Annotated in this window: 110 protein-coding genes, 1 tRNA gene and 2 pseudogenes (1 of these 113 cut by a window edge); 56 read left to right on the top strand and 57 right to left on the bottom strand. The window is 60.7% G+C overall.

Annotation, left to right across the window (positions count from 1 at the left end; translation table 11 throughout):
- Both IB238_RS12280 and IB238_RS12275 read right to left on the bottom strand, forming a co-directional pair.
- A protein-coding gene (locus IB238_RS12280; RefSeq protein ID WP_192246573.1) for a hypothetical protein crosses the window boundary here: on the bottom strand, nt 1–721 show its 5' portion. The gene continues 443 nt to the left of window position 1, outside the view; only the first 721 of its 1,164 coding nucleotides appear in the window; its start codon is at nt 719–721; its stop codon lies off the left edge, out of view.
- Nucleotides 722–843: 122 nt separating this feature from the next.
- A complete protein-coding gene (locus tag IB238_RS12275) occupies nt 844–1,422 on the bottom strand; it encodes an EipA family protein (RefSeq protein WP_192246571.1) in 579 nt (192 codons plus the stop codon).
- A 215-nt stretch (nt 1,423–1,637) separates the two neighbouring features.
- Between IB238_RS12275 and IB238_RS12270 the strand changes: the two genes are divergently transcribed.
- Both IB238_RS12270 and IB238_RS12265 read left to right on the top strand, forming a co-directional pair.
- A complete protein-coding gene (locus tag IB238_RS12270; protein ID WP_192246570.1) occupies nt 1,638–2,285 on the top strand; it encodes a histidine phosphotransferase family protein in 648 nt (215 codons plus the stop codon).
- A gap of 94 nt (nt 2,286–2,379) precedes the next feature.
- The gene (locus IB238_RS12265; protein WP_192246569.1) at nt 2,380–2,742 is read left to right on the top strand and encodes a response regulator; all 363 of its coding nucleotides are present in this window, start codon (nt 2,380–2,382) and stop codon (nt 2,740–2,742) included.
- A gap of 158 nt (nt 2,743–2,900) precedes the next feature.
- Here the strand turns inward: IB238_RS12265 and ctrA are convergent, their stop codons facing one another.
- The gene (ctrA, locus tag IB238_RS12260) at nt 2,901–3,599 is read right to left on the bottom strand and encodes a cell cycle two-component system response regulator CtrA (protein WP_097137390.1); all 699 of its coding nucleotides are present in this window, start codon (nt 3,597–3,599) and stop codon (nt 2,901–2,903) included.
- A 514-nt stretch (nt 3,600–4,113) separates the two neighbouring features.
- Between ctrA and IB238_RS12255 the strand changes: the two genes are divergently transcribed.
- Together IB238_RS12255 and IB238_RS12250 are read left to right on the top strand one after the other, a co-directional pair.
- The gene (locus IB238_RS12255) at nt 4,114–4,464 is read left to right on the top strand and encodes a flagellar export protein FliJ (protein ID WP_192246568.1); all 351 of its coding nucleotides are present in this window, start codon (nt 4,114–4,116) and stop codon (nt 4,462–4,464) included.
- Nucleotides 4,465–4,789: 325 nt separating this feature from the next.
- Nucleotides 4,790–5,836 (top strand): UDP-glucuronic acid decarboxylase family protein, encoded by a 1,047-nt coding sequence (locus IB238_RS12250; RefSeq protein WP_192246567.1) that lies wholly within the window; start codon nt 4,790–4,792, stop codon nt 5,834–5,836.
- 1 nt (nt 5,837) lies between these two features.
- On the opposite strand, the gene IB238_RS12245 is transcribed toward IB238_RS12250, so the two are convergent.
- Nucleotides 5,838–6,119, bottom strand: coding sequence for a GNAT family N-acetyltransferase (locus tag IB238_RS12245; protein ID WP_192246566.1), 282 nt, complete (start codon nt 6,117–6,119; stop codon nt 5,838–5,840).
- Between the two features lie 99 nt (nt 6,120–6,218).
- Here IB238_RS12245 and IB238_RS12240 point away from each other — a divergent pair, with 99 nt between their 5' ends.
- The gene (locus IB238_RS12240) at nt 6,219–6,698 is read left to right on the top strand and encodes a paraquat-inducible protein A (protein WP_192246565.1); all 480 of its coding nucleotides are present in this window, start codon (nt 6,219–6,221) and stop codon (nt 6,696–6,698) included.
- Between the two features lie 39 nt (nt 6,699–6,737).
- On the opposite strand, the gene IB238_RS12235 is transcribed toward IB238_RS12240, so the two are convergent.
- Nucleotides 6,738–7,013, bottom strand: coding sequence for a DUF1153 domain-containing protein (locus IB238_RS12235; protein WP_007769470.1), 276 nt, complete (start codon nt 7,011–7,013; stop codon nt 6,738–6,740).
- Nucleotides 7,014–7,301: 288 nt separating this feature from the next.
- On the opposite strand from IB238_RS12235, the gene IB238_RS24970 reads away from it, so the two are divergent.
- From IB238_RS24970 to IB238_RS12220, 3 genes are all read left to right on the top strand, one after another.
- Nucleotides 7,302–8,045, top strand: a complete 744-nt coding sequence (locus tag IB238_RS24970; RefSeq protein WP_192246564.1) for a LuxR family transcriptional regulator — start codon at nt 7,302–7,304, stop codon at nt 8,043–8,045.
- 318 nt (nt 8,046–8,363) lie between these two features.
- A complete protein-coding gene (gene mnmA, locus IB238_RS12225) occupies nt 8,364–9,569 on the top strand; it encodes a tRNA 2-thiouridine(34) synthase MnmA (protein WP_192246563.1) in 1,206 nt (401 codons plus the stop codon).
- 135 nt (nt 9,570–9,704) lie between these two features.
- Nucleotides 9,705–9,781, top strand: a tRNA-Met gene (locus IB238_RS12220).
- A gap of 493 nt (nt 9,782–10,274) precedes the next feature.
- On the opposite strand, the gene IB238_RS12215 is transcribed toward IB238_RS12220, so the two are convergent.
- A complete protein-coding gene (locus IB238_RS12215) occupies nt 10,275–11,729 on the bottom strand; it encodes a PLP-dependent aminotransferase family protein (protein ID WP_192246561.1) in 1,455 nt (484 codons plus the stop codon).
- A gap of 50 nt (nt 11,730–11,779) precedes the next feature.
- On the opposite strand from IB238_RS12215, the gene IB238_RS12210 reads away from it, so the two are divergent.
- On the top strand, nt 11,780–12,730 hold the full coding sequence (locus IB238_RS12210; protein WP_192246560.1) for a DMT family transporter: 951 nt from the start codon (nt 11,780–11,782) through the stop codon (nt 12,728–12,730).
- A 54-nt stretch (nt 12,731–12,784) separates the two neighbouring features.
- Here IB238_RS12210 and IB238_RS12205 read toward each other — a convergent pair whose 3' ends face one another.
- Nucleotides 12,785–13,624, bottom strand: a complete 840-nt coding sequence (locus IB238_RS12205; protein WP_192246559.1) for a fumarylacetoacetate hydrolase family protein — start codon at nt 13,622–13,624, stop codon at nt 12,785–12,787.
- 122 nt (nt 13,625–13,746) lie between these two features.
- On the opposite strand from IB238_RS12205, the gene IB238_RS12200 reads away from it, so the two are divergent.
- Entirely contained in the window at nt 13,747–14,439 is a 693-nt protein-coding gene (locus tag IB238_RS12200; protein ID WP_192246558.1) for an FCD domain-containing protein, read from the top strand.
- A gap of 133 nt (nt 14,440–14,572) precedes the next feature.
- On the opposite strand, the gene IB238_RS12195 is transcribed toward IB238_RS12200, so the two are convergent.
- Nucleotides 14,573–16,027, bottom strand: coding sequence for an efflux transporter outer membrane subunit (locus IB238_RS12195; RefSeq protein WP_192246557.1), 1,455 nt, complete (start codon nt 16,025–16,027; stop codon nt 14,573–14,575).
- A gap of 746 nt (nt 16,028–16,773) precedes the next feature.
- Between IB238_RS12195 and IB238_RS12190 the strand changes: the two genes are divergently transcribed.
- The 3 genes from IB238_RS12190 (at nt 16,774) to IB238_RS12180 (ending at nt 19,614) form a co-directional block, all read left to right on the top strand.
- Nucleotides 16,774–16,992: a hypothetical protein gene (locus IB238_RS12190; RefSeq protein WP_192246556.1), complete on the top strand. Its 219-nt coding sequence runs from the start codon at nt 16,774–16,776 to the stop codon at nt 16,990–16,992.
- Nucleotides 16,993–17,118: 126 nt separating this feature from the next.
- Nucleotides 17,119–17,970 (top strand): SDR family NAD(P)-dependent oxidoreductase, encoded by an 852-nt coding sequence (locus tag IB238_RS12185; protein WP_192246555.1) that lies wholly within the window; start codon nt 17,119–17,121, stop codon nt 17,968–17,970.
- An 87-nt stretch (nt 17,971–18,057) separates the two neighbouring features.
- A complete protein-coding gene (locus IB238_RS12180; RefSeq protein WP_192246553.1) occupies nt 18,058–19,614 on the top strand; it encodes a VOC family protein in 1,557 nt (518 codons plus the stop codon).
- Between the two features lie 135 nt (nt 19,615–19,749).
- On the opposite strand, the gene IB238_RS12175 is transcribed toward IB238_RS12180, so the two are convergent.
- Nucleotides 19,750–20,307 carry an NADPH-dependent FMN reductase gene (locus tag IB238_RS12175; RefSeq protein ID WP_192246551.1) on the bottom strand — a complete coding sequence of 186 codons (558 nt, stop codon included), beginning with the start codon at nt 20,305–20,307 and terminating at the stop codon, nt 19,750–19,752.
- 330 nt (nt 20,308–20,637) lie between these two features.
- Between IB238_RS12175 and IB238_RS25050 the strand changes: the two genes are divergently transcribed.
- The gene (locus tag IB238_RS25050; protein WP_192246549.1) at nt 20,638–21,693 is read left to right on the top strand and encodes a glycosyltransferase family 29 protein; all 1,056 of its coding nucleotides are present in this window, start codon (nt 20,638–20,640) and stop codon (nt 21,691–21,693) included.
- A 104-nt stretch (nt 21,694–21,797) separates the two neighbouring features.
- Here IB238_RS25050 and IB238_RS12165 read toward each other — a convergent pair whose 3' ends face one another.
- The gene (locus IB238_RS12165; RefSeq protein ID WP_192246547.1) at nt 21,798–22,757 is read right to left on the bottom strand and encodes a ring-cleaving dioxygenase; all 960 of its coding nucleotides are present in this window, start codon (nt 22,755–22,757) and stop codon (nt 21,798–21,800) included.
- A 291-nt stretch (nt 22,758–23,048) separates the two neighbouring features.
- Here IB238_RS12165 and IB238_RS12160 point away from each other — a divergent pair, with 291 nt between their 5' ends.
- Nucleotides 23,049–25,364 carry a methyl-accepting chemotaxis protein gene (locus IB238_RS12160; RefSeq protein WP_192246545.1) on the top strand — a complete coding sequence of 772 codons (2,316 nt, stop codon included), beginning with the start codon at nt 23,049–23,051 and terminating at the stop codon, nt 25,362–25,364.
- Nucleotides 25,365–25,748: 384 nt separating this feature from the next.
- Here the strand turns inward: IB238_RS12160 and IB238_RS12155 are convergent, their stop codons facing one another.
- The gene (locus tag IB238_RS12155; protein WP_192246544.1) at nt 25,749–26,549 is read right to left on the bottom strand and encodes a DeoR/GlpR family DNA-binding transcription regulator; all 801 of its coding nucleotides are present in this window, start codon (nt 26,547–26,549) and stop codon (nt 25,749–25,751) included.
- 255 nt (nt 26,550–26,804) lie between these two features.
- On the opposite strand from IB238_RS12155, the gene IB238_RS12150 reads away from it, so the two are divergent.
- From IB238_RS12150 to IB238_RS12130, 5 genes are all read left to right on the top strand, one after another.
- Nucleotides 26,805–27,683: a phosphotransferase gene (locus IB238_RS12150; RefSeq protein ID WP_192247731.1), complete on the top strand. Its 879-nt coding sequence runs from the start codon at nt 26,805–26,807 to the stop codon at nt 27,681–27,683.
- A 12-nt stretch (nt 27,684–27,695) separates the two neighbouring features.
- The gene (locus IB238_RS12145; RefSeq protein WP_192246542.1) at nt 27,696–30,143 is read left to right on the top strand and encodes an FAD-dependent oxidoreductase; all 2,448 of its coding nucleotides are present in this window, start codon (nt 27,696–27,698) and stop codon (nt 30,141–30,143) included.
- Between the two features lie 359 nt (nt 30,144–30,502).
- A complete protein-coding gene (locus tag IB238_RS12140; RefSeq protein WP_192246540.1) occupies nt 30,503–31,720 on the top strand; it encodes a polysaccharide biosynthesis/export family protein in 1,218 nt (405 codons plus the stop codon).
- 145 nt (nt 31,721–31,865) lie between these two features.
- Nucleotides 31,866–33,893 carry a capsular polysaccharide biosynthesis protein gene (locus tag IB238_RS12135; protein WP_192246538.1) on the top strand — a complete coding sequence of 676 codons (2,028 nt, stop codon included), beginning with the start codon at nt 31,866–31,868 and terminating at the stop codon, nt 33,891–33,893.
- Between the two features lie 164 nt (nt 33,894–34,057).
- Nucleotides 34,058–35,497, top strand: coding sequence for a hypothetical protein (locus IB238_RS12130; RefSeq protein WP_192246536.1), 1,440 nt, complete (start codon nt 34,058–34,060; stop codon nt 35,495–35,497).
- 59 nt (nt 35,498–35,556) lie between these two features.
- Here IB238_RS12130 and IB238_RS12125 read toward each other — a convergent pair whose 3' ends face one another.
- The 7 genes from IB238_RS12125 to cysD all read right to left on the bottom strand — a co-directional run bounded on the left by IB238_RS12125 (nt 35,557) and on the right by cysD (nt 43,764).
- On the bottom strand, nt 35,557–36,582 hold the full coding sequence (locus IB238_RS12125) for a DUF2793 domain-containing protein (protein WP_192246534.1): 1,026 nt from the start codon (nt 36,580–36,582) through the stop codon (nt 35,557–35,559).
- Between the two features lie 293 nt (nt 36,583–36,875).
- A complete protein-coding gene (locus IB238_RS12120; protein ID WP_192246532.1) occupies nt 36,876–37,541 on the bottom strand; it encodes an ABC transporter ATP-binding protein in 666 nt (221 codons plus the stop codon).
- Nucleotides 37,538–38,332: an ABC transporter permease gene (locus IB238_RS12115; RefSeq protein WP_192246530.1), complete on the bottom strand. Its 795-nt coding sequence runs from the start codon at nt 38,330–38,332 to the stop codon at nt 37,538–37,540. Before IB238_RS12115 ends, IB238_RS12120 begins: the two co-directional genes overlap by 4 nt.
- Before the next feature lie 38 nt (nt 38,333–38,370).
- Nucleotides 38,371–39,777: a hypothetical protein gene (locus IB238_RS12110; protein WP_192246528.1), complete on the bottom strand. Its 1,407-nt coding sequence runs from the start codon at nt 39,775–39,777 to the stop codon at nt 38,371–38,373.
- A gap of 189 nt (nt 39,778–39,966) precedes the next feature.
- The gene (gene cysQ / locus IB238_RS12105) at nt 39,967–40,818 is read right to left on the bottom strand and encodes a 3'(2'),5'-bisphosphate nucleotidase CysQ (RefSeq protein ID WP_192246526.1); all 852 of its coding nucleotides are present in this window, start codon (nt 40,816–40,818) and stop codon (nt 39,967–39,969) included.
- 130 nt (nt 40,819–40,948) lie between these two features.
- Complete coding sequence (cysN, locus tag IB238_RS12100; protein WP_192246524.1) at nt 40,949–42,865, bottom strand: sulfate adenylyltransferase subunit CysN; 1,917 nt, start codon at nt 42,863–42,865, stop codon at nt 40,949–40,951.
- The gene (gene cysD, locus IB238_RS12095; protein ID WP_192246522.1) at nt 42,865–43,764 is read right to left on the bottom strand and encodes a sulfate adenylyltransferase subunit CysD; all 900 of its coding nucleotides are present in this window, start codon (nt 43,762–43,764) and stop codon (nt 42,865–42,867) included. Before cysD ends, cysN begins: the two co-directional genes overlap by 1 nt.
- A 94-nt stretch (nt 43,765–43,858) precedes the next feature.
- Between cysD and IB238_RS12090 the strand changes: the two genes are divergently transcribed.
- The 11 genes from IB238_RS12090 (at nt 43,859) to IB238_RS12040 (ending at nt 53,085) form a co-directional block, all read left to right on the top strand.
- A complete protein-coding gene (locus IB238_RS12090; RefSeq protein ID WP_192246520.1) occupies nt 43,859–44,113 on the top strand; it encodes a hypothetical protein in 255 nt (84 codons plus the stop codon).
- Nucleotides 44,114–44,272: 159 nt separating this feature from the next.
- A complete protein-coding gene (locus IB238_RS12085) occupies nt 44,273–45,175 on the top strand; it encodes a branched-chain amino acid ABC transporter permease LivH (protein ID WP_192246518.1) in 903 nt (300 codons plus the stop codon).
- Between the two features lie 4 nt (nt 45,176–45,179).
- Entirely contained in the window at nt 45,180–46,571 is a 1,392-nt protein-coding gene (gene livM / locus IB238_RS12080) for a high-affinity branched-chain amino acid ABC transporter permease LivM (protein ID WP_192246516.1), read from the top strand.
- Nucleotides 46,571–47,446 (top strand): ABC transporter ATP-binding protein, encoded by an 876-nt coding sequence (locus tag IB238_RS12075; RefSeq protein WP_192246514.1) that lies wholly within the window; start codon nt 46,571–46,573, stop codon nt 47,444–47,446. The genes livM and IB238_RS12075 overlap by 1 nt, the downstream gene beginning before the upstream one ends.
- A complete protein-coding gene (locus IB238_RS12070; protein WP_192246512.1) occupies nt 47,446–48,171 on the top strand; it encodes an ABC transporter ATP-binding protein in 726 nt (241 codons plus the stop codon). The genes IB238_RS12075 and IB238_RS12070 overlap by 1 nt, the downstream gene beginning before the upstream one ends.
- A gap of 120 nt (nt 48,172–48,291) precedes the next feature.
- Entirely contained in the window at nt 48,292–48,636 is a 345-nt protein-coding gene (locus tag IB238_RS12065) for a DUF6867 family protein (protein ID WP_192246510.1), read from the top strand.
- 115 nt (nt 48,637–48,751) lie between these two features.
- Nucleotides 48,752–49,870, top strand: coding sequence for a branched-chain amino acid ABC transporter substrate-binding protein (locus IB238_RS12060; protein ID WP_192246508.1), 1,119 nt, complete (start codon nt 48,752–48,754; stop codon nt 49,868–49,870).
- Between the two features lie 114 nt (nt 49,871–49,984).
- Nucleotides 49,985–50,956 carry a D-glycerate dehydrogenase gene (locus IB238_RS12055; protein WP_192246506.1) on the top strand — a complete coding sequence of 324 codons (972 nt, stop codon included), beginning with the start codon at nt 49,985–49,987 and terminating at the stop codon, nt 50,954–50,956.
- Nucleotides 50,957–51,013: 57 nt separating this feature from the next.
- Nucleotides 51,014–51,460: a lysozyme inhibitor LprI family protein gene (locus IB238_RS12050; RefSeq protein WP_192246504.1), complete on the top strand. Its 447-nt coding sequence runs from the start codon at nt 51,014–51,016 to the stop codon at nt 51,458–51,460.
- Between the two features lie 2 nt (nt 51,461–51,462).
- Nucleotides 51,463–52,122, top strand: coding sequence for a Urease operon accessory protein (locus IB238_RS12045; RefSeq protein ID WP_192246502.1), 660 nt, complete (start codon nt 51,463–51,465; stop codon nt 52,120–52,122).
- Between the two features lie 120 nt (nt 52,123–52,242).
- On the top strand, nt 52,243–53,085 hold the full coding sequence (locus IB238_RS12040; protein ID WP_192246500.1) for a GGDEF domain-containing protein: 843 nt from the start codon (nt 52,243–52,245) through the stop codon (nt 53,083–53,085).
- Between the two features lie 210 nt (nt 53,086–53,295).
- Here IB238_RS12040 and IB238_RS12035 read toward each other — a convergent pair whose 3' ends face one another.
- From IB238_RS12035 to IB238_RS12000, 8 genes are all read right to left on the bottom strand, one after another.
- On the bottom strand, nt 53,296–53,979 hold the full coding sequence (locus tag IB238_RS12035) for a cyclic nucleotide-binding domain-containing protein (protein WP_192246498.1): 684 nt from the start codon (nt 53,977–53,979) through the stop codon (nt 53,296–53,298).
- Between the two features lie 219 nt (nt 53,980–54,198).
- Complete coding sequence (locus IB238_RS12030; RefSeq protein WP_192246496.1) at nt 54,199–57,516, bottom strand: efflux RND transporter permease subunit; 3,318 nt, start codon at nt 57,514–57,516, stop codon at nt 54,199–54,201.
- A gap of 173 nt (nt 57,517–57,689) precedes the next feature.
- A complete protein-coding gene (locus IB238_RS12025; RefSeq protein ID WP_192246494.1) occupies nt 57,690–58,895 on the bottom strand; it encodes an efflux RND transporter periplasmic adaptor subunit in 1,206 nt (401 codons plus the stop codon).
- Nucleotides 58,896–59,230: 335 nt separating this feature from the next.
- Nucleotides 59,231–60,223, bottom strand: a complete 993-nt coding sequence (locus tag IB238_RS12020; protein ID WP_192246492.1) for an ABC transporter substrate-binding protein — start codon at nt 60,221–60,223, stop codon at nt 59,231–59,233.
- Between the two features lie 19 nt (nt 60,224–60,242).
- Entirely contained in the window at nt 60,243–61,112 is an 870-nt protein-coding gene (locus IB238_RS12015) for an ABC transporter permease (RefSeq protein ID WP_192246490.1), read from the bottom strand.
- The gene (locus IB238_RS12010; RefSeq protein WP_192246488.1) at nt 61,109–61,993 is read right to left on the bottom strand and encodes an ABC transporter permease; all 885 of its coding nucleotides are present in this window, start codon (nt 61,991–61,993) and stop codon (nt 61,109–61,111) included. Before IB238_RS12010 ends, IB238_RS12015 begins: the two co-directional genes overlap by 4 nt.
- Before the next feature lie 2 nt (nt 61,994–61,995).
- On the bottom strand, nt 61,996–62,331 hold the full coding sequence (locus tag IB238_RS12005; protein ID WP_192246486.1) for a hypothetical protein: 336 nt from the start codon (nt 62,329–62,331) through the stop codon (nt 61,996–61,998).
- Nucleotides 62,332–63,132, bottom strand: a complete 801-nt coding sequence (locus IB238_RS12000) for an ABC transporter ATP-binding protein (protein ID WP_192246484.1) — start codon at nt 63,130–63,132, stop codon at nt 62,332–62,334. It lies immediately after the preceding gene.
- 123 nt (nt 63,133–63,255) lie between these two features.
- Between IB238_RS12000 and IB238_RS11995 the strand changes: the two genes are divergently transcribed.
- Complete coding sequence (locus IB238_RS11995) at nt 63,256–63,666, top strand: cupin domain-containing protein (RefSeq protein WP_192246481.1); 411 nt, start codon at nt 63,256–63,258, stop codon at nt 63,664–63,666.
- 284 nt (nt 63,667–63,950) lie between these two features.
- Here IB238_RS11995 and IB238_RS11990 read toward each other — a convergent pair whose 3' ends face one another.
- From IB238_RS11990 to IB238_RS11975, 4 genes are all read right to left on the bottom strand, one after another.
- Nucleotides 63,951–64,331, bottom strand: a complete 381-nt coding sequence (locus tag IB238_RS11990) for a hypothetical protein (protein WP_192246479.1) — start codon at nt 64,329–64,331, stop codon at nt 63,951–63,953.
- Nucleotides 64,331–65,788 carry a dihydropyrimidinase gene (gene hydA, locus IB238_RS11985; protein WP_192246477.1) on the bottom strand — a complete coding sequence of 486 codons (1,458 nt, stop codon included), beginning with the start codon at nt 65,786–65,788 and terminating at the stop codon, nt 64,331–64,333. The genes IB238_RS11990 and hydA overlap by 1 nt, the downstream gene beginning before the upstream one ends.
- 85 nt (nt 65,789–65,873) lie before the next feature.
- Nucleotides 65,874–66,122, bottom strand: coding sequence for a hypothetical protein (locus IB238_RS11980; RefSeq protein WP_210333569.1), 249 nt, complete (start codon nt 66,120–66,122; stop codon nt 65,874–65,876).
- Nucleotides 66,123–66,151: 29 nt separating this feature from the next.
- Nucleotides 66,152–67,402: a Zn-dependent hydrolase gene (locus IB238_RS11975; RefSeq protein ID WP_192246474.1), complete on the bottom strand. Its 1,251-nt coding sequence runs from the start codon at nt 67,400–67,402 to the stop codon at nt 66,152–66,154.
- 279 nt (nt 67,403–67,681) lie between these two features.
- On the opposite strand from IB238_RS11975, the gene IB238_RS11970 reads away from it, so the two are divergent.
- Nucleotides 67,682–68,332, top strand: a complete 651-nt coding sequence (locus IB238_RS11970) for a TetR family transcriptional regulator C-terminal domain-containing protein (protein ID WP_192246472.1) — start codon at nt 67,682–67,684, stop codon at nt 68,330–68,332.
- Nucleotides 68,333–68,341: 9 nt separating this feature from the next.
- Here IB238_RS11970 and IB238_RS11965 read toward each other — a convergent pair whose 3' ends face one another.
- From IB238_RS11965 to IB238_RS11950, 4 genes are all read right to left on the bottom strand, one after another.
- Nucleotides 68,342–69,763 carry a GGDEF domain-containing protein gene (locus IB238_RS11965; RefSeq protein ID WP_192246469.1) on the bottom strand — a complete coding sequence of 474 codons (1,422 nt, stop codon included), beginning with the start codon at nt 69,761–69,763 and terminating at the stop codon, nt 68,342–68,344.
- 136 nt (nt 69,764–69,899) lie between these two features.
- Nucleotides 69,900–70,835: a DMT family transporter gene (locus IB238_RS11960; protein ID WP_348648229.1), complete on the bottom strand. Its 936-nt coding sequence runs from the start codon at nt 70,833–70,835 to the stop codon at nt 69,900–69,902.
- Nucleotides 70,836–70,939: 104 nt separating this feature from the next.
- Entirely contained in the window at nt 70,940–71,473 is a 534-nt protein-coding gene (locus IB238_RS11955) for a rhodanese-like domain-containing protein (protein ID WP_192246467.1), read from the bottom strand.
- Nucleotides 71,470–71,778, bottom strand: a complete 309-nt coding sequence (locus IB238_RS11950) for a metalloregulator ArsR/SmtB family transcription factor (protein ID WP_246723538.1) — start codon at nt 71,776–71,778, stop codon at nt 71,470–71,472. Before IB238_RS11950 ends, IB238_RS11955 begins: the two co-directional genes overlap by 4 nt.
- A gap of 76 nt (nt 71,779–71,854) precedes the next feature.
- Between IB238_RS11950 and IB238_RS11945 the strand changes: the two genes are divergently transcribed.
- Nucleotides 71,855–72,199 (top strand): carboxymuconolactone decarboxylase family protein, encoded by a 345-nt coding sequence (locus IB238_RS11945; protein WP_192246465.1) that lies wholly within the window; start codon nt 71,855–71,857, stop codon nt 72,197–72,199.
- Between the two features lie 43 nt (nt 72,200–72,242).
- Here the strand turns inward: IB238_RS11945 and IB238_RS11940 are convergent, their stop codons facing one another.
- From IB238_RS11940 to IB238_RS11920, 5 genes are all read right to left on the bottom strand, one after another.
- Nucleotides 72,243–73,250, bottom strand: a complete 1,008-nt coding sequence (locus tag IB238_RS11940) for a hypothetical protein (RefSeq protein WP_192246463.1) — start codon at nt 73,248–73,250, stop codon at nt 72,243–72,245.
- A complete protein-coding gene (locus tag IB238_RS11935; protein ID WP_192246461.1) occupies nt 73,159–73,866 on the bottom strand; it encodes a transcriptional regulator in 708 nt (235 codons plus the stop codon). The genes IB238_RS11940 and IB238_RS11935 overlap by 92 nt, the downstream gene beginning before the upstream one ends.
- Before the next feature lie 49 nt (nt 73,867–73,915).
- The gene (locus IB238_RS11930) at nt 73,916–74,122 is read right to left on the bottom strand and encodes a hypothetical protein (RefSeq protein WP_192246459.1); all 207 of its coding nucleotides are present in this window, start codon (nt 74,120–74,122) and stop codon (nt 73,916–73,918) included.
- Nucleotides 74,123–74,337: 215 nt separating this feature from the next.
- Nucleotides 74,338–75,651, bottom strand: coding sequence for an NAD-dependent dihydropyrimidine dehydrogenase subunit PreA (gene preA, locus IB238_RS11925; protein WP_192246457.1), 1,314 nt, complete (start codon nt 75,649–75,651; stop codon nt 74,338–74,340).
- A gap of 13 nt (nt 75,652–75,664) precedes the next feature.
- Nucleotides 75,665–77,026 carry an NAD(P)-dependent oxidoreductase gene (locus tag IB238_RS11920; protein WP_192246455.1) on the bottom strand — a complete coding sequence of 454 codons (1,362 nt, stop codon included), beginning with the start codon at nt 77,024–77,026 and terminating at the stop codon, nt 75,665–75,667.
- A 256-nt stretch (nt 77,027–77,282) separates the two neighbouring features.
- On the opposite strand from IB238_RS11920, the gene IB238_RS11915 reads away from it, so the two are divergent.
- Nucleotides 77,283–78,236, top strand: a complete 954-nt coding sequence (locus tag IB238_RS11915; protein ID WP_192246453.1) for a sugar-binding transcriptional regulator — start codon at nt 77,283–77,285, stop codon at nt 78,234–78,236.
- 50 nt (nt 78,237–78,286) lie between these two features.
- Here the strand turns inward: IB238_RS11915 and IB238_RS11910 are convergent, their stop codons facing one another.
- From IB238_RS11910 to IB238_RS11895, 4 genes are all read right to left on the bottom strand, one after another.
- A complete protein-coding gene (locus IB238_RS11910) occupies nt 78,287–80,560 on the bottom strand; it encodes a tetratricopeptide repeat protein (protein ID WP_192246451.1) in 2,274 nt (757 codons plus the stop codon).
- Nucleotides 80,561–80,585: 25 nt separating this feature from the next.
- Nucleotides 80,586–81,599, bottom strand: a complete 1,014-nt coding sequence (locus IB238_RS11905; RefSeq protein WP_192246449.1) for an HAD family hydrolase — start codon at nt 81,597–81,599, stop codon at nt 80,586–80,588.
- A gap of 67 nt (nt 81,600–81,666) precedes the next feature.
- Nucleotides 81,667–83,334, bottom strand: coding sequence for an arylsulfatase (locus tag IB238_RS11900; RefSeq protein WP_192246447.1), 1,668 nt, complete (start codon nt 83,332–83,334; stop codon nt 81,667–81,669).
- A gap of 452 nt (nt 83,335–83,786) precedes the next feature.
- Entirely contained in the window at nt 83,787–83,987 is a 201-nt protein-coding gene (locus IB238_RS11895) for a hypothetical protein (protein ID WP_246723537.1), read from the bottom strand.
- A gap of 311 nt (nt 83,988–84,298) precedes the next feature.
- Between IB238_RS11895 and IB238_RS11890 the strand changes: the two genes are divergently transcribed.
- The 8 genes from IB238_RS11890 to IB238_RS11855 all read left to right on the top strand — a co-directional run bounded on the left by IB238_RS11890 (nt 84,299) and on the right by IB238_RS11855 (nt 93,293).
- Nucleotides 84,299–85,612: a sugar ABC transporter substrate-binding protein gene (locus IB238_RS11890; protein ID WP_192246443.1), complete on the top strand. Its 1,314-nt coding sequence runs from the start codon at nt 84,299–84,301 to the stop codon at nt 85,610–85,612.
- A gap of 228 nt (nt 85,613–85,840) precedes the next feature.
- Entirely contained in the window at nt 85,841–86,713 is an 873-nt protein-coding gene (locus tag IB238_RS11885; protein WP_192246441.1) for a sugar ABC transporter permease, read from the top strand.
- Nucleotides 86,714–86,717: 4 nt separating this feature from the next.
- On the top strand, nt 86,718–87,548 hold the full coding sequence (locus IB238_RS11880; protein WP_192246439.1) for a carbohydrate ABC transporter permease: 831 nt from the start codon (nt 86,718–86,720) through the stop codon (nt 87,546–87,548).
- 12 nt (nt 87,549–87,560) lie between these two features.
- Nucleotides 87,561–88,562 (top strand): ABC transporter ATP-binding protein, encoded by a 1,002-nt coding sequence (locus IB238_RS11875; RefSeq protein ID WP_192246437.1) that lies wholly within the window; start codon nt 87,561–87,563, stop codon nt 88,560–88,562.
- Nucleotides 88,559–89,332 carry an L-iditol 2-dehydrogenase gene (locus IB238_RS11870; protein ID WP_192246435.1) on the top strand — a complete coding sequence of 258 codons (774 nt, stop codon included), beginning with the start codon at nt 88,559–88,561 and terminating at the stop codon, nt 89,330–89,332. Before IB238_RS11875 ends, IB238_RS11870 begins: the two co-directional genes overlap by 4 nt.
- Before the next feature lie 138 nt (nt 89,333–89,470).
- Nucleotides 89,471–90,955, top strand: coding sequence for a mannitol dehydrogenase family protein (locus IB238_RS11865; RefSeq protein WP_192246433.1), 1,485 nt, complete (start codon nt 89,471–89,473; stop codon nt 90,953–90,955).
- A gap of 63 nt (nt 90,956–91,018) precedes the next feature.
- Complete coding sequence (locus tag IB238_RS11860; RefSeq protein ID WP_192246431.1) at nt 91,019–91,705, top strand: HAD family hydrolase; 687 nt, start codon at nt 91,019–91,021, stop codon at nt 91,703–91,705.
- A 4-nt stretch (nt 91,706–91,709) separates the two neighbouring features.
- Nucleotides 91,710–93,293 carry an FGGY-family carbohydrate kinase gene (locus IB238_RS11855; RefSeq protein WP_192246429.1) on the top strand — a complete coding sequence of 528 codons (1,584 nt, stop codon included), beginning with the start codon at nt 91,710–91,712 and terminating at the stop codon, nt 93,291–93,293.
- 235 nt (nt 93,294–93,528) lie between these two features.
- Here the strand turns inward: IB238_RS11855 and IB238_RS11850 are convergent, their stop codons facing one another.
- A complete protein-coding gene (locus tag IB238_RS11850; RefSeq protein ID WP_192246427.1) occupies nt 93,529–94,323 on the bottom strand; it encodes a response regulator in 795 nt (264 codons plus the stop codon).
- Between the two features lie 153 nt (nt 94,324–94,476).
- Between IB238_RS11850 and IB238_RS11845 the strand changes: the two genes are divergently transcribed.
- The 3 genes from IB238_RS11845 to IB238_RS11835 all read left to right on the top strand — a co-directional run bounded on the left by IB238_RS11845 (nt 94,477) and on the right by IB238_RS11835 (nt 96,840).
- A complete protein-coding gene (locus IB238_RS11845) occupies nt 94,477–94,668 on the top strand; it encodes a NepR family anti-sigma factor (RefSeq protein WP_348648228.1) in 192 nt (63 codons plus the stop codon).
- A 5-nt stretch (nt 94,669–94,673) separates the two neighbouring features.
- Nucleotides 94,674–95,225 (top strand): RNA polymerase sigma factor, encoded by a 552-nt coding sequence (locus IB238_RS11840; RefSeq protein ID WP_192247719.1) that lies wholly within the window; start codon nt 94,674–94,676, stop codon nt 95,223–95,225.
- A gap of 115 nt (nt 95,226–95,340) precedes the next feature.
- Nucleotides 95,341–96,840 (top strand): HWE histidine kinase domain-containing protein, encoded by a 1,500-nt coding sequence (locus IB238_RS11835; RefSeq protein WP_192246425.1) that lies wholly within the window; start codon nt 95,341–95,343, stop codon nt 96,838–96,840.
- 29 nt (nt 96,841–96,869) lie between these two features.
- Here the strand turns inward: IB238_RS11835 and IB238_RS11830 are convergent, their stop codons facing one another.
- From IB238_RS11830 to IB238_RS11805, 6 genes are all read right to left on the bottom strand, one after another.
- Nucleotides 96,870–97,307, bottom strand: a complete 438-nt coding sequence (locus IB238_RS11830) for a hypothetical protein (RefSeq protein WP_192246423.1) — start codon at nt 97,305–97,307, stop codon at nt 96,870–96,872.
- Nucleotides 97,308–97,436: 129 nt separating this feature from the next.
- Nucleotides 97,437–97,814, bottom strand: coding sequence for a hypothetical protein (locus IB238_RS11825; protein ID WP_192246421.1), 378 nt, complete (start codon nt 97,812–97,814; stop codon nt 97,437–97,439).
- Between the two features lie 100 nt (nt 97,815–97,914).
- The gene (locus IB238_RS11820; protein WP_192246419.1) at nt 97,915–98,703 is read right to left on the bottom strand and encodes a heme ABC transporter ATP-binding protein; all 789 of its coding nucleotides are present in this window, start codon (nt 98,701–98,703) and stop codon (nt 97,915–97,917) included.
- Between the two features lie 32 nt (nt 98,704–98,735).
- A complete protein-coding gene (locus IB238_RS11815; RefSeq protein ID WP_246723644.1) occupies nt 98,736–99,833 on the bottom strand; it encodes an iron ABC transporter permease in 1,098 nt (365 codons plus the stop codon).
- 4 nt (nt 99,834–99,837) lie between these two features.
- Nucleotides 99,838–100,785, bottom strand: a complete 948-nt coding sequence (locus IB238_RS11810; protein WP_192246415.1) for an ABC transporter substrate-binding protein — start codon at nt 100,783–100,785, stop codon at nt 99,838–99,840.
- Nucleotides 100,786–100,798: 13 nt separating this feature from the next.
- Nucleotides 100,799–101,851 (bottom strand): ChuX/HutX family heme-like substrate-binding protein, encoded by a 1,053-nt coding sequence (locus IB238_RS11805; RefSeq protein WP_192246413.1) that lies wholly within the window; start codon nt 101,849–101,851, stop codon nt 100,799–100,801.
- 315 nt (nt 101,852–102,166) lie between these two features.
- Between IB238_RS11805 and IB238_RS11800 the strand changes: the two genes are divergently transcribed.
- The 4 genes and pseudogenes from IB238_RS11800 to IB238_RS11785 all read left to right on the top strand — a co-directional run bounded on the left by IB238_RS11800 (nt 102,167) and on the right by IB238_RS11785 (nt 104,690).
- Nucleotides 102,167–102,598, top strand: coding sequence for a hypothetical protein (locus tag IB238_RS11800; RefSeq protein WP_192246411.1), 432 nt, complete (start codon nt 102,167–102,169; stop codon nt 102,596–102,598).
- Nucleotides 102,599–102,649: 51 nt separating this feature from the next.
- Complete coding sequence (locus IB238_RS11795) at nt 102,650–103,543, top strand: energy transducer TonB (RefSeq protein ID WP_192246409.1); 894 nt, start codon at nt 102,650–102,652, stop codon at nt 103,541–103,543.
- A 518-nt stretch (nt 103,544–104,061) separates the two neighbouring features.
- A pseudogene (locus tag IB238_RS11790) lies at nt 104,062–104,388 on the top strand (DUF2325 domain-containing protein); the annotation flags it as partial.
- Nucleotides 104,385–104,690 carry a hypothetical protein gene (locus IB238_RS11785; protein WP_192246407.1) on the top strand — a complete coding sequence of 102 codons (306 nt, stop codon included), beginning with the start codon at nt 104,385–104,387 and terminating at the stop codon, nt 104,688–104,690. The pseudogene IB238_RS11790 and the gene IB238_RS11785, both read left to right, overlap by 4 nt.
- A gap of 43 nt (nt 104,691–104,733) precedes the next feature.
- Here the strand turns inward: IB238_RS11785 and IB238_RS11780 are convergent, their stop codons facing one another.
- Nucleotides 104,734–105,108, bottom strand: a complete 375-nt coding sequence (locus IB238_RS11780; RefSeq protein WP_192246405.1) for a DUF423 domain-containing protein — start codon at nt 105,106–105,108, stop codon at nt 104,734–104,736.
- A gap of 15 nt (nt 105,109–105,123) precedes the next feature.
- A complete protein-coding gene (locus IB238_RS11775; RefSeq protein ID WP_192246403.1) occupies nt 105,124–105,525 on the bottom strand; it encodes a group II truncated hemoglobin in 402 nt (133 codons plus the stop codon).
- Between the two features lie 173 nt (nt 105,526–105,698).
- On the opposite strand from IB238_RS11775, the gene IB238_RS11770 reads away from it, so the two are divergent.
- Complete coding sequence (locus IB238_RS11770) at nt 105,699–106,259, top strand: TetR/AcrR family transcriptional regulator (protein ID WP_192246401.1); 561 nt, start codon at nt 105,699–105,701, stop codon at nt 106,257–106,259.
- Between the two features lie 37 nt (nt 106,260–106,296).
- Complete coding sequence (locus tag IB238_RS11765) at nt 106,297–106,638, top strand: SMR family transporter (RefSeq protein ID WP_192246399.1); 342 nt, start codon at nt 106,297–106,299, stop codon at nt 106,636–106,638.
- Between the two features lie 118 nt (nt 106,639–106,756).
- Here the strand turns inward: IB238_RS11765 and IB238_RS11760 are convergent, their stop codons facing one another.
- Nucleotides 106,757–107,113: a DUF488 domain-containing protein gene (locus tag IB238_RS11760; RefSeq protein WP_192246397.1), complete on the bottom strand. Its 357-nt coding sequence runs from the start codon at nt 107,111–107,113 to the stop codon at nt 106,757–106,759.
- A 212-nt stretch (nt 107,114–107,325) separates the two neighbouring features.
- Nucleotides 107,326–107,754, bottom strand: a complete 429-nt coding sequence (locus IB238_RS11755) for a GFA family protein (RefSeq protein WP_192246395.1) — start codon at nt 107,752–107,754, stop codon at nt 107,326–107,328.
- Between the two features lie 171 nt (nt 107,755–107,925).
- On the opposite strand from IB238_RS11755, the gene IB238_RS11750 reads away from it, so the two are divergent.
- The 3 genes and pseudogenes from IB238_RS11750 to IB238_RS11740 all read left to right on the top strand — a co-directional run bounded on the left by IB238_RS11750 (nt 107,926) and on the right by IB238_RS11740 (nt 110,056).
- Complete coding sequence (locus IB238_RS11750; protein WP_192246393.1) at nt 107,926–108,396, top strand: aminoacyl-tRNA deacylase; 471 nt, start codon at nt 107,926–107,928, stop codon at nt 108,394–108,396.
- Nucleotides 108,397–108,419: 23 nt separating this feature from the next.
- Nucleotides 108,420–108,782, top strand: a pseudogene (locus IB238_RS25045) (SDR family oxidoreductase); the annotation flags it as partial.
- A gap of 167 nt (nt 108,783–108,949) precedes the next feature.
- Nucleotides 108,950–110,056 carry a hypothetical protein gene (locus IB238_RS11740; RefSeq protein ID WP_192246391.1) on the top strand — a complete coding sequence of 369 codons (1,107 nt, stop codon included), beginning with the start codon at nt 108,950–108,952 and terminating at the stop codon, nt 110,054–110,056.
- 108 nt (nt 110,057–110,164) lie between these two features.
- On the opposite strand, the gene ychF is transcribed toward IB238_RS11740, so the two are convergent.
- Complete coding sequence (ychF, locus tag IB238_RS11735) at nt 110,165–111,268, bottom strand: redox-regulated ATPase YchF (RefSeq protein ID WP_192246389.1); 1,104 nt, start codon at nt 111,266–111,268, stop codon at nt 110,165–110,167.
- A gap of 240 nt (nt 111,269–111,508) precedes the next feature.
- Here ychF and clpS point away from each other — a divergent pair, with 240 nt between their 5' ends.
- Nucleotides 111,509–111,820, top strand: coding sequence for an ATP-dependent Clp protease adapter ClpS (gene clpS, locus IB238_RS11730; RefSeq protein ID WP_192246387.1), 312 nt, complete (start codon nt 111,509–111,511; stop codon nt 111,818–111,820).
- Nucleotides 111,821–111,829: 9 nt separating this feature from the next.
- Here clpS and IB238_RS11725 read toward each other — a convergent pair whose 3' ends face one another.
- Both IB238_RS11725 and pth read right to left on the bottom strand, forming a co-directional pair.
- On the bottom strand, nt 111,830–112,276 hold the full coding sequence (locus IB238_RS11725; RefSeq protein ID WP_192246385.1) for a GNAT family N-acetyltransferase: 447 nt from the start codon (nt 112,274–112,276) through the stop codon (nt 111,830–111,832).
- A 3-nt stretch (nt 112,277–112,279) separates the two neighbouring features.
- Nucleotides 112,280–112,993 (bottom strand): aminoacyl-tRNA hydrolase, encoded by a 714-nt coding sequence (pth, locus tag IB238_RS11720; protein WP_192246383.1) that lies wholly within the window; start codon nt 112,991–112,993, stop codon nt 112,280–112,282.
- Nucleotides 112,994–113,068: the final 75 nt, after the last annotated feature.

Below are 113,068 nucleotides of genomic sequence, written 5' to 3'. Positions count from 1 at the left end.
GCCCAATCGCTGTATCTTTGCCGGCGCTGTGGCTGACCTCGCGTGCGAGCTTTGCTTCAAGCTGGCGGGATCGGCCTTCCTCGCGCGAAAGCTTGACGCCGGCTTCCTTTAGGCTTGCCTGGGCCGCCCGCAACCCCTCGAGCAGCTTTTCCCGCTCATGACGCAGCGTTTTTATGCGGCTGTTGAGGTTCTCCAACTCTGTCTCACGCGCTGCGCCGACGATCATGCTGTCGTTCAAGTCGGTCTGGACGAGGTCGCGATTGGCATTCAGAATTTCGATGTCGCGCTTCTTGTGCAGGATCTCGCGTTCGGCCGAGTCCAACTGAGACTTGAGCTGTGCAAACTTCTGGTCCTCGTAGCGCAGGGCCGAACGCAGGTCGCCGGCATCGACGTTCATTTCCTCGATCTGCGCCTTGAGGTCGGCATTTTCGGCGGCAAGCCGGCTTGCGTCACGCTTCGATGCTTCAATCCGGACCGAAAGATGGGTGCTCTTTTCGCGCTCGCGCACCAGCTTCTGCGAAATACGAGCGTTCTCGGCGGCAAAGGCTGCGCGTGCCATATCCGTCTGTGCGCGCACCTCCTGCGGGCTGAGCGGCATGGTCGCTTTCATGCGATTTTCGGTATAGGCGACGATGCGGCGCTGGATAGCCGGCGCCACGAGCAGTCCCGTCAGCGTCGCCGCCAGGAAACCTAAGGCAAAAAGCAGGGCATACTCAATCACGACGACGTTTGTCCTGTTCCCCGGAAGACCCCGTCTGGCACTATAGCGGACGGGTCCCCGTTGCACAGGTCCCCGCGAACAATTTCAGTTACGGTCGTAAACTTCCGCGCACAGTCGCCGAATCAGAATGGGTTCCAGGTGGGGTTACGTGTCAGCTTGAGGTAGCCGGCATTGATTCCGAGGCGGGCACCGATGCCGGTGCGGATCGGTACGATGACCATATTCTGCTCCGTCAGTACCGTCATGCCGACACCGGCGACAACGTAGGCTGAGCCAGAAATGCCCGCATAGCGGGTGTAAAGCGCGTTCACGTCCGGGAGGTTATAGACGAGCATCATGGTGCGGCTGCCCTGGCCGCCCCAGTCGAGGCCGAGGGACGGGCCCTGCCAGAACACGGAATGGCTTCCGGCGTTCTTCGTGTTCATCTCACCTTCGCCATAGGTGAGCCCTGCGACGAAGGCGCCCGATCCCTCCTGGCCGAGGATATAGCCGTTCGGCAGACCGTAGGATTCGAACGCACGCTCGACCACTTTGGCGAGCCCGCCGGTGGTGGATCCAAAGAAGCCATGGCCGGCGTCGACGATTTCCTGAACGGTGTATTGCGACCCGCTGGTGCTCTGGGCGTGTGAAGCGGCCGGTGCAGCAAAGGCCCCGATCGCGGCGAGCAGGGCCGCCCTTCTGGTCAAATACAAAGCACCCATGTCTCTACCCCTGTCGTGGTTCGGACGTTGTCATGCCTGGCAATTTGACCGGATCGTGTTAACAATCGGTTTACCAAATGTGGTGTCTTTATGGCTGACTTCTAATTGAACCTGCTCGACGCAATTTTCGCGTGTTAAGTGTCGGTTGATGAAATTCGCCCGCCCGACGGTTGCAAACCGCGCCGCTGTCGGATGCGGGCTTGTTGGAGAATATGATGGCGAAGAATCCGAACCTCACCCTGAGCGGTCCCGACCTCGCAGCCCTTCTGTGCAGCCGCGTCTGCCACGACGTCATTTCCCCGGTCGGCGCGATCAACAACGGGCTGGAACTGCTCGATGAGGGTGGAGCGGACGAGGATGCCATGGATCTCATCCGCACCAGCGCGTTGAACGCCTCGGTCCGCTTGAAGTTCGCCCGGCTCGCCTTCGGCGCCTCGGGCTCCGTCGGTGCCTCGATCGACACGGGCGAGGCGGAAAAGGCGGCGCGCGACTTCGCTGCAGCCGAGAAGAAGACCGAAGTCAGCTGGAGTGGCCCGCGGGCGATCGTCGCCAAGAACCGAGTGAAGCTCCTGCTCAACCTGTTCCTCGTCGCCTACGGTGCGATTCCGCGTGGCGGCTCGATCGACATTACGCTCGATCGGCCCGATCTCGATGCCGAATTCCGGCTGACAGTGAAAGGGCGCATGTTGCGGGTGCCGCCGAAGTTCGTGGAAATGCTCTCCGGACAACTCGAAGAGGCAGTCGACGCCCATACGATCCAACCGTACTATACGGTGCTCTTGGCCGAGGAAGCCGGCATGGAACTGGAGGTCGTTCCGACTGCCGAGGAGATCACCTTCATTGCCAAGGTGCCTGCCGCCTGAAGTCGATGTGACGTCGGTAACCATTTGTTTGCCAGGGATGGCTACACTTGCTTCATAATTGGCCGCTCATGTGAGCGTGGAATTGGAGCAGGCTATGCGGCGCATCATGATTGCTGACGGGTCCGACGTTGTTCGCAAGGTCGGAAAGCGCATTCTATCGGGTCTCGATTATCTCGTGCTCGAAGCGTCGAATTCGCTTGAGGCTCTTGTCCGCTGCGAAACGGAACTGCCGAACGTGATTATCGTAGACTCTACGATGGATGGCGCTCTGGAACTGATCAGTAACATCCGGATGCTGCCGAAAGGCGACACCGTGCGTATCTTCTACTGTGTGGTCGAGGCCGACCTGAAGAAGATGATGATGGGCAAACGCGCCGGCGCGGACGACTTCCTGCTGAAGCCGTTCGATCGCAAGATCCTCACCACGGTCTTCGCCAATCTCTCGATCGCAGCCTGACGGGAAAACAGGATAAAGAAAACGCGGTCGCCCAGTCCGGGCGGCCGCGTTTTCGTTTGTGAAGTTTGTGTGGTTGCTGAGACCGGGTGAGTCAGAGTCGGATAACAAAAAACCCGCCGGCGAGGGCGGGTTTTGCAACATGAGCGACTCGGGACAGGTCAGGCGGATTCGAGATAATCGCCGTCCGGCTCGCGCAGCACGTAGCCGCGGCCCCAGACCGTTTCGATGTAGTTCGCGCCGCCGGCTGCGTTTGCGAGCTTCTTGCGCAGCTTGCAGATGAAGACGTCGATGATCTTCAGTTCCGGCTCGTCCATGCCGCCATAAAGGTGGTTGAGGAACATTTCCTTCGTCAGCGTCGTGCCCTTGCGCAGCGAGAGCAGCTCGAGCATCTGGTATTCCTTGCCGGTCAGGTGCACCCGCTGGCCGCCGACTTCGACGGTCTTGGCGTCGAGGTTGACGATGAGCTCGCCCGTGGAGATGACCGACTGCGCGTGGCCCTTCGAGCGGCGAACGATAGCGTGAATGCGGGCAACCAGCTCGTCCTTGTGGAAGGGCTTGGTCATGTAGTCGTCTGCGCCGAAACCGAGGCCGCGCACCTTGTCCTCGATGCCGGCCATGCCGGAGAGGATCAGGATCGGCGTTTTGACTTTGGCCAGGCGCAGCGTGCGCAGCACTTCGTAGCCCGACATGTCCGGCAGGTTCAGGTCCAGCAGGATGATGTCGTAGTCATAGAGCTTGCCGAGATCGACACCCTCTTCACCGAGATCCGTCGTGTAGACATTGAAACTTTCGGATTTGAGCATCAACTCGATGCTCTGCGCCGTCGCGCTGTCGTCTTCGATGAGTAGTACCCGCATTTCTGTCCCCTTTTCCGCCGCTCAAGGTGTCCTGGCCCCTCTACGCGATACGGATCCAGTCGTTGCCTGATTTGGAGGCTGCCACCGAATGGTTAACAAATTCTGATTCACTCTGGCAAGATGGATCGAAGTTGTTAATTAAATTTAGCAGGCCCCTGAATTCATGTAGAAAATTGAGAGCGCACTCTTCACGTTCATTGTGAGGAAATTGCGCTAACCGACTCTTTCGACTCGTGATTACAAGGCGTACGGCATTTTGGCTTTTGCATTTACCGACCCTTAAATCATGCTGCCTATGATTAACGATGCCCGTAAACGAAAGGTTACCAGCGGTAGGGTTTCGTTAAGATCGCTGAAATTTTTTGTTAAGGCCGGCTCGTTCAGCCGGCGCACGGGCAAAATGTCGGCCTGCTTCGATCTGAATATCAGGCGAAGCATGCCTTAAGCTTGTAAGGTTGGCGGCGTGTGCCGCCCGCCAGGTGCCGGGGTTTCGTTATCCACGGGAGTATTGCGTATGAAATCACGTGAGAGCCTTGTTCGCCTGAAGGAATTTCAGGTGAAAGAGAAAAGGCGGCAGTTGAGCCAGTTGCAGATGATGATGTCCGAGTTCGAGCGGATGTCGAAGGAACTGGAAAACCAGATCGCCATCGAGGAGAAGAAATCCGGTATTTCCGATCCGAGCCATTTTGCCTATCCGACGTTCGCCAAGGCTGCCCGTCAGCGGGCGGACAACCTGCTTGTTTCCATTCGCGAATTGAAAGTGCAGCAGGACGCCGCCGAACTGGCGCTGGAGGAGGTGGAAGCCGAGCATGCCAAGGCCGCGGCGCTGGAAGAGCGTGATAACGCGGTGCGCCTTCGCGCCTAAGGCGAAGCGTCGAGCCGGCAATTGCCGGAGGTCTCTTTTTCGAAAGCCCCTCAAGACCCGGCAAAGCCGCGGTCGTGGGGGCTTTTTGTGTTGGAACAAGAACAATCCATGATCCATGACTCGCGACGGGACGTGGACAGATTCTGGCGTCGGGCAACGACCAGCGTTCTTTCTGACGTGCTGGGGTATGCTTGAAAAGATCGCCTCGATGCTTGCAAAAAGTTGGCCTAGTGCCTTATGGGCTCTGCGTCTTAAAACTTATTCATATTTTGTTTTGCGGTCCGAGGGGCCGAATTCTTACAGTTTAATTTATTTGGAGAGCCGAATGCCCGTTCCCGAAGCAGATGACGCGAGGCTCACAGAAATTTCAGCTAAAAAGCTGAATGTCCTTGTTACGGGCGGCGCAGGTTTTGTCGGCTCTCACCTATGTGAATTCCTGATCGGGCGCGGATACTACGTATTCTGTCTGGATACCTTTCAAACCGGCCGTGCCTCAAATCTTTCGACTATCGGGCACAATGGCCGATTGACTGTCGTGCAGCACGACATCAAAGCGGGCATTCCGGACGATCTTCCGGTGTTCTCGGAAATCTACAATCTCGCCTGTCCGGCGTCGCCGGTTCACTATCAAGCTGATCCCGTTTCGACTGCCATGACGAATAGCCAGGGAACTTGGAACGTCTTGTGTCGCGCCGAGCGTGACAACGCCCGGGTTTTTCATGCCTCGACCTCGGAAATCTACGGCGACCCCGAGGTGCATCCCCAATCGGAGGAATATTGGGGCAACGTCAATCCGGTGGGGCCGCGGTCATGTTACGATGAGGGCAAGCGGTTTGCGGAATCGCTTTGCACAGATTTCGGGCGTACGCGCGGCTTAGCGGTCAGGATGGCGAGGATTTTCAATACATATGGGCCGCGCATGCAGGAGGACGATGGCCGAGTCGTCTCCAACTTTATTATCCAGGCTCTCCTCGGACGCCCGCTCACCATCTACGGGGACGGAAGCCAGACGCGCTCATTCTGCTATGTCGATGATCTCATTCGCGGGATCGATCTGCTCATGCATTCCGATGTCGCCGGACCCGTCAATATCGGCAATCCCGCGGAACTCGCGGTAGGAGAACTTGCGCAGCTTGTTCTGGAGATCACCGGATCAAAGTCAACGGTTCTTCATATGCCGCTGCCCGTTGACGATCCGCGGCGCCGCAAGCCGGATATCACAAGGGCCGGCGAAACCTTAGGGTGGCGGCCGCTAACCGAACTGCGCGAGGGCTTGACCAGAACGATCGCGTACTTCGATTCGGAGCTTTCGAAGCAGGCGCGGCCCAGCAGTGGCACGCCTGGTCCCCGTCTGCGCGCGGCCTCGGCATAGGTCAGAGATTGACGACATCGGTCCATTCGGGATGGCGCATCGCTTGTGCGCGAAAGAAGGGGCAGAGCGGCATGATCTTCCAACCGCCGGAACGTGCTTGGTCGACAGCATGGATTGCGAGCGCCTGGCCGACGCCGCGGCCGCGGAGTGCATCGGGAACACCTGTGTGATCGATGATGATCAGCTTCGCTGAAGCCCGGGAATAGGTCATTTCCGCCTCGTGGCCGTCGACTGTGACCGAGTAACGACCGTGCGAACCGTCTTCCGTGCTGCGAATGTCCATCGTCACTTCTCCTTCAGGCTTGGCAGATTTGTTCTAACAGTTCCGGCAAGGATATCACCGGCCGGCAGGTCGAGACGACGTTTGTCCGACGAAAGTGTTATGGATGGGCACCGATTCACCTCGAGGCGCGCAATGGCCCTGATCGTTCCTGCCCTGCTTGTCCTTTCGGCATTGTCGCTCGCATTCGGGATGATCCTGCCGCTGGTCCTGTTCGAAAAACTCTACTTTTTCAGTGAGACGCCGTCGCTGCTCGGCATCATCGCCTCGTTGTGGGTGCAGGGAAACCAGCTGTTGGCCATTGTTGTCGGCCTCTTCTCGATCGTGTTTCCGGTGATTAAGCTCATCGGCGTTGCTTTTGAGGCGACCAGCAAGGGGAACGGCAAGCACGATCGGCTCCTCGCCCGCCTGCTTCCGCTTCTTGCGCGTTGGTCGATGATGGATGTGATGCTTGTCGCGCTGGTGATCGTGGCGGCCAAGACCAGTGGTATGGCGGCTGCCTTCACGCAGCCGGGCCTTTGGTTCTACGCGGCTTCAGCGATGATGACGAGCCTGCTCCAGATGCAGTTGCGGCCGCATTGAGCGGCCGCGAGACATATGACGAAGCGCCCTGACGGCGTATCAGTGCCTGTACTGCTGGATGCGCGTGGTGCGCAGGCCTGCCAGGCCATGATCATTGATGGAAGACTGCCAGGACAGGAATTCCTCTACCGTCAGCGTATAGCGTTCGCACGCTTCCTCCAGGCTGAGCAGGCCACCGCGGACAGCAGCCACGACTTCGGCCTTCCGGCGGATCACCCAGCGCCGCGTATTGGCTGGCGGCAGGTCGGCGATCGTCAATGGGCTGCCATCGGGGCCGATGACATACTTTACCCGGGGTCGTATCAATTCGGTCATAGGACTCTCTACATACACACAAGACCAAGTGGCCCCACTGTAGTTTGCCACATTTAAAAATTAGCTAAGCCAGCCGTAACAATTCGCTAACAATTTGAGCGGCTTCCGCGGATCATATCTTTCTTTGATGCAGTCACTGTCCAGGTTGCAGTACTTTCTCGTCTGTTATCAAGAATTGCATGGGAGCCATGAGAAATAACTATTTCCACGGCAGACGTGCTTCTGATAGGACGCGCGCAGGTCGCAAGTCGCAAGTTGTGTCGTCGCTCCGGCCATTGGATTTGGATGATGAGAGATACTGACAACGCAGCGACGCAGCATGGTCGATTGCCAGAGTTCCTGAGCGGCACGGCGCTGGCGCGTGTACAGACGGATTACGAGGTGCTGCAGCTGATGCGGCGCTGCGCCAACCATTTCGGCCTCAGCTATTTCCTCGTGGCGCGTTTTCCTGAAGCTGAAAAGCAAAGCTTCTCCGAGCGGCTGCTCGTCAGCAACTGGCCCGCGGAGTTGGTGCGGGCTTATGACGAACTCGGCGTGTTTCACGCCAGCCGGCTTGTGGCGGACGTAGCGGCGACGAAACGTCCTGTCCATGGCGACCAGGATCTGCTGGCGCCGAAGGCGAAAGGACCGGACAGCGGCGTTGCCGAACTTGCCGTACGACACGACCTGACAAGATCGATCGCGTTTCTGCTGCACTCGACCTCGGGAGAGCCTTTCATTGTGGTCTTTTCCGGTAAGCAGGCGCCCCACGAGCTGGACGACGTGGCGGCGCTGTATTTTGGTGCAGTGCAATTGTTCGAATGCCTGGAGCAGACTTTTGCCTCTGGCCCGGCCTCGCGCGAGAAGCTGTCGAGCCGCGAGATCGAATGCCTGCGCTGGGCCGCCGCCGGAAAGAGCAGCGACGAGATCGCCATCATCCTCGGTATCTCGGCCTATACGGTCAGCAGCTATTTCAAGACCGCGACCAAGAAACTGGGTGCTGTGAATCGGATGCAGGCGATCGCCTCGGCGATGCGGTTGAAGCTGATCTGACGGAATACGGCGGCTCGCCGACGGGAACATGCGCCAGGCGGCATCGCGCTGCCCTATTCACTCAGCTTCGAAAGGGTGGATAGCCTTGCCGATTCGGCCTCACTTGCTCCGGAACCGACAAGTTTCTATATGTCGGCCGACGGGCGCCCTGAAGGCGCCGGACAGAAGCATGCGATTGCTGCCGCGAAGGTCTTGTTGGCCCTGAGGCATGTCGCCCGAAAGTGCGCCGCGGTTTTGAACACGATATGCCAAAGCGCAAAGACTTTTAGCTTGTCGCGTGATTCCATTTCGCGCAGCACGCTTTGGAAGAGCCAACGGATGGAAGCCGTGAACAGTCTCGATTTCGACAGGAAGCCAGAAAATACGCGCGTTGTCGTCGCCATGTCGGGCGGTGTGGACTCATCCGTCGTCGCCGGGCTTTTGAAGCGAGAGGGTTATGACGTTCTCGGCATCACGCTGCAGCTCTACGACCACGGTGCGGCGGTACACCGGGCCGGCTCCTGCTGCGCCGGCCAGGATATCGAGGATGCGCGCCGCGTCTGCGAGATGCTCGGCATTCCCCATTATGTGCTCGATTACGAAAAGCGCTTTCGCGAGACCGTGATCAATCCCTTTGCCGAGAGCTATATCGCCGGCGAGACGCCGATACCGTGTGTGGCCTGCAACCAGACGGTCAAGTTTGCCGATCTTCTGGCGACTGCAAAGGAACTCGGCGCCGACGCGCTTGCGACCGGCCACTATATTCGCTCGCGGCCCAATCCGACGCCGGAGGACCCCGGCCGGCGCGCGCTCTATCGTCCGGTCGATGCCGAGCGCGACCAGAGCTACTTCCTGTTTGCCACCACCCAGGAGCAGATCGACTATCTGCGTTTTCCGCTCGGACACCTGTCCAAGGCCGAGACGCGGGCGCTTGCCGAGAAAATGGGGCTCGTCGTCGCTAAGAAGGCCGACAGCCAGGACATCTGCTTTGTGCCACAGGGCAAATACACCGATATCGTTTCGAAGCTGAAGCCGAATGCTGCGCTTGCCGGCGACATCGTGCACATCGATGGCCGCGTGCTTGGCCAGCACGAGGGCATCCTCCACTACACGATCGGCCAGCGCCGCGGCATCGGTATTGCCACCGGCGAGCCGCTCTATGTGGTTTACCTCGATGCGCGCTCACGCCGGGTCATCGTCGGGCCGAAAGAGGCGCTGGAGACACGCCGGCTCTATCTGCGCGATGTCAACTGGCTCGGGGACGGCGATCTTGAGGCCACTGCAGGCGCCGGCTTTTCTTGTTATGCCAAGGTGCGCTCGACGCGACCGCCGCGCCCGGCGATGCTGCATGCCGACGAGGGGGGACTCTATGTCGAACTTGCCGAGGGCGAGGCGGGCGTAGCGCCCGGCCAGGCCTGCGCGCTCTATTCGGGCGAGGGCGAGGACGCGCGCGTCTTCGGCGGCGGCTTCATCGCCCGTTCCGAGCGCGAAGCGGCCGCCGAAGCGGCCCTGAAGCGCATTCTCGCAAGCCCGGCCGCGGCCTGAGGAAGCGAATTCACAAGCCTTTGCCCGGGCGCGCATTTTTTGCCGGAAACGGCGCTTGACACCTTGGGGAAGGGCACCTTATAAGCCGCCCGTCCCGAACGGAAAACAAAGCAAACGTTTCCCGTTTCGCCCGGCGGCGGAGTAGCTCAGTAGGTTAGAGCAGAGGAATCATAATCCTTGTGTCGGGGGTTCGAATCCCTCCTCCGCTACCATGCGTCGCCCCATGCGTCTTTATGGGGGCGCCCGGCTTGGTCCTCCTGTACTGTGATAGCTTATTGCACGGCCCGCGGACGTGACGTCAATAGCGCGAACCGCCTGTGTTGTCTGAACTTCCGCGACCCATGTCGTTGCCGCCTTGGTGGTCGCGCTGACTATAGGTATCCATTCGAGCAGACTGACACCCGGACAGTACCAACGATGATACGACCAAGAAGAGTAAGAACCGCCTGAACATGGTTCCCTCCGCACACGCATACTTCGGAAAAGACTCTCCTTCCATATGCCATCGGTGGCAAGTCTGCAGCGTATTTCGATGCTTCTCAGTTTCGCCAATGAGGAATACGGATCAGACATGGCGCAGGGCATTTTCGTATTCGTGGCAAACGCCATCGGCGGAGGATGGGAATGTTCCTGCCTTCGATGATGAGAGGAAGCCGACTAGATTACCGCCCCTCGGGTGGCAAGGGCGTAGCTGCCTGCCATGCCTTACACCATAAAATTGCCACCTGACGGAGAATCGCCGGACAATGCAGCCTGCACAAGACGAAGCCCGGCAACAACGCGTTCGTCTGAGTTTTCGTGGCTTAGGCAGATCCTCATCGCTGCCAGTTCTCGTGATGCAATCGCAAAGGTATCGGCTGGCTGAATAAGTACGCCGGCCCGGCTGAGGGTCTGCAGGACGTCTGCTCCCGAACACTGATCGGGAAGCGTGAGCCACAGATGAAAGCCGCACGGATCGCTCTTGAACGAATGCCCAAGCAGCACTTCCTTTGCCATCGCTTGCCGCCTGGCGGCGTGCAGGCGCTGACCTTCGTTCAGTCGGAGAGCAGTCCCGTCTTCTATCCAGCGGCTTGCGATTTCTGCCATCAGTGGTGGTGGCATCCAGGAGGACAGGCTGATAACCGAGCGGATAGTGGGTGTTAATGTTGGGGGAGCGTGGACATAACCAACACGAAGACCTGGCGCGACCGACTTCGAAACGCTTGTCACGAATACCGTTCGCTCCGGTGCGTACATGGCCAGTGGTGCCGGGCGCTGCATTGGAAGCAGGCCGAATACGTCATCTTCGACAATCGTCAGGTCATGCGTCTGAGCTATGGTCGCGATTCGTCGCCGTCGTTCCTCGCTCATTGTCGCCGCCGTCGGGGTTTGTAGCGTCGGCGTGCAGTAAAGAACGCGCGCTGCCGTGGCCTTGCAGGCACATTCCAAGGCATCGGGCAGCAGCCCTTCTTCATCAATGCTTACCGGGCGTATGCGCGCGCCAAGATGCCTGGCGATTGCTTTGACAGGCGGGTAGACGAGTTCCTCGGTCAAAAGCGTGTCGCCGGACCGAAGCAAGGCCAACAATGAGGCGAAGATGCCTTGCTGCGCTCCGTTCGCCAGCAGTGTGGCCTCCGCCGTTGCGCGCAGTCCGAAATTTTCCATCCACATTGCCCCAGCGCCCTGGTGGCGAAGGCGCGTTCGCACATCCTGATGGTCGAGATAGGACGCCATGTCCTGGGTTCCGGCAATCGTTCTCAGCGTGTCTGCCAGAAGCGCACCAGTCTCTCCTGCAAATGGAAGATTTAGTGAGAAATCTATCGGCCCGTTGCTTTGCGATCGGATGAGACCGTCGGCTTGTCCAGCGCTCTCAGTTTTCGTCTGTATTCGGATGAATGTTCCGCGCCCAACCTCGCCATCCACATAGCCGCGTCTGCGCGCTTCATTGTAGGCGCGCATGACCGTGTTCGGAGAAAGGCCGAGGTCGAATGCGAGGTTGCGTTGCGGCGGCAACTTGTCACCCGGTTTCAGCACCCCGGCATTTATATCGTCAGCGATCGCATCGACGAGCGCCTTCGCGCGCGTTCCCGGTCGACCGTCTAGCACCGGTTTCCATATTGCCATGCAGGCAATGTTCTCATTGCATCGATAAATTGGCAAGCGTATCAAGGCAATATGCATTGATATCTGGCATGGCGGCGCACTGCCACGCGACACAGGAAATCTTGAACATGGCCAGCAATCTCGGCGGCCGGCATCATGTCGGCATCGCGCTCGCATTTGTTTGTCTGCTTCTATTGGGCGTGATGCCGGTCATCTCGAACGGCCGTCCCCCCGGATCGGGGGCGTTGGTTTTCGCTCTCTGGCTCTCGATCTGGCAGCTTCTGTTTTCGCTGCCACTATTGATCCGCGAGTGGCGCGGCGGTGAGCGCGGACTCATGAGCGCAACATTGTCGCGCGCCAGGAGGAACCGGATCCTTTGGATCACATTGTTTACGGGGGCGCTTTTCGGCATTTCCACCTGGGCCTATGTATTGGCGTTCGAAAAGGTGGGCGCAACGAACGCCGCTCTCGCGCTTCAGGCTTATCCGCTCTGTGCGGCGACATTGGAAGCGGTGTTTCTCGGGCGTCGAAAGGGCCTGGCCGAGGTCGGATTCACCGGTCTGCTCCTGATTGCACTCTACTATCTGTCGACCGACGGCACCTGGCGACCGGCAGGGCTTTCACCTTGGTTCGGCGTTGCATTCGCCGTGCCGGCGATCTGGAGCATTGCCCACGTTATCCTGCGGGAAACCTTGGTCTCGACGCCGATCACTCCCAATCAGGTTACTACATCGCGTCTGATTGTATCGACATTTGTCCTTGCCGTGCTCGCGCTCACATTTGAAGAGCCAGGCGAAGTCTGGCGCACCGGTCTATCACCCGTTTTTCAGGCTTTTGCCCTGTTGATGGGGCTGGCCTACTACCTTGAACTCGCCATCTGGTTCAACGCCATGAAGCATATCGACGTTTCTGTGGCCAGCACAATCACAGTTCCAGCCCCGGCCATCACGATGATCTTCGCTGCGTTGTTTCTGGGAGATGCGATACAGGGAACGCAGATTGCTGCCTTCGGCATGATCGTCATCGGGTTGTTCGGGCTGCTGCGTTATGCCAGGCCGGCACTGCAGCAGCCACCGTGAGATCTGCCATTTGCAGAGCCCCGCACAGTTGCTGTGCGGGGCTGTTATGTGCCTTTAACCCTGCGCAACCACCTGCCGCTGCATGCCGAGGCCGGCAATGCAGACTTCCATGCGATCGCCTGCTTTCAGGTAGCGCGGTGGCTTCATGCCCATGCCGACACCGGGCGGGGTGCCGGTGGTGATGACGTCGCCCGGTTCCAGGATCATGAATTGCGAGATGTAGTGTACCAGGAAGGGAATCTTGTAGACCATGGTGGCGGATGAGCCGTTCTGTACCAGTTCACCATTGACACTGAGCTTCATGGTGAGATCGCTCGTATCCACCTCGTCCTTGGTGACCAGCCAGGGACCGATCGGCCCGAAGGTGGGGCAACCCTTGCCCTTCATCCACTGGCCGCTGCGCTCGATCTGGTAGGCTCGCTCTGAGATGTCGTTGCAGATGCAGTATCCGGCGACATAGTCGAGCGCGTCGGCTTCGGAGACGTAGGAGGCGCGATCGCCGATGACGACGGCGAGTTCGACTTCCCAGTCGGTCTTTTCCGAGCCGCGTGGAATGAGGATCGTGTCATCGGGCCCGACAACGCAGGAAGGGGCTTTGTTGAACAGGACCGGTTCGGGCGGAACTGCCATGCCACTTTCGACAGCATGATCCGCATAGTTGAGACCGACGGCGATGAAATTGCCGACGCGCCCGACACACGCCCCGAGCCGCTCTCCTGCGGGCGCGAGCGGAAGTGAGCCGGGGTCGATGGCCTGCAGCCGTTTCATGCTTTCGCGTCCGAGTACTTCGCCGGTGATATCCGAGACGATGCCGGAAAGATCACGGAGCTTTCCATCTGCATCGATCAGGCCCGGTCTTTCTGATCCCGGCTTTCCAAAGCGAACGAGTTTCATAGGCAATACCTCCCACAGCTTCCGCCGTGCCCGGCGGCGTTCTGACGAATTCTGTTGCATGTCAACTTCCATGAGCCATAGTTGGTGTCAACGATTTTCGAAAATCTATCGAGTTTGGCAAAATGAAAGACATGAACGTCACGGCCAAACAGGCAGGCAGGACCTTGGCTGGCGGCGCCTATGAGCGGATATTGGCCGAGATCCAGGCTGGCCGGTTCCAGCCCGGTGGGCGGTTGCGCTTTGCCGAATTGCAGGCGCTTTGCGATATGAGCGTGACCCCGGTGCGCGAGGCCTTGGCGCGACTGACGGCGGAAGGCTTCACTGTTCTCGATGACCATCGCGGCTACAGCGTTGCCCGACTATCGCTTACAGAACTGCGCGATATCATTGCCAACCGGGTGCTTTGTGAAGGGGAGGCGTTGCGGCTGTCGATCGCCAGGGGGGATGCGGAGTGGGAAGCGCGGGTGGTTGCCGCCCATCACCTGATGGCGCGTGTGCCTCAGGGGCGGGACGACATGCCTTCAGTGATCCGCGAGGACTGGAATGTGCGGCACGCGGCCTTCCACCAGGCTCTGATCTCGGCCTGTGGCTCGCCAATCCTCTTGGAGATCTGCGCCAGGCTCTTTGGCCATGCGGATCGCTACCGCCGGATGTCTGTGAGCCTCACAGGACAGCAACGTGACGCCGGGGCGGAGCATAGACTAATCATGGAGCGGGCGCTGGCGCGGGATGCTATGAGGGCCGTGCAGGCACTGCAGGCGCATTACCAGAAGACTGCAGATGCGCTGGAAACATTCTACGACGCACTCGCATGAAACCAGCATAGACCAGGCCCCGATTCTGGAAGCATCACGCGTTCCTGATTTCGCAACGCTCCGGAAAAGCAATCCCCCTGAAGGCGCCCGGCCTTCAGGGGGATGAATACGTCTTCCGGCGTCGGAGAACGCGCTATTTCGTGGCCTCGGCCGAGGCGACACGTGTCGGTGCAGGCGTCGGCACCGGCGTTTCGATTGAGGAACCTCCGCCGATTGCTGCGTTGAGCGCAACGTAATCCGATGCCAATGTGCGGATGGCTGCCGCCAGCGTGAGCCGGCTGTTGGCGACGTTGCGCTCGGCATCGAGAACGTCGAGGATCGTGCTTGCGCCGCCCTTGTAGCTTTCGCGTGCGAGCGAGAGCGCCTCCTCGTTGGATGCCACCAGCCTGCGCAATGCAGCAACGGTCTGGTAGTCGCGAATGAGGGCAGCCTGCGCGGATTCAACTTCCTCAACGGCATTCAGCACCGTCTGTTTCCAGGCAAGATACTGCTGTTTCGCCTGTGAATCGGCGACATCGACCTGTGCCCTTAGTGCGCCGCCGTTGAATATTGGCAGCACCAGAGTCGGGCCGAAAGTCCAACTGGTAAGGTTGCCGCTGATTGCGCTGATGGTGCGCGCTGCGCCAATCGTTCCATCGAGTGTCAGGCTCGGATAGAGTTGCGACTCGGCGACACCGATCTGGGCGGTGGCCGCAGCCAGGGTTCGTTCGGCGCGGCGAATATCGGGCCGGTTGCGGATGAGATCGGCTGGAATACCGGTCTTGGCCGCATAGCGCGGCATCGGTTGTCCGCTGCCCTTCAGCAAGCTGGGCGTGATCGTGCCGGCCGGAACGCCAAGCAGGGTAGCCATGCTGTTTGCCGACTGGTAGAAGCCGATTTCAAGCGGCGGTAACTCCGCGAGCGTCTGGTTGACGAGGCCCTCGGCCTGAACGACATCGAGGCTCGAGGCGGCACCGGCCGCGCGAATATCCTCCGTCAGTTTCAGCGTCTCGCGCCGCGAAGCCAGGTTCAAGCGGTTCAGCGCCAGCGCTTCCTGGAAGAAGCGGGCACTAATATAGGTGGTCGTCAGGTTGGACAGATAGGCAAGTCGCGCCACATTGACGTCGTCATAGGAGGCGTCAAGCGAGGCGTTGGCCGATTCCCGGGCGCGGGCGTATTGTCCAAACAGGTCCAGAAGCCAAGAGGCGCCGAGACCGGCATTGAGGTTCTTGGACTGCTCGTGGCTTGTCCCGTTTTGCCGCTTCAATAGCGTGCCGTCCGTGCCCTGGACGGTTGCTGCCCCGTTGGCGCTGATCAGCGGCCAGGCGCCGGCGCCGGCGAGGACGACGTTCGCCTGGGCCTCCGTAATGCGCTCCAGTGCCGTGAGAACGTCGAGGTTCTCGTTCATGCCCTGGGCCACGAAAGCAGTCAGGCGCTTGTCGCGGAAGTCCTCCCACCACGGATCGAGGGTCGTGTTGCCCACCGATTTGGCGGCCGATTCGGTAAACTTTGCCGGCAATGCGGCCTCAGGGGCCTTGTAGTCGGGCCCAACGACGCATCCCGACAGAAGCAGCATCGTCAGGGGTAAAAAGGATTTTGCAATCTTCATGGTCTTCCCCGAGCCCCCGAAACAGGCGGCTCAATCTTCTTGAGTCCAGAAAGCAGTCCGCGCATTTTCCCCTCTTATGGTTAACGCACAAACAACATCGCAAGGGCAGAGCGGACTGTGCCCAGAATCATCCCGATCACAATAACTACACAAAAAGCGTTGCCAATCGGTTTTTATCCTCGGGCGGTGCGGAATCTAGATCAATTCACAGTGCCTGTTGCCTTTTGGTCCCGGTTGACGGGGCGTTGGTACGCCTTTGGAATGATCAATCGGTGCTCCGAATACGTCTTTTGCGCGAGAAATTGATGGCGACAGAAAGGCGAAATCGCCCATGTTTGGGGCGAATGTTCGTTTTTTGTGATGCGCAAGCTCATTTCTCGAATATGCTGCATGTGCGAACTATTTTCTCTAGAATGATTAGTCGTACGAATGCGGCGCAAAAATTTCCCAAAAATGCGCCGCGCACGTTGACAAGTCGCCACGATCCACTTATTTCATCGACCATGCGTAAGGGCCCTCGCAAAAAAAACTAAGGGCTTGTCTCCATCGCTATCATTGCGTGTGGACCAACCAAGGGAGTGTGACATGCACCACAATGCCGACATCGCCTCCGCTGGTGATGTGTTCTCCTGTCGCGGAACGAAACAAGAGAAAATGCCTCCGGCCTCAAGCCGAATGTAACCTTCTCCAATTCGATTAAAACGCAAGTTTGACAATGGCCGTGCTCCCGCATGGCAGGAGTTACTATGGAAAAGCAAGTTATTGAGATCGGCGGCGAAGCCGTCGGCGTTGTTGTTCCCGACCAGGATCGGCTGAAGTTCGTTGCCGTGAAGTATCACGTTTGGGATCTGGATTCGAAGCGGTTCAATTCGGCCGACGAAGTTCGGGCGGCGATCCGCAAGCTGATGAGTGACCCATCCGCTGCGGGCCCACGCGCTACCGTGCGTGACCTGACCGCAGCCTGATTGCTCTTTCGCGAGGCGCCGGTGTAGACATCGCCGGCGCCTCCGCTACATCCATTCGATCATGGTACGGCTGCAAGCCGGAAGGGCGGCTCCCCGCAACCACAACGACATCGAATGGACCCTGTCATGACACTCACTGCCTTCTCCCGCTCGAATGTTGCCGTCATCACCGGAGCTGCCTCCGGGATCGGACTGGCAGCCGCGCAGCATTTTGCCGGTCTCGGCATGCGCGTCGTCCTTGCTGACCTTGGTGGGGAACGCCTCGCGGCAGCATTGGCCGCAGTTTCGACAAGGGCCGCCGGCGGGGCGGCAGACGTGATAGCGGTTGCCACCGATGTTGCCGATGTGAACTCGGTCGAGGCCCTGCATGAGGCAGTGCTCGCGCGCTTCGGCCGCGTGCACGTGCTCATGAACAATGCCGGCATCCAGCCCGGAAGCGCGATAGTGGGGCCTCGGGAGGACTGGGAAAAGGTTCTGGCGGTCAATCTCTGGGGCGTGATCAACGGCAGCCAGGTCTTCGCGCCAGGCATGATCGGCCACGGCGATCCGGCGCTGATCATCAACACCGGTTCGAAACAGGGCATCACCACTCCACCTGGCGACCCGGCCTACAACGTCTCGAAGGCCGGCGTGAAGGTGTTCACGGAGGCGCTGCAGCATGACCTGCGCAGTCGCGAGGGATGCCGCGTCAGCGCGCATCTTCTCATCCCCGGTTTCGTCTTCACGGCATTGACGGCGAATGGTCGGACCGAAAAGCCTGCCGGCGCCTGGACACCCGAGCAGACGATCGCCTTCATGATGAGCAGCCTCGATCGCGGAGATTTCTATATCCTCTGCCCCGATAACGAAGTGCCCCGGACGACAGACGAGAGACGTATCCTCTGGGCAGCCGGCGATATCGTCGACAACCGGCCGCCACTGTCGCGCTGGCACCCGGACTACGGCGCCGCCTTCAAGGTGTTCCTCGACCAGGATTGATGTCGATTGGTGGACAATGAGTTCTCATTCGGCGATCTAGCTCCGACCCTGACTTCCTGATTGGTTGTCGCTCAATGGAGAAAGATCATGACCAGTGGCATTCATCACATCACGGCGATTACCCGGAAGATCCAGGCCAATGTCGACTTCTATGTCGGCTTTCTGGGCCTGCGCCTCGTTAAGCGAACGGCGGGTTTCGAGGATTCCGACCAGCTTCACCTCTTTTATGGAGACGCCACCGGCGCGCCCGGCACGCTTCTCACCTTCCTCGCCTGGGAGGACGGTTCGCCCGGTCGGGTCGGTATAGGCCAGTCGGCCGAGATCGCGCTGTCGATCCGACCCGAAGCGATCGGGTTCTGGCTGACGCGGGCGTTGACCTTCAACATCCAGATGTCAGGACCCGCTCCGGAGTTCGGCGAACCGGTGCTTCGTTTGAAGGACCCGGACGGGATCATCGTCAAGCTTGTCGGCGAGGCTGATCTTGCGGTTGCCAATCCCTGGCCTTCGAAAGGAATTTCCGCGTCCGACGCCATCCAGCGCATCCGTGGCGCGACGATTTTCAGCGATCAGCGACAGGCCACGGCGGATTTCATAGCGCGCCATTTCGGTTTTCGGACCGTCGGAGAAGCGGAAGGCATCCGCCGGCTTGCGAGCGCTGCCGCCGACGTGCTCGACATCCGCGACGCTGGCGGTTTCTGGACCTCGGCGCCGGGAACGGGCACGATTGACCATATCGCGCTGCGCGCGCCGGATCGGACCGCGGTCGAGCAGATCGAGGCTTCGCTGAAGGCCGAGAAGGCGGGCGACACCAACATGCACGATCGCACCTATTTCTATTCGCTCTATGTGCGTGAACCGGGCGGGACATTGCTGGAATATGCGACGGACGCACCGGGCATGCTCGTCGACGAGCCGGCGGAGACGCTGGGGACGAAACTCTTCGTGCCCAAGCATTTCAATGCCGATCCGGATGATGTCCGCGCGCGCCTGCCGCAATTTTCGCTGCCAGGAGAAGAAAGAATGACCGAACGCGACCTGCCATTCGTTCATCGCGTGCACCGGCCGAAGAATGCGGACGGCACGGTGCTCGTGCTGCTGCACGGGACCGGAGGCAACGAGACGAGCCTTCTGCCGCTGGGCGCCCGCGTCGCTCCCAATGCCACGCTGGTCAGCCTGAGGGGGCGGAGCAACGATGAGGGTTATCCGCGCTTCTTCCGGCGCATCACCGCCACGACCTTCGACCAGAAGGAGATCGTCAGCGAGGCAGCGGCGCTTGCTTCCTTCATCGAGGAGGCGAGCATGGCCTACGGGCTCGATCCGGAAAAGACCGTGTTCCTCGGCTACTCCAACGGCGCGAACATGCTCGGTGCCACCATGCTTCTGCATCCGGGTGTCATCCGCAATGCAGTGCTGCTCAGGGCGATGAACGTGCTCGAGGATGTTCCCAAGTCGGACCTTGCGGGCACGAAAGTGCTGATGGTCACAGGTCAGTCCGATCCCTACGGTCCATACGCGGCGGATATCGAGACTTATCTGGCGCGTGCTGGAGCGAGCGTTGAGAACCGGGTCCTGCCTGCCGGGCATGACATCGGCATGGCCGATATGGAACTGGCGCATCAGTTTACGCAGAAGGTCGCGGGGTGAGGGGCGCCCTTTCGATGCGACCTTTGGATGAAGCGCGCACTGTTTGATCTCGCCCGTGCGCGTTGAGGACGGCATAATTACGCACTCAAAGTGCGCTGCAACTGGTGGGCGTCCGCGACGCCCACCAGTATCTCATCACTTCGTTTCCTGCACGAACGACACGAATCCTTCGACAAAACTGCGCAGTCGCTTTTCGGTCGCTTCGTCCACCAGCTTCCCATCTGCGTCGAAGACGGAGCCGGCCTTCGAGACCATCAGCTTGGTGCCGAACCACGGGCGGGTGCCGAGCGTGCGCATGATCGGCAGCCACGCCTCCTGTGACAGCAGCGTGCCGAAATTTCCGGGCGAAGCGCCAGTGATGGCAAAGGGCTTGGCGGAAAAGACGCGCGAGATGTCGGATGCCGGACGGGTCATCCAGTCGAGCGCGTTCTTGAAGACGCCCGGGATTGCGTTGTTGTACTCTGGCGTGAACAGCATCACGCCGTCGGCCGCAGCCACGAGGTCCTTGAGCTTCGCTGCCGCTTCCGGCACGCCGCTCGCCGCTTCCTCGTCGCCGTCGTAGAGCGGGATACCGCGAATCGTCCCTTCGACGATTTCGACGCCGGCTGGCGCCATGGCGATCGCAGCACGCATCAATGCCGTGTTGAATGAGGCCTTGCGCAGACTTCCCGAAATCGCGACCAGTTTCGTCATGGTGGCACTCCTTTCGTCGGCCTGGCTACAGTTTATTTGGATACGCCCGGCCAATTCCAATTGGAACATCAAACGGAAACCCCGACAGGATGGCAATGATCCTGTTGGGGTTTTCCGTGGGTTTGGATGTCGCCTTAAACGCGAACCTGCGTGGACGCGGCGCTATTCCGTCACCTGCGGCTCCAGCCGAGCCTCGATGACCCATGTGATCCGATACGATTTCGGTTCGGTCATGCCGATCCACCGCCTCTCCGATAGCGATTCTTTGTGTTGGCACTTCGCGCAATCCAGACTAGAAGCGGCGAGTGTTTTCGATCTCACGAGGCCCTTGTGACGCGGGACGAATTTTATCAGAAGGTCGCAAAGCTCATCGCTGAAGATGCTGGCGTGTCCGCGGCGATGGTTGAATCCGTAACGGTTGCAAGCATCGAGCGGAGACTTTCGGAAGGTCAATTCCTTGATCTAACCGATGTACTCCCGCAAATGGATCGCGTGGAAATCGACAGGGTGCTTTCTCTGATGGCCTCGGCCGGGGTGCGGTTCTTTGCGGCGATATCCGTGAACTACTCCGATGACGTTCTGCCGGATGGCCTCAACAAGAGCAAGACCGTTGAGCCCCACCAGTGGTGGCTTGCGTTGCTCCGCGAGCACTTTGAAAATCTGACGGTGCTGCAGAGCTACCAGGAAAGCGATGTTTCGGTAGCCAATTTTGGCGTCAGCGGTGCTGCCATGGCACGCATTAAGGGTGTTCGATCTTCTCTGGTTGGCTCGGAGTTGAGGCGGTTGGTCAATCGCGCCATGCTCGCCACCAGAATTGTATCAGCCATGACGGTCAGTCGGGAAAGGCTGTTTCGCGAACTTGAGGGCAAGACCGTCGCGCTGGTTGGCAATGCCAGGTCGCTCGGCTCATCCAGCCACGGGTCACTGATCGACAGCCACGACATTGTCGTTCGCTTCAACCGTGTGCCCATAGTAAGCCGCAGGTCGCATGGCTTCAGGACGGATTGGATTGCAACCGGCATTCCACTCGATCAAAGCCGCCTCGACAATCTTGGGGCAAGTCGCGTGTTATGGATGTCACCTTACCGACGAAAAATGACGGCCGATACAATCTTGCTGAGGGAGTTGTACGTTCATCCAGTGAAAGAAATTCATGTCTTGGCCGAGAATGCACGCGTCGAGCGTCCCACCACCGGCCTAACGGCAATCGAGCTGTTTCGCAGGTCAACTTGCCGCGCGGTGGATCTATACGGGTTTGACTTTTATGCAACCCAGTCGTCATCATCCCATCAGACCATCGAGAATGCTCCTCACACGTTTGATCGCGAGGAAGCGCATGTCCGGCAAATTCTAAGCAAGGATAAACGGTTCTCTCTCGTCCTGTGAGGGGCCGTGCTCCCGGCAACGACCGCCAAACGCTGCTGAGAGTTCGGAGCGGGCAGTTCGTGAGAGACGGCCCGCTCCGGTGCGAGCCGCTTGGCGCATCGATCCTAGTCAATGACCAGCGGCTTCAGTCGGGCCTCGATCTGCGCGCGGCGCGGTTCGAGGAAGGGCGGCAGCGACAGCGTTTCGCCAAGCTTTTCGAGCGGCTCGTCGACGGCAAATCCGGGTCCGTCGGTGGCAAGTTCGAACAACACGCCATTCGGCTCGCGGAAATAGAGCGAGCGGAAGTAGTAGCGCTCGACTTCACCGCTCGAGGGAACACGGAAACCGTGGATCCGCTCCGTCCAGGCATGAAGGGCTTCCACGTCGGGGACGCGGAAGGCGACGTGATGGACGGCGCCTGCTCCCTGATGCGCAGCCTCGAGTCCCGGCTCGACGGCGACGTGCAGTTCCGCCGCTGGTCCGCCGGCGCCCATGGAGAAGACGTGCACCTCGCCCGTGCCGTCAGGTGACGGATACTTCGAGGTCTCGGTCATGTTCATCACCTGCACGAGAATTGTCTCGGTGTTGGTGATATCCGGCACGCTCATCGTGATCGGGCCTAGGCCCTTGATCTGATGCTCGGCCGGAACCGGGCTCTTTGCCCAGGGATGCGACGGGGCGCCTGTGTCATCGACGGTGAGGCGGAAGCGCTGGCCTTCGCCGTCTTCGAAGTCGAGCGTCTGGCGGCCGCCGAGCTCGCGAATCTCGCCGGCATTGACATTTAGTTCCGCAAAGCGGGCCTTCCACCATTTCAGAGTTTCGAGGCTGCCAACGCGAAGCCCGGTGCGGGAAACGCTGTGCGTACCGCGGCGCTCGCGCCCGACCGGCCAGTCGAAGAAGGTCAGGTCCGTGCCGGGCGACGCCAGGCCATCGGCGTAGAACAGATGGTAGGCACTGGTATCATCCTGGTTGACGGTTTTCTTGACCAAACGCAGGCCAAGGGTCTGGGTGTAGAAGCGCAGGTTCTCCGGCGCGTTTGCTGTTATGGCGGTCAGGTGGTGAATGCCGGTCAGTTGCATGGTCATCTGGGTCTCCTGCCTCTGTTAGAAGGACTTTGTCGACCAGAATATTGCGCTCACCGTCGTTCACTTGAAGTCTGCAGGCGGCGAACGGTCAGTTCTTCTTTTTCGAACAATCGTGTCCACTCAACAATAGGCGCCTTCGTACATTTGCGCATTATCTATTCTTCAACGAAAGTCGCACTAGGGTTGCGGGGCGAAATGAGTTCGCGCTCTCCCGCCTTCGGCATGTTCCCCTTCCACCCGGTGAATGCTCCCCGCGCCTGTGATTGCCCGGCCGGGATCAGGAGTCCATTGATGTTTTTGAAGACTGCGACTGCGCGCAACATGTTTGCCATCGTGGCTACAGGCGTTGCCACGACGGTGGCCACTGCTGGTACGCTTTTTTATCTGTCGTTCGAGGAAGTGCGGGCGCGCTCGATCGCGGAGATGACCAACGCGGCCCAGACGAGCGCCGCCAATGTCGAAACCTATTTTGCCAGTGCGAAAGCGCTGAGCCAGAACCTGCGCTCGTCGCTCTACGCGATGAAGGAAGCCGGTGTACCGTCGCGGGAAGGTGCAGACGCGCTGCTGCACAAGCTGATGGTCGACAATCCATTCGCACTCGGTGTCAGCACGGGCTGGGAGCCCAATGCCTTTGACGGCAAGGACGCCGAATATGCCAACAAGCCCGGTCACGATGCGACGGGACGATACATTCCTTATTTCCCGCGTTCGGGTGATGCGATCGCCCACGAGGCGCTGGTCGACTACGACAAGGAGGGCGCTGGCGACTACTATCAGGTTCCCAAGCGGACCGGGAAGGAGCTCCTGGCTGAGCCTTACAGCTACTCGATCAATGGCAAGGACGTGCTGATGTCGTCCTTCATGGTGCCGCTGGCGCTTGACGGCAAGTTCGTCGGTGTTGCCGGGGTCGATCTGGCGCTCAATTCCTTGGCCGCCGACATGGCCAAGCTCAAGCCGCTCGGCGACGGCTTCGTTGCCTTGTTCAGCCAGAATGGGGCGGTTGTCAGCCATCCAGATACGAGCCTGCTCGGCAAGGCGCTGAAGGATTCGGGTCTCGACGTTTCCGCTTGGGAAGCGCTGATGAAAAATCCCGGCGAGGCCTTCGACCTGTCGGACGGGAGCGGGGCGGACAATATTGCGGTTGCCGTTCCGGTCAAGCTGCTGGAGGGAACGACCTGGTACTCGGTGGTCTCCGTCCCGCAAGCGACGCTGTTTGCGCATCTGACCAGCCTGGCAATCACTTCCATCATCATCATTGCCATTGCTGCGGGCCTGTTGGTCGCAATCGGCTGGATGCTGTCGGCGCGGTTCCGCAAGCGTCTGGAAAAGGTGATTTCCGCGACGGGTGAGATTGCCCGCGGCGGAACGAATATCGACCTGTCGGAATCGAGCAGCAAGGACGAGATCGGCGAGATGGCCCGTTCGCTCCAGGTGCTGCACGATGCGAGCGTCGCCAAGCTTCGGCTGGAGGCGGAGGCTGAGGAAAATCGCGCGCTTTCCGATCAGGAGCGCCGGCAGCGTGCCGAGGAAGCAGCTGAACGTGAGCGTCAGACGCAACTCGCCGTCACCGCGCTCGCCAACGGCCTGCAGAAGCTCGCCGATGGCGACATGACCCATCGCATCAATACGGCCTTCAATGGATCGCTGGATCAGATCCGCCACGACTTCAACGCATCGGTCGAAAAACTGCAGGAGGCGCTGCAGTCGGTCGGCACCAATGCGCAGGTGATCCGTGCCGGCACCGAGGAAATCCGCACCGCATCTGACGCTTTGGCAACGCGTACCGAACAACAGGCCGCTTCCGTCGAGGAAACGGCGGCAGCCCTCGAGGAGATCACGACCTCGCTCAAGGACGCGACCAGACGCGCCGAGGATGCCGGACAGCTGGTAGACCGCACACGCGCCGGTGCCGAGCGGTCCGGCGATATCGTTAAGAAAGCTGTTCTTGCGATGAGCAGCATCGAGACCTCCTCGCGCGAGATCTCCAACATCATCGGCGTGATCGACGAGATCGCCTTCCAGACCAACCTGCTTGCGCTCAACGCCGGGGTCGAGGCCGCGCGTGCCGGTGATGCGGGCAAGGGTTTTGCCGTCGTGGCCCAGGAAGTTCGCGAACTGGCACAGCGCTCGGCAAATGCTGCCAAGGAAATCAAGGCGCTGATCACCAAGTCCGGCGAACAGGTCAATACCGGAGTGGCGCTTGTCGGCGAGACGGGCACTGCACTGGAGGAAATCGTCGGACAGGTGCAGGAGATCAACCAGCACGTCGCAGCTATTGTGCGCTCGGCGCGTGAACAGTCGACCGGCCTGAACGAGATCAGTTCCGCGGTAAACAACATCGACCAGGGTACGCAGAAGAATGCGGCGATGGTTGAGGAGCAGACCGCGGCCAGCCACACGCTCGCCTCAGAGGTCTCCTCGCTCAACGCCCTGCTGGCACAGTTCCAGCTGGCAGATGCCATTGGCGGACGTCAGTCCTCGGCGCTGTCCGCTGTCACTTCGGAGCATCGTCCGGTCGTGTCCGCCGCCCGCGCGCTCGGCAAGCGGGTCGCGAGGGCTTTCGGTGGCGGTGCGGCGGCAGCCGAGCAGAGCTGGGAAGAGTTCTGAGCCGGTAGTCCGGATACTGTAAAATTGCGGCCCGCTTCTGCGGGCCGTACCATTTTCGGTCATTTGTCAGCCGCGCGCCTGTTCGGGGCTGCCCGGTTTTTGTGCCCTGCACAATACTACGCGGGCGTATTGCCGCCGAATTGGGCGTTGTTATCTGGCGAGAAGAGTTTCAATGGCGGATTGTCGCTCGAAAATGAGCCAAAATGCGTCTGGCATGATTTCTGCTTCAGATATCACGAGGTCCAGAGGGGACCCGCACAGAGAAGCGTCCACGAAGAGCGCTCCGGAAATGCCGCCGTCCAGCTTGTCGAGCTTGTTGAGCTTAGATCCTGACGGCGGCATTTTTGTCTCTGTCTCTTGAGCGTGTCGAGGCTGGTTGAGTGCTCAGACATCCCGCGAGCTTGCGAGCACGAGCGTGACATTGTTCTGGTCCAGCATGCGGCGGATATCTGCGGGCGGTTCCGAGTCGGTGACCAGTACGTCGTAGGTGTCGGGCGGAGCAATCGTGATCGGCGCCGAACGGCCGAACTTCTGGCCATCCGCGACGATGATCCGGTTCTGCGCATGGCGCGCCGCAATGCGGGAGATATCGGCCTCCTGCATGTCCTGCAGCATGAAGCCGGAACGCGCGTTGATCGCGGTGACCGACAGGATTGCATGCTGCAGATTGAAACGCTCGATGTAACTGAGCGCTTCTATGCCGAAGGTTCCGGCATCGTGTGCGCGAAGTTCACCGCCGGCGAAGTAGACACGGTTGTTGTTGCGTGTCGCGAGCGTATGCGCGACCGAAAGCGAATTCGTGACGACGAAGAGGTCGTGGTGCTTCTGAAGGGCGACGGCAATGAATGCAGTCGTCGAGCCGATGTCGAGAAAGAGGCTGTCGCCGTTCTTGACCATCGTGGCGACCTTCGCGGCGATCAGGCGCTTCGGCTCCGGGTTGACGTTCATGCGAAAATGCAGCGGCTGCTCGCTCACGCTGTCGGTGATGTGGACGCCACCGTGAACTTTCGTGACGAGGCCGTTTGCCTCCAGCGTGCGGATGTTGCGGCGGATCGTCTCTTCCGAGACCCGCAGGCGCTCCGCGAGGAACTGGATCCGGCTGGAGCCGCCGGCAAGTCGCAGTTCGTCCAGTATTTCGCGTTCGCGATGATTGGAAAGCGTGGGTGTATTGGTTGGCGTATCCATGCCGTTCCCTGTGCTGCGATCTGCGGTAAACGCCGATGCATCGTCATAATTCATGGCGTCCGCGGCGCAAAGAGTTGCGCGCATAAAGCCCAAAGAATCAACGTCGACTTCGACGCTGCACGGCGCAGAATACAACAAAAAGCCATGTGTGTGTTAGATTTTGTGGATTTCTCTTGACAGACCTTGGCGGGTGCGGGAGCTTTTCCAAAAATGAGCGCGTCACGGAGGCGCGCCGGGGAACGGACAAAAATGGACTTGGCGGCGCTGGATACGATCCGTTCGCTGCCCCTGTGGAATGGCGCACCGGAGGTGAGCGTTCTGCCGGGGGGGATTACCAATCGAAACTATCGGGTTGTCGACAATGGGCGAACTTATGTCGTCCGGCTGGGCGATGATATTCCGGTCCACCAGATCAGCCGGCAGAACGAGGTCGCGGCAAGCCGGGCCGCCCATGCGGCCGGAATCTCTCCGGCGGTCGTTCACCACCAACCCGGAATTCTCGTCCTCGACCATATTTGCGGCCGGACACTGACGCCGGAGGACGTCCGATCCCCCGCCTATCTCCAGCGCATCGTGCCGCTTATCCAAACTTGCCACCGTGAGACCGGACGACACTATCGCGGGGCGGCGACGATTTTCTGGGCCTTTCATGTCATCGAGGATTATGCCGCGACACTGGTCGAAGCCGGTAGCCCGCATGTTCCGCGACTGAAGGGGCTTATTCAGGCCTCGCGGGCGCTCGAAGCGGCGGCCGGGCCTTACGACATTGTCTTCGGCCACAACGATCTTCTTGCCGCGAACTTTCTAGATGACGGTGAACGGCTTTGGCTGATCGACTGGGACTATGCCGGCTACAACACACCGCTCTTCGATCTCGGTGGGCTGGCGTCCAACAACGAATTCAGTGAAGCCCAGGAGATGTGGCTGCTGGAGACCTATTTCGAGCGGCCGGCGCGCGGCGATCTATGGCGGCGGTATCAGGCGATGAAATGCGCCTCGCTGCTGCGGGAGACCCTGTGGAGCATGGTCTCGGAGCTCCATTCGACCATCGATTTCGACTACGCCAGCTACACGGCCGACAATCTCGCCCGGTTCGAGCGGGCGTATGACCAATTCCAGCATTCAGAAGCATAAGGAGCGGGAGCGATGAAGGAGCTTCCAGCGAGCGCAAAGGCTGTCGTCATCGGCGGCGGGATCATCGGCTGCTCGACGGCCTATCATCTGGCGAAGCTCGGCTGGACCGACACCGTTCTCCTGGAACGCAAGAAGCTGACGTCGGGAACGACCTTCCACGCGGCAGGCCTCGTCGGGCAATTGCGCACGAGTGCCAACATCACCCAGCTCCTCGGCTACTCGGTTGACCTATACAAGAAGCTCGAGGCCGAGACGGGACTGGGGACCGGCTGGAAGATGAATGGGGGGCTTCGGCTTGCCTGTAATGAGGAGCGGTGGACTGAGGTCAGGCGCCAGGCGACGACCGCACGATCCTTCGGCCTGGAGATGGAGCTGCTGACACCTAAGCAGGCGCAGGAACTTTGGCCGCTGATGACGATCGACGATCTCGTCGGTGCGGCATTCCTCCCAACAGACGGCCAGGCCAATCCGTCCGACATCACGCAGGCGCTGGCGCGCGGGGCGACGATGGCGGGTGCTGCGATTTTCGAGGACACCGAAGTCACTGACATTGAGATCGACAACGGGCGCATTCGCGCCGTCGTCACCGCACGCGGCCGGATCGAGTGCGAGCGTGTCGTTGTCTGTGCCGGGCAATGGACGCGGGAATTCGCCGCCCGCTTCGGCGTGAACGTACCGCTGGTGCCGATGGAGCACCAGTATCTCATCACGGAAGCTTTCGGCGTACCCACGAACCTGCCGACGCTGCGCGACCCTGACCGGCTGACCTACTACAAGGAAGAGGTCGGCGGCCTTGTCATGGGCGGCTATGAGCCGAACCCGGCGCCCTGGGCGACAAGCGGTATTCCTGAAGGCTTCCACTACAGCCTGCTCAATCCCGATCTAGAACGCTTCGAGCAGATCATGGAACTCGCCCTCGGCAGGGTGCCTGCGCTCGAAACCGCCGGCGTGAAGCAGCTTCTGAACGGCCCCGAGAGCTTTACGCCGGATGGCAACTTCATCCTCGGCGAAGCGCCGGGCTTGCGGAATTTCTTCATCGGCGCCGGCTTCAACGCCTTCGGCATCGCGTCCGGCGGTGGGGCGGGCATGGCGCTTGCCGAATGGGTGGCGAACGGCGAGCCGCCCTTCGATCTTTGGCCGGTCGACATACGCCGCTTCGGCCGACCGCATTTCGACACCGATTGGATCCGCCGCCGAACAGTCGAGGCGTACGGCAAGCATTACACAATGGCGTGGCCTTCCGAAGAGCATGCCAGCGCGCGCCCGTTTCGTACCTCGCCACTCTATGATCGTCTGAAGGCACAAGGCGCCTGCTTTGGCGAAAAGCTGGGTTGGGAGCGGCCCAACTGGTTTGCCGACCTCAATGCGAAAGAAAAGCCGCAGGACATTTACACCTACGGCCGGCCGAACTGGTTCCCGGCCGTCGCTCGGGAACACCGTGCTGTGCGGGAGGCGGCGGTGATCTTCGACCAGACCTCCTTTGCCAAGTTCGTGTTGAAGGGAAGGGATGCCGAACGGGCGCTATCCTGGATCGCCGCAAACAACGTGGCTCGCCGACCGGGCTCTGTGATCTACACCCAGATGCTCAATGACCACGGCGGCATCGAATGCGATTTGACGGCCGCGCGGATCGCGGAGGACGAATATTACATCGTCACCGGGACCGGATTCGCTACCCATGACTCCGATTGGATTGCGCGCAATATTCCAGCCGGGCTGGATGCGGCATTGGAAGATGTGACGGACAAATGGTCCGTGCTGGTGGTCATGGGGCCGAAATCCCGCTCGATCCTGGAAAGGCTGACGAAGGACGACGTATCGAACAAGGGATTCCCCTTTGCCACCGTCCGGGCCATCACGGTGGCCGGTCGCCCAGTGCGGGCGATGCGCATAACCTATGTCGGCGAGCTCGGTTGGGAGCTCCACATGCCTGTTGAGGATGCGGCCGCTGTCTACGATGCGCTAATGGAGGCGGGCAGGGGAGACGGACTGGCAAACGCCGGCTATCGCGCGCTGGAAACCTGCAGGCTCGAAAAGGGTTATCGCGCCTGGGGCTCCGATATCGGACCAGATCATACGCCGGTCGAGGCTGGTCTCGCCTGGGCTGTGAAGACGCGTAGCGCAACCGATTTTCGTGGCAGGGCGGCGATCGAGCGGCAATTGGCCGAAGGGGTGCGAAAGCTCCTTGTCTGTTTCGTGCCAGATGATCCGGAAACGATACTACTCGGCCGCGAGACAATCTACCGAAACGGCGAAAGGGCGGGGTGGCTCACCAGCGGCGGCTTCGGCCACACGATCGGTCGGCCAATCGGCTTTGGCTATGTGCGCAATCGGGACGGCGTCGATCCTGACTATGTGCTTTCCGGGCGTTACGAACTGGACGTGGCCGGCAGGCGCGTGCCCTGCACGCCACATCTGACGCCGTTGTACGATCCGGCCAACGGCCGCGTCAGGAACTAATGGCGCGGAGGATGCCGCCTGTCTCTTCAAACCAGCGTCTGATTCCGGATTAAGGGCGCAATGCGCGGCGAAATACTGATTTTCTGCACCATCAAATGCGCCCTATTTGCCGCACTCAGTCGTAAATTCTCGTGGAAAAGCGGCATTTTAGCGAGGCGCCGCGAAATCGGCTTTTCTTGGCGTAACGAATGTGCAAGGGATTTGCTCCATGGTGACGGCGGACGCCTATCGTGGCACGGTCTAGGGGACAGATCGCGGTGGGACATTGACTTTTCCATCGACACGTTTGATGGGGCGGACCGTTGTCCGTTTTCGGCGCTGTATCTTAAAAGGGTATGGCGAAGGGGAATTGCAGTGTGATGAACAAGAATAAAAGCATCGGCAACTCGGAAACGAGGCGTGCGCGGTCTCTGGCGCGCTTCGCAGTCGGCGTAGCGCTGTTGACGCTTTCCGGCTGCCTTGTTCCGAGCGATGGTCCGCTGACCCACGAGGTGATCGAATCGGGTGCTGCGGGTGGCAGTTCCTACAAGATTCCGCAGACCAAGATCGTCTTCGATGTTGTGGAGATCGACCAGCGTGTTGCCAATGGGGTAACCACGCTGGGTACGCCGAGCCTTGCGCGCACCTTCGGTTTCGGTGGAGCCGGTGGCGTGCCTGTGATCGGCGTGGGTGACAGTCTCGACGTGACGATATTCGAAGCCGGACCCGATGGGCTCTTCTCGACGACGGATCGCAAATCGACGACGATCCCGGTGGTCGTGCAGCCGGACGGCCGCGGCCAGATTCCTTATGTAGGATCGGTACGCTTTGCCGGCATGACGCTTGAGACGGCGCGCACGACGATCGTGGATGCGCTGAAGGCGAAGGCCGTCGAGCCGGATGTGCTCGTGTCAATGTCCGGAAACGAGTCGCGCAACGTCTCCGTTCAGGGCGACGTCAACAAGGCAGGGCTGGTTCCCCTTGGACTCAGCGCCGAACACCTGAGTGAGGTGTTGGCGCGGGCAGGCGGAGCGTCGAAGCCGGCATATGACACCTATGTAACGCTCAAACGCGGCGGTCGCACGGGAATGGTTCTGTTGCAGACGATCGTGGACAACCCGAAGGAAGACATCATCGTCAAGCCTGCCGATCAGATCTACCTGACATTTGATCCGCAGACCTTCTCGGCTTTGGGGCAGACGGTAAAGACTGGCAAAGTTCCGTTCGATTCAAGTGGTCTCAGCCTGATCGAAGCAGCGGCACTTGCCGGCGGCGGCAGGATGACGACGGCCGACCCGAAGGGTTACTTCATCTTCCGCTACGAAAATGAGAGCGTCTATCGCCACGTCGTCGGCGACGACCGGTTCCGCGATTTGCTGGCCAAGGGCATGACGTCTGATGGACAGGGGCGTTATCCGATCATTTACCGACTGGACCTGGGGCAAGCGCAGAGCTACATCGTTGCGCAGTCGTTCCCGGTTCGCAACCGCGACGTGATCTATCTCTCGCGTCATCCGGCGTCCGATTTCGCCAGGTTCATGGCGGTGGTAACGGGAACGGCTTCAGCGGCCTACAATATCAATCGAACTTTCTACTGAAGGCTCTATACTCTCATCGCCGACTTTTATGGAGGGCGTCGGCCATGCCGGCGCCCTTTTGATTTCAGGTGTTTCCGGGCGAATGGCGCACAGAAGTGCCGGAACTAGATCCGGCAGGCAAGCCAACCAAAGATGGGATCGCATCGTGGGTGAGGTGAAACGAAGGACCTGTGCCGTCACCTCCGCCGGTCTATGGCGGATCCGGGCCGATATATCGCGCCTCCTTGATGCCAACATTGTTCTCTGGCCGCTTGGCAACCCTGCCCGTGTCGATGCCTTCGTCGGCTGGGGCTGGAGGCCATCGGGACGTCGGGCGAACGCGCTGTCGATGCGCACCGGGAAACCTGCGATTTTACTCGAAGATGGCTTTCTGAAGGGTTTTGCGCCGGGGCCGGACGAGCCTTCCCACGCCTTCGTCATCGATGATGAGGGCATCTATTTCGATGCAACCGGAGCGAGCCGACTGCAGTCCCTTTTGGAAAATCCGGCAACGAGCCCGCATGATCTGGGGCGGGCACGAAGCCTGATGGCGACGATACGCCAGGCCCAATTGTCAAAGTACAACAATGGCGCGATCATTGGGCTCAAAGATGCGGGTATTCCCTACGGCCACCCCTATGTCCTGCTCGTGGATCAGGTCGCGGGCGATGCTTCGATTGCCGGCTCGCTGGCCGATGACGAAACCTTTGCTGTGATGTTGAAGCATGCGGCCGAGCACCATGCCGGAAAGACGATCGTCGTGCGCACGCATCCGGCGGCCGGTGAGCGAAGCCTGCTTCGCCAGGCGGCCGAACGGCTCGGTATCAAGATCGTCGTTCCTCCGCCAATGAATCCCTGGCCACTTCTGGAAGAGGCGGACACCATATACACCGTGTCGAGCCAACTTGGTTTCGAGGCGTTGATGGCCGGCAAACCGGTCCACTGCTTTGGCGTCACCTTCTATTCCGGACGAGGTGTCACGACGGATCATGTCCGGGCACCAGCCACGCGCTCGCCGGCGAGTGTCGAGCAGATATTCGATGCGGCATACATTAGGTACACGCGCTATCTGGATCTCCATGACCGCACCGATTGCGAGATCGAGCGCGCGATTGAGCAGGCGATCACGGTTCGCGACCAGCGGCGCCGATTGCCGAAAAGGGTCGTTACCGCGGGCATGTCGCTCTGGAAGCGCAAGGCGCTGACACCCTTTCTGAAGGGGATGCGCGGTGCTCCCCTGCATGCCCGGAATCTGGAACTTGCGACGCGCAGGGCGTCGGAGATCGGTGGCGTGATTGCTGTTTGGGGTTCAGATCGGCGGTTGCCAGCGGGGTCCGAGGTCCGCCGAATTGAGGACGGTTTTATCCGCTCGAAAGGACTCGGTGTCTCACTCGTCATGCCGTCGTCCGTCGCTCTGGACGGAGACACGGTCTATTATGATGCGCGCAAGCCGAGTGGGCTGGAGCGACTCATCGCCAGTGCCGAATTCGACGTCGCGCTGCTTCAGCGCGCTGAGGCGTTGCGCCTGACGCTGATTGAGCGCGGGATATCGAAATACAATGTCGGTACCGCCGCATCGATGCCGTCTGTACCGGGCGGTCGGCTGAAAATACTGGTGCCGGGGCAGGTGGAGAAGGATGCCTCGATACGCTTCGGCTCGCCCGAGATTAAGTCCAATTCGGCCCTGGTGGCGGCGGTGCGGCGTCTCTACCCCGATGCCTATGTCGTTTACAAGGAACATCCGGACGTTGTTTCCGGCACGCGCTCCGGCGGGATGGTACCAGGTGCAGCCGATCGGATCGTTCAGGAAGGCGACATTATGCATTGGATTGGCTGGGCCGACCGAGTGGAAACGATGACCTCACTTGCAGGCTTCGAGGCCCTCTTGCGCGGAAAGGCGGTGGGCGTCCACGGGATGCCCTTCTACGCGGGCTGGGGACTGACGGAAGATCGCTATCCGATCGAGCGGCGGACAAGGCGCATCGATTTGCCGATGCTGGTTGCTGCAACGCTGATCCTCTATCCGCTCTACATCCATCCCCTTAGCGGGATGCCTTGCCGTCCAGAGGAGCTGGTCCGGGAGATCGCTGACGGGCGGGCTGCCACACGATCGATTGCCGATCGCTCGATATCGCGCATCGCGCGTGCGGCAAACAGGATCGCTGTGAGGCTGCGGGACCGGCGTCTCGGTTGAGAAGCAGGTTGCATGAGTGAACTGCTGCCGGCTGCGGGAACAACTCACCTGCGAAAAAAGTAACAGTATGGAAGAATTATTGAACGTGTTTCGGTTGATGAGATTGATCTTTTATGCAAAGACCAAGCAACCCTAGCGCATCCATTACGCAAAGCTGGAAAATTATGCCAAGCACACGCGATTCATTGAATCGGCCGAACGAGCGCGTGCGCGGGGACAGGCCTTCTGGCAGGATGCCGACGTCGCCGCTCATCTATCTCAATCTCCGCCGCAAGCCGGCCAATCCGTTTCCCGCAAAGAGCGTTCCGCGCGTTTTGTTTCTGCAGGGGCCCGTCGGGCCGTTCTTTCGCAAGGCGCAAGCGCTGCTGAACGAAAGTGGATTCGATGCGTGGCGCGTCTGCTTCAATGTTGGCGACCGGCTATTTGCACTGCGAGAAAAGACGCTGAGTTTTTCCGGTACAGTGGACGCCTGGGACGCTTGGCTTTCTGAAATGGTCAGCGCGCACGGTTTCGACTTTGTCGTCCTGTTCGGTTGCGAGAGAGAAATCCATCGGGTTGCCATCGCGCGCTGCGAAAAGCTGGGCGTTCCGGTGATCTGTCTTGAGGAAGGGTATCTTCGCCCCGGCAACATCACGCTTGAATTGGGCGGCAACAACTGGCGTTCCCCGATCGCGGGCAAGTTACCGCCCACGGATTTTTCAGGGCGACTGTCAGATCGTCCGAAAGGCGCTTCCTACCCCTCATCGTTCGGCGCCATGGCGTCGTATGCCTTCCTCTATTTTTCGCTTCGAAACCTCTTTTCGAGCAAGACCGAGCGCAAACTTTTTCACAAGCAGAAGCGCATGCTCGCATCAGAGGCCTTCTACTGGTTCAAGAACTACTACCGGAAGTTCCGTAATCTCAACTCCAACTACCGCTGCGTCGAGAAGCTTCTCGAACACTATGACCGGAAATATTACCTTATTCCGCTTCAGGTTCACGACGACAGCCAGTTGGGGCGTGCGGCCGGTAGTTGGAACAGCCAGAAACTGATCCTGAAGTCGATCGTTTCTTTTGCGCGCAATGCCCCAGCCACGCACCAGTTGGTGTTCAAGATTCACCCTATGGAACGCGGGCACAGTCGGGATCGTCAGTTCATCGAGCAGGTAAGCCTTCTCAACGACGTCGCCGACCGGGTTCACATCATCGACGGCGGTTCACTCGGATTGTTGACACGCCACGCCGCGGGCATGGTTACGATCAACAGCACCTCTGGTTTTTCTGCCATCCAACACGGCATCCCGCTAGCCATTATGGGCCAGGCGATCTATCGACATCCCGAATTGGCCTTCTGCGTCGACAAGGGTATTGATCTCGACAAATTCTGGACCTGGAACAAGGTGGCTCCTGGTGAGGTTCGCAGCCGGTATCTTTCTTGGCTGCATGAAAAGTGCCTGCAACCCGGCGATTTCTACGCCTATGAAGGGGTGGAGGTTGCAATCCGGGCACTGCGGGACAAACTCATGGATCCTGTTGCTCGCAAAGGTTGCGAACGTGGAACTCCAGAGGCCAAGGTGCTCGACGGACATTTTCGAGAGACTCCTCCAGGCGCCGCGTTAGGTTGAAGTGGACCGATCGCGCTGCCGCGATCGGTCTGATGGCCTTTGATATCCGCCCGCAACGCTCAGGTCAGCGCTACGATGAACAACTCCGTTTTGTCGAGATTGAAGTCGAAGCTTCCTCCCTGATGACGCAGAGCAATCCACTCATCCTTGGCGATCGGAAAGACGCCGGTAAAGGAGAGTTTTCGTCCAGTGGGGTTTCCGGGTTGCGTCAACGTGTTGGTGATGCTTCTGGTGCCATTGATCACAATGTCGATCTGGAAGAAGGCGCTGCTGGCTGGGACAACGGAGAGGGCGATCAGGTAGTGTGCAGAGGCCGGGGCGACAAGCTGTTGCCCAGTGCCACTCGGAACGGGAGCGCCCAGTCTAAATCCGCCGGTTGCAAACTCCATATCAGTGAAGCCTGTAAGACTTCCCGCGGCAGGGCTCTGAATGCCACCTGTCAGCCAGACCCTGGCGGCTGGCCGCAAAGGCGTGGCGACATGGCCCGTCTCATCAATGCTAAGCGCGGTCTGCCAGTCCCCCTCGGCATTCGCTACCTTGATTGCGAAATTGTTGCTCCCAGTGAGGCCCAGTTCAGCATGCCCTGTCCAGTTCGACTGGAAGATCAGGCTAGCTGTGTCGGCTGGGCTGGCTTTGTTGATCTTCAAGCGGTGGTCGGTCGCGTTATGCGAGAGAAGGCTCGCATCCGCCGCAACGGATAGCCGATTGATTTCGTCGGGTGTGGCATTGACGCCTAGGGTAGGAAACTGGGCGAACCGCTGCCAGTGACTACCGTCATGAATGTGCAGATGTTGTTCAGTCGTGCACCAGGCGATCCAACCCTCCTTTGGCTGCACGAAGTGCCATCCACCGTCGCGCCATTGCGCAACGGCGCCCGCTGCGGCGTTCCATGCGCCGGTCGGTTCTGTATCGACGCCGAAGCAGGCGCCTTCAACGGGTGTGGCGGGCGGGGCGTTCCCGATGCTTGCCAGCACCAGCTGGACCATTGTGTCCAGTACATCGAGAGCTTCGTTGTGCGGTACATGCTTCTGCGCTTGGGAAGGCAGAATGTAGGGTAGCCCCAGTCGCCTCGTATGGTCTTGCATGATTGTCTCCTGAACTTGTAATGGCTCAGGATAAACTCACAGGCGACACGGGGAAGATTCTGCCGTCAGGGGACGGACGGCGACACGACCCGAAATACCGTGCAATCATCGTGGTAGAAAGATAGCCGAGGCGTCACGTCCACTCTATTAAGCTGCTGACTTTAAAAAAGAATTCTTCTTATCTACGAAATAATGCTAGTTGGAACGAGACGGTGCATTTGCCGTTCTGGTGCGCCAAACGCCCGTTAATCCGCTTTGCGGAGTCACGCAGACGTCCCCGCTCTGGCCAAAGTCTACTTTCCTTGCGCGAGATTGGCTTCATGAACTTCGATCGCCTCCTCGATATCGTCATAGAAGGTGATCTTCCCGTCTTTCATGACGCCGCCCACGTGGCAAAAGGCGCGCAGCAATGAGGACGAGTGGGAGACGAGAAGCAACGTAGCGTTCTCGCGGCGCTCGTCGAATACACGTTTGCTCTTTTTCTTGAAGTTCGTGTCACCAACAGCGATCACCTCATCGATGAGATAGTATTCGAAATCGATCGCCATGCAGATCCCGAAGGCAAGTCTTGCACGCATACCGGCCGAATAGGTCCTCACTGGCATGTCGAGGTAGGTTCCAAGTTCCGAGAAGTCCTTGACGAATTCCAGAACCTCGTTGCGGTCCTTGCCGTAGATGTCGGCGATGAAACGAGTATTCTGGGTCCCGGTCAGTCGACTGTGGACACCACCCTTGAATCCCAGCGGCCAGGAGATCTTGCCTTCCCGATAGATGCGCCCCGAGGTCGGGGTATCAATGCCGGAAATGAGATTCATCAGCGTAGACTTGCCGGCACCGTTACGTCCGAGAATGCCGATATTCATGCCAGGGCGAAATGCCGCCGAAAAATTCTCAAGAATCACCTTCTTGCCGCCGCGCGGATTCTTGAAGACCTTGGTTACGTTGTCGAAGACTATCATTCGCTTTCTAGCAATTTGTTGCGGTACACCCGCTCCAGCGACAGGCCGGCTACCAGCAATCCCGTCGCTACCGACAAAAGATAGGCTTTGTCCAGGATGCTGTTGTAGTCGAGATAGGTTGCAGATCGGAACCATTCGACGCAATGCAAGAACGGGTTCCAGGAGATGATGGCGAGCACCGACGGCGGGAGCGTTGCCGGCACAAAAACGACGCCGGACGCCAGCATCAGGGGCATGTTGGCATAGCTGAGGATCTTGGCCCAGATGGGAACCAGCGTTCCAACCACTGCATTGAAAACCGCGAACGAGAACGCAAAATACGCGATGGCCAGGATGGCGGCACCGAATTCCAACGGGTAGACGATGATCTTGCGGTCAAGTCCTGCATACATGAAGAATATGAAAAGGGTGCAGACGATCACCCAGATGATCACCTCCAGAATGAACGCCGCAATAATCGTGTCGAGCGGCTTGACCAGCGGATAGGTCAGCATGGCCTGATTGTGTGACAGCCCGTTCGCTGCTTTGCGTGCAATCAGGTTTGTCATGCGAAATCCGATGACACCTGTCAAAAAAAACAGCATGGCGCTGTCGCCAAATGGCAATGCCGCCCGGACAAAGCCGTGCATCGAGAGGAACATGCCGACATAGATCGCTGGTTCCGCGAGGGTCCACAGATAGCCAATGCGGCTCTCTCCGAATCGCGTCACGCTGCTGCGGATAACAAGTGCAGCGATGACACGTCCGTTTTCCTTCAGGGCATAGCCGAAGCTCTTGTCCGTCAAGTACATTGTCGTGGCCTATACCTGATAGACGGAACCGCTGCGGATCAAATCGCGTGGTCCTTGATCGATTTGTAAGCGAAGAACCCGATAAGCCAGGCCGCAAAAAACGCCATGAAGCCAAGCATCGTATTCAAAACGCGTTGCGGGTACATGGCGATCTCAGGAAGGCGCGGGCTCACATAGGTTGCGAAGAATCGTTCCTGTTTCTGCGCCTCCACAAGGGCCGTTTCCAGGCCAGCCAAAGAGGTCGAATAGGCCTTCACCGCAAACTCCTGCTCGACCGTCAGCTTCGCAAAACGGTCTATGACATCGCTAACATTGTCGGACGCGGCGTCGGGATTGCGCCCCGTCTTTTTCGTAGACCCGCTGCCGAGGCGCGCTTTCTGTTCCGACAGTTGCGCTTCCAAGGCAAAAATTTGCCGCTCCAGGACCTTGGCCGAAGGTGCATCCCTGCTGACCGTATTCATCAACGCCCTGTATCGGGTGCGAACGGACGCGAGCTGCTCCTCAATCGATCCGATAATCGACGATTCCATTGTGGCCAGAGAGGTCGGATCGATCGCCTGTTCCGTCTGCCGCAATTGCGACATTTGTTCCCGCACGCTTGCGAGGCGATTCTCCGTGCGCTCGACCTGCTTGTTCACCACCCCGAGATACTGGTTGCGCGATTCCTCGGAAAGTCGGTTCACCAGGTTTTCCGCCACAAGGAGGATAGCATCCGTGACCCTCTTTGCATCTTCAGGTGTAAACGCGTAGACCTGCAGAGTGACGTTCCCAGTCGTGGAATTGAAGCTGACGTTCACCATGTCCTGCCAATAATTGACGAATTCGTCGAAGGGCGCGGCCACGTCGCTTTTATAGACAAAATCGATGCTGTCCCGAGCATAAACCTCCCTGATATCTAACCCCAACTGGTCTTTCATGTCCTGCAAGACTTGCTGGGAATGAATGTAGTCAGCCACGATGTAGGAGTCGCCCGCCTGGGGCGATGTGCCCATCAGCGAGCCGAGCCCGAGCGCGTTCAGCGAGCTTTGGTTCGCTCCGCGTACGGCAAACTGAGATTGGACTTCAAATTGAGGGCTGGCGATGAACGCGAAATAAAGCCCGGTCAGGATAGTCGGCACGATGACGGCGAGAGCGAATGAAATGGCGGCCCAATTGACCTTCTTCCGCTTTTTTTTAGCGAAATTCGGCATCTCGAAAATCGACTTTGTCGAAAACTTCTTGCCCGGTTCGGTCTTCGACCCGGGGAGTTCGTCATCGTCGTCGAACTCGTCACGCTTGACCTTTGCGCCGGCAGCGGCGGATGCCTCGCGGATTAGGCGCCGCTTCTGTCGTTCGGCGCGGTGCATGATGCGGGCCTTTGCCATGTCCAGAAGATTGCTAGCCTGCGGCTGAACGCGGGTTTCTGCTTCCGGCTCCGGTACTACGGGCGCAGATTCTTTCGTCACGTTGATACTCTCGCTGCTGGCTTGTAATTTTTTGTTAACTACCTGAACGCGTGGTAGTTTAGGCGATATGCTGCTACGTTACAAGGTCATGGGCACTCACATCTGCCGGGAACCCTATCTGTACATTTTGAGCGAAGCGGCCAAGAACTGCCGAAAATTGCCAAGTGAAGGTTTGAAGCGTCATTCGGGTCATTTTGTGACATGTGCGGCCTCTCCAGGAAGCTCCGAGCTCGCAGGGTCGCAATCGCGCGAGCGCCCCCAGCCGATGAAGGCGGGATTTGCAAACTCGGCGTCCTCAGTCTGGCTCGTCTTGCCGTAGATGAAAGGTGAGCCGTCAGGCTGGGAAAGGCGACCGCCCGCTGCCCGCAAAATCGCGTCTCCGGCGGCTGTGTCCCACTCCATTGTCCGACCGAAGCGCGGATAGACATCGGCTAGGCCTTCGGCAAGCAGGCAAAATTTGAGCGATGATCCAACGGACCGGTGGTCAGAAATGCCGTTTCTTTCGAGAAAGACGTCTGTTTGCGGATCGCTATGCGAGCGGCTCACCACAGCGGTCAGCTTATCGCCTCTGGTACGGCAACCGATCGCTCGTCTGCCCAAAATCGAGAAGTCCGGCCCGAACTCGATTTTTTCCGCATGGCCCACCGCTCCGGAAAAGGCAATCCTCAGCGCCGGTGCATAGACAACGCCGGCGACGGGCGTGCCATCGTCAATCAGCGCGATATTGACGGTGAATTCGTCCCGGCGATCGATGAACTCTCGCGTGCCATCCAGCGGGTCGACGAGAAAGAAGCGGCCGCCGGCGATGTTCGGCACACGTCCAGCCGCGACCGATTCCTCGGCCACAACCGGTATGTCGGGGAAGGCTGCGGCAAGTTGCGCCAGGATAATCGCCTCGGCGCGTTCGTCCGCCTCGGTAACGGGTGACTGGTCGTCCTTGTATGCGACCGTTGGCCCAGCGTCATAGACCGCAAGAATCGCCTTACCGGCGTCGATCGCAGCCTTTTCGAGAGTATCCAGTAAATGGGTGGGCAATGTCATAGTCTGCTCACGATGGTGTTCGCTTTGGACGTTTCAACCCGATCCGCCCCTTGCGCGCAAGCATTTTCGGCTTGCATTTTTGGCTTTACCCGTCGCGCCGTCCCGGTGGTTCGATCGTCGCATATGGGATCTACTCCACGGCATTATTTCTGCGGGTTGATCGGTTCTCCAGATAGCTTTCGATCTGCATTGCAAGTTCGCTCGGCTCATGCCCCAGCGTTTGCAGTCGGATCTCGGGAGAATCGGGCCGCTCATAGGGCGAGCTGATGCCGGTGAAGTTCGCCAGTTCACCGGCGAACGCCTTTTTGTACAGGCCCTTGGGATCGCGCCGCGCACACTCTTCCAGTGGTGTGTCGACGAAGATTTCGATGAAGTCGCCCGGTTCGAAAAGCTCTCGGGCCATTTGTCGCTCTGAGCGAAACGGTGAGATGACGGAGACGATGACGATCAGGCCGGCCTGCGTCATCAGGTGTGCCACCTCGGCGATCCGGCGTATATTCTCGACCCTGTCCTCGGGGGTGAAGCCCAAGTCTCGGTTGAGCCCATGGCGGACATTGTCACCATCCAGCACATAGGTATGCAGGCCCTTGGCATGCAGCAGTTTCTCGAGCGTGTTGGCGATTGTCGATTTGCCAGCGCCGGAAAGGCCGGTAAGCCAAAGGACTGCAGGTTTCTGGTGCTTCAACGCCGCACGGGCATGGCGGTCGATATCGAGGGCCTGCCACCGGATATTTGTCGCCCGCCGCAATGGATGGTCGATCATCCCGGCACCGATAGTCGCGTTGGTGAAGCGGTCGATCAGTACGAAGTTTCCAGTGGTGCGGTTGTCCTGGTAACGATCAAAAGCTATTGGCGCTTGCGTCGCGATGTTGCAGGCGCCGATTTCGTTCATGTGCAGCGACTTGGCGGCCTCGTGGGCGAAGTTTTTGATATCAACGTGGTATTTTAGCGTCGTCACCGTCGCTCCGACGCTGTCTACTTCCGTTCGTAGGATATAGGTTCGGCCTGGTATCATCGGCTCGGCTCCAAACCAGATGACATGGGCCATGAATTGGTCGGCCACTTCGGGACGATCACTGGGAGGTGCCAGCATGTCGCCGCGAGAGATGTCGATTTCGTCTTCCAGCACGACAGTGATGGCCTGTCCCTTGCCGGCATCGTGAAGATCTCCGTCGCCTGTGACAATCGACTTGACCTTTGAGGTACGGCCAGACTTGGCGGAGACGATCTCGTCGCCAACAGCGATGCGGCCGGACGCAATCTGTCCCGAAAATCCGCGAAATGCCTGATCGGGGCGGCTGACGAGCTGGACCGGCAAGCGGAACGGATTATCGAGATCGCGCTCGGCCACTACGACTGATTCCAGGTGTTCAAGCAGGGTTGTGCCCCGATACCAAGGCATGTTTTCGGACGGCCTGGTGACATTGTCGCCATAGCGCGCCGAGATCGGGATAGCGGCGATGGTTTCGAAATCAAGACCGTGTGCAAAGGAACGGAACTCGTTGGCATTGGCATCGAAGACCGACTGATCGTAGCCGACGATATCGATCTTGTTGACCGCAAGCACGACGTGGCGAATGCCAAGGAGCGAAGCGATAAAGGCGTGGCGTCGCGTTTGCTGCAGGATGCCCTGGCGGCAGTCGACGAGGACCACGGCTAGGTCAGCAGTCGAGGCGCCCGTCGCCATGTTGCGCGTGTATTCCTCGTGGCCGGGCGTGTCGGCGACGATAAAGCGCCGCTGTGCGGTTGCGAAGTAGCGATAGGCGACGTCGATCGTGATGCCCTGCTCACGTTCGGCCTCCAAGCCATCGAGCAGAAGGGCGAAGTCGGTCTCCGCGCCGGTGGTGCCGTGCCGAGCGCTGTCACGCTCCAGTGCCGCAAGCTGGTCGTCCAAGATCAATTTCGTATCGTAGAGCAGGCGCCCGATCAGTGTCGACTTGCCGTCGTCGACGGATCCGCAGGTGATAAAGCGGAGGAGCGATTTTTGCTCCTGGTCGGCAAGATAGTCCTGTAACCGTGCCGTTGCGTCGGCAGAAGCGGCCGTCATCAGAAATATCCTTCGCGTTTCTTCTTTTCCATCGAGCCCGCTTCGTCCTGGTCTATGAGACGGCCCTGGCGCTCGGAAGATCGGGTCGCAAGCATTTCACGCAGGATGTCGGGTACGGTCGCAGCGTCCGATTCAATCGCACCAGTCAGCGGATAGCAGCCAAGTGTGCGGAAGCGGATGAGCCGCTCCTCGATGCGCTCGCCGTCTGCGAGCGGCATGCGCGTGTCATCCGCCATGATCAGCATCCCGTTGCGCTTCACAACCGGGCGTCTGGCCGCGAAATAGAGCGGAACGACCGGTATCTCCTCTTTAAGAATATACTGCCAGACATCGAGCTCGGTCCAGTTGGACAGCGGGAAGACGCGGATCGATTCGCCTGGCGCGATACGCGTATTGTAGGTCTTCCACATCTCTGGGCGCTGGTTCCTGGGGTCCCAGGCGTGCTGCGCGGTGCGGAAGGAGAAGATGCGCTCCTTGGCACGCGATTTTTCCTCATCGCGCCGTGCGCCGCCGAATGCGGCGTCAAAACCGTACTTGTCCAGCGCCTGCCGGAGCGCAACCGTCTTCATGACATGGGTATGGATGCTGGAGCCGTGCGTGAACGGATTGATTTTCTGTTCGATACCGTCCGCGTTCGCATGAACGAGAAGCTCCAGGCCGAGCTTCGCGGCCGTGCGGTCGCGGAATGCGATCATCTCCCGAAATTTCCAGGTGGTGTCGACGTGCAGCAGCGGGAAGGGTGGCTTTGCGGGATAGAACGCCTTCATTGCCAGGTGCAGCATGACCGACGAATCCTTGCCGATCGAGTAAAGCATCACCGGCTTGGCGAAGGTTGCCGCGACTTCCCGAAAAATATGGATAGCTTCCGCTTCTAGGCGCTGAAGATGGGTGAGCGACATGATCTGAGCTGCCCTGTTGTAGATGGCTTCCTGCCATAGCGCTCTGATCGCGCCAGGAGGACCAATTCTGCCGTTTTTTACCCGGGAGCGCGCGATGACCGCAATGCTCTTGATTAATTTTGCTTTCTGGCAACCGCTGAATTTTTTCGGCCGAATCCCGTGGTCGAAGTTGAAGCTCAGATCTTCAACAATGTATTCGTCGCGCTATTGGTGTGGGGCCGTGTCTCTGACACCGTGCGGCGACTGCCGCAACGCTCAGTTGAAGCAGTGGAAAAACGGTGGATTCCACGGCTTCTTGTCCTTCAGGCAGTTGCAAGCCGCTATTATTTTTGAGTTTCGGCCGGCTTAATCGACAATTCCACCAAAAAAGCGAAGAAGTTTGTCAGTGTGCCATTTTAGGCTTCCCTTTTGATCGGAAAGCAGTATGGATTCCAGTACTCAGGAGTTCACCAAGGAACTCTAAATAACAAGAGATGCGGCCATCAGGATCGCATCCCGGGGATAGCAAATGGAATATTTTGTGCAGCAGCTCATCAATGGGCTGACTCTAGGCTCGATCTATGGCCTGATCGCCATCGGCTACACGATGGTTTATGGTATCATCGGCATGATCAACTTCGCCCATGGCGATATTTTCATGTTGGGCGGGTTCGCCGCGTTGATCATCTTTCTGGTGCTTACCAGCATTTTCGTCGGTCTCCCGGTCGTCATTTTGTTGTTGGTGATGATGGCGGCGGCGATGCTGACAGCCTCGCTGTGGAACTGGACGATCGAAAAGGTGGCCTACCGGCCGCTGCGCGGCTCGTTCCGCCTGGCGCCGCTGATCACCGCCATCGGCATGTCGATTACACTGTCGAACTTCATCCAGGTCACGCAGGGCCCGCGCAACAAGCCGATCCCGCCGCTGGTATCGTCGGTCTACAACGTCTTCGGCATCTCGATCTCGCTGAAGCAGGTCCTCATCATGATCCTCACGGTGAGTCTGCTGGCGACATTCTGGTACATCGTCAACAAGACGGCCCTCGGTCGCGCCCAGCGCGCCACCGAGCAGGATCGCAAGATGGCCGCCCTGCTCGGCATCGACGTCGATCGCACGATCTCCATCACCTTCGTAATGGGTGCAGCGCTCGCTGCGGTCGCTGGCACGATGTATCTGATGTATTATGGCGTCATCGTGTTCACCGACGGCTTCGTTCCTGGCGTGAAGGCCTTCACGGCGGCGGTTCTGGGTGGCATCGGCTCGCTTCCCGGTGCGGTGATCGGCGGGCTTCTGATTGGACTGATCGAGTCGCTCTGGTCGGCCTACTTCACGATCGACTACAAGGACGTCGCGACGTTCTCGATCCTCGCCATCGTTCTGATCTTCAAGCCGTCCGGCATTCTCGGACGACCGGAAGTCGAGAAGGTATAATTCAATGGCCACCATTTCCTACTCCAAAGAGAGCGCCGCCGGGAACCTGACGGCGAAGGCTCTGCGCGAGGGCTTTTACGCCGGTCTGATCGCTCTCGGCCTCTTCGTCCTGTTCGTCGGCCTGCAGACGACGCAGAACATCCGCAACGAACTCGTCCTGAACCAACGCTGGGGATTGCTGGCGACCTTCGTCGCCATCGCCGCAGTCGGCCGGTTCTTGGGCGTCGCCTACGTCCAACCGTGGGTCGCTGCGCGCAAGGCTGCCAAAGCTGCTGTCGTCGAGAAAGAGGCCCCCGAAGGCTTTTTCGCGCGCAACTTCAGCAAGCTCGCAATTCTCGCGCTCGTCCTGATGCCGCCCATCGCCGTTTCGCTGTTTGGCGTGCAGGGGTCGCTGAAGTGGGTCGACAACTTCGGTATCCAGATCCTCATCTATGTGATGCTCGCCTGGGGCCTGAACATCGTCGTCGGTCTCGCCGGCCTGCTCGACCTCGGATACGTCGCCTTCTACGCCGTGGGTGCCTATTCCTACGCGCTTCTGGCGCAGCATTTCGGCTTCTCGTTCTGGATTCTTCTTCCGCTTGCCGGAATTCTTGCCGCCTTCTGGGGCATGATCCTCGGTTTCCCGGTTTTGCGCCTCAAAGGGGACTATCTCGCGATCGTGACGCTTGCCTTCGGTGAGATCATACGCCTGGTGCTGATCAACTGGACGGAAGTTACCAAGGGAACCTTCGGCATCTCGGGCATTCCAAAGGCATCTGTTTTCGGCATCTGGTCTTTCGACGTCAGCGCCCCGAACAACTTTGCCAAGTCGTTTGGCCTTCCGATGTCATCGGCCTACTACAAGATCTTCCTGTTCTACGTCATCCTGGCGCTCGCTCTGCTGACGGCCTTCGTCACCATCCGCCTGCGTCGCATGCCGATTGGCCGTGCCTGGGAAGCGCTACGTGAGGATGAAATTGCCTGCCGCTCGCTTGGCATCAACACGGTCACGACCAAGCTGACCGCGTTTGCCACGGGCGCGATGTTCGGCGGCATTGCCGGCTCCTTCTTCGCGGTGCGTCAAGGCTTCGTCTCACCGGAGTCCTTCGTCTTCCTCGAGTCCGCGATCATCCTCGCCATCGTGGTTCTCGGCGGCATGGGCTCGCTAATCGGCATCGCAGTTGCTGCCACGGTCATGGTTGGCGGCACGGAGTTGCTGCGCGAAATGACCTTCCTGAAGCAGATCTTCGGTCCCGACTTCACCCCCGAACTCTATCGCATGCTGATCTTCGGCCTCGCGATGGTCGTGGTCATGGTCTGGAAACCGCGCGGCTTCGTCGGAAGCCGTGAACCGACAGCCTTCCTGCATGAGCGCAAGGCCGTGTCCGGCAGCTTCACCAAGGAAGGGCACGGCTAATGGCCCTCGAGACGAATACGATGAACAACGATCCAATCCTCAATGTCGAGCATCTGTCGATGCGCTTCGGCGGCCTGATGGCGATCAATGATCTGTCCTTCGAGGCTCGGCGCGGCGAGATCACGGCACTCATCGGCCCGAACGGTGCCGGCAAGACTACAGTCTTCAACTGTGTCACCGGCTTCTACAAGCCGACGATGGGCATGATCTCGATGACGCAGCAATCGGGCAGGAAGTTCCTTCTGGAGCGCATGCCGGATTTCGAGATCACCCGCGATGCCAAGGTCGCCCGGACGTTCCAGAACATCCGCATGTTCTCGGGCCTGACGGTCCTGGAGAACCTGCTCGTGGCGCAGCACAATATGCTGATGAAGGCCTCGGGATACACGATCCTTGGCCTCCTCGGCTTCAGTGGTTACCGGCGTGCCAAGGAACAGTCGATCGAGATCGCCAAATACTGGCTGGAAAAGGCGAACCTGCTCGAACGCGCCGACGACCCGGCGGGCGACCTGCCCTACGGTGCGCAGCGGCGTCTCGAAATCGCGCGAGCCATGTGCACGGGGCCAGAGTTTCTCTGCCTGGATGAGCCGGCCGCCGGTCTCAACCCGCGTGAATCGCTGGCCTTGAACGAACTGCTGCGGTCGATCCGCAAGGACACGGGGACATCGCTGCTCCTGATCGAGCATGACATGTCGGTCGTCATGGAAATTTCAGACCACGTCATCGTGCTCGAATATGGTCAGAAGATTTCGGACGGTACGCCCGATGAGGTGAAAAACGATCCAAGGGTCATCGCGGCCTATCTGGGTGTCGAGGACGAAGAGGTCGAAGAGGTGATCGAGCAGATTGAGGGCGAGCAGGGGGCGAAGCACTAATGAGCGAGACCCTTCTCAAGGTTCAAGGCGTCGAAACCTACTACGGCAACATCCGTGCACTGGCCGGAGTCGATGTCGAGGTCAAGCGCGGCGAGATCGTCAGCCTGATCGGGGCTAACGGCGCCGGCAAGTCGACGCTGATGATGACCATTTGCGGCAGCCCGCAGGCGCGCACCGGCACCGTTACATTCGCCGGCCAGGAGATCACGCGTCTGCCAACGCACGAGATCGCTCGTCTTCGCATCGCGCAGTCGCCGGAAGGGCGCCGTATCTTCCCGCGCATGACGGTCTACGAAAACCTGCAGATGGGCGCGAGCCTCGACAATCTGAAGTACTTCGATGAGGACGTGGAAAAAATCTTCACGCTCTTCCCGCGCCTGAAGGAACGCCAGGCTCAGCGTGGCGGAACGCTATCGGGTGGCGAGCAACAGATGCTCTCCATCGGCCGTGCGCTGATGGCGCGGCCGAAGCTGCTGCTGCTTGATGAGCCGTCGCTCGGTCTTGCGCCGCTGATCGTCAAACAGATCTTCGATGCCATCAAGGTGTTGAACAAGGAGCAGGGTCTGACCGTGTTCCTCGTCGAGCAGAATGCCTTTGCCGCGCTGAAGCTGTCCGACCGTGGCTACGTCATGGTCAACGGCCGGGTGACGATGAGCGGGACGGGCAAAGAGCTGCTGGCAAATCCGGAGGTGCGTGCCGCCTATCTCGAAGGCGGCCGGCATTGATTACGGACCCGCGCATGATCCTCAAATCATCCCGACCAAAGATCATGCGCAAATCCATAGAGTTACAGCGACCCTTGCGCGTTCTGCATCTCGCGCGGCGCTGTACGAGGAGTATGTGACATGCAGGGAATACTCTACGAAGAGACGTCTATCTGGCAGTTTCTGTTCATCACCGTCATCATGGGCGGCTGGACCGCCTGGCGGACTGGAAAGAGCGTTGCGGAAAGCTGGCACAGCTACCGTACACTCGTCTTCTACGTGCTTTTGCTCGGTATTGCGATCCGCTTCATCCACCACGCGTTGTTCGAAGGTAGCATGCTGACTTTTCAGTACTATTTCGTGGACACGATCGTACTTTTGTTGTTTGCTACGGCCGGTTATCGCTACTACCGCACCAAACAGATGACCAATAACTACTATTGGCTCTACGAGAAGGCCTCGCCTTTCTCCTGGCGGGCCAAATAAGAGGGAACCCACGCACGGCGTGAAGGCGCCGGACGTGGAATAAAGACGCCGGCGCAATGATGGCGGGTATTGCGAACGGTCAACAATCTGCCTGCCTAAACTTGGGAGTAACAAGATGAAGAAGTCTCTATTGTCGGCTGTTGCCCTGACTGCAATGGTCGCCTTCAGCGGCAATGCCTGGGCCGACATCCTGATCGGCGTCGGCGGCCCGCTGACTGGCCCGAACGCTGCTTTCGGCGCGCAATTGCAGAAGGGGGCCGAGCAGGCCGCTGCCGACATCAATGCTGCTGGCGGCATCAACGGCGAGCAGATCAAGGTCGTTCTCGGCGACGACGTATCCGATCCGAAGCAGGGTGTTTCGGTCGCCAACAAATTCGTCGCTGATGGCGTGAAGTTTGTCGTCGGTCACTTCAACTCGGGTGTTTCGATCCCGGCCTCAGAAATCTACGCCGAAAACGGCGTGCTGCAGATCTCGCCGGCCTCCACCAACCCGACCTACACCGAGCGGGGCCTGTGGAATACCTTCCGTACCTGCGGTCGTGACGACCAGCAGGGCGCGGTGGCAGGCTCATTCGTCGCCGCTAATTTCAAGGACGCGAAGGTTGCCGTGTTGCACGACAAGACGCCGTATGGCCAGGGTCTTGCCGACGAAACCAAGAAGGCGATGAACGAAGCCGGCGTGACGGAAGCCGTCTATGAAGGCGTCAATGTCGGCGACAAGGACTTCTCGGCTCTCATCGCGAAGATGAAGGAAGCCGGCGTTTCGGTCGTCTACTGGGGCGGCCTCCACACCGAGTTCGGCCTCATCGAGCGCCAGTCCGCAGACCAGGGCCTGAAGGCTACCTTCATCTCGGGCGACGGCATCGTCTCGAACGAACTGGCTTCGATTGCCGGCGACGCCGTTAATGGCACGCTCATGACGTTCGCGCCCGATCCGCGCAAGAACCCGGCCGCAAAGGAACTCGTCGAGAAGTTCCGCGCTTCCGGCTTCGAGCCGGAAGCCTACACGCTCTACGCCTATGCTGCCGTTCAGGTCATCGCTGAAGGCGCCAAGGCTGCTGGCGGCACCGACGCGCAGGCCGTAGCCGAAGCCATCAAGTCGAAGGGCCCGTTCCCCACCGCCATCGGCGAACTCGGCTTCGATGAAAAGGGCGACATCACCCGTCCGGACTACGTTCTGTACACCTGGAAGAAGGGTGACGACGGCAAGTACAACTACTTCCAGAACGAGTAGTCGTTCTGACGGCACGGGCGGCATCAGACCGCCCGGACCGGTTTAAATTCGGGCCCGGCGCTTGCGTCCGGGCCTTTTTCATGTCTGGTGGCGGCGGAAAACGTGGAGAATGAAATGAGTAAGGCACGTATCCTGGTGACGCGACGCTGGCCGGAGCAGGTTGAGGCGGTTTTGGCCGAGCGGTTCGACACGACCTTCAATCGCGACGATCGGCCTATGGAGCAACTGGCCCTTGCCGATGCGCTGTCTCGTTACGATGCGGTCCTGCCGACTGTCTCAGACCGCCTGCCGGCTGCGTTGTTCGAGGGGCCGAAGCTTTCCGCGAAGATTATCGGCAACTACGGTGTCGGATACAATCATATCGACGTTGCTGCCGCCTCCGCCAAAGGCGTCGTCGTTACCAATACGCCCGGCGTTCTGACCGACTGCACGGCGGATATTGCGATGACGCTGCTGCTTTCAGTTGCGCGCCGCGCCGGTGAAGGCGAGAGGCAGGTACGATCGGACACGTGGAGCGGGTGGCGTCCGACACATATGATCGGCACCAAGGTAACGGGCAAGACGCTCGGCATCATCGGCTTCGGCCGCATAGGCAAGGCACTGGCCAAACGTTGCCATTTTGGCTTCGACATGGACGTCGTCTTCTACAACCGCTCGCGGGTCGATTCGGCCGTAGCGATGCAATACGGCGCGCGTCAATTAAACAGCATCGAGGAGGTGCTGGCGGCAGCGGATTTCGTTTCCCTGCATTGCCCGGGTGGCGGAGAGAACAGCAATTTGATCAACGCTGCTCGGCTTTCGGCGATGAAGCCGACCGCGTTTCTCATCAACACGGCGCGTGGGGATGTGATTGATGAGACGGCGCTGATCGCAGCCCTTTCCAACGGCAAAATTGCAGGTGCCGGCCTCGACGTCTACGCTGCGGAGCCGCACGTGCCCGAAAGGCTGCTTGCCATGGACAACGTGGTGCTTTTGCCGCATCTCGGCAGTGCAACGGCGGAAACCCGAACGGCGATGGGAATGAAGGTGGTGGACAATGTCACGGCCTTCTTTGAGGGGCGCGAGCCACCGAACCGGGTAGCCTGAACATCGAACGCGGGTCTGAGTGAATTTCCGCCTGTCTATGAATTGGGGATCAGCACGATGGGAACCAGAACTTCCTTCCTTTGCGCTCTCGCAGCTTTTGTTTGTTCTCTGTTCCTCAGCTCGACTGCGACGCTGGCGCAGGATGCCGACGATGACGTTGACTGCGCCAATGCCGTCACCCAGGTGGATCTGAACATTTGTGCCGGCAAGGATTACGCGGCGGCGGATGCTGAACTGAACCGCATCTATCGCGAGGCGATGAAGGCGATGGAGGCGACTGATAAGGAGCTCGGTTCGCTCAACCCGGCCTATGCCGGCGCGCTCGATGCGTTGAAGCGGGCGCAGCGCGCCTGGATTCCGTATCGTGACGGTCAGTGCGAACTTGCCGGTTTCGAGGCGCGGGGCGGGACCCTGGAGCCGATGCTTGTTGCCGGTTGTCTTTCTGATCTCACCCGCAAGCGGACGGAGGAACTGAAGAGCCTAGTACAGGCGCTGGGGAACTGAAGATGGAAACGGCCGCCGGCGGACGCGCGATCATGGTTGTCGGCAACGGCGAACTTCCGGCGGGTGCGGCGGACCGGATCGACTCGGCGGACGTCGTAATCCGCTTCAACGACTGCCGGTCGATCGGGCGAGGTGGCTGGAAGACCGATATCGTTGCTGTCTGCAACACCGGTAGACCTGCGCTCGCGATGCTGGGTGGTGGTCAATGGAAGGGACATCCTGCGGTTAGGGCAGCCGGCGCATTTTGGTGCGTGCGCGATCCTGTAAAGTATGCAGCCATGAGACCCATTCTGGCGCGGAGCAACCCTGACCTGGAAGATTTCTGCGACGACTACACGCTTGGTTTTAAGACTTTTGCAACGGCAAGCGGACGTCGATGCTATGTCGTACCGGCATCGGTTCACGAGGCGCTGGACGATGAGCTGCATGCGCTTGCAACCTCTCCCTACGTCGTTCCAAGTTCCGGCCTCGTCGTGGTCGCCGAGGTGTTGGAGAACCTTGTCCGGAGAAATGATCGCGTCATCCTTGCCGGCTTCGGTCATTCCGGCTGGGAATGGCATCCCTTTGCAGCTGAACGCGCCTGGGTGGACCGCCTTGTGGGGGCGGGCATGCTCGAACGCCTCTCGTTCCCACGGGACTCGAATCCGGAAAAGTCACACTGAGCTTAACCCCTGAGGGTGCCTCAATTTGGTGCATGGGCCTCGCTTCGAGTCTGTTTGGCAGTCCCATCTTGGGTCAATCGCAGGAATTCAGTCTATTTTTAGCTTTTGTATTAGGCGAATGTGAAATTCACCCAGTTATGTTCACCGCATGAGAATGCGGAGAATGTAATGTTTCGGGACGTTGGACCATCGGCAGCACTGCAAGAGGACCGCGCCGTCATTGCGAGGGTCGGCCTTTCTACGCTTTTGCCCTATGGATTTCTGGTGGCGGCCACCCTTGCAACTGCAATTCATCTGATCCTCAGTGCACTGCACGCGCCATTCCGCCTCCTGCCAATGCCTGAGCCAGGATACCTTTCTCAAGGCGCGGGGCCCTCCGTGTTGATGGCTGTCAGCGTCGCGGGCCTGCTCATGACCCTTGCCGCCCTCGGCGTCGCCGGCTGGCGCAGCACGCGCGCCAGGCTAGAGCAGGCTGGGGAGGTCAATTCGATCCCTATCGCGACTAAACCCGAACTAGTCGAAACGCTGGATGCGCCCATTTCCTCCGGCTTCCTCGTGCTATTCCAGGTGACGCACTTCGCCTTCATTTCGAGCCGCTATGGCAGTGATGCCGCGAACGCAGTGACCCGACTTGTTGTGGAAGAACTCGCGCGCACCTTTCGCGCGCCGCACCAACTCACGCGAACCGCTCCCGGCGAATTTCTCATCATGGCGGCGAGCCAGAGCCCTCACGACTGCATTCTGCTCGTGGAAGAAGTGCGCCGTTCAGTGGCGACACGCATGATCGCGACAGGCGGCTTAAACCTGACGGTCGCGCTTGCAGCCGGCATCGCCGATGTTTCTCCAAATGCACCGATGGTTTTGGCTTTGGACGCTGCGCGGCGAGCATTGGACCATGCCCGGAATACGGCTTGCGAGCGACCCGTTTTTGCTTTCGACGGACATGCGAAGGTGTTGCCCTGAGGGTATTTCACTGAGGGGCCCGCTAACGGCGACAGCCACCCACGATCGAAGGGTGGGCCTTAAAGCTTCAAGGCGATCACCAGCCTGCTCTTTTCCCGGCGCGCAAAGGACGTTCCCGGCAAAGACTCAGATCATTGCTTCGCGCATAATGGCCACCCCCGCACACCGGTGGTCCCTTGCGGATCGACCCGTGGCGTGGCAGCTGTCGGTCTAGACCGACTGCAAGACTTCGGGGTCGGTGACCTGCACCAACCGGCCGCGGACACTGACGCCGTAGCGCTTCAGATGCGAGAACGCGCGGGAGAGCGCTTCTGGTGCAAGTCCCAACTTTCCTGCCAGCAGGTTTTTCTGGTAGGGCAGGCGGAAACTGACATTGCGCGAGCCCTGCGGGCATTGCTTCTTCAGGTAGTGTGCAACTCGCTGCGGGGCAGTATGGAGCCGATCATCGGCCAAGGTGGAAAGGCTGCCTGCGAATTGGCCGGATAGGCCCGATGCAAGGGCGAGCGCCAGATCGGATTTGCGGGCGGCAAGCTCCCGGACGCGCTGCAGGTTGAACTGGACGATCTTGACGCTGTCGGTTGCCTGGGCACTGGCGCAATAGGTATGCCCATGCAGGCAGGCGCTCGCGCCGATCAGGTCACCCGGTTCGTGAACGAGCAGATCAACCTCGCGTCCCAGCGGGGAGAGATGAAAGCTGCGCACGTAACCGCTGAGCACGCAATAGAGCGTGTCGGCGAGGTCTCCCTCGCGAAACAGCACTTGTCGCGGCCCAATCGTACGAACTGTGGCAATCTCAAGCATTGCCGACAAGGTATCCAGTTCAAGTCTGGACAACAGCGGCAGTCCCATCAGTGTTTCGCGCTCCCAGGCGCTCGGCCTCATTATCCTGTTCATCGCTTTTTCACCCGTCTCTTCCCCATATGGTTCTTAGGGAGAGGCTTTCTCCCTGGAAGAGGGGAGCCGCCGCTCGTTGAACCAGCAGATGTTAAAGCGCCTTTTCGGGGCCTTCGTTGATTTCGGTCAAATAAACGCACAGCTCTGGAGCGCTCAAAAACGAGAAAAGCCGGGCGGAATTACCTGCCCGGCTTTCGTTTGACCTTAAGTTTGGTCACATCATTCGGCGGCAAGTTTCGAATGATGCGCGATGACGCTGAGCGGCTTCTTGGCACCGTCCCGATGCTGCTCCAAGGCGGTCACCCGGTCCCCCAAAGTATCGATGCTCTTTGCGGTTTCGATTGCTGCGTGCGTGAGCGCCTCGTTGTCGAGAGGAGGCGTCTCCTCGTCCTTCTTGCCGACGAGACGACCGAAGATCCTTGCGAGGAGCCGCGATAGGTCGTCCATGATCAGGAAGAACGATGGTACGACCACCAGCGACAGCACCGTCGAGACGATGATGCCGCCGATCACCGCAATCGCCATCGGCGCGCGGAACGTCCCGCCTTCGCCGACACCAAGCGCGGAGGGCAGCATACCAGCCGACATCGCGATCGACGTCATGATGATCGGGCGCGCACGCTTGCGCCCGGCCTCGACCATCGCCTGCAGACGGTTCATGCCTCGATGCATCATTTCGATCGCGAAATCGACCAGCAGGATCGCATTCTTCGTCACGATGCCCATCAGCATCAGGATGCCGATCAGCACCGGCATGGAGAGTGCGTTCTGCGTCAGGATCAGGCCGGCCGCCACACCGCCGATCGCAAGTGGCAGCGAGAACAGGATGGTGAAGGGCTGGATGACGTCCTTAAACAGCAAGATCAGCACCATCAACACCAGCAACAGGCCAAGCAGCATGGCGTTGCCGAAGCTCTGTACCATCTCTGCCTGGATTTCGGCGTCGCCGCTTTCCTGGAAGCGCACCGTCTCGGGCATGTCGATGCTGTTGGCGATCTCCTTGAAGCGGGCCGTCGCCGTATCCAGTGCCACACCGGGCTTGAGATCGGAGCCGATAGAGACGACCCGGTTGCGGTCGAAGCGCTTGATTGAACTGGGGCCTTCCGAATAGTCGATATCGGCAACCGACGACAGCGGTACGACCTGGCCGCTCGCGGTCTTGATCTTCAGATTACGGATCGCGCCGAGATCGCCGCGGAAATCGCGGTCGACCTGCACGCGGATCGGGATAAGGCGCCCATCGAGCGACATCTTGCTGAGCTGAGAATCGATGTCGCCGATGGTGGCGACGCGTATCACCTCGGAAATCTGCGCGGTGGTGATGCCGAGACGGGCCATCTTGTCATCGCGCGGCCGGATCTGCAGTTCAGGCCGGGGCAATGAACCTTCGGAGCTGACGTTCGAAAGCAGTGGATCGGCTCTCAGCTTGGCCTCGAGAACGGCGACCGTGTTGTTCAGATCTGCTTCGTTGTTGGAAAGCAGGTTAAACGTCAGGTCACGCTCGGCGCGGTCGTTGAGCTTTATGATGCGGACATCCGGGATATCGTGGACCGCGGCGAAGATCGCCTTCTCGACATCCCACTGCGGTTTGATGCGACCGGTCGGCGGCAGCTTCGGAAGGTACTGGCCGATCACAGGCAGATCGCCGAGGAGGTCGTTGACGACCTTGTTGACGAGCGAGTGATCCCGCTTCTCCAGCATGACCGTCACCGAGGCGCGGCGCAGCTCGAGGTCACCCTTCGGTGAGGAGCCTCCCAACACGAAGATATCACTGACGCCATCGATGTCTTTTACCCGGTCAAAGATCTCGGACGTTGCGCGGTCGGTGTCCTCCAGCATGGCATCGGGCGGGAGCTCGACCGAGAGAACGACGCGCGAAGCATCCTCCGGCGGCATGAAACTGCCGGGAACGGTAAAGAGCAGCATCATCGAAGCGACAAGAAAGGCAATGGCACCGAGAAGCGTGGCGTAGCGGCTATACCAGTGCTTGGTCGTCACGGTCACAAGCCAGGTGTAGCCGCGCATGAAGGCGCCGTCCTTTTCCTCGCCGTGGCCGTCCCCATCGCTGGAACGCATCAGGTAGGCGGCCATCACGGGGGTGATCAATCGCGCCACCGCAAGCGAGAAAAATACCGCGACGGCGACGGTGAGGCCGAACTGGATGAAGTACTGACCCGGGATGCCGGGCATGAAAGATACCGGCACGAACACGGCGATGATGGTGAACGTTGTGGCAATCACCGCGAGGCCAATTTCATCTGCGGCTTCGATGGCGGCCCGGTACGGAGTCTTGCCCATCTTGATGTGGCGCGCGATGTTCTCGATCTCAACGATCGCGTCATCGACCAGGATACCAGTGGCAAGCGTCATGGCGAGGAAACTGACGAGGTTCAACGAGAAACCCAGCAGATCCATGACGTAGAAGGTGGGTATCGCGGAGAGCGGCAGCGCGACGGCCGAGATCAGCGTCGCACGCCAGTTGCGAAGGAAGAGCAGCACGACGATGACGGCCAGGATCGCGCCTTCCATCAGCGTGTGGATCGCCGCTTCGTAGTTGCCGTAGGTGAAGTAGACGGCGTCGTCGACAAGGCTGATCGCGACGTCCGGATTCTGCTCGCGCACCTTGGTGAGCGCCTTTTCGACGGACTCGGCAACGGTCACCTCGCTGGCGCCCTTCGAGCGGAAGACGGCAAAGGTTACAACCGGGGTGCCATTGAAGCGAGAGAACGAGCGGGGCTCCTCGTAGGTGTCTGTGATCCGGCCAAGCTCTGACAGGCGGACGAAGCGGCCATTTGGAAGCGCGATCATCGTGGCGGCCAGCTTTTCCACGGAGCGGGCGTCGCCAAGGACACGGATCGCCTGTTCGGCGCCGGCGATCTGGCCGCGACCGGAGCCGACATCGGCGTTCATGCTGCGCAGTTGACGGTTCACGTCGGCGGCGGAAATGCCGAAGGATTCAAGCCTGTCGGAATTGAGGTCGACCAGCACCTCCCGGTCGGCGCCGCCGAAACGATCGATCTTGCCGACACCCGGCTGGCCCTGCAATGCGCGTTTGACGGTGTCGTCGACGAACCAGGATAGCTCTTCGAGCGTCATGTTGGGCGAGGAGACGGCAAAGGTCTGGATTGCCTGCCCCTCCACATCGATCTTGGTGACAACCGGCTCCTCGACCGTTGCCGGCAGGTCGCTGCGGATGCGGTCGATCGCATCCTTGACGTCCTGCAGTGCCTGGTTCGTCGGCACTTCGATCTCGAACAGGACTGATGTCACCGAACTGCCGTCGGTGACGGTCGACATGATGTCGTCGACACCGGAAATGCCGGCGACCGCGTCCTCGATCTCCTTGGTTACCTGAAGCTCGAGCTCGGCAGGGGCCGCCCCGCTTTGAGTGACGGTGATCGCGATCACTGGCACATCGATGTTGGGAAAGCGCGTGATCGGCAGTGAATAGAAAGATTGCAGCCCGACGACCATCAGCAGGAAGAAGGCAAGCAGCGGCGCGATTGGGTTGCGAATGGACCAGGCAGAAAAATTCATGTTCCAGATATCCTCATCCCAGATTTCGCACCAACCGCCAATGTTCGCAGCTTGAAGGTCGCGCTTCAGACCGCGCGTCCCGTGGCGCGCGGACAGTCCGAATTATCTTCTCGCAATGCCTTCACTGCGGCCTTGCGTATTTGTGCGGCCCGAGACCGTTTTGTGCGACTTTCCTAGTTCGCAGCAACCGGCGAGGTCGCCTTTACCGGCCTGACCCTGTCACCGTCGCGGACATAGGCGCCCGCCTTCGCTACGACCTCGTCGCCGGCTTTGAGGCCACTTGCGATCTCGATCACCTGGCCGTCCTGGATGCCGGTCTCGACTTTCACGAGCTTGACGATCCCGTCCTCGACTTTACGCGCAACCGTACCGTCGCGCGAGGTGGTGATCGCGGAAAGCGGGAGCACGATGCCTTTCGTTTCCTGCGCGATGATCTCGGCGCTGGCAAACATGCCGACGCGCGCCTTTTCCGGTTCGTCCAGCTTGATGTAAACGTGGCCGAGGCGGGTATCGTTGCTCAGCGTCGGTTCGACCAGGCGAATGCGGCCGGAGAGCTTCGCCGCGCCGCCGGCAAGCGTTACCGTCGCCTTCTGGCCGACAGCAAGCTTGAGAATCGAGGATTCCGAGACATCCGCTTTCAACTCGATCTCGCCGTCGCGGATGATCGAGAACAGCGGCTGGCTGGCGCCCATGGCGATTGCGCCGATCTTGGCGGTCCGTGAGGAGATGATGCCGGAAACCGGAGCCTTGACGGCGGTGCGGGCGAGTTTCAGGTCGATGTCGGCGATCTGCGCGTCCATAACCTTGATCTCTGCCTTTGATACGGAAATGGCCTGTTCGGCAGAGGTGACGCGCGAGACCGCTGCCTTCGCAGCGGCAGTGGCCTGATCGAAGATCGCCTGGGAGGTCGCTCCTGACTTTACCAGCTTTTCGGCGCGCTCACGCGCCTTGTCGGCTTCCTCGGCATTCGCCTTTGCTTCGATCAATTGCGCTTCGATCTGCGCCAGGGAAGCCTCGGCTTTGGCGCGCATCGCTTCGAGCTGGCTCTTCTGCAAGATCAGCGCATCGTCGTTGAGGGTTGCGAGCGTATCGCCTTCCTTCACGCGATCGGCGACTTCGGCGCCAAGCGAGCGGATGGAAAGGCCGTCGACAAGCGGGGCGACATAGACCTCCTCGACAGGCTGGATCGTGCCGGTGGCGATCACGCGGTCGACGATCGTCCGTTCTTCGGCCGCGGTAACGACGATCGCCGGCAGATTTTCCGTCTGTTCATTTCCGGGCTGGCTGGGGGCGGCATCGGCAGCGTGCAGGCCGCCTGCATAGGCAGCTGCGGTTGCAGCGACGGAAAGGCAGAGTACGTACTTCAATCCACGCGCCATGAGCCGACCTTTTCAATATGCAGGCAATTTTCGAACCACGCCGGAGATTTTTGTTTTTTTGCCGGCGGGCATTCCATCCCAGATTTGGCCGGAAGCGTTGTCGTAGATCTTCCATCGGCTTTGAAACGGCCGGGTTCCAAACTGCGCGGTCTATGTAATGGGACGCGCAACGGCTTACAAGGGTCCACTCAGGATGGTGCCTCAATATTTTACATCCTGTGATGTCGCAGTGCAACAGACGGGAACCGTGCCATCCTGGCGCGCATCCGGTCGCCGAAAAAGCATGAGCGCGCGGCAGCGAGTGCCGCGCGCTCATCATCTGTAGGCAGGCTCAACTATTTCAGGGCTGCGTCGCTGACCTCATGCGTCCAGGCACCTTGGGGTTCCTTAGAGATAACCGGATCCGAACCGCCCGAAAGCAGTGAAGCGACGGTGCGCTTATAGTCGGCCTCGTCGAGCGCGCCGTTCGAGCCGGCGGTGAGCTTGGCGACTTCGCCCATCATGCGCTTCTGATGGGTTTCGGTCTGGGCGCCGGTCGAGTCGTTTTCGAGGACGATCTCGGCTGCGTCATCCGGGTTCTCCTCGGCCCATTTCCAGCCCTTCATCGAGGCGCGGACGAACTTCACCATCTTTTCCTTGAAGGCCGGGTCCTTCAGCTTGTCCTCCAGCACGTAGAGGCCATCCTCCAGCGTCGCCACGCCCTGGTCCTCATATTTGAAGGTGACGAGGTCTTCCGGCTTGATGCCGGCATCGATCACCTGCCAGTACTCGTTGTAGGTCATGGTGGAGATGCAAGCGGCCTGCTTCTGGATCAGCGGGTCGACGTTGAAGCCCTGCTTCAAAACGGTCACGCCTTCCGGCCCGCCATCTGTCGGGATCTTCAGGTGGCTCATCCAGGACAGGAACGGATACTCGTTGCCGAAGAACCAGACGCCGAGGGTCTTGCCCTTGAAATCCTCCGGACCCTTGACGCCGGATTCCTTCAGACAGGTCAGCATCATGCCGGATTGCTTGAAGGGCTGGGCGATGTTGACCAGCGGAACGCCCTTTTCGCGGGTGGCAAGCGCAGATGGCATCCAGTCGACGATGACGTCGGCGCCGCCGCCGGCGATCACCTGGGCCGGCGCGATATCAGGGCCGCCCGGCTTGATTTCGACGTCGAGGCCTTCCTCCTCATAAAAGCCCTTGTCCTTTGCCACGTAGTAGCCGGCGAATTGTGCCTGGGTGACCCACTTCAGCTGCAAGGTGACCTTGTCGGCAGCCTCGGCCTGGAAGGCGGCAAGCGAGAAGGCACTTGCCATAAGAAGCGATGCAATAGTCTTTTTCATAGCGGTTCCCTCATTATTATTACGCCTGTCCACCGCGGACAGACGGATGCCAGAAGGTGACGGTGCGCTCGACGAGCGCGACCACCCCGTAGAAGAGCGAGCCGGCGAGCGCTGCGATCGCGATCTCGGCCCAGACCATGTCGACATTCATGCGGCCCACTTCCGTGGAAATCCGGAAACCCATGCCGACAATGGGCGTTCCGAAAAACTCGGCGACGATGGCGCCGATCAGCGCCAGCGTGGAATTGATCTTGAGTGCATTGAATATGAAAGGCCAGGCGGCGGGAAGCCGCAATTTGACGAGGGTCTGCCACCAACTCGCCGCATAGGTCCGCATCAGGTCGCGTTCCATATGGCTGGCCGCGGCAAGGCCTGCGACCGTGTTCACCAGCATGGGGAAGAAGGTCATGATGACGACGACGGCTACCTTAGACTGCCAATCGAAGCCGAACCACATCACCATGATGGGAGCGACGCCGATCACCGGTAGCGCCGAGACGAAATTGCCGAGCGGCAACAAGCCCTTCTGCAGGAAGGGCGAGCGGTCGATCAGGATCGCGACAAGGAAGCCGAGGCCGCAGCCGAGGGCATAGCCGGTGATCACCGACTTCAGGAACGTCTGCCGGAAATCCGCCCAGAGCGTGGGGACCGAGTTGATCAGCCGGGCCCAGATCATGCTCGGTGGCGGCAGCAGCACGGAGGGCACGTTGAACCCGCGCACGATGCCTTCCCAAAGGACCAGGATGGTGATGCCGAAAAGGAGCGGGACGGCAAGACGTGCGGCCCGCTGTGCCAAATGGCTTTGAAAACGCTGGCGTACAAGCCACTCGTTGAACGCCCAGGCGGCGAGCCAGAAGGCGACGGCAAAGAGGAGCGGTGCGTAGGTCATGCGCGAGCTCCCATGCGCTTGAGGACGGCTGAATGGGCAATGCCAACGATGATGACGAGCAGGGCTGCCACGGCTGCCGCCATGAACAGCGCCGCCCAGATCTGAACCGTCTGGCCGTAGTAGGAGCCGGCAAGCAGACGCGCACCGAGACCGGCAACTGCACCTGTCGGAAGCTCACCGACGATGGCACCGACGAGCGAGATCGCGACCGCCACTTTCAGCGAGGTGAAGAGATAGGGCATGGAGGACGGCCAGCGCAGTTTCCAGAAAGTCTGCGCGGGGGAGGCGTTGTAGGTGTGCATCAGATCCAGCTGGATCTGTTCGGGGCTGCGCAAGCCCTTCACCATGCCGACGACGACGGGGAAAAAGCTGAGATAGGTCGAGATCAGCGCCTTCGGCAGCAGGCCGGAAAGGCCGACCGCGTTGAGCACGACGATGATCATCGGGGCAATCGCAAGGATCGGGATGGTCTGGCTGGCGATGACCCAGGGCATCAGCGAGCGATCCATCGCCTTGTTGTGGACGATGCCGATCGCAAGCAGGATGCCGAGCGCCGTGCCCATGGCGAAGCCCAGCAGCGTCGCCGAGAGCGTTACCCAGGCGTGGTAGACGAGGCTGCGCTTGGACGTGATCGCCTTGTTGACCGTGGTGTCCCAGAGTTCGGCCACCACCTGGTGCGGTGCCGGCAGGACCGGCCGCTCCTGTGCCATGGTCTTCGGCAGGAGCTCGGAGAACGTGATGGTCGTCCCGTTGCGGGCAGCGGTGTCACGTTCGAACGGGGCATTGAGGAAGACGACCGAGACGTACCAGATCGCGATGATTGCCAGCACCACGGTCCCGATCGGAAAGAGCTTGTCCCTGAAAAAGCTATGTTCTTCCATTGTCAGCTCCGTTCCGCAGTGGGAAGCAGCATCAGCCCCATGGCGAGCACGCCCAAGCCGACGCCGGCAAGCTGGGTGCTGCTCAGCCGCTCGCCGAAGACGACGAAGGCGATGACGTTGATAAGGAGCAACTGCGCGATAGCCGATGCCGAGATAGCAAGCCCCAACCCGCCTTCACGCATCAACCGCACCATCATCAGGTTTCCGACGCAATAGAGCCCGAGTGAAAAGAGCAGCAGCAGCATGTTGCTGCTGGAGACATAGGCGCGCGACGCCGTCGCCGCCGCCAGAAAAACGGCCATCGATCCGGCCAGCCAGAGGATGAACTGCGGATTCATTTACCGGTGATCCTCATAGCTGTGCCCCGCACGCAAACCCTCACGGACACGATGGGCAATCTCGAGGAACTCCGGCGTCTCGCGAATGTCGAGCGGGCGCTCTTTCGGCAGGGTGGATTCGATGATGTCGGTGACACGGCCGGGGCGGGGGCTCATCACGACGATCTTGGTCGAGAGGTAGACGGCTTCGGGAATCGAATGGGTGACGAAGCAGATCGTCTTATTGGTGCGGTCCCAGAGTTTCAGCAGCGCTTCGTTCAGGTGATCGCGGACGATCTCGTCGAGCGCGCCGAACGGTTCGTCCATCAGGAGCAAGTCGGCATCGAAGGCCAGCGCGCGGGCGATCGAGGCGCGCTGCTGCATACCGCCGGAGAGCTGCCAGGGATACTTCTTGCCGAAGCCGGTGAGATTGACGAGGTCGAGCGTGCGGGCGATGCGCTCCTTCTGCTCGGCCGCCTGGTAGCCCATGATCTCCAGCGGCAGCGCGATATTCTTTTCGATCGTCCGCCAGGGATAGAGGGCGGCCGCCTGGAAGACATAGCCATAGGCGCGCTTGTGGCGTGCCTGCTCCGGCGTCAGGCCATTGACGGTGATGGTGCCGGAGGTCGGTTTTTCCAGGTCGGCGATGACGCGCAGGAATGTCGTCTTGCCGCAGCCGGAGGGGCCGATGAAGGAGACGAAGTCGCCCTTGTCGACGGTGAGGTTTACGTCCGAGAGCGCGTTGACCGGACCGTCGGCGGTCTCGAAGGTCAGGCCGAGATTCGTCGCGCAAACAACGGAAGAGGTGGATGCTTTGTTCATTCCTGTGCCCTCGGTGGCGCTGGCGGAACCAGACTGCATGCCTGTCGGGCGCATTGCAATCGGCATTGTCTTCATGGCTAGATCGGACACGGGACTTCACACTCGATTGTTGGAGGAAGGGCGATGAATACGGGAGAAAAGCCGACCTGCCGCGTCGTCCGCCCGGGCGGGACCTACGATGGCAAGCAGGGACTTTCGTATTTCGAAGGGATTGCCCGCGAGACAGTGGGCTCGGCCGGTATCTGCATGCACCTTCTGACGATCCCACCGGGCGCGCGCGCAAAGGCGCATCTGCACGAGAGCCACGAGACGGCGATCTATGTACTCTCCGGCGAGGCGCACACCTGGTTCGGCGAGCGGCTTCAGGAGCACGTCGTCGTCAAGGCCGGCGAGATGTTCTACATCCCCGCCGGCGTGCCACACCTGCCGGCGAACCTCTCCGACGCGCCATGCTCTGCCGTCATCGCGCGGACAGACCCGCACGAGGAGGAGAGCGTCGTGCCGCTGCCGGAGCTGGATGGGCTGGTGCCCTGACATTCGATTCGTTCGCGTTGCGTCCTTGGCGGGACACCCCCCTCGATCGCTTCGCGACATCTCCCCCTCAAGGGGGGAGATCGGGTGCCGGCGGCACCGCCTGATGCGACTGCTGGCGACGAAGGTGTCTTGCTGAGCCTTTTCGGCGAACCTTGCCCTGCCGAGCCGGTTATGTGTGGCAGCCCAAATGTCTGACGTCCGCGCCTGCCGCTTACGATCTCCTCTCTTGAGGGGGAGGTGTCCGGCAGGACAGAGGGGGGGAGCTGCGAACGCCAAAGTCAGGTTCATGGACATCTCTCAACCGGACCCCACACGGTGCCGTCGGTGAAGGTGACGAGGTAGCCGCTTCCGGCGCGCGAGAGCGTGAGCTTCTCCTCCCGGCCGACTTCTTCGCCTTCCTCGTGACAGAGCCCACCGATCTGGTAGCGCCCGTCGATTGCGGGGGAAACCTTTACGAAATCACAGCTGCTCGCGTAGGCGGTGACCGCGGTCTCCGACAGCGCAAGCAGGCCGTCCGATGTGATTTCACCAGTCTTCAGAAACGCGCAGCCCTCTGCATTGCCGAAGCTGCCGCCGAGCGGCACGCCTTCGGCGGCGCAAAGCCGGGCCGGCAAGGCAAGTGCCATGCCGAACGCCGCAATGCCGTTGGACCGGAAAAGTGCCATCAGACCCCGCTTGCCGGAATGCCGCTGCGCTGGATCTTGCGCGGTGCCGTCACTTCCTTCCAGGTCGACAGCGCCGTGCTGACCGCCGGGAACGGATCGCGGCGGACGAACTCGCCGTGGCCTTGCTGCGTCTTGACGGTCGCCTCCTCGATGGCGACCACACCGCGCGTCAGGGTGAAGCGCGGCAGGCCGACGACTTCCTTGCCTTCAAAGACGTTGTAGTCGATCGCGGATTGCTGGGTCTTGGCCGTGATCGTTTTCTTCCGTCTCGGATCCCAGACGACGATGTCGGCATCGGCGCCGACGAGGATCGCGCCCTTCTTCGGATAGATGTTGAGGATCTTGGCGATGTTGGTCGAGGTCACGGCGACGAATTCGTTCATGGTGATCCGGCCGGTGTTGACGCCATGCGTCCAGAGCATCGGCATCCGGTCCTCGAGCCCGCCGGTGCCGTTCGGGATCTTGGTGAAGTCGCCGACGCCGGTGCGTTTCTGCGCGGTGGTGAAGGCGCAATGGTCGGTTGCAACGACCTGCAGCGAACCGGAAGCGAGACCGGCCCATAGTGAATCTTGGTGCAGCTTGTTGCGGAACGGCGGCGACATTACCCGGCGGGCGGCGTGATCCCAGTCGGGATTGGCGTATTCGCTCTCATCGAGCGTCAGATGTTGGATCAGCGGTTCGCCGAAGACGCGCACGCCCTTGGCGCGGGCGCGGCGGATTGCTTCATGCGCCTGCTCGCAGGAGGTGTGGACGATATAGACGGGCGATCCCGCCATGTCGGCGATCATGATCGCGCGGTTGGTGGCCTCGCCCTCGACTTCGGCCGGACGGGAATAGGCGTGCGCCTCGGGGCCGTTGTTGCCCTCGGCGAGCAGCTTCGCCTGCATCTGCGCCACCACGTCGCCGTTCTCGGCATGCACAAGCGGCAGTGCGCCGAGCGCTGCGCAGCGCTGGAACGACGAGAACATCTCGTCGTCGTCGACCATCAGCGCACCCTTATAGGCCATGAAGTGTTTGAAGGTGTTGATTCCCTTGTCCTTGACGATGGTCTCCATCTCGTTGAAGACCTGCTCGCTCCACCAGGTGATTGCCATGTGGAAGGAATAGTCGCAGTTGGCCCGCGTCGACTTGTTGTCCCACATCTGCAGCGCTTCGAGCATCGACTGGCCGGGCGAGGGGAGGGCGAAATCGACCACCATCGTCGTGCCGCCGGCGAGCGCCGCGCGCGTGCCGCTTTCAAAATCGTCGGAGGAATAGGTGCCCATGAAGGGCATTTCGAGATGGGTGTGCGGGTCGATGCCGCCGGGCATGACATAGCAGCCGGCTGCGTCCAGGACCTCGTCGCCGGAAAGGTTCGGGCCGATCGCGACGATCTTGCCGCCGTCGATCTTGACATCCGCCTTGTAGGTCAGGTCGGCGGTGACGATGGTTCCACCCTTGATAACTGTACTCGCCATTTCAGGTTCCCTTTACTTATGTCTTGAAACTTGAGCGTCAGTCGATGATGTGGGTCGCGCCCGTCCTCTTCGGGCGCAGTGTCTCCTATGGCTTGAACTCCGTAGCTGTTCGCGGTGCGGCCGCGAGCTGTGCGTCAAGCGACTGACGATAGCGGATGCAGCCGCGCATGAATTGCGGCCACTCTGGAACGGTGATGCTCGCTGTTGTTTGGTCGGGCAGCAGGCTCCACAGGTCGGGATGATGCCAGCAGAGGTCGTGGCTCGAGGCGTCGCGATGGGCGCGGATTGCCGCGCGCATCGCCTTCGCTGCGGCAAGCAGTTCCGCTTGGGTCATCGTTTCCAGATCGTGGTCCGGATCCCGTTTCACTCCACGATCCCCGCCGTTTCGATTACCGCGTGGAACAGCACGTCCGCGCCGGCGGACGCCCATTCCTTCGAAATGTCCTCGGCCTCGTTGTGCGACAGGCCGCCGACGCAGGGGCACATGATCATCGTCGTGGGGGCAACCTTGGCGGCCCAGCAGGCATCATGGCCGGCGCCGGAGATGATGTTCATGTGGCTGTAGCCGAGGTCTTTGGCTGCTTTGCGCACAGCCGAGACGAGCTTCGGGTCGAAGGTGACGGGGTCGAAATGGCCGACCGCCTCGACGGAACAGCCGACGCCCAGCGCCTCGCAGATCTTTGCCGCTTCCGCCTCGATCGTCGCCCGCATGCCGTCGAGCTTCGCCTGGTCCGGCGAGCGGATGTCGACGGTGAAGACGACCTTGCCGGGAAGCACGTTGCGCGAGTTGGGCGAGAAGAACACCTGGCCGACGCCGCCAACGCAGCCCGGCTGGTTCTTCATCGCCACGCCCTGCACCATCTCGATGATGCGCGACATGGCGAGACCGGCGTTGACGCGCATGTTCATTGGGGTCGAGCCGGTATGCGCCTCGCGACCTGTCAGCGTGAATTCCAGCCACCACAGGCCCTGACAGTGCGTGACGACGCCGATCTGCTTTTCCTCGGCCTCGAGGATCGGCCCCTGCTCGATGTGGTATTCGAAGTAGGCGTGCATCTTGCGCGCCCCGACCTCTTCGTCGCCGACCCAGCCGATGCGCTTGAGCTCGTCGCCGAATGTCTTGCCCTCGGGGTCCTTGCGCGAATAGGCGTAATCCAGCGTCAATGCGCCGGCGAAAACGCCGGAGGCGACCATGGCGGGGGCAAAGCGCGCGCCTTCCTCGTTCGTCCAGTTGGTAACGACGATCGGGTGCTTCGTCTTGATGCCGAGGTCGTTCATCGACCGGATAACCTCAAGGCCGGAAAGCACGCCGAGCACGCCGTCATACTTGCCGCCGGTCGGTTGGGTGTCGAGGTGCGAGCCGATGTAGACCGGCAGCGCATCTGGATCGGTGCCGGGGCGGGTAGCAAACATGGTGCCCATCTTGTCGACGGACATGCTCATGCCGGCCGCGTCACACCAGCCCTTGAAGAGGCTGCGGCCCTCAGCGTCCGCGTCGGTCAGGGTCTGGCGATTGTTACCGCCGGCAACGCCGGGGCCGATCTTCGCCATTTCCATGAGACTATCCCACAGGCGGTCGGCATTGACGCGCATGTTTTCGCCGGGTGCGGCCATGTCACTAGCTCCCAATATTTGCGAGCGGTTCCTTGCAAAACCGCCTATATGTTCCCGCCGGGCAATGGGGCGCGATTTGTTTTTGTGCGCCTTCCGAACAGCCGTTGCGTTTGTTTTGCAACTGGCCGATAATTTGACCGGTTGGTAAACATTACAGCTTCCATTGCGTCACTCAAGTCGAAAAAGCGAAAAGCGATGGCCTTCGCTCAGAAAAATGGCAGCGGGCTAAACTGGTGATTTTGACGGCACTTTTCCACTCGGGCGAAGGCTAGAGCACAGATGGTTCCACCGAGAGCGGCCAAGACTCAACGGCGCACGCGCATCCAGGAGGAGAAAGAAGAGCGGATCCTGGAAGCCGCGCTGGAAGTGTTCTCGCTGCACGGTTATCGCGGGGCAACGGTGGACCAGATCGCCGAGGTTGCCGGCATGTCGAAGCCGAACCTGCTCTATTACTTCCGCACCAAGGAAGCCATGCACCGCGCCCTGATCACGCGGGTGCTCGACACCTGGCTCGATCCGCTCCGCGAGTTCGATGCGGCCGGCAATCCGGTGGCCGAAATCCGCAGCTACATTCGCCGCAAGCTTGAAATGGCGCGTGACTTTCCACGCGAAAGCCGGCTTTTCGCCAATGAGGTGCTGCAGGGCGCGCCGAACATCGAGGACGAGTTGAAAGGGCCGCTGAAGGCGCTGGTTGACGAGAAGGCGGCTGTGATCCGCGCCTGGGCCAAGGCCGGCAAGATCGCAAAATGCGACCCCTACCACCTGATTTTTTCGATCTGGTCCACGACCCAGCATTACGCCGACTTCGACGTGCAGGTGCGAGCCGTTTTGGGGCAGGACCAGGCAGGCGATGGCCGCTTCGAAGATGCCGCCCGCTTTCTCGAGCAACTTTTTATCGGCGGGCTTGAGGTGCGGGATCAGGCTTCCTGAAAAACAACCTCATTCGGCGGCGATAATCCGGTTGCGGCCTTCGGCCTTTGCCCGATAGAGCGCGGCATCGGCACGCGCAAACAGCGCGTCCAATGTGGAGTGATTACCCTTGGTCCGAATCGCGAGACCACCGCTCACGGTTATCGAAACGAGCCGGCCGTTGCCGACATCCACTGGCAGTTTTTCCACCGTCCGACGAATGTGCTCGGCAATCTCCTCTGCCTCTTCGCGCGTGGTGCGTGGAAAGTAGACGGCAAATTCTTCTCCGCCCAGACGGCCGAACAGATCCTCCTTGCGCAACGCTTGCCTAACCGAACCCGCGAAGGCAACGAGTGCGGCATCGCCAGCCGCATGACCGTATCGATCGTTGACGGACTTGAACAGGTCCACATCCAGCATCAGAAAGGCCGCGGTGCCGGGGCCAGCAGTCTCCAGCAGGCGCTCGCTTCGCTCCACGAATGTGCTGCGCGTAAGCGCGCGCGTCAGTGCATCGTGATCGACCGAGTCCTGCAGGCGCGTCAGGAGTTCGTTGCGCGTGGCGTTGACGCTGGCGACCGCGAGAGGAGCCAGCGCTATCAGGGCGAGCGCCAGCCGGATCGATTTTCCCCAGGTGAGCAGGTCGATGTCTGCGGGCGGTGTGGCGAAGGATCCGGTGACGATCACCATGCCCCACATGCTGAAGACGAGCGTGAGGATGGCGGTGGTGAACAACGAGTAGCTGACGGCGCACCAAAGAAGCGCGGGAACCGGAAAGGCAAACGAGCCCGGCCCCTCCATCAGGCTGCCAATGAGGATGGAGGCGGCAAGTGCTGCAGCCGGCATCACATTGCGTGTTCCCTCTGTCGTGGCGAAGGCCGGCCAGGGCCAGCCGATGTCGCGCAACTGCGGTGCTGTCAGCATGACTGGCAAGACGACGATGGCGTTGGCCAGTTCCGTGCTGAACCAGTACTCCAGACCCGTCGAAAAATCGCGTTCGAACACCACACTCGCTGCACCGGCACCGACAAAGGCGCCCACGGCTGCGGCACAGCAGCAGACGGCGAAGAGGAGCATGATCGATTGCGGCCAGCGCAGGCGTTGATGATCTTCGGGTAGCCGCCGGAAGAAGAGGTAGCCGGTGGCAGCCTCGGCCACGTTGGCAATGGTCATCCACAGGGTCAGGCCGAGGGATCCCCCGGTGAGGAGATCGGCAGCGACGTAGCCAGCGAAGGCGCCGGTCCAACCGCTGATGGAGGCGAGGTGAGGGCTGCGGATCATCATGCCAAGGAGCACGGCGTTGGCGGGCCAGAACGCAGCCAACAAGCCCAGCGGGCGGGTTGTGATGCCGAATAACGCTACGCAGAAGATGACGCCGGCAACCAGAAGTGCATCGCGTGGAGCGTGCGCCCAGTTTGTCGGCAGGCCTGATACGGGCCGGCTGTCGTCAGTCATTTCGTGTCCCCGTGGATCTTGCGTCCCACCTGCCCCGCGAAGGGGCAGGCGGGCGAGGTCTCCTTTGGCACCCTGGCTATGAACTTTTACTGAACAGCGGTTGGGTGCGACGTTCGTTCGCAGCCGGTGCGTGTCGTCAGTCCGGCAAGCGTGCCATGGCCGCAAGGCCACAGGCGGTCAAAAACGCGCCGGCGAAAACGGCCGCAGGCGGCCAGCCGTGGCCGAGCAGACCTTCGAGAATGATGATGAAGCTGGGCGTCAAATAGCCGTATCCCAACACCTTCGGTGCCGGGAGCCGCATGGAGGCGTATTGCAGGAGCAGGAAGGTCAGCGCTGTCGTGACGATGGCCAGATAGGCAACGGCGAGATAGACGGTCAGCGGCAGGGCGGAAAAATCGGTTGCCACAAGTTCGCGCGCGCCAAACGGTAACAGGCAAAGGGCAGAAGCGACCGTGACCCAGAATCCGAAAGCGACCGCGTTTTCGCCCCGGCCGAACTTGCGGATCAGCGGTACATAGGCTGCATGCGCAGCGACACCGGCGAAGAAGATCATCTCGCCGCGACCAATATCGAAGGAGAGGATCGCCTCGATACTGCCGCGAAAGATGACCCAGACCGCGCCAACGGCAGCGATAACCAAGGCGACCAGCACGCCCGAGCGGGTTCGCTGGCCGAGGAAAAGAAGTGCGAAGCCGGCGCTGAGCAGCGGCATCAGTGTGAACACCGCGCCGGTCGAGACAGGATCAGTGAACTCCAGCGCGATGAACATCGTCAACATGTAGAACGCGATCAGCCCGCCGAGGATCAGAAACCGCCAGTACTCTTTTGGAAACTCCAGTGGTGCGCGGAAAACCCCGAAGGCGAGGGCGGCCATGACCAGCACTGTCAAAAGATAGCGCCAGAGCATCAGAGGGGCGGCATCCATGTGCTGTGCTGCCAGTCCGCCGAACGAGAAAGAGCCGGCGATCAGGGCGGAAAAGAGCAGCATCGCAAGGTGGCCGAAAAGCCGCTCCCGGCTTGCGGATTGCAGGCTGGAAGCAGCCTTGCTGGCGTGCTGCGTCGTTTGGTCCACGAGGTGCTCTCCGTTTGCGCGAAACTTTGCCGGCTTAGCATGGAGAGGTGCCTATCGTCAGGGGGCATATTTGAGGGCTACCAACCGCACCCTCGGAATGCGCCTCAGGCGCTCCTGTTCCATGGCATGCGTGAAAGCATCATGGCCAGGCCGCACCAGCCTGTGATGCCGGCGAATGCCAGCATGAATCCGAAGAAACCGGCAAGTGCAAAGCCGGGCGTCCAGCCTGAAAAGCCGGCGATGACCGCAGCAAGGATGAAGGTGCCGACCGTCATCTGCACCTGGCGCGCGATTGACGGTGTCGCCTTGCCCTGGTTTGCCGTGCCGACAACGGGGAGGCCTGCCGCCTTCCAACCGTTGATGCCGCCTTCGAGGTTATAGATGATGTACTCACCGCGCTCTTTCGCCAACTGGCAGGCCTTCTGGCTTCGGCCGCCCATCTGGCACTGGAAGATAACCTTTCGCCCTGCCGGAATCTGCAATTTTGCAAGTTGTGCGCCGAGAGCGCTGAGCGGCAGTGATGCGGCACTTGCGATATGTTCGGCGCGGAACTCGTCCGGCTCGCGCACGTCGATGAGAACGGCGTCGCCGGAGGCAATCCATTCGGCTGCCTTGCTGGCTCCGATGCTGTTGGTCATGTGGGGTCCTTTTCGCAGAAATACCGGTAGAGAACGGCCATGATTTCCATCACTGCCGGATGGTCGATGAAGTAGTAGAGGGTGCGGTGCTCGCGCCGGAAGTCGACGATCTTTTCTTCCTTCAGCTTTGCCAGGTGCTGCGACATCGAGGTCTGGGCGATCCCCGTATCCCCCATCAGGGCTCCGACGCTGCTTTCTCCCTTCGATAGGGCGCAGAGGATGAGCAGCCGATGCGGACTGGCCAGGCCCTTCAGAAAGTCGGCGACTTCGCTCGACTTCTCAGGCATCCGGTCGCTGAAATCCATTGGGGCGGTCCTTTTACAATTTATATTTTCATGATATCACGCAATTATGAAATGTAAAGCGGCAGGGAGAATGACCGTGACCAAGGACTATCGTGACATCACCCGCGACATCTCGGCCTACATGGCGGAAATGCGCAAGCTTACGCCGGATGCGATGCAGGGATTCAGCGCTATGGCGAAGGCGGCAACCGCCGACGGCGTGCTCTACAAGAAAACCAAAGAACTGATCGCGCTGGCCATCGGCGTGACGCAGCGCTGCGATGGTTGCATTGGCTTCCATGCCAAGGCGCTCAAGGGATTGGGCGCAACGCGCGAGGAGATTGCGGAAGTGATGGCCATGTGCGTCTACATGGGCGGCGGGCCGGCCTTGATGTATGCGGCCGATGCGCTGCGGGCCTGGGACCAGTTCTCGGAGGAATGATCGCCGCACCGCAGGCGAGCGCCGCGCGCAAGGCAGGCGCTCGCTACGGTTCCTTGTGAATCGAGGAATGCGGACGGTTCGAGGCGGACACGACATCGCGGGAAAAGCAGTCCAGCGCCAGCCGCACGCCGCGCAAGACATGCTCGATGTCCTCGTTCCGCTCGAATTCCAGCCGCGTCTTGACTGCATCCTCGATCGGCAGACCGGGCTTGACTGTAAGGACCTGCCGAATCTGGGCGGCGGCTTTATCGTGCATGCCCGTCATCGCGTAGCAGGCTGCAAGGCGTATGTTGTGAAGGATGCCACATTGAGGGATGCTGACCAGTTCCTCGGCCGCTTTCCGGTATTCTCCGGTCGCGTAAAGCAGAATTGACCGGTCATAGTGATACCATTGCGGGTGGATGGGATTGAGGCGCGCGGCGCGTTCCATCCACTCCCATGCTTCGCTGGCGCGTCCGCGCATCGTCAGCAGATAACCCATCTGCGCCAGCGTGTCGGCGTCGTAGGGATTGAGGTCCAGCGAGCGGTGCAGGTGCTGCTCGGCCGCCGCATGCTCCCGGAAGCAGAGAAGGACCACTGCCATGATGCGATGGCATCGGGCCTCTTCGGGGGCTAGCGTGAGCGCCGTCTGCACCCGGTTCCGGCATGCGATAATGATATCACGCGGTGCGGCACCGTAGCCGTTGATGATGAGCTCCGCCAGTGCGAGATAGGCATGGGCGAGGCCGTATCGCTCGTCGAGTTCGATGGCACGGAGGAAATGTACGCGGGCGCGATCGTTCACGCCCTCTCCATAACTGCGCAACAGCGCAATGCCGCGCGTCAGATGCTCGAAGGCGTCGATATTCTCCGGTGCCGATGCGGCCGGGCGGTGCAGGACCGCCCCCTCGATGTTCGCCACAAGCCTCGAAATGATGCGGTAGGCAATGGTTTCGTTCAGCGCGAAAAGGTCGTTGCCGTCACCGGAAAACATCTCGCCCCAGAGGCGATGCCCGTCGTGCGCCTCGTTCAAGGACGCAACGATGGTCAGGCGCGAGCCGAGCCTGCGCACTGATCCTTCCACCACGAAATCGACGCCAAGCGCCTTGCCGATCGCTTCGCCTGTGGCCGGCTCGCTGCGGTAGGCGAAGGCGGAATTTCGGGCGATCACCGCAACGGTCTTGAAGCGCGCCAATCCGTTTGTGAATCTCTTCCACGATGCCGTCGATGAAGAGTGCGTCCTCCGGATTGTCACCCGTATTACTGAAAGGCAGCACGGCGACCGTCGGTTCGGGCGGGCGATGCAGAGCCGCGTCCTGCTCGGGTGCTTGGGCGGATGCCCGAGGCGATGCGGCAGGCGGGCGCCCGGTGGCGTCGGGAAGGGTCAGGACATAGCCGCGCCGCGTGACCGTCCGAAGTAGTTGCTGCGCCTCGTCGCCCAAAGCCTTTCGGGCGTCGCGGATGCACTGCGTCAGGGAATCCTCGGTCACCGACACGTCCGGCCAGATGGCGTCAAGCAGCGCGTTCTTTGAAAGGACCTTGCCGCGATGGTGCGCCAGATGGGAAAGCAGCAGAAAGGTCTTGGCGCGGATGGCGACCGGCGCGCCCGAGCGCACCAGCGTGCCGCAATCGAGATCCAGCACGCAGTCGCCGATGTGGAACAGCCGTTGATCGCCACTCTCGTCCACCGATGGAGTCCTCGCGGAACACCACCTCCATCGGAACCCCGGGCGGGCATCAAGTCAAGCGCGGGACAGTGCCAAAAGTGAACATTTCGCGCCAGTACCAGGCAGTGTGCGGTGGCATCGACGGAGCAGGGGCATCTCCGGTGTCGCTGGACAGCATGTCGAGCAGATAGCCCATCTCGCTGCCGGGATAGGCAGTAATGCCAGAGCCGATCAGTTCGATCAGTTCATCCCGGCGTTCGTGGCGTTGCGTCATCATGGCCACTTCCTCCATCGGAAAGGGAAGTGTGGCCTTCTAGGGGCAGAAAATCTGGAAGGGTTTCTGAAATTTCGCTGAAATCTTACGCGCTACAGGGCGGCGAGAGACGGCTTGGCCGGAAGCAACTGCCAGCGCCTACAGGAAAGCGTTCAGCGCCTCAGTCGGGCATCCCGGCCCCACCACGAGGGTAGGGCCGGGGACATTGGCGGGACAAACTATTCCGCGGCCTGACGGGCCATCGGGTTGTTCGGGTGGGTCGTCCAGTTGGCATAGTTCGGATCGACCGGCTTGCCGGTGCGCTGGTCAAGCACGCCCGCCGCCAGCGGCACCATGGTGATGCAGTTGTCGACCGGGCAGACGTTGACGCAGAGATTGCAGCCGACGCACTCGTCTTCCATCACTTCGAAATGCCTGATGCCGTCAACCATGGAGGTGATCGCCTGGTGCGAGGTGTCCTCGCAGGCGATGTGACAGCGGCCGCACTTGATGCAGGCGTCCTGATCAATATGCGCCTTGGCAACGTAGTTCAGGTTCAGGTACTGCCAGTCGGAGACATTTGGCACGGCGCGGCCGCTGATGTCATCCAGGGTCTTGTGCCCCTTGGAATCCATCCAGTCGGAGAGGCCAGTGATCATCTCCTCGACGATCTTGAACCCATAGGTCATCGCCGCGGTGCAGACCTGCACGTTGCCGGCACCGAGTGCCAGGAACTCGGCCGCATCGCGCCAGGTGGTCACCCCGCCGATGCCGGATATCGGCAGGCCGTAGGTTTCCGGATCGCGAGCGATCTCTGCCACCATGTTCAGCGCGATCGGCTTGACCGCCGGGCCGCAATAGCCGCCATGGCTTCCCTTGCCGTCGATCGAGGGCTCGGGCGAGAATGTGTCGAGATTGACCGAAGTGATCGAGTTGATCGTGTTGATCAGCGACACCGCGTCAGTGCCGCCGGCCTTGGCGGCGCGGGCCGGCTTGCGGACGTCGGTGATGTTCGGCGTCAGCTTCGTTATCACCGGCATGCGCGTGTACTGCTTGCACCAGCGTACCACCATCTCGATGTATTCCGGCACCTGGCCGACCGCGGACCCCATGCCGCGCTCGGACATGCCGTGCGGACAGCCGAAGTTGAGCTCGATGCCGTCAGCGCCGGTTTCTTCGACGAGCGGCAGGATGGCCTTCCATGCCTCTTCCTGGCAGGGCACCATGATCGAGGCGATCAGCGCCCGGTCCGGCCAGTTCATCTTCACCTGCTTCATCTCCTGCAGGTTGATCTGCAGTGGGCGGTCGGTGATGAGCTCGATGTTATTGAGGCCGAGGAGCCGGCGGTCGGCGCCCCAGATGGCGCCATAGCGCGGGCCGTTGACGTTGACGACCGGCGGTCCTTCCTCGCCGAGTGTCTTCCAGACGACGCCGCCCCAGCCCGCCTTGAAGGCGCGCTCGACATTGTAGGCCTTGTCAGTCGGCGGGGCAGAGGCCAGCCAGAAGGGGTTCGGGGATTTGATGCCGACGAAGTTGTTGCGGAGATCAGCCATGGTTCGTTCTCCCTCAGGCGACGGCAACGGAAGGATGCGCCGCTCCGGCAAGCATCCGGTTGATGGAGTCGGCCGCATCGCGGCCTTGAGCAACCGAGGTGACGGTCAGGTCCTCGCCGGCCTTGACACAGTCGCCACCGGCCCAGACACGGGCCACGGAGGTTCTGCCCTCGGCATCGACGGCGATGCGCCCGCCGTCAAGCTGCAGGTTGCTGACACCGATAGGATCAAACGTCTGGCCGATCGCCTTGAAGATCTGGTCGGCGGCCAAAATGCCGGACTCGCCGGTGCCGACAAGCTTGCCGTCCCGCATTTCGGTATATTCGACCTCGATGCCGGCGACGTGGCCGTCCTTGCCGATCACTTTCTTCGGCTGCAGCCAGTGGCGGATCATAACGCCCTTCGAGGTGGCGAGGTCCTGCTCGAATTCCGAAGCGTTCATCTGCTCCTTGCCGCGGCGATAGCAGATGGTCACCTCTTCGGCGCCGAGCAGCTTTGCCTGGACGCCGGCATCGATCGCCGTCATGCCGCCGCCGATGACAACAACGCGGCGGCCGATGGCGATGTCGGCCTTGTTCTCGACCTGCCGCAGAGCGGCAATGAAGTCCACCGCATCTTCTACGCCTGCGAGTTGCTCGCCTTCGGCCTTCAGCGCATTAACACCCGCGAGGCCCATGCCGAGGAAAACGGCGTCGAAATTGTCGGTGAGTTCGCCGAGCGTGAAGTCACGACCGAGCATCTGCCCATTGCGCACCTCGATGCCGCCAATCGCAAGCACATAGTCGACCTCGCGCTGCGCGATGTCGTCGGTCGCCTTGTAGGTGGCGATCCCGTATTCGTTCAGGCCTCCTGACTTTACGCGGGCGTCGAAGATGACGACGTCATGACCATTCATTGCAAGCCGGTGGGCGCAGGCAAGGCCGGCCGGGCCGGCGCCGATGACGGCGACGCGGCGGCCTGTACGGGCGGCGCGCTCGTAGAACTGGATATCCCGCTCCATGGCGGTATCGGTGGCGTAACGCTGGAGGCGGCCGATCTCGACAGGGCGTTCCTCGGCCGTGTTGCGCACGCAGGCCTGTTCGCACAGCGTTTCGGTGGGACAGACCCGGGCGCACATGCCGCCGAGGATGTTTTGGTCGAAGATGGTCTTGGCAGAGCCGACCGGATTGCCGGTGGAGATCTGGCGGATGAACATTGGAATGTCGATGGAGGTCGGACAGGCCGTCATGCACGGCGCGTCGTAGCAGAAGTAGCAGCGGTCCGCCTCCACCAGCGCCTCATGGTGATCCAGCGGTGGGTGCAGGTCGGAGAAATTCGTCTCATAGTCGCCCGGCGAAAGCCTGCCGCCATGAATCCCAGATGCGCTTGTTCCCATTGTTATCTCCCATTCGTGTGGGCTTTGGATGGTGAAACGGTAACACGCTTTATTTTTTTATCAAACGGTAAAAGTTTGGATTGAAATGCCGGATTTTCAGGCGTTTGAGCCTGTAAAATCATGACTTAAAATGTCATAAATTCGGTTTTATTAGTTGCTGCGATGCAAACTTTTGATTGCGGTGCAGCGACGGCGGCGGATTTGACAGCGCTGCTGAAATGGTGTCAGCAAATCGGGATCAGGTTTGAGGCGGACCATGGCAAGGCGATCCGAAACAGGCGGCAGGCTGGACGACGCGGCAAGGGCCGGATGGCTCTACTATGTCGCCGGCCGCACCCAGGATGAGATTGCAAGCGCCATGGGTATTTCGCGGCAGTCCGCCCAGCGGCTTGTCTCGCTTGCTGTTGCCGAACGCTTGATCAAGGTGCGGCTCGACCATCCGATTGCCGAGTGTCTCGAACTCGCCCAGCGGCTGAAGCAACGCTTCGATCTGCGTTACGTCGACGTGGTGCCGACCGACCCTGCCTCGACCTCGACCACCGTTGGTATTGCGGAAGCCGGGGCTGCGGAAATCGAACGCTGGCTGAAGCGGCCAGATCCGATCGTGCTTGCCGTCGGCACCGGGCGTACGCTGAAGGCTGCGATCGATCAGTTGCCGGCGATGGAGTGTCCGCAGCATCGCATCATGTCGCTGACGGGTAACATCGGCCCGGACGGCTCGGCTGCCTACTACAACGTCATCTTCAGCATGGCGGATGCGGTCAAGGCGCGACATTTTCCGATGCCGCTGCCGGTTCTCGTTTCATCGGCCGAAGAGCGGGACCTGCTGCACAGGCAGAGCCTCGTGCAATCGACGCTGAAACTCGGCGAGGAGGCGGACGTCGTCTTCGTCGGCATCGGCGAACTCGGTCCCGATGCGCCGCTTTGCGAGGACGGATTTCTGACACGAGACGAGATGGAACGGCTTGTCGAGGAGGGGGCAGCGGGCGAGATCTGCGGTTGGTTGTTCGACCGTGAAGGCACCCTGCTTGCCGGCAGTATCAATGAGCGTGTCGCCTCGGCACCACTCCCCTCGCGCGAAAAGGCAACTGTCATCGGTCTTGCCAAGGGGCAGCGCAAGTATCTCGCGATCCTCTCGGCACTGAAGGGCCGGATGATCAACGGCCTGATCACCGACGAGGCGACGGCGCGATACCTGCTGGCGGCGTAAGGGCAGGGCGGCGCACCTCGATAAACCAGCGGCAGCGTCGTGGACAAAATTTACTTGCTGTGTTCGACAACGCTGCGGAGTTTCGACAATAGCGCCGTGATTTCGGGATTGTCTGGTTGCTGCCGCGCCAGTTGTTCGGTGTATCGCAACGCCTCGCCAAGGCGTCCGAGTTTCAGTCCGAGCCCGATTGCGGTGGAGAGAAGGTCGGGGTCGCGGGTCTGATCGGTGATGGCCGCGTCCACCAGCGAAAGCGCTTGCTCCGTTCGGCCGGTCGAATCGAGGGCAATCGCAAGGGTCGTCCTGTAGCGAGCGTTGTTGCCGTCGAGTTGGACAGCGGCTTCAAGTTCGCGGATGGCATCCGGGATCGCCTTCAGGCGCACAAGAGCCAGTGCATGGCCGTAACGCAGTTCAGCATTGTCTGGGACCTCCTCAAGCGCTGACTTATAGGCAAGTTCCGATTTGTCGTTCTGCCCCCCAATGCGATAGAACTCCGCAAGATTGACGCGCGAGCCGACGAGTGTCGGATCAAGTGCGATCGCCCTGAGCAGCGTCTTCTCGGCTTGATCCATGGCGCCTTGGCTTGCGAGAAGCAGGCCATACCTGCCCTGCGCCTCGGCAACATCGGAATTGGCCTCCGCATATGCCTTGAAGTCGTCGACCGCCAGATTGAATGCCTTGCGCTTATCCCCCAGCAGTTCGGCCTGAACGCTCGCAAGCGCATCTGCCGCTGCCACGCGTATGGCCCGAACCTCGTCCCGGAGCAGAACATCTATTGCTTGTATCCTGAGGTCGAGAGGGAGGCTGGCTGCTGCTTCCGCTGCCCCCAGACGGACGATTGCATCGTCATCCCCCGCGGCAGCCTTGACATCATCCGCCGCCGTGCCGCCGCCGATCCTGGCCATCTCGGCAACGGCACTTGCCCGGACGAAACCGGACTGTTCCCGGTCGTTCAAAAACGAGCGTAACGCTTCAATCGAATTCTGCTCGCCTCTCGCCGCGGCGGCGAATGCGTGGGCCGTCGTCTGACGTTTTCTCCAGCCGATACCGTACCACGCGTCCATTTTCTCGGCGGCCCAGGCGTTCGTCTTGCCCTCGTGGCATGAGGTGCATCCGTTCGGGACACCATAGGCTTCCGAGAGGTCGGGACGCGGGATCACGAATGAATGGTCGCGCCGCGGATCGACTTTCATATAGGTGCGCTGGGGCATGTGGCAATTGATGCATTGCGCTCCGGCCGATCCCGCGGGGTGCCGCGTGTGTGCGACCGTGTCGAACGCGCCCGACGGATCAAAGCTCTCGAAACGATCGGACTTCGCTTCGGTGTGGCATTGCGTGCAAAGACCGTTCCCTGCGACGCGCAGCGTGCCCTCGTGTGGCTGGTGACAATCCATGCAGACGACGCCAGCCTGGGACATCTTGCTCTGCAGAAAAGAGCCGTACTCGAAGACCTCGTCGAGGATCTGCCCATCCGGAAAGTACAAGTCGCGGCGCATCAGGGCGGGAGAGAAATGGTCGAGGTACGAAGGGCCCGCTGCGAATCCGTCACGGAGCTTGATCCGCCGCGAGTGGCAGGAAAAGCAGGTGTCCATCGTCGGTTTCGGCATCCCGGTATCGGACTGGCTCTTGGTTGGGCTGGCGCTTATGGCCCAGTTCACGTGACGGACACCGCCGCCATGACAGGACTGACATCCGATGCTCGTTGAAACAAAGGAGGAACGGTATGTGCCGGATTCAGCCCGGAAATTCGTACGGGGATCGGTCGAATGACAGTCGATGCAGGTTCGGTTCCAGCGGTAGAATGGACCGGTCCAATGAAAGGTCGATCCCGGCTTGGATGGTCTTCCTTCGCCGAGCCAGAACCATTGCTGTTTGGCTGTGTCCCAACCGATGTCGAGCGCCTGCAGCTTCCCACCGCCGATATCGATCAGGTATTGTTGCAGCGGTTCGTAGCCAAACGTGTATTTGACTTCGAAGTCCGCCGGATTTCCGTCCGGACCCTCGGTGCGGACGAAGTAGCGGTTGTCTCTTGTAAAGAACTTCGCCGAGACGCCGTCCTGTTCGAAGCTGGAACCGTCGAAATTTGCCCGGACCGTCGTGTCGTTCGCAACGGCCATCGCTTTGGCATGGTGGGATTTTGCGAACGCGGCCGCCTGCTCGGCGTGGCACGAGGCGCACATTGCTTCGTCAACATACCCGTCGTGGCGAGCGACCAGCGGGTCGTGTTCGGCCGCTCGGTTTTCTGCTGCCGCGGTCGTGGCAAGGGTAACAACCAAGAGGGCAGCGGCGGCAAGGGCACGTCCCAACCTGGAAAACAATGCTCTCACCACCCGGATGCTGCGTGTCCTGGCTTCACTTAGCAGGGAATATTTCCTTCCAATCGGCCTTCATGTCAACGACCGTCCAGCCATTGTCCGGGGCAATGTCGAGTGCTTGATCCAGACGGCCGAACTCGGTGTCGCGATCATAGGCATATTCGCGCTCCGCGTCTGTATGGTGAACGAGCAAGCCGAAGCGGGGCGTCGAGCCGCCGAGTGTTGTCCACTGCAGCATCTGGAGATCGCCGTCCGAATTGCCGAAGGCCGCGATGGGGCGACGGCCGATCGCCGCGTTGATGCCGACGGGTTTACCTGTCTTGTCGTCGATGAAGTTCACCTCCGGCAGGCGGAGCAGAACGGGTACGCCGTCGCGCATCTTGAACTCGGTCTTGATCGACGAGCCGATCACCTGCTCAGGCGGCACGCCGTACACCTCCTCGGTCCACGGCCGCATGAACTCGACACCGCCACCGGACACGATGAAGGTCTTGAAGCCGTTCGCCCTCAGGTAGGCGAGCAGTTCCAGCATCGGCTGATAGACAAGCTCGGTATAGGGGCGCTTGAAGCGCGGGTCGCGCGCGGTGGCAATCCAGTCCGTGACGATCTGCTGGAACTGATAGACGGTCATTCCGGCGTGCGTCGTCATGATGAGTTCGACCAGTCCTTTCTCACCGGCCGCCGCCAACGCCTTCATGTCACCGTCCAGTACCGCCTTGAACGGTTGCTGGTCCTTCCATTCCGGATGCTCCGGGGCGAGCACCTTCACCCGATCGAGCGCAAAGGCCAGTTGCGTGTACATTGGATGCTCGACCCAGAGCGTGCCGTCATTGTCGAAGACGGCGATGCGCTCGGGTTCGGGAACAAAGCCGGGCGTATTCTCCTTCGTCACGCGCTCAACGAATGCGACGATGGCCTTCTTGGGGGCTGTGTCGTTCCACGATGGCAGCGGATCGGGCTGTGCTTGCGCCGCGGTTGCGGCAATCAGGAACGCGACGACGCCCATCGCCGCATTGCGAGCGGCCCTGAACAAACTTTGAATGGCAATCATAGGGTACTCCTTCCCCCGGTGGACAGGTCAGTGGTCCCGAGCTTCGTCGGGGCTACTGTTCTCCAGCTCAATTTCCTGTCGGCATCGCCACGCTGACGCCTTCCTTCTCCAGTTGCTCTCGCACCCATTGGAAGCGCTGGTAGTTTGTCAGGGTCACAGGTCCGGAATAGGACTCGCTCTGCAGTTTCCTCGGGGGGTATTCGACATAGGTCTTCATCAGCTTGTTGATGGCGTCGCTGATCGTCACCATCGTCCAGGTCCGTTCGGTATAGTTGTTCATGAAGATGTCGTATCGCTCCTGCGGATCCTGCCAGAGGTCGAAGACCTGCGGGACCGTCGCCACATAGGACTCGGCACCTTTCCATCCGAGGTTGGAATCCACCGCGAGGCCCCCTGTCGGCTGGCCGTCGTCGCCGCGAAGGTTGAACACGGCCTTGTAGTTTCCGACGCGTGCAGCACCCGGTGTGAGTTCGTTCTCCGTGAAGTAGAACCATTCCTTGCGGGGGGATGGACCGGAGCCCGTCAGGACGGGCGTCATGTCATAGCTGTCGAAGATAATCGGCTTGTCTTCGCGATCCTTGTCGGGAAGCGGAACGCCGCCGACGGAGGCGAAGGTTGCCATGAGGTCGAGGCCGCCGAGGACTTCGTGGTTCTTTGTGTCGGGCTTGATCTTGCCAGGCCAGACGGCGATGGCCGGAACCCGATTGCCGCCCTCGCGCACGGTGCCCTTGGTGCCGCGGAAGGGCGTATAGCCGGCATCCGGATAAACGTCCTGCCAGGCGCCATTGTCGGTCGTGTAGAAGACAAGCGTGTTCCGGTCCATGCCGGTTTCGCGCAACTTGTCCATGATCCGGCCGATGCGCGTATCCAATTCGACCACCGAGTCTGCATATTTGCTCTTCGACAGCGATTTGTGCTCAAACTCCGGCGCCGGCATGTTGGGCTGGTGAACCTTCATGAAGTTAACGTTGATGTAGAACGGTTCGTCCGGCGTCTTGGCCGCGGTATCGAGGAATTCGAGCGCAGCCTTCTCGACATAACCGTCGAAGAAGGGGATGCCGACGACGCCCTCCTTGCCGTCGATCACCGGCGTATCGACGTACTGGCCGTTGATTTTGAAATCTTCAGTGACCGGCCCGCCGGCATTGCCTGATAGGGCCCCCTTGGTCACCTTCTGGAACATTGCCCTGAGCGCCGGATCCATGTCCGGGAACCAGGTCGGGTCGCCGTAGGTATAGGCATTGAGGTGATAAAGACCGGCGTACTTCATCACGTCGTAGCCCTGCGCGTTCGGCAACGCATAGTCCGCCTCGCCCAGATGCCATTTGCCGGTGAAATACGTATGGTAGCCGCCGCGCTTAAGCACCGAGGCGAGCGTCCATTCCGCTGCCGGCAGCCCACCGCCTTGTCCCTGGAAAGCGACCGTCGTCATGCCGCTGCGGTTGGGTATGCGTCCGGTTTGCATGGCCGCACGTCCCGGGGTGCAACTTGGCTGGGCATAGAACGAAAAGAACGTCATGCCGTCCTGTGCCAACCTGTCGATGTTGGGCGTCGGCATCCCGCGTCCCTCGCCACCGCCGTAGGGGCCGAGATCGCCGTATCCCGTGTCGTCGGATACGATGAAGAGAATATTGGGTTTTCGTGATTGCTGGGCCTGGGCCTCGAAAGAACCAGCCCAGAAAAAGGAAGCAACAGTAGCTGCAACGAGACTGCACATGCCAATCTTCTGCTTCATCTAAAATCTCCTACAATGAAGCCTACGGGAGATGTCTGGCTCACGTGGCGGGCGACCCGCCAACACTATCTGCCTTCATTCCACCTTCGGATTTGCTGTGACGGCGTGGTCTGTATGTCCCGTTTGTTCTCCTTCTGCTGTTTGCTTTGGGTGGAAGGGAAAGACGCAATCCAGCTTCCTGCCTTGGTCCATGCTGTGGCTGTAATCGAGACGTTTTTGTTGTTTTGGGAATCGTGGGGCTGTCGCACCGGAAGCGCATCCAATGCGCTGGAAGTCGCATGGTGCGGGCAATATTGCACAAAGCTTGGCTCGCTTCCAGATTGAAAGCTATCGAGTGGCTTCGCAACTGATCGCTGTCAGTTGCTCGAATTGGCGGCGAAGCTGTGTTCGGGATTGTTGCAATTCAGGATTGCGCAGCCGCCTTGGGCGCGGTGCTTCTCCCGGCCAAATTGTCATTCGGCCCGCTTGAACGTCCATTTCACGACATAGGCGCCGTTGCGTCGCTTGACCTTGGTCTTGGTCTTGACCGTGACAGATCCACCCAGCGCCGCCTCGGCGTTCTCGAATGCCTGCCGGGCCTCGGCCATGGCCTCGTGATAGGCGCTGTTGTCCCGTTTGGGACTTTCCGCCATCGCCTTGAGAAGGGCGATCATCTCCGGTGTCTCCTGGGCCATCAAGTGATCGTGCTCCGTCGCGGCGTTTATCGGGATTACCCGATGCGGATTAACGATTGTTCCAATACACCAACAGGCGCGGCATGCTCAATCGACGCTGCTGCGCGGAGCCTCTCGGCGCATCCGCGTGGTTTTGAGCCGATATTAATGCGCAAATTATCGTTAGATATCAATCGGCGGTCGCTTCCTTTCGGCGGTGCAGCAAAGAATGGGCGTTGACATTTCACGCAATTAGACGAGTAATTGCTCATGAGCGAAGCAAATGCTCATTTCGCTTCTGGGAGGAACCGATGAAATTGAAGACACTTCTGCTGGGCGCATGCTCGGCCGTTGTCCTGTGCGGAATTGCCAATGCGGAGACGCTTACGATCGCCACCGTGAACAACGGTGACATGATCCGCATGCAAAAGCTGACGGACGACTTCACCTCCAAAAATCCGGATATCCAGCTCGAGTGGGTCACACTTGAGGAGAACGTTCTCCGCCAGCGCGTGACGACCGACATCGCCACCAAGGGCGGCCAGTACGACATCCTGACGATTGGAACCTACGAGGTGCCGATCTGGGCCAAGCAGGGCTGGCTGCTGCCTCTCGACAATCTCGGCGCCGACTACGACGTCAACGACCTCTTGCCGGCGATCCGGTCCGGCCTGACCGGCGAGGATGGCAAGCTCTACGCAGCGCCGTTCTATGGCGAAAGCTCGATGGTAATGTACCGCAAGGACCTCTTCGAGAAGGCCGGGCTGACGATGCCCGATGCGCCGACCTGGGAGTTCATCGCCGATGCGGCCCGCAAGATTACCGACAAGGACAAGGAGATCTACGGCATCTGCCTGCGCGGCAAGGCCGGCTGGGGTGAGAACATGGCCTTCCTGACGGCGACGGCGAACGCCTTCGGCGCGCGCTGGTTCGACGAGAACTGGAAGCCGCAGTTTGACCAGCCGGAATGGAAGAACGCGCTCGACTTCTACGTCAAGCTGATGAACGACGCCGGACCTCCGGGCGCCTCCTCGAACGGCTTCAACGAAAACCTGGCGCTGTTCCAGACCGGAAAATGCGGCATGTGGATCGACGCCACGGTTGCCGCTTCCTTCGTGACCGACCCAAAGGCATCGACGGTCGCCGACAAGGTCGGCTTCGCGCTGGCTCCAGATACCGGACTCGGCAAGCGCGGCAACTGGCTGTGGGCCTGGAATCTCGCGATTCCGGCCGGCACGCAGAAGCAGGCGGCCGCCGAGAAGTTCGTCGCCTGGGCGACCGGCAAGGACTACCTGAAGCTGGTGGCCGAGAAGGATGGCTGGGCCAATGTGCCTCCGGGCACGCGCACCTCGCTCTACGAGAACCCGGAATACCAGAAAGCGGCGCCTTTCGCGAAGATGACGCTCGACAGCATCAACGCGGCTGACCCGAAGAACCCGGCCGTCAAGCCGGTGCCCTATGTCGGCGTGCAATTCGTGGCGATCCCGGAATTCCAGGGTCTCGGCACGGCCGTCGGCCAGCAATTCTCGGCAGCGCTTGCCGGGCAGATGAGCGTCGATGATGCGCTTGCCGCGGCCCAGCAACTGACGACGCGCGAAATGACCAAGGCTGGTTATATCAAGTAGGGCTCCCAAGGCCTGGCGCATGCGACATTTGTCGGTGCGCCGGGTTGGGGTTCCCAGCTCCTTTTCTCCGGGGAAGGGAACCTCTCTGCCGGCGCCGCCGGGACGACTTCCGGGCCCAAGCGGTAAGTGTCCCGAAAAGGTTGCGCCGGCCTTTTTCGTCAACCGTGCCTGCCTCCTTCCGAAGACCTAGTGAAGGAAAGCCGGCGGCCAACCTGATCGGTGAATGCCATGGCAACCCTGCATACCCGAGCCGCCGCCCGCGCCATGATGGCACCTTCGGTGCTGCTCCTGCTCGCCTGGATGGTCGTGCCGTTGGCGATGACGATCTACTTCTCCTTCCTGCGCTACAATCTCCTGATGCCGGGCATGGAAGAGTGGGCGGGCCTGGATAACTACCGGTATTTCCTCACCGATCCCGCATTCTTCCAGGCGATCTTCAACACGCTTGCGATCGTACTCGGCGTTCTCTTCATCACCGTGCTCGGTGGTATCGCATTGGCGATCCTGCTCGACCAGCCGATGTTCGGGCAGGGGATCGTGCGCATCCTGGTGATCGCGCCATTCCTGATCATGCCGACGGTGGCCGCGCTGGTCTGGAAGAATATGTTCATGAACCCGGTGAACGGGCTCTTTGCCTATCTGGCGAAATCGTTGGGCCTTCAGCCGTTCGACTTCCTGAACAACGCGCCGCTGATGTCGATCATCCTGATCGTCGCCTGGCAATGGCTGCCGTTTGCGACGCTGATCCTGCTGACCGCCCTTCAATCCCTCGACGAGGAGCAGAAGGAGGCGGCGCAGATGGATGGCGCGGGTGCCTGGTCGCGCTTCATCTACCTGACGCTGCCGCATCTTTCGCGCGCAATCACCGTTGTGATCCTGATCCAGACGATCTTCCTGCTTTCCGTTTTCGCCGAGATCCTGGTGACCACCAATGGCGGGCCGGGCACGCAGAGCACGAACCTGACCTTCCTCGTCTATGCGCAGGCGCTGCTGCAGTTCGACGTGGGTGGAGCATCCGCCGGCGGCATCATCGCCGTCATCCTCGCCAACATCGTCGCATTCTTCCTGATGCGGATGATCGGCAAGACACTGGAGGCCTGAGACCATGGCGCGCAACGTTTCGACACAGCGCAAGATCGTCAACACGATCGTCGCATGGACAATCGGCATCCTGATCTTTTTCCCAATCTTCTGGACGATCCTGACGAGCTTCAAGACGGAGGCCGAGGCGATCGCTTCTCCCCCGTCGCTTCTGTTCTTCGACTGGACATTCGAGAACTACCACGAGGTCCAGGAGCGATCCGACTACTTCAAGCACTTCATGAACTCGGTGGTGATCTCATTCGGCTCGACCCTGCTCGGGCTGATCATCGCGATCCCGGCCGCTTGGGCGATGGCCTTTTCACCAACGCCGAAGACCAAGGACGTGCTGATGTGGATGCTCTCCACCAAGATGATGCCGGCGGTCGGTGTGCTGGTGCCGATGTATCTGCTCTTCCGCAACACCGGCCTGCTCGACACGCGCATCGGCCTCGTCATGATCCTGACGCTGATCAACCTGCCGATCATCATCTGGATGCTCTACACCTACTTCAAGGAGATTCCCGGCGAGATCCTTGAAGCGGCGCGCATGGACGGCGCTTCGCTCGCCAAGGAAATCCTCTATGTTTTGACGCCGATGGCGATCCCCGGGATCGCTTCAACTGTGCTCCTCAACATCATCCTCGCCTGGAACGAGGCGTTCTGGACGCTGAACCTGACGGCTTCCAAGGCGGCGCCGCTCACGACCTTCATCGCCTCCTATTCGAGCCCGGAGGGACTTTTCTACGCCAAGCTCTCGGCCGCCTCCACCATGGCGATCGCCCCGATCCTCATTCTCGGCTGGTTCTCGCAGAAACAGCTGGTCCGCGGCCTCACCTTCGGCGCAGTCAAATAGGGAACAACAACAATGGGAAGCATAACGCTCAAGAATGTGTCGAAGGTTTTTGGAGCCCACACCGTCATCCCCTCCATCGACCTCGATATCGAGAACGGCGAGTTTGTCGTCTTCGTCGGCCCCTCAGGCTGCGGCAAGTCAACGCTCTTGCGGCTGATAGCCGGACTTGAGGATGTCTCCGGCGGACAGATCGTCATCGACGGCAAGGATGCCACCGAGCTTCCACCAGCCAAGCGCCGCCTGTCGATGGTGTTCCAGTCCTACGCGCTCTATCCGCATATGAGCGTGCGATCGAACATCGCCTTTCCCCTGAAAATGGCAGGTGAGGTGAAGAGTGCGATCGACCGGAAGGTGGCAGATGCCGCCCGCGTCCTGAACCTCACCGACTACCTCGACCGTAAGCCACGACAGCTGTCGGGCGGCCAGCGCCAGCGCGTGGCGATCGGCCGCGCGATCGTGCGCCAGCCGGCGGCGTTCCTGTTCGACGAGCCGCTGTCGAACCTCGACGCGGCGCTGCGCGTCAACATGCGGCTTGAGATCAGCCAGCTGCACCAGCAACTGAAGACGACGATGATCTACGTGACGCACGACCAGGTCGAGGCCATGACCATGGCCGACAAGATCGTCGTGCTCAACAAGGGCAATGTGGAGCAGGTCGGCTCGCCTCTGGAACTCTACCGCCGGCCCGCCAACCTCTTCGTTGCCGGCTTCATCGGCTCGCCCAAGATGAATTTCATCGGGGGCGAGATCGCCAGAGCGCATGGTGCCCACACGATCGGCGTGCGGCCGGAGCACATCGACCTTTCGACGTCCGCCGGCGCGTGGCGCGGAACGGTGGGGGTCGCCGAGCATCTCGGCTCCGACACTTTCCTGCACGTCGCGGTCGATGGTGTCGGCACGCTGACGGCGCGCGTCGGCGGCGACTTCCCCGTCAGGCACGGCGACCAGGTGTATCTCAGCCCGCAGGAGGGGCGCGTCCACCGCTTCAACGACGAAGGGCTCGCAATCAGATGAAGAGACTGGACGGAAAGAGCGCCCTGATCACCGGTTCGGCACGGGGGATCGGACGTGCGTTCGCCGAGGCCTATGTGCGCGAGGGCGCGCGCGTGGCAATTGCCGACATCAACGTCGAGCGCGCCCGGCAGACTGCAATCGAAATCGGCCCGGCGGCCTACGCGGTCGAGATGGACGTGACGAACCAGCGCTCGATCGAGGCGGCCATCGGCATTTGCGTGAAAGAGGCGGGCGGCATCGACATTCTGATCAACAACGCCGCCTTGTTCGACTTGGCACCGATCGTCGAAATTACCCGTGAAAGCTACGAACGGCTGTTTGCCATCAATGTGAGCGGCACGCTCTTCACGCTGCAGGCTGTGGCCAGGCAGATGATTGCACAGGGGCGCGGCGGCAAGATCATCAACATGGCCAGCCAAGCGGGGCGTCGGGGCGAGGCGCTCGTCGCCGTCTATTGCGCCACCAAGGCGGCCGTCATCAGCCTCACCCAGTCGGCAGGCCTGGACCTCATCAAGCACCGCATCAACGTCAACGCGATCGCGCCCGGCGTCGTAGACGGTGAGCACTGGGACGGGGTCGACGCGCTCTTTGCCAAGTACGAGAACCGGCCGGTCGGCGAGAAAAAACGGCTGGTCGGGCAGGAGGTGCCGTTTGGGCGAATGGGCACGGCCGAGGATCTGACCGGCATGGCGATCTTCCTCGCTTCTGCCGAAAGCGACTACGTCGTCGCCCAGACCTACAACGTCGACGGCGGCAACTGGATGAGTTGAGGCTGGACTGCGGGTTCAAGCTCGCAGGAGCCAATCGAAATGGAATGTAATTAGGCGCGCCGGAGTCGTGGCTGGCACCGCAATCTGCCTGCATGGACCGGAAGTGGCTTTCCCGCTTGTGCCCGGAAGGAAGAGATCATGACGACCAAACTGTCACTGGCCAACCTGGAACTGGTGGAGAAGACCGCGGGCGTGCCGTCCTATCCCCGATCCGCGCTCACGGCGGGGATTGTCCATTTCGGCGTCGGTAATTTCCATCGGGCGCACCAGGCGGTCTATCTCGACGCTCTGTTCAATGCCGGTCAGGACCACGACTGGGCCATCATCGGGGCGGGCGTGCTGCCTTCCGACGATACGATGCGGGCCAAGCTCGAAAGCCAGGATTTTTTGACGACGGTGGTCGAGCAAGACAACAACCGCACTGGCGCGCATGTGACTGGCGCGATGATCGACTATCTCAAGCCCGGCGACGTGGCGGCAACAGTTGCCCAGCTTGCCGATCCCGCCATCCGCATCGTCTCGCTGACGATCACCGAGGGCGGATACTTCATCGATCCTGCCTCCGGCGTCTTCAATCCGGCTCATCCCGCTATTGAGGCCGATGGGGCGAATCCGGACGATCCGAAGACCGTATTCGGGCTGATCCTCGCGGGGTTGAAGGCACGAAACGGCAAGGGCATTGCGCCGTTCACGGTGATGTCTTGCGACAACATACCCGGCAATGGCGAGGTGACGCATGCTGCGGTTTCCGGTCTGGCACGGCTGTCAGATACGGCTTTTGCCGACTGGATCGATGCCAATGTCGCGTTCCCGAACGGCATGGTGGACCGTATCACGCCGGCGACGGGGCCGCGGGAGATTGGCATCGTTGCCGAGGAATACGGTATCGAGGATCAATGGCCGGTGTTCTGCGAGGCGTTCAAGCAGTGGGTGCTGGAGGACAAGTTTCCGCTCGGACGGCCTGCGCTGGAGACGGTCGGCGTCCAGTTCGTGCCCGACGTGGCGCCCTACGAGCACATGAAGATCCGCATCCTCAACGGTGGCCACGCGGCGATCGCCTATCCCGCCGCACTGCTCGACATCCATTTTGTGCACGAGGCGATGGAGGATGCCTACATCCGCGCCTTCCTCGCGAAGCTCGAGCGCGAGGAAATCATCCCGGTGATCCCGCCGGTGCCGGACACCGATCTCGGAGAGTATTTTCAGCTCATCGAAAAGCGCTTTTCTAACCCGAAAATCGGCGACACGATCCCGCGCCTGGCCCAGGACGGTTCGAACCGGCAGCCGAAGTTCATCCTGCCGTCCACGGCCGACCGGCTGCGGCGCGGCGAGGACGTCATCGGGCTCTCGCTCGTCTCCGCGCTCTGGTGTCGCTACTTCGCCGGGATGTCCGACAGCGGCAAGAACATTGTGTTCAATGATGCCAGCGCCGACCGGCTGCACGCCGCCGCCGTGAGGGCCAAGGAGGATCCGGCTGCCTTCCTTGCTCTTTCCGACATTTTCGGGGAGGTTGCGGCCTCCGATCTGTTCCGGCGGCGATTCGCCAAGGCCTTGAGAACGCTGTGGGAAAAAGGAACGCGTGCGACGCTCAGGCTCTACCTCGGAGATCGGTTGGCGGACTGAGGACAGAACCCGTCTGGACGAGGCACGCGCCGTTTTGGCGGCCAAACGGCTTGGAATGAAAGAATGGCGGCAGGCCCGATCGAACTGGTAATCTTTGACTGCGACGGCGTGCTGGTCGACAGCGAGCCAATCTCGCTCGCGGTCCTGGTCGAAGCGTTGGATAGCGCGGGTGTCAGCATGGACGAGGATGAGGCCGCCGACCGGTTTCTCGGCAAGAGCCTCAAGAGCATGTCGGACATCCTGCATGAGGACTTTGGTCTCGCCATTGACGACCACTTCCTGGAGAACATGCGCAAGTCGCTCTATTTGCGCTTTCGCACGGAATTGCAGCCGATCGGCGGCGTCCGGGTGGCTATCCAGGGCCTGCCGGTACCCTTTTGCGTCGCCTCATCGAGCCAGCCGGAGCGGATCCGCCTGTCGCTGGCAGTGACCGGCCTGCTCGATCAATTCGAGCCGAATATCTTCAGCGCCTCGATGGTTCAGCGCGGAAAGCCGGCACCGGACCTGTTTCTCCATGCGTGTGCCGAAATGGGTATTGCGCCGTCCGCCTGCGTGGTGATCGAGGACAGTCCGGCCGGCGTGATGGCCGCGAAGGCCGCCGGCATGCGGGTCTTCGCCTTTGCGGGCGGGTCGCATGCGCGCAGCGAACGTCATCGCCAATCACTCTCCCGCCTGCAACCCGATGTCCTGTTTGACGACATGGGTGATTTGCTCCAGTTTGTTCGAAAAGAACAGCCGACGGGAACATGATTTCATGCGCGATCTGATCGTGGCGGTCGACATCGGGACCGGAAGCGCCCGCGCGGGCGTGTTCGATCGAAGCGGCGCGATGCTGGCGCGGGCCGAGCACCCGATTGCGATGAACCGGCCATGCGAAAATCATGCGGAACACGATTCGGAGGATATCTGGCGCGCCGTCTGCACCGCGGTGAGAGCTGCGCGCGAGACGGCCGGCGTCGACGCGAGCCGGGTTGCTGCTCTCGGTTTCGACGCCACCTGTTCTCTCGTCGTGCGCGATCGTAATACCTTGCCGCTGGCAGTGTCAGGCGGCGCTGATCCGCGCTGGGACACGATCGTCTGGCTGGACCATCGCGCGCTGGCTGAGGCCGATCTCTGCACTGCAACCGGTCATCCGGTGCTCGACCATTCCGGCAAGGTGATGTCGCCGGAAATGGAAATGCCTAAGCTGATGTGGCTGAAGCGGCATCAGCCGGAGCAGTGGGCGCGGGCCGGCTATTTCTTCGATCTTGCCGACTTCATGACATGGAAGGCGACGGGATCGCTTGCCCGTTCACGCTGCACGATAACCGCCAAATGGAACTATCTAGCGCACGAGAAGGAAGGCTGGTGCGGCGATTTTCTGGAAGCGATCGGACTTGCGGACTTGCGCGAACGCGGCTCGCTGCCCAGGGACACGCTGCCGGTTGGCGCGCCTGTCGGTCGCCTGACGCAGGCAGCGGCCACCGATCTTGATCTCGACACCGACTGTGCAGTCGGGGCAGGCATGATCGATGCCTATGCCGGCGCGCTCGGCGTGCTCGGCGAGTTTGCCGGTGATGCGGCGCGGCTGGAGCGGCAACTGGCGCTCATCGGCGGAACGTCGAGCTGTGTCGCGGCCTTCTCGCGGGAGAAGAAATTCGGCTATGGCATGTGGGGACCGTACTACGAAGTGGTTCTGCCCGGGCATTGGCTCGTCGAGGGCGGCCAGTCGGCGACCGGCGCGCTCCTTGATCACATCGTCCGCCTGCACAGCGCCGGTGGTGACCCAATTTCGGCAACCCATCAGCGCGTCATCACCCGCATCCGGGAATTGCGGGCGCTGGAGGGCGATGATTTCGCTGCGCGACTGCACGTCCTGCCGGACTTCCACGGCAACCGCTCGCCTTTGGCCGATCCGCACGGGCTCGGGGTGATCAGCGGACTATCGCTGGATGCCACCTTTGACGGACTGTGCAGGCTGTACTGGAAGACCTGCGTCGCCATCGTGGTTGGCATTCGACATGTCATCGACAAGCTTGGGGAGTGCGGATACGCATTCGAGACATTGCACGTGACCGGCGGTCATCTGCATAATCCGCTCTTGATGGAACTCTATCGGGACGTGACCGGACGCAAGGTTGTCGTGCCGAAGACGAACGATGCCGTGTTGCTTGGCACGGCAATGGGAGCATCCGTCGCGGGCGGTCTTCATGCGGACCTGGCTTCGGCGGGGGGGGGTATGTATCCAGGCGGGACCGAGTACCTGCCGGATCCGGGCAAGCGTGATCACTACGATCGCGAGTATCGGCGCTTCCTGGCGATGTACCGGCATCGTGAGGAGTTGGACCGGATTACCTGACTGCCGGAAGATTACTTGCTTTGGCCGGAACCTTTTTGACCTGATGACGTTTCAGATTTCGTCACCGGCAACGCATTGCCCCCAATGCGAGACCCTCATACCGGTGAGTAGAACCGCGCGCCGTGTCCCCTCCGGCTCGCGGGAAAATCAGACAGCCAGTGCTCCCAGCACTGGCTGTTTTTCTTTTCTTGGGGGCGGCTACGCGAGTATCGCGCAGCCCAATGATCGATTGCTTTTATGCAGCGACCTGTTCTGAATGGCTCATCAGTAATGCCTGGTTGATCAGTACCTTGACCGTTTCCGGCTGGAAGGGCTTGCTCACCAGGTAGGCCGGTTCCGGACGTTCGCCGGTCAGCAGCTTTTCGGGATAGGCCGTAATGAAGATGACCGGTAGTTCGGCGCGCGACAGAATGGAACTGACCGCATCGATGCCGGAGCTGCCGTCGGCGAGCTTGACGTCAGCGAGGATCAGGCCAGGCCGGGTGTCGCTCCATAGCTTTTCCGCTTCGGCCTGGGTGCGGGCAATGCCGGTGACGTGGTGGCCCATCTCGTTGATCATGCCGGCCAGGTCGAGTGCGATCAGCGGCTCATCCTCGATGATCATAATGCCGGTCTCCGCCTGTGCCGCGATTTCGCGGAATGCGATGTCCAGCAATTCGCAGACGTTTGCCTCGTCGGTCTCGAGGATGTCGGCGGTCTGCGTCGTCGGGAAACCCTCCATCGTCACCAGCAGCAAGGCCTGGCGAACGCGTGGCGGCACGGTTCCCAGGTCGAACGGCGCCACCGCGCCAGGTTGGATCGAAACGCTGTCGCTGACGGAAACGGGCAGAGAGGAAATCATCCGCGATAACAAGCGGAAAAGGTACAAACGATCATCTTCATTGCAGACACCGAAGTTCCCCGGGTCCATCAGGATCGCTTCCAGGGTGGCAGCGACATATGCATCCCCCGAGGCCTGGGCGCCCGTGAGTGCCCGCGCGTAGCGGCGAAGGCTGGGAAGATGTGGCAAGATACGGTTGGAAATCGGCATGGAACGCTCCCCCGATGCGAAATGAGTGAAACTTCGTTGAAGCGTGAACGTCACCGGCTTTTTTTGGTTCCATCAGCCGGAACCTTTTTAGCAGCCGCGCATTTGAGGTCCTGAATTGGCAGATTATCGTCAGGTGTTTTGAAAGTTGATGATGTGACACAGCAATTGCGACCAGGTTTGCCGGCAACGCCGGAGGGGGCTGAAGCTCAGATCGCGCGCAAACTGCGCTCGTACTATCTCTCCGTACAAGACGAGCCGATACCAGCGAGATTTCTCGAACTCATCGAGAAGCTCGACGCCGTCGAACAGCAGAGCGAATTGCAGATGGGGGGTGGAGACCGGTGAGCGACATGGAACGGGCCACCAATTTCAAGCGCGAGTTGCTCTCGAACCTGCCGAGCCTCAGAGCCTTCGCAATTTCGCTCGTCGGCCGTCATCACGAGGCGGACGATCTCGTGCAGGACACGATTGTGAAGGCCTGGGCCAAGCAGCACCAGTTTGAAATGGGCACGAACATGAAGGCCTGGCTGTTCACGATCTTGCGCAATGAACTCTATAGCAAGCTGCGAAAGCGCGGACGTGAGGTGCAGGACAGCGATGGTTTGTTGACGGAAAACCTGGCCCAGCATCCTGCGCAATACGGGGCGCTGGACATGCAAGACTTCCAGAATGCCCTGGCGCAATTGCCCGACGAGCAGCGGGAGGCGATTGTTCTCGTCGGTGCCTCAGGCCTGTCTTATGAGGAGGCGGCGGAAATCAGCGGTTGTGCGCTCGGCACGATCAAGAGCCGCGTGAACCGGGCGCGGCAGAAGCTGCAGGAAATCCTGCAGATAACCGATGAAGGTGAATATGGACCGGATGCGATTTCCGCGCCGCTGACGTCGCGGGCTTTTGTATCCTAGAGTGCAGAGCGCTGGGCCATAGGCGAGTGGGGACAATGAACTGGAATAGACAAATTCTGGCACGCGCGGGGGGCGGGCAAACGGTGCCGGACGATATCAGTGCAAGGGGGGCGCTATGAACAGCAACCGCCCTTCATCGCTCGTTGCCGCTGCGCTTGCTTCGCCGGAGCGTCTTGCCGCTGTGGAAGCGACGCTGCCAGCCTATGCTGGGCCGGATGCGGAATTTACCGGTATTGCCGATCTCGCCGCCGGGCTGTTTTCCGCGCCCATCGCCGTGGTAAGCCTGATCGGCGGCACCACCCAATGGTTTCTCGCGCGCAAGGGGACTGCGGAGGTCAGCGCAAGTGCGCAGGATTGCTTCTGTGCGCGACTGCTGACGGAGACAGGCGCTCCGCTGGTCATTGGGGACGCGTTGCAGGACGAGCGGTTCTCGAAGTTGCCGAGCGTCACCGGCGGGCCGCACCTCCGCTTCTATGCTGGCGCGCCAATCATGCATATCGGTCAGACGATCGGCAGTGTTTGTGTCCTTGACGTCGCTCCCCGCGATTTCGTGTCGGATGAGGTTCTCCTGCATCTCCAGCAGCTTGCGAAACTTGCCGGGTCGCTTCTCCTGCTCAAAGAGGAGGCGCGGCGCCGTGCAATCGCCAATACGGCCATTGCGCGGGAGGAGCAGCGACAGGCGTCCGCGCTGGACGCGGCCAATGTCGGAAGCTGGTTGTGGAACATCCAGACAGGAGCCGTCGTCGGCAACCCACCGCTCGTGCGCATGCTGGATCTGAAGTCGGGCGCGGCACTGAACGCTCGCAGGATCTTCTCGGCTATACACGTGACCGACCGGAAAGCGACGATCGGAAAATTGCGGGAGGCGTTGAAGACCGGTGCCGAATATGACGGGATATTTCGCGCAGGCGCGACGGGACGCTGGCTGCTCGGGCGAGGGCGCGTCCATGAATGGGACAGTGAAGGGCGGCCCCTGATGTTTCTTGGCATCACCCTGGATGTCACTGAGGGGCAAATCGCCTCCGAACGGATGCGCCTGCTGCTGCGCGAGCTAAATCATCGCGTCAAGAACACGCTTGCGATGTTGCAGTCGCTTGCACGCCAGACGCTTCGGCAGACGAACGATCCGGCGGCTTTCATGGAGGCCTTTGCCGGGCGCCTGCAGGCGATTTCCGAGGCCCACGGGCTGTTGAGCGATCACGAGTGGGGCGGCATTCGCCTGACGCCGCTGCTGCGGGCGCAGATCAGACCGTATGCCGACGACTTCGAAGCACAGGTGGAAATCCACAAAGACGAGGTGCACCTGGGACCGGACCAGGCCATCGGGCTGGGACTGGTATTGCACGAGCTTGCGTCAAACGCCCGAAAATATGGTGCTCTGTCGGCATCCGGGGGCAAGCTCGTGATTACGGCCCGTGTCGTGCAGGAGGAAGGCAAGCCGGTGCTGCACATGACCTGGCACGAGGTCGGCGGGCCGCCGGTCACACCGCCGAAGCGGCACGGCTTCGGCGTCGTGCTGATCGAACGCAGCTTGGACAAGGTGCTGGGCAGCAGCGTGCATCTGGAATTCCTGCAGAGCGGACTTACCGCGCTGGTTCGGCTTCCGCTCGACTAGCCTAACGAGAGTATGTTGCTTGCAGGTAGTTAGTCGTCCCGGCGTCTGCGGCGGGTCCTGGGCCTGAGAAAGAGCGCCAGGGCGAGGCCCAGCGCAGCAGTTGCCAGCGGCTGGCGTGCGGCGGTCCCAGCTGCGAGTGCTGCGAGTTCACGGCGGGCCCGCATCTGCTGCCGACGGCGGCGGCGCAATTCAGCCTCGCGCTTGTTGAGATAAACCAGAATGGCGATCAGCACGAGTGCAACGGTGGCCACGCTGCCAGCGAGCCCAAGGAGGGCAGGGACGGTTCCATAGGAATTCCCAAGCGTCACGCACAAGGCGGTGACCGCCAGCACATAGGCGGTGAGCAGCAACAGCCCCGCGATCCCAACGAAAATCGCGTTGCGCTTTGACCGTGCCACAGTCTCTTCGATCCGGTCCTCGACGTTGTAAAGCAGGTTCCTGGCGAGGGCCGCTACGATCGAATGCATGAAATTGGCGCTCCCGTTCTCGTTTTCATCGCGCGCACAAACTTGCCGCTGACCATTCACCGAAAGAGGCCGAAGTCTGTTGCCTCCGGCCCCGTGGTCCTGGTCCGCCCCGCAAAGCCGTGGAAATGTTCAGCGCCGCAGAATGGCAGCGATGACGAAGCCGGCAAGTGCTGCGACACCGACCGTTGCGAGCGGGTGTTCGCGTACCGTCCTGCGCACCTCGTGGCTTGCGTCCCGATACTTGCCCGAGAGTTCTGCGAGAATTTCCTCCCCGCTGGCGATCAGTTCGTCGAGATCTGCGGCGGCATCGTCGCGGGCTTCTTCTGCTCTCCTGCGGAATGCGGAAAAGCGCCCGCGTGCATCGTCCGCGCCATCGGTTACGTCGCGAGCAACGGCCTTGGCGAGCGCCGAAATCTGCTCGCGTAGTTCGGCAATCTGGTCTTCGATGCTTTCGGCAGCTTCGGAAGCGGTGCGGTCCTTGCCGCGTGAGAACATTCCGGATGCCATTCGATTTCTCCTTGTCCGTTCTTTACGCAAAACCATCGCTGTGGAGCGCACAACGCAAACGGCACGACATAGTTCCACCTGTGCGCGCAGGCGAAGTCCATCAGCCGATGGCAGTCTGGGGCAGAATGAACGGAGTTCCCGCTTCAGGCAAGCCGCTGACGCGCATTCTGCAACCAAAGACGTCTTCCATGGTTTCATCTGTGAGAACGTCGGCGGGAGCGCCCGCGACCACGGCACGGCCCTTCCTCATCATGATCATCTGGTCGGCGAACATCGCCGTCAGGTTGAGGTCGTGCATCACGGCGATCACGCCGCCACCTTGCTCGCAATAGCTGCGGGCAAGGCGCATGATGGCCAGCTGGTGGCGGATGTCGAGGCTGGAGACTGGCTCGTCGAGCATGAGGAAGCAGGGTTCTCCGTCCAGGACCGGCTCCCATATTTGTGTCAGTACTCTGGCAAGCTGGACGCGCTGCTGCTCGCCGCCGGATAGCTCCTGATAGAAGCGCCCCTCGAAACCGGAGAGATCGACGGCGGCAAGGGCCTGAGCGGCGATCGCTGCGGCGCGCTCGGCGTGGCGGTTTGGTCCCCTCGAGAGGCCCATGCGTACGATCTCGCGCACGGTAAACGGAAAGGCGATGGTGGTTGCCTGCGGCAGTACGGCACGCCGCGTCGCCAGCTGCCAGGGCACGAGTTTCCGCATGTCGCGACCGTTGAGGGTCAGATCGCCGGTGCTTGCGATTTCTCCAGCGATCGCCTTCATCGTTGTCGTCTTGCCGCTGCCGTTCGGGCCGACGATCGCTGTTAATTGGCCGGCCCTGGCCTCCAGCGAAAGATCGTCGACGATCAGTTTGCCGGCAAGATGGATGGAAAGGTTTCTGGCGCGGATCATGACGGTTCCAAACGTTGTTCCCGGACTGTTTTTTACAGCCCGGCGGAGGCGCGGCCGCGTAGCAGCACCCAAAGGAAGAATGGCGCGCCGGCAAGAGCTGTGATGATACCGATCGGAAGCTCGGCGGGAGCAACGATGGTCCGTGCCACCATGTCGGCGGCCAGCATCAGGATGCCGCCGAGCAGGGCTGACGCCGGCAGCAGGTAGCGGTGATCTGGCCCGATCATCATGCGCAGGATATGCGGCACGACGATGCCAACGAAGGCGATGCCGCCGCTTACGGCCACAGACGCGCCGACCGCACCGGCCACGCTGACAATGGCAATGTTCTTCAGCTTCTGCACCTTTACGCCCATGTGGAAGGCCGCTGCCTCGCCGAGCGTGATCGCGTTCAGGCCGCGCGCGAGGAACGGCAACACCGTCAACGAAACCAGGATGATTGGTCCCGCCGTCAAAACCTTTGCCCAGGTCGCGCCCGCGAGCGAGCCGAGGTTCCAGAAGGTGACGTCACGCAGTTGCTTGTCGTCGGCCACGTAAATCAGGATGCCGGTGACGGCGCCGGCCAGTGCGGCGATCGCAATCCCGGCGAGCAGCATCGTCGCGACAGAGGTCTGGCCGTGGCGCGTCGCGATCCGGTAGAGCAGCAGCGTTGTCATCAGGCCTCCGAGAAAGGCGGCAAGCGGCAGCGCAAAGGCGCCGAAGAAGCCGAGCAGGACGGTCGGCAAGAGCCCGCCAAGCACGATCATCAAAACCGCGCCGAGGGCGGCACCCGATGAAATGCCGATCAGACCCGGGTCGGCCAGCGGATTGCGGAACAGGCCCTGCATCACTGCGCCCGAAACGGCCAGCGCTGCTCCGATCAGCAGGCCGAGAAGAGCGCGAGGCAGACGGATGTCGAAGACGATGATCCGGTTACGGGCGCTGAGCAGCGTTGACGGTTCGCCACGGATCAGCGAGGCGACGACGTCGAACGCCGAGGCATTGGACGCGCCGGTCGCCGTCGATGCGAGAAGCGCGAGAACCGTCACGATTGCCAGCACGGCAATGACCAGCCGAGCGAGACCGGCGCGGTCACCCTCGGCCAAGCCCCGCAGGCTGCCGAGGATGCCGTGTCGCGTGCCGGCCCGCATGGATTCACTGAGCGGCATCGGTCTTGCCGTAGAGCCGCTCGTTCAACTCGCGGATCGCCGATGCGGTCCTGGGGCCGAAGCCGAGCAGGTGCAGGCTTTCCATGCGAACGACGGATCTTGTCGCGGCAGCCGGCGTCAGGGCGATCGCCGGTTGCGCCAGAATTTTCTCGTCGCTGGTGTCGTGCGCTCCGCCGCGGGTCATGACCATGATCACGTCGGGCTTGGCGTTGACGATCGCCTCGTCGGACATCGGCTTGTACCCGGGGAAAGCCTCTTCCGTAGCATTTACGGCGCCGGCAAGCTTCAGGATGCCATCAGCCGCAGTCTTAGCACCCGCAGCCATCACCTTGCCGTCCTGGAAGCTGAGGATGAACAGTACGCGCTTGCGTTGGTCCGCCGGCCGCTTCGCCGCGTCTGCGACCGCCGCGTCGAGGTCCGCGCCCACCTTGTCCGCGAGCGCCTTCGCTTTGTCCGGGACGCCGAGAAAGTTGCCAACGTCTGTGATTTTGTTCAGGATCGCCGCGCGATCGTAACCTTCGGCTACGGTCTCGAACGGTACGCCGGCATTCTTCAGGACGGCCAGCGCATCGGGCGGGCCGCTGCCTTCGATCGAAAGGATCGCGCTGGGATTGACGGCCAGCACGCCCTCAGGTGAAAGCGCGCGCATGTAGCCGACATCCGGAAGGTTCATGGCAGCTTCCGGATAGAGACTGGTCTGGTCGCGAGCGATCAGCCGGCCTTCCTCCCCAAGAGCATAGACGATCTCGGTGATGGCGCCGCCAATCGTCACAAGCCGCGAGGTGTCGACCTTCTGCATCTCCTCGGCGACAGCGTGCGTAACGAAGCCCGGCTGGCTGACGCCGAGCGGCAGCAAGAACGGGGCTGACAGGGCAAAGGCTGTCAGCGCCAGTTCCCACGAGCGCGGGCGGAAAAACGAAAAGCGGCTTGCCATCTCTTAAGTCTCCTTATGCGGCGACGCGGGCGTTGCGCGGCAGAATGTCGAGAATGTCACGCCATTCCGCGAGTTCGACCATGCCTTCCTTCCGCTTGCCGAAGAACTGGATGATCATCTCGCCCTTGGCGTCATAGGCTTCGAGCGATGTGACATGTCCATCCTTGGTCGGCTTGCGAACGACCCAGCATTCGGTGATGTGGTCTTGGCGCAGATGCAGGTGGAAGGTGGGATCCATTACATTGATCCACGGACCCATCGCCTGAATGTTCTTGACGGGGCCCGTATGGATCTGGATTGCGCCGTGGTTGCCGGCAAAGCACATGATGTCCGTGTCCTTTTCGGCTGCGGCACGCATCATGATCTCGGTCGACGTGCGGTCTACCTGCCAGGCAAAATCTTCACCGACGCTGCGGACTGCGTCCTGCCGGCCGATCTTCAGTTTCTTCAGCATGCCGAAGAACTGGTGCGTGTCCGTCATCTGGCTCCAGTTCTCGCGCAGCACCGGGACGTCGACCGGACCGGTTTCTTCTGCATCGACCACGCCAGCGGCGGCCACAAATTCCTGCGATTGATCCTCCAGGCGGAAATCAGCGACGATGGCCTCGTAGGCTTCCAGATTGGATGCCGGGCGCAGGTGAACCTTCTGTACGGCGTTCCCGGCAGCGTCGAAGAACTGAAGGCTGCGGCGCACTTCGTCGCGTTCACCCTTCTTGGTCACGGCGAACCCGTGAGCCCATGCGCCGGGGAAAATCCGAAGATCGATTTGCTCGCCCAGGACGATCGAGGCGTGCTTGCCGGTGGTGACCTTCTCGTAGATGCCGATCTTCTCGTGGACAGCACTTTCGTTGCGGGTGAGCACCATCACTTCGCCTAGTGTCTCCGCCCTCTCCAGCAGACGATTGGCGCTGCCGTCGATCCGAACTGCGGTGATGCCGACTTCGGCCGCGACAAGGGCGGCTTCTGAAATGCCGAGCTGGGCTGCGATATCGCGCTCGCGCAACTTTGGATTTTCAGCGCGGTATGCACGGATTTCGGAAGGGGAAGGGCGATGATTTTCGGTCATGGCTTCTGCCTGTCTTAAGGTTCGATATGGTCGCGCCCATAGATCCGCATACGACCATTGAGGGTGCCCGGTTCCTCGGCGCTTTGGCATGCGCGCCGCGAATTGGGCCCCGCCAATGTCCGTTGCGCTGAAACTTCCTCAGACGGATCAGGGGTTTGACGTGTTTCCATCAATCTATCTTGACTTTTATACTCATATTTATTTATTGACGCAATACCGGATCGAACTCGACCCAGAATGTTTGGTGCAATCCACAATTGCTCCGCATGCGAGGGTGCGTTCGCGAACTGCAAATGTCGAAAAGGGCAAGGCCTGATGAATTTTCGAAGAGCAATCCTGCCCGTTGCTGCCATCGTGATGTCTGCTGTGCCTGCATGGACGCAGGACGCCGCGCCCGAAAAGGGGCTTCAGGTTGAACTGAACGGACTGGTTCCTTCGCAGAAGGGATGCGTCTTCACCTTCGTTGTCGGGAACGGTCTGCCGCAAGCCGTGGCCAAGGCGTCGTTCGAGTTCGTGTTGTTCAACGGTGCAGGAACTGTCGAGCGCATGGTCGTTCTAGACTTCCGCGAACTGCCGCAGGGAAAGACAAAGGTGCGCCAATTCGATCTCCCCGGAACCAAGTGTGACAGCGTCAAGCGGGTGCTGATCAACGATGCGCCGGTTTGCGACGGTGAGGGGCTGGCGGCCGGGGCATGCATGAGCGGAATCGTCACGCGGTCCGGCACGAATGTGGGCCTCGAGGGATAGCAATGGCGCGCGCATTCGCGTGAAGCCGCCGCAGAACAGGTGGGTGTAGCCATGGTCAGCAGCAGGGTCGTCTGGGGCACCGCTATCGTCTTTTCGCTGCTGACGCACGCAGGCGCGGCGGCGATTCTCACGCTTGCTCCAGAGGCTGGGCCGGAGACGGCGCAGATCGTAGGCGGCGTCGTGACCGAAGTGGCAATGCTCGGAAGCAGTGCTTTCGAGGCGATCGAGTCGGGTATGTCCGAGGAGATAGAGCCCAGCGACGAGATCGAACCCAAGCTATTTGCGCCCGTTCCGCAAGTGCTGGCGGCGATCGAGTCGCAGGAGATCGTTCCCGAACAGGTGATGCCGGAAGCAGGCGAAATCATTCCGGAAATGAGCGAGGCGATCGACGTCACCGGTGCAGCAGTCGAAATCTCCGCCATTCCGATTCCTGACATCAGGCCGGAGATCACGGAAAAGCCGCCCGAAGTCGTCAAGCCGCCTCAGGCTGAAGCGAAGAAGCCGGCCGAGAAAAAGCCGGAAAAGAAGGCCGAGCGGAATAAGAAGAAGGCCGGCGAAAAGGGCGATAGTACCCGGACGGAGCGGAGGGGGCAGATAGACGGGGCGGCCGACGTGAAAACCGCTTCACTCGGCGGCCAGAAGAAGGGGAATTCCTCGGCTGCCGGGAACGCGGCAGTCAGCAACTACCCGGGCAAGGTGCGCAACAAGATCAATCGCGTCAAGCGCCGCGTCGGAGGCGCAGGCAGCGGTATCGTGATGGTTAGTTTCACGGTTTCCGCGTCGGGCGATGTGAGCAGCGTCCGTGTCGCGGCCAGTTCGGGGCAGCCGGAACTCGATCAGGCCGCTCTCGATGCGGTGCGTCGGGCTGCTCCGTTCCCGGATATTCCGGAAGATGCCGGCCGTTCGAGCTGGCCATTCAGCGTGCCAATCGCTTTCAAGCGATAGCGCGAGGCTCCAAGCGCACGGATCCAACTACCAGCACTCCTGTGCTTTTGGGCAACGCACCCTCGCACCGCGGCGGTGCGTTTGCATTTGGATTTGCACTTCGTCAATAAAGTTGACGAAAAAATTCATGTTTATACTTTACTACTAAACTCATGTTTTGTAGTGTCGCGCCACAAATCAGAGTTTCCGTCAGGGATAGGTACGAGGAGCGATGCATGCAGACGGGCAGGGACGGCCAGCGCGAGGCGGTGCTGAGGGCGATGATCACCGCGCGCGACGCGCGCATTGCCGCGCTTGAAAAGGAAGTGGCTGCGCTCAAGGCGCGCTTGGGCTCGGCCGGTGCAGTCGAGGCCAAGCCACAGGCGGCGCGCACACCGGTTGCCGAACCGCGGACACAGCGCCCGGTCGAAGTCACGCGAGTGAAACGGCGTAACATCGAAATCGACAGGAAGGCGATGAGCGACAGGCAGAGGCAGCAGGCGAGCACCGCCGATGAGGCCGAGGCTGACGCCTCGGCGAAGGCCGCGCTCGAGGGGCGGAGCTTCCTCTATGTTGGCGGCCGCGATTGCCAGGTGGCGCATCTGCGGCAGATCGCAAGCTCGTTCGGCGCCAACCTGATTCATCACGATGGCGGTCTGCGTGAAGCGGTCTCGCGTATCGACAACGTACTGCCCTCGGTCGACTGTGTGTTCTGCCCTATCGACTGTATCAGCCACGACGCATGCCTGCGGGTGAAGACGGGCTGCAAGAAATGGGAAAAGGCATTCGTGCCGCTACGCAATGGCAGCAAATCCAGTTTCGAGCGCGCGCTGCAGAACCTTAGCGAAGGAAACCCCGCCCAATGACAGGTGAACGACCTGACGGCTTCATGTTGATTGGCCTGCACAAGCTTGCCGCCCAGAACGGTGACGGGTTGATCCCGGAGCTTGTGGCACTGCTGACGCGCGAAAGCCGCCTGCAGGAAGAAAATCCCAACGTCACCGCGTTTCCGATTTGGGAGACGCGCCAACCGGCGCGCGACATTCCCTTCGTCGACCCAGGCGGGGCGCGGCCGGAGACGACTGCGGATGTCATTGCTTTTCCGTGGCGTGCCGAAGGAGTGGAACGCCGCAAGGGGTCGTGTGAATCCAGGCGCCCAGGAGGTTAGCGGTTCGAGCAAAAGTCTGAGCGCTGTGTCTTCCCGCCCTTGGCTATGCTTCTCGATGCTGGCGGAAGAACGCTCCGAGTGCAACCATGAGCCAGCCGGCCATCATCAGCATGCCCCCGCTAGGTGCCGACATCGGAAACAGTCCGTGGCCTGCGGCGTGGCGCATGGCGAGGTCGCCGGCGAAGAGCAGCGTCCCGGCAATCAGAAGAATGGCGGCAAGGGCCGCCGTGCGCACCTTCGGCCAGGCAGCGTAGAGTGCGACAAGGGCAGGGGCATGCGCGAGGCACATGGCAGATGCGCCGCCCATCAGGCGCGGGTCACCGCCGGCATGTGAGGCCAGGGCGGCGCTTGCGACACCTGCCACCCCCAGAATTCCGGCGAAGAAGAGTGTTGCCGGGCGTGCGATCGATCCTTCCATTGGGATGTGCCTGTCCTATTCCTGATTGACCATGTGATGCGCCAGACGCGCGACCGGTTGGAGAATGATCGTCCGCAGTTGTTCGCTCGCGATCGTCTCCTCCAGAGCCTGCGTGAAGCACAGCAGCCAGCCGTCGCGTTCGGCCTCGCCGATCGGGGCAACGAAATGACGCCGGCGCAGCATCGGGTGCCCACGCTTGTCAGTGTACAGTGGCGGGCCGCCCAACCAGCCGGTCAGGTACTCGTAGAGTTTCTCCTCGCTACCCGAGAGGTCGGCCGGGTGGATCGCTCGGCAGGCGGCAGCATCAGGTAACGTGTCCATCAGTTCGTAGAAGCGACCGGTCAGCGCACGAACGGCGGCGTCGCCGCCGATCGCCTCGTAGAGGGTGATCGTTCCTTCTGATTTTTCGTTCTGCACCGGCAAAAAATCCCGTCCAATTTCTCCGCGTACAGATAGATCAGCAGCGGAACCAGTGCAATCACGCGGCAAGAACTGTGACAAGGGATCGCGGCCGATTGCGGCCGTGGTCGACGCGGCGCATAGCGTCCGAATTTGTTGCAATCAAACCGTCCAGACGGTATGTTTAGTGTATGAGCAAGGCCCATCATCGTAAAAAGCAACCCGAAGCTGTCCGGCATCTTCTGCTGGAAGTCGCAGCCGGCCTCTGTCTTGAAAAAGGTACGGCCGGCATCACTCTCGATGCCGTGGCGGTGGCGGCGGGCGTGAGCAAGGGCGGGCTCCTGCATCACTTTCCAAGCAAGGCAGCGTTGCTGGACGGGCTTCTCGACGACCTGATGGATCGGTTGGATGCAGCGATTCATCAGGCGGTGATCGACGATCCGGAGCCGCGCGGTCGTTACACGAGGGCCTATCTGAAGGTCTGTTTCGTTACCGGCGGCATGGCGGAGGAGGGACGCTGGAAGGCGATGACGATTGCGCTCCTCGGTGAGCCGCAGCTGCGCGCGCGCTGGCGCCGCTGGGTTGAGGAACGATCGGAGCTGTATGCCGGCACGGATTCGTCGGTCGAATGCGAACTCGTTCGTTTCGCCGTCGACGGCCTATGGCTCGCCTCGGTGCTCGAAAGCCAATCCATCGGGCCGGAGCGGGAGCAGGCTCTGATGCGCCGGCTCGACCAACTCACCCGATCCTGAACTTACCCCATCTCGCGCACCTGCGCCGGAGTTTGTCATGAACCTTACCCTTGTCTATTCCGTCCTCGTAGTCGCAATCGTGTTTGAGGTGCTCGGCACGTCCGCGATGCAGGCTGCCCAGCATTTCTCGCGCGCATTTCCGACACTCCTGATGGTGGTATGCTACGCAATCGCCTTCTATTTCCTCTCCTGGAGCCTGCGCTACGTACCCGTCGGTATCGCCTATGCGATCTGGAGCGGGCTCGGTATCGTGCTGATTTCGCTGGTCGGCTATTTCGTTTTCGGCCAGACGCTCGATACCGCGGCTATCGTCGGCCTGGGTCTGATCGTCGCCGGCGTCCTCGTTCTGAACCTATTTTCAAAGTCCACGTTCCACTGACGCTGCCGTTCGTTCGAGGCCGGTGTCGTACTATGAACTGGCTGCAACATGGCGCCGCTTCCGGGCGCGGATTCCAATCTTTCGACCGCTTTGAAGTGTGCCTCCGTTCGGCGTGATTTCAGTCGCGCTGGTCCAGCCATTCCTTCAGCGCGGCAGCGTTGTTGTGCCGTTCGTCCTTGGCCGCATAGAGCAGGGTGACCGGGCCCTCTCGCATGAGTGCCCGCAGCTCGGCGGCAGCCACCTGGGCCGTCTCGCCCTTGAGCTCGGCCGCATAGGCGGCGCGGAATTCATCCCAGCTCTCGGGTCGCGCATGGAAGCGCTTGCGCAGATCGTCGCTGGGCGAAATGTCCTTCAGCCACAAGTCGATATTCGCCTTCGCCTTTGAAACGCCGCGCGGCCAGAGCCGGTCCACAAGGATGCGCGTCCCGTCGTCCGGGGCGGCGGGCTCGTAAACGCGTTTGAGACCTATTGGCACTTCGACCTCTTTCGCAAGTAGGGGCTCCGGCCATGGAACACGATCGCACGTCTGCTTGAGCTCTTGTCGGCCACACCCCTTCTATCAGGCCGCGCGCCGTCCTGGAATAACCATCGACGGCGTTACGCGTTCAGGGCATTTTCAGGGTTGGCGCGCGCTCGGCTGCAACTCTCAGAACACCGCTTCACACGCTCGATGCCAGCTGCAGTCGCCTATTCCGCCATCATCGCGCCAGACCCGCCGGCCTCAGCGGGAAGGTCTTTCAGCTTGGGCAAGCCGTCTCGTATCGGCAGCACGGATTCGGCGTAGTTCAGATGCACGGTCGGGACAAAGGTGAGGCTTGGGATGACCGCTGCCCTGATGTCCGTCACGCCTAGCCCGGGATGGGTGGTCATGACGTGGCCACCGCATTGCCGGCAGAACTGCCGGTTGCTGAGGCCTGTCTTGTTGTACCCTCCCAGGAACTTCGCTCCACGTGTCACCCTCACATTGTCCGAGTTCCACAGGATGTAGGCGCTGATCGGTCCGCCGGAATAGGCTCGGCAGGAGTTGCAGTGACAGTAGCCCATTTCCAGGGGAGCACCGGTTGCCTCGATTTCCACTGCCCCACAGAAGCAGGTTCCCGAGTATGCTTCGGCCATCGCCCTATCCTCCCGTGTTTTCGGACGCGCAAGCTCGCTCCAAGCAAAGTCTACCGCAGAAGCGGGAAACGGCGACGCTCTTTCACAAGAGGCATTTCCGTTGACTTCAACGATGATGGGAGGAAAATGGTTTCGTTACGCGTCACCATGAAAGCAGAAGGGGCGCCTACAATGACGATCGCCAAGAAGCTACAGGACTATATAGACCGCGAAGGTATCGCATATGATACCGTCGCCCATCACAGAACCGCTACCAGCAGTCAATCTGCGCAGGCGGCTCATGTTCCAGGCAGGAGATTGGCCAAGAGCGTGGTCGTGCACCATGAGATGGGCTACGTCCTTGCTGTGGTTCCGAGCACCCACCGGATCGAGCTGTCCACCCTCCAGGATGTCATGGACCGGCGACTTGGCCTTGCCTCGGAGGAGGAGGTCAGTTCGCTCTTTTCTGATTGCGACGAAGGTGCGGTTCCGCCCGTCGGGCTGGCTTATGATGTACCGGTCATCCTCGACGAGAGCCTCGAAAACGCCAGCGACGTCTATTTCGAGGGGGGAGATCACAGGACGCTGGTGCATGTCAGCGGCCCGGCTTTCCGCGCCCTGACAAAGAACGCCCAGGTCGCCCGGTTCAGCCATCCGGCCTAGTGGCCGATTCCGAGCACGGCGTCCTGGCTCAGCTTGCCGTGCCAGAAATGGAAAAGGCGGGCGGTGGGTCGATTCTCGTCATCACGTCCATGTCTGCCGAATCAAAAACGCGCGTGTGGCTTACTCGTCCAAGGCTGCAGCCAGCCATCTGGTGCGCAACATCGCCTTCGACCTTGAACCCAAGAACATCCGGGTGAACGGCATCGCCCCCGGCGCCACGCGCACCGACGCGCGAAAATGTTGAACGACGATGGAACACACACACCCATCAAACGGCTCGGCGAACCGCAGATGTGGGCAATGCGGCCCTGTTGCTGTGTTTGGCCGCCGCCGGTTGGATCAGTGGACAGATCCTGATCTGGGGCGGCATGCAGGAACTGGACTGATGCTTGGCCAAAAACCAAAGGGCCGTGTGCTTGGAGCTGTGACAGAATCACAATACTTAGACAGTGATCGCCACTTTGACGACCGCCGAAATTGCGAGCAGTAATAGCCGCTTCGGATCGGGAAATTTCCCGCGCGGGAGCTTTTTCAACTGGACGGAAACGGGCATATGACCGAACTCGAAGTCACGCTGCGACGTGCAGCTCAACGCGGCATCATTTCCGATAGCCATGTTGAACCGCTCGAGGCCTACCTTTCGGCCAACGGTCGTTACACCGCCAACACCGCCGATGCTGTTGCGGTCCTCGATTCAGTTGCCGATCCGCCACAGGATCTCGCGGATACGGAGGCGCCACGGTTCGTGCGCGGGTTCCATGACGTGTTGATTACCATTGGCGTCATCGTCGCCCTGGTCGGCCTGTCCGGAGTCGCAAGCGTCTTTGCTTTGATCCCGGCGGTGCTTCTGCTGAGCGAAGTGTTGGTTCGGCGTCAGCGCCTGGCGCTGCCGGCTTTCGTACTCACCATCGCTTTCGTCCAAGCGGCGGGCTACCTTATAGCCGCGGGACTGGGGTCGGTGGCTCCAGAATGGAATGGCGGGGTATCCTATTGGTGCGCCTTCATCGCGAGCTATCCCGTCCTGCTCGGCCTATATTACTGGCGCTATCGTGTGCCGCTGGCGCTGGCGCTCACCCTGATCTCGCTCTTTGGCCTGGCTGTCCTGGTGGTTCTCACGTTCCTTGGCCGCCTGACAGGGACGGAGCAATTCATCGTCGACCACAGACTGTTGTCGGCGTTGATCTTCATGGCGGCCGCGCTCGGTCTCTTTGCCGTGGCGATGCGCTATGACCTATCCGATCCGCAGCGGCGCACGCGCCGCTCGGACATTGCCTTCTGGCTGCACCTCGGAGCCGCGCCGGTCCTTCTTTATGCGATGCTGGCCTTCGTCTTCCTCGGTAATCTGTCGGGCGACTGGTGGAACAAGGACACATCCTACGGCCATGCTGCGATGGTGATCCTGATTGTTGCGGTGTTCATGCTGGTGGGGCTGGTGATCGACCGCCGGGCATTCGTGACATCAGGCCTGTTGTCACTGGGCTTTGCGATCTGGACGATCTTGAGACAGAACGCGTTCGAGGCGTCGAGCTACGTCTACGTGACGATCCTGGCCGTCGGCATCGTCGTGCTCTGCGTCGGCGTCTTCTGGCAGGCGCTGCGGCGCCTCGTCATGCGCCAGGTGCCACCTGCCATCGCCAAAAGTCTGCACGCCGTCCATTGACAGCATGGAATGCTTGAGCGGACCGCACAGAACGCGATCCGCTCAAAGTGTTCGTTGTTGGCGGCCGTCTCCCGAAACAGCTGCACACTTTCGGGAGACATTCGTTTTTTACGTGTTGAAGCGGAAGTGGATCACGTCGCCGTCCTGGACGACGTATTCCTTGCCTTCGTCGCGACCCTTGCCGGCTTCCTTGGCGCCGACTTCGCCCTTGTAGGCGATGTAGTCGTCATAGGAGATGGTGAAGGCGCGGATAAAGCCGCGTTCGAAGTCGGTGTGGATGACGCCGGCGGCCTGCGGCGCCTTGGTGCCGCGCACGATGGTCCAGGCGCGGGTTTCCTTGGGGCCGACGGTGAAATAGGTGATGAGGTCGAGGAGGTGGTAGCCGGCGCGGATCAGTCGGTCGAGGCCCGCTTCCTCAAGGCCGAGTGCGGAGAGGAACTCTGCGGCTTCCTCTTCCGGAAGCTGCGCAACCTCGGACTCGATCGCCGCCGAGATGATGACGCATTCGGCGCCCTGTTCCTTGGCCATGGCGGCAACGGCTAAGGTGTGCTCGTTGCCGGTCGAGGCGTCGGATTCCGCGACGTTGCAGACATAGAGAACCGGATGGGAGGTCAGGAGGTTGAGGCCCTTCAGGACCTCTATCTCCTCGGGCGCCAGCGTCTTCAGGAGAAGACGGGCCGGCTTGCCTTCATTCAGGAGCTTGATCACGGCTTCCATGACCGGCAATTGCGCAATGGATTCCTTGTCCTTGCCGGTGGCGCGCTTGCGGGTCTGCTCGACGCGGCGCTCGAGGCTTTCGAGGTCCGCCAGCATCAACTCTGTCTCGATCGTGTCCGCGTCTCCCACCGGGTTGATGCGGCCCTCGACATGGGTGATGTCATCGTCTTCGAAGCAGCGCAGCACATGCACGACCGCATCGACTTCGCGGATATTGGCAAGGAACTTGTTGCCGAGGCCTTCACCCTTCGAGGCGCCGCGCACGAGGCCGGCGATGTCGACGAAGGAGATCCGCGTCGGGATGATTTCCTTGGAGCCCGCGATCTCGGCAAGCTTCTGCATGCGCGGATCGGGAACCGCGACCTCGCCGGTGTTCGGCTCGATCGTGCAGAAGGGATAGTTGGCCGCCTGCGCCGCAGCTGTCTTCGTCAGCGCGTTGAAGAGGGTGGACTTGCCGACGTTGGGCAGCCCGACGATACCGCATTTGAAACCCATGGAATGGTCCGTCCGTGTCTTGGAAATCTTTGCCCCCGCTATGGGGGAAGGGCGGTGGATGGTCAAGTCTGTGGCAAGGGAAATGCCGCCAAGGCTGACCCGCTAGACCGCTGTGCAGACGTGGACTTGGCCTGTTATGGCTAAGGAGCGATGCCCTACGCCCTTGCCGCGGCGAAAATCGCGTAGCAAGATGGTCCTCGGCCGCGAACGACGGCCTGATCATCAGGAGAGGACCCTCCGATGAGCAACAAGGATACGGCAGTCAGACCGAAAACGGCGACGAAGCCGAAGCTGCAGCGTCCGCGGCTCTACAAGGTCATCCTCGTCAATGACGACTTCACACCGCGCGAATTCGTCATCCTCGTGCTGCGCGCGGTGTTCCGCATGTCGGAGGAGACCGGCTACCGGGTCATGATGACCGCCCACAAGATGGGCACCTGCGTGGTGGTCGTCTGCGCGCGCGATATTGCTGAAACCAAGGCTACGGAGGCGGTGGATCTGGCGAAGGAGGCGGGCTTTCCACTGCTGTTTACGACGGAGCCGGAAGAGTGAGAACTGGTCTCAGCGCGGCGGAATGCGGCGTACCTCAAGGCCATGCTTGAGCATCTCGAAGCCGCAGTTCTTGTAGAAATCGAGCGTTCCGGGGCGCTTTCCGCCCGTCATCAGGCGCACCGTGTAGCAGCCGGCTGCACAGGCATCATTGATTGCGGCTTTCACGACTGCCTGGCCGAGCCCCTTGCGACGGTGCGCGGCGTCTGTAACGACGTTCTCGATAAAGGCATAGGGCATGCCGCCACGGGTAAGGTTCGGCACGACGATCAGCGTACACGAGCTTGCCAGGAAGCCATCGGCAAAGCCCCCGTACACGCTTAGTCCATCCCGCCCGAGCATCTCCTCATACCGCAAACGCGCCGTCTCGTCCGACAGCGGAAGATCATCCTCGATGAGATGACTGTAAAGCGCGAGAAGTGCGTCGAGGTCATGCAGACCCAGTACTCGAACCTCCATGCCTCAATCCGCCTTGCCCAACAGCTTCTTCAGCATCGCCGCCATCGGGCCGCTCGCTGGCAGCGCCTTCGGCTGGGCATTGTTGCGGGCCGGCCGGATATGCGACTGGCCGGCCGGCTTCTTCTCTGCCTTCGGCTTGTCCTCCGCCGTGCCGCCGACGGCGAGCGCCAGCTTGTTCATCAACTGCGAATCCTCGCCTCGTACCAACATGTCAGCATTAAGCGCCAGCTCGTCGAGCAGCGGATCGAGCCAGCTGTGGTCGGCCTTGGCGAAGTCGCCGAGCACGTGGTTGTGCACAAGTTCCTTTACGCCCGGGTGGCCGATGCCGAGCCGCAGGCGGCGATAGTCCTTGCCGCAATGGGCATCGAGCGACTTCACGCCGTTGTGGCCGCCATGGCCACCGCCTACCTTGATGCGCGCCTTGCCGGGTGCCAGATCGAGCTCGTCGTAGATCGCCACGATGTCCTTTGGTGAGAGCTTGTAGAAGCGCATCGCTTCGCCGACGGATTCGCCGGAGAGGTTCATGAAGGTTTGCGGCTTGATCAGCAGCACCTTCTCACCCCCGAGCTCGCCTTCGGAAATCTCGCCTTTGAACTTCTTCGACCACGGCGAGAATGGATTCTTGCGGTGGATGGCGTCGACAGCCATGAAGCCGATATTGTGGCGGTTGGAAGCGTATTTTGGGCCGGGATTTCCGAGGCCTGCGATGATCAGCATGGTACCGCTCGCGTGGGGTGGCTTGAATTCTTAAACGTGTCCCACAGCCAATCGCCGGCGATGTCAACCCTCATT

The organism is Rhizobium sp. ARZ01, assembly GCF_014851675.1.
GTDB lineage: Bacteria > Pseudomonadota > Alphaproteobacteria > Rhizobiales > Rhizobiaceae > Mycoplana.
The sequence above is the reverse complement of the archived record's forward strand: the minus strand, read 5'-3'. Positions and strand labels throughout refer to the sequence as shown.

Coding starts and splice junctions, on each gene's coding strand:
- IB238_RS12180 (WP_192246553.1), top strand. CDS start 18,058: ATGACCAGTGGCATTCATCACATCACGGCGATTACCCGGAAGATCCAG.
- IB238_RS11975 (WP_192246474.1), bottom strand. CDS start 67,402: ATGGCCGCACCCGGCGAAAACATGCGCGTCAATGCCGACCGCCTGTGG.
- IB238_RS11815 (WP_246723644.1), bottom strand. CDS start 99,833: ATGCGGGCCGGCACGCGACACGGCATCCTCGGCAGCCTGCGGGGCTTG.
- IB238_RS12025 (WP_192246494.1), bottom strand. CDS start 58,895: ATGGCGCGTGGATTGAAGTACGTACTCTGCCTTTCCGTCGCTGCAACC.
- IB238_RS11780 (WP_192246405.1), bottom strand. CDS start 105,108: ATGGAAGGATCGATCGCACGCCCGGCAACACTCTTCTTCGCCGGAATT.
- hydA (WP_192246477.1), bottom strand. CDS start 65,788: ATGGCGAGTACAGTTATCAAGGGTGGAACCATCGTCACCGCCGACCTG.
- IB238_RS11970 (WP_192246472.1), top strand. CDS start 67,682: ATGGTTCCACCGAGAGCGGCCAAGACTCAACGGCGCACGCGCATCCAG.
- IB238_RS11805 (WP_192246413.1), bottom strand. CDS start 101,851: ATGACCGAAAATCATCGCCCTTCCCCTTCCGAAATCCGTGCATACCGC.
- IB238_RS11990 (WP_192246479.1), bottom strand. CDS start 64,331: ATGGCACTTTTCCGGTCCAACGGCATTGCGGCGTTCGGCATGGCACTT.
- IB238_RS12265 (WP_192246569.1), top strand. CDS start 2,380: ATGCGGCGCATCATGATTGCTGACGGGTCCGACGTTGTTCGCAAGGTC.
- IB238_RS12215 (WP_192246561.1), bottom strand. CDS start 11,729: ATGCATATTGCCTTGATACGCTTGCCAATTTATCGATGCAATGAGAAC.
- IB238_RS11770 (WP_192246401.1), top strand. CDS start 105,699: ATGAGCAAGGCCCATCATCGTAAAAAGCAACCCGAAGCTGTCCGGCAT.
- IB238_RS11800 (WP_192246411.1), top strand. CDS start 102,167: ATGAATTTTCGAAGAGCAATCCTGCCCGTTGCTGCCATCGTGATGTCT.
- IB238_RS11750 (WP_192246393.1), top strand. CDS start 107,926: ATGACGATCGCCAAGAAGCTACAGGACTATATAGACCGCGAAGGTATC.
- IB238_RS12130 (WP_192246536.1), top strand. CDS start 34,058: ATGCCAAGCACACGCGATTCATTGAATCGGCCGAACGAGCGCGTGCGC.
- IB238_RS11895 (WP_246723537.1), bottom strand. CDS start 83,987: ATGATCGCCCTTCTCAAGGCGATGGCGGAAAGTCCCAAACGGGACAAC.
- IB238_RS11795 (WP_192246409.1), top strand. CDS start 102,650: ATGGTCAGCAGCAGGGTCGTCTGGGGCACCGCTATCGTCTTTTCGCTG.
- IB238_RS11830 (WP_192246423.1), bottom strand. CDS start 97,307: ATGCATTCGATCGTAGCGGCCCTCGCCAGGAACCTGCTTTACAACGTC.
- IB238_RS12195 (WP_192246557.1), bottom strand. CDS start 16,027: ATGAAGATTGCAAAATCCTTTTTACCCCTGACGATGCTGCTTCTGTCG.
- cysQ (WP_192246526.1), bottom strand. CDS start 40,818: ATGACATTGCCCACCCATTTACTGGATACTCTCGAAAAGGCTGCGATC.
- IB238_RS12165 (WP_192246547.1), bottom strand. CDS start 22,757: ATGACCATGCAACTGACCGGCATTCACCACCTGACCGCCATAACAGCA.
- IB238_RS12250 (WP_192246567.1), top strand. CDS start 4,790: ATGCCCGTTCCCGAAGCAGATGACGCGAGGCTCACAGAAATTTCAGCT.
- IB238_RS11865 (WP_192246433.1), top strand. CDS start 89,471: ATGACGACCAAACTGTCACTGGCCAACCTGGAACTGGTGGAGAAGACC.
- IB238_RS12270 (WP_192246570.1), top strand. CDS start 1,638: ATGGCGAAGAATCCGAACCTCACCCTGAGCGGTCCCGACCTCGCAGCC.
- IB238_RS11890 (WP_192246443.1), top strand. CDS start 84,299: ATGAAATTGAAGACACTTCTGCTGGGCGCATGCTCGGCCGTTGTCCTG.
- IB238_RS12145 (WP_192246542.1), top strand. CDS start 27,696: ATGAAGGAGCTTCCAGCGAGCGCAAAGGCTGTCGTCATCGGCGGCGGG.
- IB238_RS11870 (WP_192246435.1), top strand. CDS start 88,559: ATGAAGAGACTGGACGGAAAGAGCGCCCTGATCACCGGTTCGGCACGG.
- IB238_RS11965 (WP_192246469.1), bottom strand. CDS start 69,763: ATGACTGACGACAGCCGGCCCGTATCAGGCCTGCCGACAAACTGGGCG.
- IB238_RS11725 (WP_192246385.1), bottom strand. CDS start 112,276: ATGGAGGTTCGAGTACTGGGTCTGCATGACCTCGACGCACTTCTCGCG.
- IB238_RS12120 (WP_192246532.1), bottom strand. CDS start 37,541: ATGATAGTCTTCGACAACGTAACCAAGGTCTTCAAGAATCCGCGCGGC.
- preA (WP_192246457.1), bottom strand. CDS start 75,651: ATGGCTGATCTCCGCAACAACTTCGTCGGCATCAAATCCCCGAACCCC.
- IB238_RS12030 (WP_192246496.1), bottom strand. CDS start 57,516: ATGAATTTTTCTGCCTGGTCCATTCGCAACCCAATCGCGCCGCTGCTT.
- IB238_RS11905 (WP_192246449.1), bottom strand. CDS start 81,599: ATGATTGCCATTCAAAGTTTGTTCAGGGCCGCTCGCAATGCGGCGATG.
- clpS (WP_192246387.1), top strand. CDS start 111,509: ATGAGCAACAAGGATACGGCAGTCAGACCGAAAACGGCGACGAAGCCG.
- IB238_RS12035 (WP_192246498.1), bottom strand. CDS start 53,979: ATGAACAGGATAATGAGGCCGAGCGCCTGGGAGCGCGAAACACTGATG.
- IB238_RS12075 (WP_192246514.1), top strand. CDS start 46,571: ATGGCCCTCGAGACGAATACGATGAACAACGATCCAATCCTCAATGTC.
- IB238_RS12240 (WP_192246565.1), top strand. CDS start 6,219: ATGGATGGGCACCGATTCACCTCGAGGCGCGCAATGGCCCTGATCGTT.
- IB238_RS12005 (WP_192246486.1), bottom strand. CDS start 62,331: ATGAATCCGCAGTTCATCCTCTGGCTGGCCGGATCGATGGCCGTTTTT.
- IB238_RS24970 (WP_192246564.1), top strand. CDS start 7,302: ATGAGAGATACTGACAACGCAGCGACGCAGCATGGTCGATTGCCAGAG.
- IB238_RS12140 (WP_192246540.1), top strand. CDS start 30,503: ATGAACAAGAATAAAAGCATCGGCAACTCGGAAACGAGGCGTGCGCGG.
- IB238_RS11860 (WP_192246431.1), top strand. CDS start 91,019: ATGGCGGCAGGCCCGATCGAACTGGTAATCTTTGACTGCGACGGCGTG.
- IB238_RS12000 (WP_192246484.1), bottom strand. CDS start 63,132: ATGAACAAAGCATCCACCTCTTCCGTTGTTTGCGCGACGAATCTCGGC.
- IB238_RS12255 (WP_192246568.1), top strand. CDS start 4,114: ATGAAATCACGTGAGAGCCTTGTTCGCCTGAAGGAATTTCAGGTGAAA.
- IB238_RS12275 (WP_192246571.1), bottom strand. CDS start 1,422: ATGGGTGCTTTGTATTTGACCAGAAGGGCGGCCCTGCTCGCCGCGATC.
- IB238_RS12205 (WP_192246559.1), bottom strand. CDS start 13,624: ATGAAACTCGTTCGCTTTGGAAAGCCGGGATCAGAAAGACCGGGCCTG.
- IB238_RS12065 (WP_192246510.1), top strand. CDS start 48,292: ATGCAGGGAATACTCTACGAAGAGACGTCTATCTGGCAGTTTCTGTTC.
- IB238_RS11995 (WP_192246481.1), top strand. CDS start 63,256: ATGAATACGGGAGAAAAGCCGACCTGCCGCGTCGTCCGCCCGGGCGGG.
- IB238_RS12060 (WP_192246508.1), top strand. CDS start 48,752: ATGAAGAAGTCTCTATTGTCGGCTGTTGCCCTGACTGCAATGGTCGCC.
- IB238_RS11840 (WP_192247719.1), top strand. CDS start 94,674: ATGGAACGGGCCACCAATTTCAAGCGCGAGTTGCTCTCGAACCTGCCG.
- IB238_RS11785 (WP_192246407.1), top strand. CDS start 104,385: ATGACAGGTGAACGACCTGACGGCTTCATGTTGATTGGCCTGCACAAG.
- IB238_RS12115 (WP_192246530.1), bottom strand. CDS start 38,332: ATGTACTTGACGGACAAGAGCTTCGGCTATGCCCTGAAGGAAAACGGA.
- mnmA (WP_192246563.1), top strand. CDS start 8,364: ATGGAAGCCGTGAACAGTCTCGATTTCGACAGGAAGCCAGAAAATACG.
- cysN (WP_192246524.1), bottom strand. CDS start 42,865: ATGACGGCCGCTTCTGCCGACGCAACGGCACGGTTACAGGACTATCTT.
- IB238_RS11920 (WP_192246455.1), bottom strand. CDS start 77,026: ATGGGAACAAGCGCATCTGGGATTCATGGCGGCAGGCTTTCGCCGGGC.
- ctrA (WP_097137390.1), bottom strand. CDS start 3,599: ATGCGGGTACTACTCATCGAAGACGACAGCGCGACGGCGCAGAGCATC.
- IB238_RS11810 (WP_192246415.1), bottom strand. CDS start 100,785: ATGGCAAGCCGCTTTTCGTTTTTCCGCCCGCGCTCGTGGGAACTGGCG.
- IB238_RS12210 (WP_192246560.1), top strand. CDS start 11,780: ATGGCCAGCAATCTCGGCGGCCGGCATCATGTCGGCATCGCGCTCGCA.
- IB238_RS11855 (WP_192246429.1), top strand. CDS start 91,710: ATGCGCGATCTGATCGTGGCGGTCGACATCGGGACCGGAAGCGCCCGC.
- IB238_RS12235 (WP_007769470.1), bottom strand. CDS start 7,013: ATGACCGAATTGATACGACCCCGGGTAAAGTATGTCATCGGCCCCGAT.
- IB238_RS11955 (WP_192246467.1), bottom strand. CDS start 71,473: ATGACCAACAGCATCGGAGCCAGCAAGGCAGCCGAATGGATTGCCTCC.
- IB238_RS11825 (WP_192246421.1), bottom strand. CDS start 97,814: ATGGCATCCGGAATGTTCTCACGCGGCAAGGACCGCACCGCTTCCGAA.
- IB238_RS12020 (WP_192246492.1), bottom strand. CDS start 60,223: ATGAAAAAGACTATTGCATCGCTTCTTATGGCAAGTGCCTTCTCGCTT.
- IB238_RS11875 (WP_192246437.1), top strand. CDS start 87,561: ATGGGAAGCATAACGCTCAAGAATGTGTCGAAGGTTTTTGGAGCCCAC.
- IB238_RS11880 (WP_192246439.1), top strand. CDS start 86,718: ATGGCGCGCAACGTTTCGACACAGCGCAAGATCGTCAACACGATCGTC.
- IB238_RS12085 (WP_192246518.1), top strand. CDS start 44,273: ATGGAATATTTTGTGCAGCAGCTCATCAATGGGCTGACTCTAGGCTCG.
- livM (WP_192246516.1), top strand. CDS start 45,180: ATGGCCACCATTTCCTACTCCAAAGAGAGCGCCGCCGGGAACCTGACG.
- IB238_RS11915 (WP_192246453.1), top strand. CDS start 77,283: ATGGCAAGGCGATCCGAAACAGGCGGCAGGCTGGACGACGCGGCAAGG.
- IB238_RS12055 (WP_192246506.1), top strand. CDS start 49,985: ATGAGTAAGGCACGTATCCTGGTGACGCGACGCTGGCCGGAGCAGGTT.
- IB238_RS12045 (WP_192246502.1), top strand. CDS start 51,463: ATGGAAACGGCCGCCGGCGGACGCGCGATCATGGTTGTCGGCAACGGC.
- IB238_RS11740 (WP_192246391.1), top strand. CDS start 108,950: ATGACCGAACTCGAAGTCACGCTGCGACGTGCAGCTCAACGCGGCATC.
- IB238_RS12185 (WP_192246555.1), top strand. CDS start 17,119: ATGACACTCACTGCCTTCTCCCGCTCGAATGTTGCCGTCATCACCGGA.
- pth (WP_192246383.1), bottom strand. CDS start 112,993: ATGCTGATCATCGCAGGCCTCGGAAATCCCGGCCCAAAATACGCTTCC.
- ychF (WP_192246389.1), bottom strand. CDS start 111,268: ATGGGTTTCAAATGCGGTATCGTCGGGCTGCCCAACGTCGGCAAGTCC.
- IB238_RS12090 (WP_192246520.1), top strand. CDS start 43,859: ATGACCGCAATGCTCTTGATTAATTTTGCTTTCTGGCAACCGCTGAAT.
- IB238_RS12160 (WP_192246545.1), top strand. CDS start 23,049: ATGTTTTTGAAGACTGCGACTGCGCGCAACATGTTTGCCATCGTGGCT.
- IB238_RS11900 (WP_192246447.1), bottom strand. CDS start 83,334: ATGAAGCAGAAGATTGGCATGTGCAGTCTCGTTGCAGCTACTGTTGCT.
- IB238_RS11755 (WP_192246395.1), bottom strand. CDS start 107,754: ATGGCCGAAGCATACTCGGGAACCTGCTTCTGTGGGGCAGTGGAAATC.
- IB238_RS12010 (WP_192246488.1), bottom strand. CDS start 61,993: ATGGAAGAACATAGCTTTTTCAGGGACAAGCTCTTTCCGATCGGGACC.
- IB238_RS12015 (WP_192246490.1), bottom strand. CDS start 61,112: ATGACCTACGCACCGCTCCTCTTTGCCGTCGCCTTCTGGCTCGCCGCC.
- IB238_RS11930 (WP_192246459.1), bottom strand. CDS start 74,122: ATGATGACGCAACGCCACGAACGCCGGGATGAACTGATCGAACTGATC.
- IB238_RS12155 (WP_192246544.1), bottom strand. CDS start 26,549: ATGGATACGCCAACCAATACACCCACGCTTTCCAATCATCGCGAACGC.
- IB238_RS11820 (WP_192246419.1), bottom strand. CDS start 98,703: ATGATCCGCGCCAGAAACCTTTCCATCCATCTTGCCGGCAAACTGATC.
- IB238_RS11850 (WP_192246427.1), bottom strand. CDS start 94,323: ATGCCGATTTCCAACCGTATCTTGCCACATCTTCCCAGCCTTCGCCGC.
- IB238_RS12125 (WP_192246534.1), bottom strand. CDS start 36,582: ATGCAAGACCATACGAGGCGACTGGGGCTACCCTACATTCTGCCTTCC.
- IB238_RS12200 (WP_192246558.1), top strand. CDS start 13,747: ATGAAAGACATGAACGTCACGGCCAAACAGGCAGGCAGGACCTTGGCT.
- IB238_RS12175 (WP_192246551.1), bottom strand. CDS start 20,307: ATGACGAAACTGGTCGCGATTTCGGGAAGTCTGCGCAAGGCCTCATTC.
- IB238_RS12070 (WP_192246512.1), top strand. CDS start 47,446: ATGAGCGAGACCCTTCTCAAGGTTCAAGGCGTCGAAACCTACTACGGC.
- IB238_RS11885 (WP_192246441.1), top strand. CDS start 85,841: ATGGCAACCCTGCATACCCGAGCCGCCGCCCGCGCCATGATGGCACCT.
- cysD (WP_192246522.1), bottom strand. CDS start 43,764: ATGTCGCTCACCCATCTTCAGCGCCTAGAAGCGGAAGCTATCCATATT.
- IB238_RS12190 (WP_192246556.1), top strand. CDS start 16,774: ATGGAAAAGCAAGTTATTGAGATCGGCGGCGAAGCCGTCGGCGTTGTT.
- IB238_RS11980 (WP_210333569.1), bottom strand. CDS start 66,122: ATGACCCAAGCGGAACTGCTTGCCGCAGCGAAGGCGATGCGCGCGGCA.
- IB238_RS11765 (WP_192246399.1), top strand. CDS start 106,297: ATGAACCTTACCCTTGTCTATTCCGTCCTCGTAGTCGCAATCGTGTTT.
- IB238_RS11950 (WP_246723538.1), bottom strand. CDS start 71,778: ATGGATTTCAGCGACCGGATGCCTGAGAAGTCGAGCGAAGTCGCCGAC.
- IB238_RS12050 (WP_192246504.1), top strand. CDS start 51,014: ATGGGAACCAGAACTTCCTTCCTTTGCGCTCTCGCAGCTTTTGTTTGT.
- IB238_RS12245 (WP_192246566.1), bottom strand. CDS start 6,119: ATGGACATTCGCAGCACGGAAGACGGTTCGCACGGTCGTTACTCGGTC.
- IB238_RS11835 (WP_192246425.1), top strand. CDS start 95,341: ATGAACAGCAACCGCCCTTCATCGCTCGTTGCCGCTGCGCTTGCTTCG.